General features: G+C 40.8%; 88 protein-coding genes (1 of these 88 running past the window's edge). 68 read left to right on the plus strand and 20 right to left on the minus strand.

The genetic code is table 11. The features are described from left to right. The 3 genes from Q8S11_RS05460 to Q8S11_RS05470 all read right to left on the minus strand — a co-directional run. On the minus strand, nucleotides 1-1,317 hold a 1,317-nt coding region (locus Q8S11_RS05460; RefSeq protein ID WP_305661066.1), incomplete at its 3' end, for an exopolysaccharide biosynthesis polyprenyl glycosylphosphotransferase. 5 nt (nucleotides 1,318-1,322) lie between these two features. Beyond that, nucleotides 1,323-2,438 carry a DUF1972 domain-containing protein gene (locus Q8S11_RS05465; RefSeq protein WP_305661067.1) on the minus strand — a complete coding sequence of 372 codons (1,116 nt, stop codon included), beginning with the start codon at nucleotides 2,436-2,438 and terminating at the stop codon, nucleotides 1,323-1,325. A gap of 498 nt (nucleotides 2,439-2,936) precedes the next feature. Beyond that, nucleotides 2,937-3,578 (minus strand): DUF998 domain-containing protein, encoded by a 642-nt coding sequence (locus Q8S11_RS05470; RefSeq protein WP_305661068.1) that lies wholly within the window; start codon nucleotides 3,576-3,578, stop codon nucleotides 2,937-2,939. 192 nt (nucleotides 3,579-3,770) lie between these two features. Here Q8S11_RS05470 and Q8S11_RS05475 point away from each other — a divergent pair, with 192 nt between their 5' ends. Then, nucleotides 3,771-4,145 carry a hypothetical protein gene (locus Q8S11_RS05475; RefSeq protein ID WP_305661069.1) on the plus strand — a complete coding sequence of 125 codons (375 nt, stop codon included), beginning with the start codon at nucleotides 3,771-3,773 and terminating at the stop codon, nucleotides 4,143-4,145. Between the two features lie 725 nt (nucleotides 4,146-4,870). Here Q8S11_RS05475 and Q8S11_RS05480 read toward each other — a convergent pair. From Q8S11_RS05480 to Q8S11_RS05515, 8 genes are all read right to left on the minus strand, one after another. Continuing rightward, the gene (locus tag Q8S11_RS05480; RefSeq protein WP_305661070.1) at nucleotides 4,871-5,581 is read right to left on the minus strand and encodes a metallophosphoesterase; all 711 of its coding nucleotides are present in this window, start codon (nucleotides 5,579-5,581) and stop codon (nucleotides 4,871-4,873) included. Continuing rightward, nucleotides 5,578-6,657, minus strand: a complete 1,080-nt coding sequence (arsB, locus tag Q8S11_RS05485; RefSeq protein ID WP_305661071.1) for an ACR3 family arsenite efflux transporter — start codon at nucleotides 6,655-6,657, stop codon at nucleotides 5,578-5,580. Before arsB ends, Q8S11_RS05480 begins: the two co-directional genes overlap by 4 nt. Nucleotides 6,658-6,789: 132 nt before the next feature. Continuing rightward, nucleotides 6,790-7,206: an arsenate reductase ArsC gene (locus Q8S11_RS05490; RefSeq protein ID WP_305661072.1), complete on the minus strand. Its 417-nt coding sequence runs from the start codon at nucleotides 7,204-7,206 to the stop codon at nucleotides 6,790-6,792. A 53-nt stretch (nucleotides 7,207-7,259) separates the two neighbouring features. Further along, nucleotides 7,260-7,592 carry a helix-turn-helix transcriptional regulator gene (locus Q8S11_RS05495; RefSeq protein WP_305661073.1) on the minus strand — a complete coding sequence of 111 codons (333 nt, stop codon included), beginning with the start codon at nucleotides 7,590-7,592 and terminating at the stop codon, nucleotides 7,260-7,262. Between the two features lie 246 nt (nucleotides 7,593-7,838). Further along, entirely contained in the window at nucleotides 7,839-8,045 is a 207-nt protein-coding gene (locus tag Q8S11_RS05500) for a hypothetical protein (protein ID WP_305661074.1), read from the minus strand. A gap of 180 nt (nucleotides 8,046-8,225) precedes the next feature. Next, complete coding sequence (locus Q8S11_RS05505) at nucleotides 8,226-8,705, minus strand: hypothetical protein (protein WP_305661075.1); 480 nt, start codon at nucleotides 8,703-8,705, stop codon at nucleotides 8,226-8,228. Between the two features lie 132 nt (nucleotides 8,706-8,837). After that, nucleotides 8,838-9,746, minus strand: coding sequence for an NAD(P)/FAD-dependent oxidoreductase (locus Q8S11_RS05510; protein ID WP_305661076.1), 909 nt, complete (start codon nucleotides 9,744-9,746; stop codon nucleotides 8,838-8,840). Further along, nucleotides 9,733-9,960, minus strand: a complete 228-nt coding sequence (locus tag Q8S11_RS05515) for a hypothetical protein (protein WP_305661077.1) — start codon at nucleotides 9,958-9,960, stop codon at nucleotides 9,733-9,735. Before Q8S11_RS05515 ends, Q8S11_RS05510 begins: the two co-directional genes overlap by 14 nt. 250 nt (nucleotides 9,961-10,210) lie before the next feature. Here Q8S11_RS05515 and Q8S11_RS05520 point away from each other — a divergent pair, with 250 nt between their 5' ends. The 4 genes from Q8S11_RS05520 (at nucleotide 10,211) to Q8S11_RS05535 (ending at nucleotide 13,194) form a co-directional block, all read left to right on the plus strand. Beyond that, entirely contained in the window at nucleotides 10,211-10,912 is a 702-nt protein-coding gene (locus tag Q8S11_RS05520; RefSeq protein ID WP_305661078.1) for a porin family protein, read from the plus strand. Nucleotides 10,913-10,916: 4 nt separating this feature from the next. Further along, nucleotides 10,917-11,627 carry a DUF4386 domain-containing protein gene (locus Q8S11_RS05525; RefSeq protein ID WP_305661079.1) on the plus strand — a complete coding sequence of 237 codons (711 nt, stop codon included), beginning with the start codon at nucleotides 10,917-10,919 and terminating at the stop codon, nucleotides 11,625-11,627. A 20-nt stretch (nucleotides 11,628-11,647) separates the two neighbouring features. After that, nucleotides 11,648-12,511, plus strand: coding sequence for a helix-turn-helix transcriptional regulator (locus Q8S11_RS05530; protein ID WP_305661080.1), 864 nt, complete (start codon nucleotides 11,648-11,650; stop codon nucleotides 12,509-12,511). An 89-nt stretch (nucleotides 12,512-12,600) separates the two neighbouring features. After that, the gene (locus Q8S11_RS05535) at nucleotides 12,601-13,194 is read left to right on the plus strand and encodes a short chain dehydrogenase (protein ID WP_305661081.1); all 594 of its coding nucleotides are present in this window, start codon (nucleotides 12,601-12,603) and stop codon (nucleotides 13,192-13,194) included. Between the two features lie 172 nt (nucleotides 13,195-13,366). Here Q8S11_RS05535 and Q8S11_RS05540 read toward each other — a convergent pair whose 3' ends face one another. From Q8S11_RS05540 to Q8S11_RS05565, 6 genes are all read right to left on the minus strand, one after another. Continuing rightward, the gene (locus Q8S11_RS05540; RefSeq protein WP_305661082.1) at nucleotides 13,367-14,521 is read right to left on the minus strand and encodes a glycosyltransferase; all 1,155 of its coding nucleotides are present in this window, start codon (nucleotides 14,519-14,521) and stop codon (nucleotides 13,367-13,369) included. After that, entirely contained in the window at nucleotides 14,518-16,428 is a 1,911-nt protein-coding gene (asnB, locus tag Q8S11_RS05545) for an asparagine synthase (glutamine-hydrolyzing) (RefSeq protein ID WP_305661083.1), read from the minus strand. Before asnB ends, Q8S11_RS05540 begins: the two co-directional genes overlap by 4 nt. Before the next feature lie 35 nt (nucleotides 16,429-16,463). After that, the gene (locus Q8S11_RS05550; RefSeq protein ID WP_305661084.1) at nucleotides 16,464-17,159 is read right to left on the minus strand and encodes a DapH/DapD/GlmU-related protein; all 696 of its coding nucleotides are present in this window, start codon (nucleotides 17,157-17,159) and stop codon (nucleotides 16,464-16,466) included. Between the two features lie 557 nt (nucleotides 17,160-17,716). Further along, entirely contained in the window at nucleotides 17,717-18,697 is a 981-nt protein-coding gene (locus tag Q8S11_RS05555; RefSeq protein ID WP_305661085.1) for a GDP-mannose 4,6-dehydratase, read from the minus strand. Between the two features lie 65 nt (nucleotides 18,698-18,762). Continuing rightward, nucleotides 18,763-19,890, minus strand: a complete 1,128-nt coding sequence (locus tag Q8S11_RS05560; RefSeq protein ID WP_305661086.1) for a glycosyltransferase family 1 protein — start codon at nucleotides 19,888-19,890, stop codon at nucleotides 18,763-18,765. A 60-nt stretch (nucleotides 19,891-19,950) separates the two neighbouring features. Then, nucleotides 19,951-21,336: an O-antigen ligase gene (locus Q8S11_RS05565; RefSeq protein ID WP_305661087.1), complete on the minus strand. Its 1,386-nt coding sequence runs from the start codon at nucleotides 21,334-21,336 to the stop codon at nucleotides 19,951-19,953. Between the two features lie 212 nt (nucleotides 21,337-21,548). Here Q8S11_RS05565 and Q8S11_RS05570 point away from each other — a divergent pair, with 212 nt between their 5' ends. Continuing rightward, a complete protein-coding gene (locus Q8S11_RS05570) occupies nucleotides 21,549-22,520 on the plus strand; it encodes a hypothetical protein (RefSeq protein ID WP_305661088.1) in 972 nt (323 codons plus the stop codon). Nucleotides 22,521-22,554: 34 nt separating this feature from the next. Here Q8S11_RS05570 and dxs read toward each other — a convergent pair whose 3' ends face one another. Continuing rightward, nucleotides 22,555-24,483, minus strand: a complete 1,929-nt coding sequence (dxs, locus tag Q8S11_RS05575; RefSeq protein WP_305661089.1) for a 1-deoxy-D-xylulose-5-phosphate synthase — start codon at nucleotides 24,481-24,483, stop codon at nucleotides 22,555-22,557. Nucleotides 24,484-24,588: 105 nt separating this feature from the next. Between dxs and Q8S11_RS05580 the strand changes: the two genes are divergently transcribed. The 3 genes from Q8S11_RS05580 (at nucleotide 24,589) to Q8S11_RS05590 (ending at nucleotide 29,846) form a co-directional block, all read left to right on the plus strand. Then, complete coding sequence (locus Q8S11_RS05580; RefSeq protein ID WP_305661090.1) at nucleotides 24,589-25,350, plus strand: ScpA family protein; 762 nt, start codon at nucleotides 24,589-24,591, stop codon at nucleotides 25,348-25,350. A 62-nt stretch (nucleotides 25,351-25,412) separates the two neighbouring features. After that, complete coding sequence (gene glyA / locus Q8S11_RS05585) at nucleotides 25,413-26,684, plus strand: serine hydroxymethyltransferase (protein ID WP_305661091.1); 1,272 nt, start codon at nucleotides 25,413-25,415, stop codon at nucleotides 26,682-26,684. Between the two features lie 24 nt (nucleotides 26,685-26,708). Next, nucleotides 26,709-29,846 (plus strand): PAS domain S-box protein, encoded by a 3,138-nt coding sequence (locus tag Q8S11_RS05590; RefSeq protein WP_305661092.1) that lies wholly within the window; start codon nucleotides 26,709-26,711, stop codon nucleotides 29,844-29,846. A gap of 330 nt (nucleotides 29,847-30,176) precedes the next feature. On the opposite strand, the gene Q8S11_RS05595 is transcribed toward Q8S11_RS05590, so the two are convergent. Both Q8S11_RS05595 and rlmN read right to left on the minus strand, forming a co-directional pair. Further along, nucleotides 30,177-30,875, minus strand: coding sequence for a ComF family protein (locus tag Q8S11_RS05595; RefSeq protein WP_305661093.1), 699 nt, complete (start codon nucleotides 30,873-30,875; stop codon nucleotides 30,177-30,179). A 485-nt stretch (nucleotides 30,876-31,360) separates the two neighbouring features. After that, a complete protein-coding gene (gene rlmN / locus Q8S11_RS05600; RefSeq protein ID WP_305661094.1) occupies nucleotides 31,361-32,404 on the minus strand; it encodes a 23S rRNA (adenine(2503)-C(2))-methyltransferase RlmN in 1,044 nt (347 codons plus the stop codon). Nucleotides 32,405-32,641: 237 nt separating this feature from the next. On the opposite strand from rlmN, the gene Q8S11_RS05605 reads away from it, so the two are divergent. The 59 genes from Q8S11_RS05605 to Q8S11_RS05895 form a co-directional block, all read left to right on the plus strand. Beyond that, entirely contained in the window at nucleotides 32,642-33,817 is a 1,176-nt protein-coding gene (locus Q8S11_RS05605) for an amidohydrolase family protein (RefSeq protein ID WP_305661095.1), read from the plus strand. 43 nt (nucleotides 33,818-33,860) lie between these two features. Then, nucleotides 33,861-34,802 carry a nitronate monooxygenase family protein gene (locus Q8S11_RS05610; protein ID WP_305661096.1) on the plus strand — a complete coding sequence of 314 codons (942 nt, stop codon included), beginning with the start codon at nucleotides 33,861-33,863 and terminating at the stop codon, nucleotides 34,800-34,802. A gap of 218 nt (nucleotides 34,803-35,020) precedes the next feature. Then, nucleotides 35,021-35,293 (plus strand): acylphosphatase, encoded by a 273-nt coding sequence (locus tag Q8S11_RS05615; protein WP_305661097.1) that lies wholly within the window; start codon nucleotides 35,021-35,023, stop codon nucleotides 35,291-35,293. A gap of 26 nt (nucleotides 35,294-35,319) precedes the next feature. Then, a complete protein-coding gene (locus tag Q8S11_RS05620) occupies nucleotides 35,320-36,822 on the plus strand; it encodes an oligosaccharide flippase family protein (protein WP_305661098.1) in 1,503 nt (500 codons plus the stop codon). Continuing rightward, nucleotides 36,819-37,250 carry a dUTP diphosphatase gene (dut, locus tag Q8S11_RS05625; RefSeq protein WP_305661099.1) on the plus strand — a complete coding sequence of 144 codons (432 nt, stop codon included), beginning with the start codon at nucleotides 36,819-36,821 and terminating at the stop codon, nucleotides 37,248-37,250. The genes Q8S11_RS05620 and dut overlap by 4 nt, the downstream gene beginning before the upstream one ends. Before the next feature lie 4 nt (nucleotides 37,251-37,254). Further along, entirely contained in the window at nucleotides 37,255-38,991 is a 1,737-nt protein-coding gene (locus tag Q8S11_RS05630; RefSeq protein WP_305661100.1) for a tetratricopeptide repeat protein, read from the plus strand. Further along, nucleotides 38,969-39,772 (plus strand): DUF4292 domain-containing protein, encoded by an 804-nt coding sequence (locus tag Q8S11_RS05635; RefSeq protein ID WP_305661101.1) that lies wholly within the window; start codon nucleotides 38,969-38,971, stop codon nucleotides 39,770-39,772. The genes Q8S11_RS05630 and Q8S11_RS05635 overlap by 23 nt, the downstream gene beginning before the upstream one ends. Nucleotides 39,773-39,786: 14 nt before the next feature. Continuing rightward, nucleotides 39,787-41,052, plus strand: coding sequence for a murein hydrolase activator EnvC (locus tag Q8S11_RS05640; protein ID WP_305661102.1), 1,266 nt, complete (start codon nucleotides 39,787-39,789; stop codon nucleotides 41,050-41,052). Nucleotides 41,053-41,128: 76 nt separating this feature from the next. Then, nucleotides 41,129-41,557 carry a twin-arginine translocase TatA/TatE family subunit gene (locus tag Q8S11_RS05645; protein WP_305661103.1) on the plus strand — a complete coding sequence of 143 codons (429 nt, stop codon included), beginning with the start codon at nucleotides 41,129-41,131 and terminating at the stop codon, nucleotides 41,555-41,557. A 10-nt stretch (nucleotides 41,558-41,567) separates the two neighbouring features. Next, the gene (gene tatA / locus Q8S11_RS05650; RefSeq protein ID WP_305661104.1) at nucleotides 41,568-41,771 is read left to right on the plus strand and encodes a twin-arginine translocase TatA/TatE family subunit; all 204 of its coding nucleotides are present in this window, start codon (nucleotides 41,568-41,570) and stop codon (nucleotides 41,769-41,771) included. A 195-nt stretch (nucleotides 41,772-41,966) separates the two neighbouring features. Then, entirely contained in the window at nucleotides 41,967-43,406 is a 1,440-nt protein-coding gene (gene gatA, locus Q8S11_RS05655) for an Asp-tRNA(Asn)/Glu-tRNA(Gln) amidotransferase subunit GatA (protein WP_305661105.1), read from the plus strand. Nucleotides 43,407-43,465: 59 nt separating this feature from the next. Continuing rightward, nucleotides 43,466-44,686: a lytic transglycosylase domain-containing protein gene (locus tag Q8S11_RS05660; RefSeq protein WP_305661106.1), complete on the plus strand. Its 1,221-nt coding sequence runs from the start codon at nucleotides 43,466-43,468 to the stop codon at nucleotides 44,684-44,686. A gap of 91 nt (nucleotides 44,687-44,777) precedes the next feature. Then, nucleotides 44,778-47,108 (plus strand): NADP-dependent malic enzyme, encoded by a 2,331-nt coding sequence (locus Q8S11_RS05665; protein WP_305661107.1) that lies wholly within the window; start codon nucleotides 44,778-44,780, stop codon nucleotides 47,106-47,108. Between the two features lie 45 nt (nucleotides 47,109-47,153). Then, complete coding sequence (gene ruvA / locus Q8S11_RS05670) at nucleotides 47,154-47,738, plus strand: Holliday junction branch migration protein RuvA (protein WP_305661108.1); 585 nt, start codon at nucleotides 47,154-47,156, stop codon at nucleotides 47,736-47,738. Between the two features lie 15 nt (nucleotides 47,739-47,753). Next, nucleotides 47,754-54,812 carry a cell surface protein SprA gene (gene sprA, locus Q8S11_RS05675; protein ID WP_305661109.1) on the plus strand — a complete coding sequence of 2,353 codons (7,059 nt, stop codon included), beginning with the start codon at nucleotides 47,754-47,756 and terminating at the stop codon, nucleotides 54,810-54,812. A 462-nt stretch (nucleotides 54,813-55,274) separates the two neighbouring features. Continuing rightward, on the plus strand, nucleotides 55,275-55,655 hold the full coding sequence (gcvH, locus tag Q8S11_RS05680; protein WP_305661110.1) for a glycine cleavage system protein GcvH: 381 nt from the start codon (nucleotides 55,275-55,277) through the stop codon (nucleotides 55,653-55,655). Further along, a complete protein-coding gene (locus Q8S11_RS05685) occupies nucleotides 55,655-56,056 on the plus strand; it encodes a VanZ family protein (RefSeq protein ID WP_305661111.1) in 402 nt (133 codons plus the stop codon). The genes gcvH and Q8S11_RS05685 overlap by 1 nt, the downstream gene beginning before the upstream one ends. Nucleotides 56,057-56,259: 203 nt before the next feature. Further along, on the plus strand, nucleotides 56,260-56,475 hold the full coding sequence (locus tag Q8S11_RS05690; protein ID WP_305363524.1) for a ferrous iron transport protein A: 216 nt from the start codon (nucleotides 56,260-56,262) through the stop codon (nucleotides 56,473-56,475). Between the two features lie 7 nt (nucleotides 56,476-56,482). Next, nucleotides 56,483-58,597, plus strand: a complete 2,115-nt coding sequence (gene feoB, locus Q8S11_RS05695; RefSeq protein WP_305661112.1) for a ferrous iron transport protein B — start codon at nucleotides 56,483-56,485, stop codon at nucleotides 58,595-58,597. 2 nt (nucleotides 58,598-58,599) lie between these two features. Further along, a complete protein-coding gene (locus Q8S11_RS05700; protein WP_305661113.1) occupies nucleotides 58,600-59,229 on the plus strand; it encodes a SprT-like domain-containing protein in 630 nt (209 codons plus the stop codon). A gap of 164 nt (nucleotides 59,230-59,393) precedes the next feature. Then, nucleotides 59,394-59,849, plus strand: coding sequence for a hypothetical protein (locus Q8S11_RS05705; RefSeq protein WP_305661114.1), 456 nt, complete (start codon nucleotides 59,394-59,396; stop codon nucleotides 59,847-59,849). Nucleotides 59,850-60,098: 249 nt separating this feature from the next. Further along, the gene (locus Q8S11_RS05710; protein ID WP_305661115.1) at nucleotides 60,099-60,560 is read left to right on the plus strand and encodes a mobile mystery protein A; all 462 of its coding nucleotides are present in this window, start codon (nucleotides 60,099-60,101) and stop codon (nucleotides 60,558-60,560) included. Further along, nucleotides 60,551-61,147 (plus strand): mobile mystery protein B, encoded by a 597-nt coding sequence (locus Q8S11_RS05715; RefSeq protein WP_305661116.1) that lies wholly within the window; start codon nucleotides 60,551-60,553, stop codon nucleotides 61,145-61,147. The genes Q8S11_RS05710 and Q8S11_RS05715 overlap by 10 nt, the downstream gene beginning before the upstream one ends. 378 nt (nucleotides 61,148-61,525) lie before the next feature. Further along, nucleotides 61,526-62,098 (plus strand): gluconate 2-dehydrogenase subunit 3 family protein, encoded by a 573-nt coding sequence (locus Q8S11_RS05720; protein WP_305661117.1) that lies wholly within the window; start codon nucleotides 61,526-61,528, stop codon nucleotides 62,096-62,098. 31 nt (nucleotides 62,099-62,129) lie between these two features. Further along, a complete protein-coding gene (locus tag Q8S11_RS05725) occupies nucleotides 62,130-63,833 on the plus strand; it encodes a GMC oxidoreductase (protein WP_305661118.1) in 1,704 nt (567 codons plus the stop codon). Between the two features lie 61 nt (nucleotides 63,834-63,894). After that, nucleotides 63,895-64,308 (plus strand): GxxExxY protein, encoded by a 414-nt coding sequence (locus Q8S11_RS05730; protein WP_305661119.1) that lies wholly within the window; start codon nucleotides 63,895-63,897, stop codon nucleotides 64,306-64,308. 87 nt (nucleotides 64,309-64,395) lie between these two features. Next, the gene (locus Q8S11_RS05735) at nucleotides 64,396-65,481 is read left to right on the plus strand and encodes a Gfo/Idh/MocA family protein (RefSeq protein ID WP_305661120.1); all 1,086 of its coding nucleotides are present in this window, start codon (nucleotides 64,396-64,398) and stop codon (nucleotides 65,479-65,481) included. A 63-nt stretch (nucleotides 65,482-65,544) separates the two neighbouring features. Then, the gene (locus Q8S11_RS05740; RefSeq protein ID WP_305661121.1) at nucleotides 65,545-66,552 is read left to right on the plus strand and encodes a 3-hydroxyacyl-CoA dehydrogenase family protein; all 1,008 of its coding nucleotides are present in this window, start codon (nucleotides 65,545-65,547) and stop codon (nucleotides 66,550-66,552) included. A gap of 21 nt (nucleotides 66,553-66,573) precedes the next feature. Further along, nucleotides 66,574-67,215 carry a carbohydrate-binding family 9-like protein gene (locus Q8S11_RS05745; protein ID WP_305661122.1) on the plus strand — a complete coding sequence of 214 codons (642 nt, stop codon included), beginning with the start codon at nucleotides 66,574-66,576 and terminating at the stop codon, nucleotides 67,213-67,215. 32 nt (nucleotides 67,216-67,247) lie between these two features. Beyond that, nucleotides 67,248-67,646 carry a RidA family protein gene (locus Q8S11_RS05750; RefSeq protein WP_305661123.1) on the plus strand — a complete coding sequence of 133 codons (399 nt, stop codon included), beginning with the start codon at nucleotides 67,248-67,250 and terminating at the stop codon, nucleotides 67,644-67,646. A 247-nt stretch (nucleotides 67,647-67,893) separates the two neighbouring features. Beyond that, a complete protein-coding gene (locus tag Q8S11_RS05755) occupies nucleotides 67,894-68,982 on the plus strand; it encodes a dipeptidase (protein WP_305661124.1) in 1,089 nt (362 codons plus the stop codon). A 15-nt stretch (nucleotides 68,983-68,997) separates the two neighbouring features. Beyond that, a complete protein-coding gene (locus Q8S11_RS05760; protein ID WP_305661125.1) occupies nucleotides 68,998-70,092 on the plus strand; it encodes a D-TA family PLP-dependent enzyme in 1,095 nt (364 codons plus the stop codon). A gap of 27 nt (nucleotides 70,093-70,119) precedes the next feature. After that, nucleotides 70,120-73,116: a hypothetical protein gene (locus Q8S11_RS05765; RefSeq protein ID WP_305661126.1), complete on the plus strand. Its 2,997-nt coding sequence runs from the start codon at nucleotides 70,120-70,122 to the stop codon at nucleotides 73,114-73,116. A gap of 1,283 nt (nucleotides 73,117-74,399) precedes the next feature. Then, a complete protein-coding gene (locus tag Q8S11_RS05770) occupies nucleotides 74,400-76,502 on the plus strand; it encodes a PQQ-binding-like beta-propeller repeat protein (protein WP_305661127.1) in 2,103 nt (700 codons plus the stop codon). 232 nt (nucleotides 76,503-76,734) lie between these two features. Beyond that, on the plus strand, nucleotides 76,735-77,775 hold the full coding sequence (locus Q8S11_RS05775; protein WP_305661128.1) for a ThuA domain-containing protein: 1,041 nt from the start codon (nucleotides 76,735-76,737) through the stop codon (nucleotides 77,773-77,775). Between the two features lie 456 nt (nucleotides 77,776-78,231). Next, complete coding sequence (locus Q8S11_RS05780; protein ID WP_305661129.1) at nucleotides 78,232-81,282, plus strand: SusC/RagA family TonB-linked outer membrane protein; 3,051 nt, start codon at nucleotides 78,232-78,234, stop codon at nucleotides 81,280-81,282. A 23-nt stretch (nucleotides 81,283-81,305) separates the two neighbouring features. Further along, nucleotides 81,306-82,886 carry a SusD/RagB family nutrient-binding outer membrane lipoprotein gene (locus Q8S11_RS05785; RefSeq protein WP_305661130.1) on the plus strand — a complete coding sequence of 527 codons (1,581 nt, stop codon included), beginning with the start codon at nucleotides 81,306-81,308 and terminating at the stop codon, nucleotides 82,884-82,886. A gap of 160 nt (nucleotides 82,887-83,046) precedes the next feature. Beyond that, entirely contained in the window at nucleotides 83,047-84,069 is a 1,023-nt protein-coding gene (locus Q8S11_RS05790; protein ID WP_305661131.1) for a Gfo/Idh/MocA family protein, read from the plus strand. A 73-nt stretch (nucleotides 84,070-84,142) separates the two neighbouring features. After that, nucleotides 84,143-85,165: a Gfo/Idh/MocA family protein gene (locus Q8S11_RS05795; protein ID WP_305661132.1), complete on the plus strand. Its 1,023-nt coding sequence runs from the start codon at nucleotides 84,143-84,145 to the stop codon at nucleotides 85,163-85,165. 19 nt (nucleotides 85,166-85,184) lie between these two features. After that, nucleotides 85,185-85,964: a PIG-L deacetylase family protein gene (locus Q8S11_RS05800; protein WP_305661133.1), complete on the plus strand. Its 780-nt coding sequence runs from the start codon at nucleotides 85,185-85,187 to the stop codon at nucleotides 85,962-85,964. 53 nt (nucleotides 85,965-86,017) lie between these two features. After that, entirely contained in the window at nucleotides 86,018-86,950 is a 933-nt protein-coding gene (locus Q8S11_RS05805; protein ID WP_305661134.1) for a hypothetical protein, read from the plus strand. Between the two features lie 72 nt (nucleotides 86,951-87,022). After that, on the plus strand, nucleotides 87,023-90,118 hold the full coding sequence (locus Q8S11_RS05810) for a PVC-type heme-binding CxxCH protein (RefSeq protein ID WP_305661135.1): 3,096 nt from the start codon (nucleotides 87,023-87,025) through the stop codon (nucleotides 90,116-90,118). 77 nt (nucleotides 90,119-90,195) lie between these two features. Next, nucleotides 90,196-91,215, plus strand: a complete 1,020-nt coding sequence (locus Q8S11_RS05815; RefSeq protein ID WP_305661136.1) for a Gfo/Idh/MocA family protein — start codon at nucleotides 90,196-90,198, stop codon at nucleotides 91,213-91,215. Nucleotides 91,216-91,439: 224 nt separating this feature from the next. Continuing rightward, nucleotides 91,440-92,279, plus strand: a complete 840-nt coding sequence (locus tag Q8S11_RS05820) for a class I fructose-bisphosphate aldolase (RefSeq protein WP_305661137.1) — start codon at nucleotides 91,440-91,442, stop codon at nucleotides 92,277-92,279. Between the two features lie 281 nt (nucleotides 92,280-92,560). Further along, nucleotides 92,561-93,685, plus strand: a complete 1,125-nt coding sequence (locus tag Q8S11_RS05825; protein WP_305661138.1) for a Gfo/Idh/MocA family protein — start codon at nucleotides 92,561-92,563, stop codon at nucleotides 93,683-93,685. Between the two features lie 309 nt (nucleotides 93,686-93,994). Further along, nucleotides 93,995-95,020: a carbohydrate kinase family protein gene (locus tag Q8S11_RS05830; RefSeq protein WP_305661139.1), complete on the plus strand. Its 1,026-nt coding sequence runs from the start codon at nucleotides 93,995-93,997 to the stop codon at nucleotides 95,018-95,020. A gap of 217 nt (nucleotides 95,021-95,237) precedes the next feature. Beyond that, the gene (locus Q8S11_RS05835) at nucleotides 95,238-95,975 is read left to right on the plus strand and encodes a (Fe-S)-binding protein (protein ID WP_305661140.1); all 738 of its coding nucleotides are present in this window, start codon (nucleotides 95,238-95,240) and stop codon (nucleotides 95,973-95,975) included. Further along, on the plus strand, nucleotides 95,972-97,336 hold the full coding sequence (locus Q8S11_RS05840) for a lactate utilization protein B (protein ID WP_305661141.1): 1,365 nt from the start codon (nucleotides 95,972-95,974) through the stop codon (nucleotides 97,334-97,336). Before Q8S11_RS05835 ends, Q8S11_RS05840 begins: the two co-directional genes overlap by 4 nt. Nucleotides 97,337-97,338: 2 nt before the next feature. Further along, nucleotides 97,339-97,914, plus strand: a complete 576-nt coding sequence (locus Q8S11_RS05845) for an LUD domain-containing protein (RefSeq protein WP_305661142.1) — start codon at nucleotides 97,339-97,341, stop codon at nucleotides 97,912-97,914. A 209-nt stretch (nucleotides 97,915-98,123) separates the two neighbouring features. Then, entirely contained in the window at nucleotides 98,124-99,395 is a 1,272-nt protein-coding gene (locus Q8S11_RS05850) for a Gfo/Idh/MocA family protein (protein WP_305661143.1), read from the plus strand. Nucleotides 99,396-99,419: 24 nt separating this feature from the next. Continuing rightward, nucleotides 99,420-100,913, plus strand: coding sequence for a hypothetical protein (locus tag Q8S11_RS05855; RefSeq protein ID WP_305661144.1), 1,494 nt, complete (start codon nucleotides 99,420-99,422; stop codon nucleotides 100,911-100,913). A gap of 396 nt (nucleotides 100,914-101,309) precedes the next feature. Then, on the plus strand, nucleotides 101,310-102,773 hold the full coding sequence (locus Q8S11_RS05860; protein ID WP_305661145.1) for a neutral/alkaline non-lysosomal ceramidase N-terminal domain-containing protein: 1,464 nt from the start codon (nucleotides 101,310-101,312) through the stop codon (nucleotides 102,771-102,773). Nucleotides 102,774-102,853: 80 nt separating this feature from the next. Further along, entirely contained in the window at nucleotides 102,854-104,332 is a 1,479-nt protein-coding gene (locus Q8S11_RS05865) for a neutral/alkaline non-lysosomal ceramidase N-terminal domain-containing protein (protein WP_305661146.1), read from the plus strand. After that, complete coding sequence (locus Q8S11_RS05870; protein ID WP_305661147.1) at nucleotides 104,329-105,855, plus strand: hypothetical protein; 1,527 nt, start codon at nucleotides 104,329-104,331, stop codon at nucleotides 105,853-105,855. The genes Q8S11_RS05865 and Q8S11_RS05870 overlap by 4 nt, the downstream gene beginning before the upstream one ends. A 161-nt stretch (nucleotides 105,856-106,016) precedes the next feature. Then, the gene (locus Q8S11_RS05875) at nucleotides 106,017-107,495 is read left to right on the plus strand and encodes a neutral/alkaline non-lysosomal ceramidase N-terminal domain-containing protein (RefSeq protein WP_305661148.1); all 1,479 of its coding nucleotides are present in this window, start codon (nucleotides 106,017-106,019) and stop codon (nucleotides 107,493-107,495) included. A gap of 146 nt (nucleotides 107,496-107,641) precedes the next feature. Beyond that, on the plus strand, nucleotides 107,642-109,219 hold the full coding sequence (locus Q8S11_RS05880; protein ID WP_305661149.1) for a neutral/alkaline non-lysosomal ceramidase N-terminal domain-containing protein: 1,578 nt from the start codon (nucleotides 107,642-107,644) through the stop codon (nucleotides 109,217-109,219). Nucleotides 109,220-109,524: 305 nt separating this feature from the next. Then, a complete protein-coding gene (locus tag Q8S11_RS05885; RefSeq protein WP_305661150.1) occupies nucleotides 109,525-112,500 on the plus strand; it encodes a PVC-type heme-binding CxxCH protein in 2,976 nt (991 codons plus the stop codon). 609 nt (nucleotides 112,501-113,109) lie between these two features. Then, nucleotides 113,110-114,648, plus strand: coding sequence for a N,N-dimethylformamidase beta subunit family domain-containing protein (locus tag Q8S11_RS05890; RefSeq protein ID WP_305661151.1), 1,539 nt, complete (start codon nucleotides 113,110-113,112; stop codon nucleotides 114,646-114,648). An 80-nt stretch (nucleotides 114,649-114,728) separates the two neighbouring features. Continuing rightward, on the plus strand, nucleotides 114,729-115,343 hold the 5' end (the start) of the coding sequence (locus Q8S11_RS05895) for a N,N-dimethylformamidase beta subunit family domain-containing protein (protein WP_305661152.1). It continues 981 nt past the right edge of the window; 615 of the gene's 1,596 nt are visible here — the first part of the coding sequence; the start codon lies at nucleotides 114,729-114,731; the stop codon falls past the right edge of the window.

Consider the following 115,343-nt stretch of genomic DNA (forward strand, 5'->3'; position numbering starts at 1 on the left):
GTAATAGAGATCATAATTGACTCTTCGCTGCATCGAACCCGGTGCAGAGGTTTCTCCCCTGCAGCCATTCACCTGGGCATAACCTGTAATCCCTGGTTTTACAAGATGCCGTAGCATATAACGATCTACATTTTGGATGGAAGAAATATTAAGAGGGGTAACATGTGGTCTTGGGCCGACTACAGACATATTGCCTTTGAATACATTCCAGAATTGCGGTAATTCATCAATGTTCCACGCCCGTAAAAATTTACCTAAGGGAGTTACACGCTGGTCATTTTTTGTAGCCTGCAGGAAATCACCATTGGAATCAGTTTCAGGACTTCCATTATACATTGTTCTGAATTTATAGCATATTATTTTTTTGTTATTCAAGCCCCATCTTTCCTGCTTAAAGAATACAGGGCCTTTGGACGTCAGTTTTATCAGTAATGCTATGAATGGCATGAACCACCAACCTATCAGGATAAAAAATAAGATAGAGAATAAAAGATCAAAAAATCTTTTCAATAATTTGTTGGGCAGTCTGTCCTGGGGTAAGGATCTGAAATTTATTACGGGTAAAAGACCAATAGTATTGATACTGATATTACTCGCAGCGTATAAATAAAGATCAGGGATCATCCGAACCCGTTTTGCATGAAAGTCACAAGCTTCAATGCAGGTGCTTATGTGCTGGTGCTGGGCATTAGGCAGGGCAATAATTACTTCATCAACAGGATATTCTGCCAGTATTTTGTTAATGTCGCTGATCTTCCCAAGGTATTTACAACCGTTCAGCTTAGTGTTCTCATCATCCAGGAATCCAATACATTTATAACCATAATAGGTGTGCAAATTGATTGTATCGTAGAAATCTTTTGCTGCAGGTGTAGATCCTACCAGAATGATCTGCTCCTGAAGTCTTCCGCTATAAAAAATGCTATGCAGGTATTTTCTGAACAGGTATTTGAAGGATAGGACCAGAGTAAACAGTATCGGAAAGTAAAGGAGCAGGAAATTATTGCTTAACTCAACCCTGTTTCGAAAGAAAAATAAACAAGATGTTAGTGTTATCGCAAAAATTATTAATGTAACCAGTACATAGATGATTTCCTCAGCGAATTTATTGGAGCGTAAATCTCTGGATAATCCGGAAATTTGTGCTGCGCTATACCATGCAATAATTGATAGGAGTAGAAAAATATAAACAAAAGATTCCTGTCCGGACTGGATCTGACCTGCGGTTAAATAATCTGCTACCCAAAAGGACAGGATAAGCAGTGGGGTATCGATTAAATATCTGAATCCGTTATATAAAAAATAAGGTCTCGTCATGAGAATTATTTTTTTGATTTTGAATTGTACAACTCTATCATGGCATTTTGATACGCTGTTGTAACACAATCCCAGTTGTACTTATCTGTTAATCCTGAGCTCACCGTCGATCTTAATTGTTTAATTAAAAATTCATCTTTCTCAAGATTCCTCATGCATTCCTGTATCGATTCGGTACTCTCGTCAAATAATAAGCCAAATTTACCATTTGTCAACATTTCCCGATTAAAACTAGTATTTAAGGCAAGTATAGCACAATTATTGGACATGGCTTTAAGCATAGCGGGGTTTGTGCCACCATATTTATGACCGTGAATATAAGAAAAGCAGTTTTGATACAGGGCCATAAGTTCATCACTATTGCGGACGTAACCTATAAAGTGTACTTTTTCACCAGCCAGTTTTTTCAGATCTTCAACATATTTATCCCGGTAGGGGACATCTCCAACTACTACTAATTTTTTTTCTGACCTGGACTCCAGATATGCTTTGATAATCAGATCTGCATTATTATCGGGAATTAAACGACCAACAATCAGGTAATAATCATCAGGAATTACATTAAAACGCTTCAGTAGGTTTGGATCTGCTTTTTTGAAGGGGGGCGCCCCGTATGCAATAACAATGGACTCTTGTTTAAATTCCTGAAGATATACATCCCGCATTGCATCAGCATCTGTAATGACCTGATCGTAGAGTTTAGTCGCAAGCCTTGCTGCTAAGCGGAAATAAGCCGCACCAAGCCCCTTCCATTTAGGCCTGAGCCATTCCATTCCGTCCACATTGATCATTGTTTTTTTACCAGTGATCTTAGGTATCCAGCCCATTGGGCCAGCAGCCAGATTAACTACCAGAAGGATGTCAGTCCGGCTGAATGTAGCATGGATAATAGACAAAAATGAATGTATGATCTGGTTAAGTGATTTTGTATTTACAGTAGGGATATAGTGAAGATAAATACCATTAACGATTTTCGGCTTTCCCTTAAATAAATTTGCCTGGCAGTAAACATGAACCTCTACATCTTTTTTTACCAGCCTCTCGCCAAGTTCTTTTACAAAGGTTTCGAAACCACCATAAACATAGGGATAACCCCGGGTACCTATAATGGCTATTTTCATTTAATCATATAATCATTTTAAGGCAATCAGGGATATATTTTCTTAAAGATGGCATTCTGATGAATCCCAAAATATTCCTTTTTAAACCTTCGACAAAAGTATTTAATTAATTCTATATAGAGGAATTTAAAGAGAAGCTTCCTGCCCCTAATGGTAATACCCTCTGGTCGGTGTTCTCCTTACCATTAGCTCAATCACATCACATGGTGGGTGAAAATATATAAACCAGGGGTGCAGTTTTGTTGATACAGAGGATTATCACACGCGACACGCTTGCGCCCAATGTCATTATTTAAGTTTGAGTTCAAGCCCCTGCTGATTGCTCTTTCGATTCGAAATTTTCTCCGCCGACCCCCAAATATGGCCGCATATTTATAGATGACCCGTACCGGGACATTGCAATTCAATTAAAAAAGGAGATTACAATTGATATACTTTAGCTCTGTCAAGAAGATTTAAATGTACAATTTCATTGAATTTATTTTTCTGGAGACATTTTTAAATAGGCATTCTGTTTTCATGATTCTTGATAGATATCGCACAACTCACAATCCATAAAACAAAAATACCTTCTATAATGCGCTGGATTAATCCGGCATAATGGATTAAAGGGTTCGCAAATAAAATAAGAACAAAGAAAGCCGAACCGATGCCAAGTAAAATGGAGACCTGCGATAATCGCCCCCGGGTGTTGACATTCTTTAATCCGAAACCAATGAACAGGAGGCAGAGGGGCATTCCAATATAAGTAAAGAGTCCGCTCAGATTATGGATGACCTGGGCGATACCCGGATTGATCATTTCTTTATTGCATCCGGCTTCGCAAGGGAAAATTCCAACAGTAATTGTTGCCAATCCATAAAATAAAGCAATTCCATAAAAACTGAGCCTGATCTGCCTTGATTGAGGCATATTCATGGGTGCCGCTAGTGCAAATATCATTACCAGTATTCCAGATGGAATATATCCGAAATATCGAATTTCCTTTGAGTAAGGCCGGTCTTCGGACATGGACTCACTGATAAGCTGCAGGACAGAGTTATAATTTTCTGCAATAAAGCCTGCTACAATGGAAGCTATTACAAAAAATGCAGCTCCAAGTACACCACAGAGGAATATTGTTCTTTCGTTTAATCTCATGGTTGGGGAAAGGGGAAAAGAAAATAGGGAATGGAGAACAGGGAATGGCGAATAGGAAATACGGTTAACATCAGGTTCTCAAATTATAAATTCAATAAATCTGTACAATTATTTTTTTTAGCTGGTGCAGGCCTATGCTCATTTATTTCTCTAATTTATTTAGTATCTTGCTGATAAACAGACTAATCCATCATGAAAAATCTTTCAGGTAAACCAGTGATAATAATTTTTACTGTATTAATCATTGCTTTGCTGTACCTGGCGTTCCGTCCGATCCCGGTCAGCAGAGACAATTCAATTGTTATCAATACGACAATAGATAAAGTTAGTGAAGGTTCTGAGGATAACATAATCTTAAAGCTCAATAATGCCAGTGGAATTTTCTACATCAATCATGGCCTGCAGAAGGGATTAAACCTGGACACACTGCAAAAGGAATTGCTGAGCCGTGAAGTAACGGTACTTTATTTAAAATCCGGTTTTTTTAGCGGTTTCAGTCCGGTTAAGAGCACCAGATATATAACCGAACTTAAATTGGGTGATAAGGTAATTTATTCGGAATTATAGCGGAGGTCGTGGCTTTCGCCACGATGATAAATTGATTTTAAAATAGAAGTGTTGCATTCGAGGTATTAACACTCGGTATTTTACAAATGAGGTCGTGGCTTTCGCCACGATGACAAGTCATAAGTTAAGAAAATAGGAGATTCCGGCTCGGAGGCCGGAATCGGATGTAATAATATCTACCAGAAATTAAAATTTTTCCTTTTAATAATTATACACTACCGTTCACCTTAATTAGCACAAAGATCAAATGCAGGTATTTTTGGTATATGAACGAATATTTTGTTTATATGCATGCAAATAAATATAACAACATGCTGTATACCAGGGTGTCCAATAACATTAGAAAACGAGTTTATGAGCATAAAACGAAGGTGTTAAGCTCGTTTGGTATGAGCAATTTGAGGACATCAATTTGGCCATTTCCAGAGAGAAGCAATTGAAAAATTGAAAAAGAGCCTGGAAAAATGCACTTAACCCGAATTGGAATGATTTAGCAGAAAAGTGGTTTCTTAAATCATTTCCGGCAGGGTAGTCAGATTCCGGCCTTCGAGCCGGAATCTCCTTTTTACCCACCAACCAACTGTCATGGGGCTCGACCCGCCACCTTGCTGCCGGCGCTCGCCTGTGCCATCCTATTCAAACTGTCCTTGGGCAGAACTGTTCTTTCCTATTCATTACAATTATTGGTCCCTGTAATGCAGCTCGATGGCCTTCGCACAAGTGCCTCAAACCCCCTCCCTCAACCTCTCTCCAAATTCATCAGGCAGCGGACTCTCCTCAATTCCTTTCGCTGCTTTATCAACATCATAGTCAAAACGAATGAATTCTACTTTAATAGGATTAATATCATCCAGTGTTAGCATCACATAACCTCCCTGCGGATTTCCATCCTTAGGCTTTCCAACCGAGCCTGTATTGACCACCTGTTTATCCTGATCGATAATCCGGTGATAGGGTTTATGAGAATGCCCTACGCATAACATATTGGCACCCGCCTCATTCATCAGTTCTGTGACATAAGCTGCTTCAGTATTTTCAAGAACGTACTCATCCACGCTCCTGGGACTTCCATGAACCATCAATACATTGAACTCCTTATCTTGTATCTTAAACTCCAGTTTAATATGCGAAGGGAGTGTCAAAAGATAGACCCTGTTATCCGGTTCAATGATATGATAGGCATAATCTTTTCCGGTTTCCGCCAATGCTTCCCGACTGATTTGAGGCAATGCTTTAACTTTCAGATCATGATTGCCCACCAGCGTTGCTATACCCCGCTTCCGGATCTCATTTATAATCTCATTTGGCCATACATTATAGCCAACCAGATCACCGAGGCAGTAGAATGCATCTGCTTGTTTACTGTCCAGGTCTTTTAAAAATGCCTCAAATGCCGGCAAATTGGCATGGATATCCGAAAATAAGGCAATCTTCATTCAATACTTGCTACAGGTTTGTAATATTTATTCCGAAGCCAGTATGCAACATTAACCAATGCAATTAATGCCGGCACTTCTACCAGCGGACCTATTACTCCGGCAAATGCCTGTCCGGAGTTAATTCCAAATACCCCAATCGCAACTGCAATGGCCAGCTCAAAATTATTTCCGGCTGCTGTAAAGGCGATGGATGCATTTTGAGAATAATCAGCTCCCAATGCCTTTCCAAAAAAGAAACTCACAAGGAACATGATGGCAAAGTAAATGACCAGAGGAATAGCAATTCTAACGACATCAAAAGGGATTTGTACTATTAATTCACCCTTTAAACTAAACATAACCAGAATAGTAAAAAGTAAAGCGATGAGGGTGATTGGTGAGATAAAGGGGATGAACTTCTTTTCATACCAGTCTTCACCTTTAATTCGAATCAGACCATAGCGACTAATCACACCTGCAGCGAAAGGCAAACCAAGATAGATTCCAACTGATTTGGCAATTTCTCCGATGGTTATATTCACTTCCGAACCTTCAAAACCAAAGACCGGCAGCAGGAGCGTAATGAATACATAAGCATAAACACTGTATAAAAACACCTGAAAAATACTGTTTAAGGCAACTAAACCGGCAGCATATTCCCTGCTACCATCTGCAAGTTCATTCCAAACGATTACCATCGCAATGCAGCGGGCAAGTCCGATCAGGATTAAACCAACCATGTATTCAGGCTTATCCGCCAGAAAAGTTATCGCCAGAAAAAACATAAGCACCGGTCCGATGATCCAGTTCAGGATCAGGGAGGCACTCAGTACCTTTGTATTGCGGAACACTTCACCAAGGTTTTCATATTTTACTTTCGCCAGTGGAGGATACATCATCAATATTAATCCGATAGCTAAGGGAATGTTTGTTGTCCCACTCGAATAGGAATTAATAAATCCCGCACCCGAAGGGATAAAATAGCCTATTGCTACACCAATAGCCATAGCAAGGAATATCCATAGGGTCAGGTAGCGATCGAGGAATCCTAGTTTTTTTCGTTGATGCGCAGGAGCGCAGTTTGTTGCTGACATGGTGGCTATGATTATGATACATTTACTAATTTGCTAATTAGCTAATTAGCAAATTTTCTCTCCCGATAGTTTTCCGGATGTTAATTCCAATATATGTTTCCTTAGAATTTGCTAATTAGCAAATTTTCTCAATTACGCTATCTTCTTCTGTACAAACTCAGCCGAATACACCTTAATCATCTCCCTCACCCTCCTGAACTCCTCCATTATCTCCTCCTCCGTTCCTTTGGCTTTCGCCGGATCGGGGAAATTAAAATGAAAGCGTTCCACATTTCCGGGGAAGTATGGACAGGCCTCATTCGCATTGTCGCAAACAGTAATCACATAATCGAATGGAATGTCGAGATATTCATTTACATTGTTGGAAGTATGTTTTGAGATATCGATATGATCTTCGGCCATCACTTTAATGGCTCTCGGGTTTACTCCATGAGTCTCAATTCCGGCGCTGTAAACTTTAGCCTTATCACCTGCATAATGTCTCAGATAACCTTCAGCTATCTGACTTCTGCAACTATTGCCAGTGCAGAGTACGAGTATGTTTTTCATCTATTTAAATTTATATCAATTTTTATTTTTGCCGCTTTCTCCAGCTATTGGTTCTACTGGCAACAGACAGTTTCACCTTTATAATTTGCCAGAAAATCTTGGATGATTGATTCCAATACCTTCCATGTATCCGGGTCAATGCAATAGCATACACTTGTTCCCTCGATCGAACCTTTGATCAATCCAGCACTTTTTAATTCTAAAAGATGCTGTGATATTGTTGCCTGCGCCAGACCTAATTCACCAACCAAATCCCCGCAAATACAGGTATTTGAGATCATGATCCTTTGCAGAATAGCAATCCGTGCCGGATGAGCCAATGCCTTTAGCAGCATAGCCAATCTGTTCTGTTCTTTGCTGAAGATATCTGCTTTGGTTAATCCCATAATTATATATTGCAATATTACGATTGATTATTGTAAACTGCAATATTATTTTGAAGGGTTTTTGCTTGCTGTACTGCTTTAAAAATCACTATCTGAACTGTGATTTCTATGATTACCCTCTGGTCGGTGTTATCACCGTACCAGTAGCAATCACAGTTCAGATATTCCCTCTGGTCGGTGTTATCACCGTACCAGTAGCAATCACAGTTCAGATATTAGCATAAGACTATGTACAGTCCTGAATTTTCAGGAAGGTATTTTACTCCTGTAATTCAGGTAATAAACTAATGCGAAGGCAAAAAAGGGGGTAGCGAATAGGGCAAGCAAAACGGTACCCTCATACCCTAATGCAGTTCTGCGGCCATAATGCCCTATCCCAATGATCAGGAATAGGTACAAAATGATCAAAATGATTTCCGGGCCAGAGATATTTAGATATGCAAGGGTCATCATTTACAATACTATTACCTAAGATAAGATAATTTTTGGATTGGTTTTAGTTGATGATTGGAAATTGCAGAAAATCTACGGAGAAATAGGAACCTAAATAAATGCATATACATAATGAATAATTGAGAAATAAAAAAAGGCCACCCCGTCCAGGGGCGACCTTCATATTTGACTAATCTTTTTTTAATTATTTTTACGTCCAGCTCCGCCTGGCCTTCCAGCTCCAGCAGGTCGTCCCCCATCTGGTCTGTTTGTGTTTCCAACACCCTGCATCCTTTCACGGCTTTTGCCATTTGAGCGGGCAACATCACTTACCGCTTTGCCCTTTTCGCGTCCTTCATGCATAGTACCTCTGGCAGTACCGCTTACATCACGGCCGTGCATATTTTTATCGTTCGAGCCATTCAGCAAACCATCGTCCCTGCGATCAGCCTTACGATCCGCTCTACGCCCCATTTTATCAGCCTTGCGTGTTTCCCGCTCCTCTGGAGAGAAGATGCCGTCGTTATTGACATCGTACTTATGTTCGGTTCTGCCTTTGTCAGTTTTATCCTTGTCTTTAGCATATTCCCTTTGTTGGCCCTGCTTGGTTTTATCATTAGATTGAGCAAAAGCAGATACTGCAAATAGTGCAATAGCTGCCGACATAATTAATTTTTTCATGATTTCTATTTTTTGTTTCATATAAAAGTAATTGAGGAACATGAAGCGAACATGAAGATTGAAAAAAATGCCGGATTGTATCTGAAATTGAATTATATGATTTTTGGGATTGCTATGATTTCAAGAACTAGTTTAAAATCCTTCTTCTATTAATTCTTTATTTACCATCATTCCTGCAGTGGTTCCCATTGCAACTGCGTTAGCTACAGTCCGCATTCGAGTGCAATTGTCACCGCAAGCAAAAATTCCCCCGATGTTAGTTTTTTGAGCAGGGTCTACCCGGATATATCCCTCATCATTTATTTCACAGCCCAGCATTTCCGGAATGCCGCTGTGCTGAACAAATGCACTCCGGGCATAAAGAGCTTTGACAGGAGTATTGCTTCCATCTTTAAAATGGACGTTTTTTACATATCCGTTTTCATGTTCCAATTGGTCAATTTCTGCCTCTTCTATTTTTATATTATGATTTCTGAGTTTTGCCATTTGCTCAATGCTTAAATCTGATTTTCCGTTTGTGAACAAGGTCAGATCATCAGTCCAGTTGGAGATCAGAACAGAGAATTCGAACCCAAAATCACCGTTCCCCAAAATTCCGGTCTTCAGATTTCTGACCTCATAGCCATGACAATATGGACAGTGAAGAACACTGATGCCCCAGCTTTCTGCATAACCCGGGATTTCAGGAATAATGTCTTTGATACCTGTGGCTAAAATCAATTTCGATGCGTTGAATTTTTTACCCGAATCCGTCCGGATCTCAAAGCCATATTTGGTTTTTTTCCCATCCATTGCCAGTCCGCTGAAAAATTCTACCGTCGGATAGCACATCACCTGTTGTTTTGCAAGTGCAGCAATTTCATCAGGTTTCTTTCCATCTTGAGTAATAAAGTTATGTGAATGCGGTGTTTGCCTATTGCAGGGTTGGCCAATGTCAATGATCAATACCTTTTTCAAAGACCTACCAAGGGCCATACCAGCTGCAAGTCCTGAATAACTGCCCCCAATGATTATTACGTCATATTGATTATTGTTTTTCATAATCCTTTGATGAAAGTTTGCGAACAAGTATTTCAATAATTGGAATTCCTGCAAACACCATCCACGGGACTAATGTAATGGTTAGCAGGAGTGTCCTCTGATACAATGGAATCGCAGATAATTGCTCTCCAAACAAATACAGAAATAGAGTGATTGATGGATAGATAACAAGCCAAATTTTAAGGGATGTGATCAGTTTCATTTTTGTTTTCATTCTTACATTTTATTTAAATCATTTACTGAATACAAATCTCGCCTTCGCATGATCCTATTTGATAGGACAATGGCGGATTTGAATAGTACTAAGTCAAACTCTTGCATTAGTCCTATAGTATGGTCATGCTAAAATTTGTAAAGTATTGAAAATCAGATATAATTTAAGATATGTGCAATTCAATCACGTAATTGTCCTATTCGTGGAAATGGTGCTGGTCTAATTTTGTTTCATCAAAAAACAAAAAATTATGAAACCAACATTAAATGCAGGACTCATACTTGGTATGATTTTCCTGAGCACAAACACATTTGGCCAATCCTTGGATCTGGTTCCTGAGCACACAAAAAAGGACAGAACAACTCAAAGCACCTATCTTGATCCTGTCCTTAAAATGGTTAGTACTTCCATGAATTATGGTAGTTCAAACGCTTCATTAGCAGATTATAAGAAACAAAGCAGGGGAGTTCAAGCGGGTTTAACCTTCCAGGCTGGCCTGACACCTGATTTTTCATTGGCATCTGAGCTGTACCTGATCATGAAGGGGGGCAAATTAAAGGGCAATAATCCAATTACTGGGAAAGAAACTAGTGACAAGTTATATTCCCTTGAACTACCGGTACTTGCCAGACTTCATGTCGGTAAATTCTATACCAATGCCGGACCTTCAGTATCCTTTAACCTTTACGGAAACCGGAAAATGGATGGGCAGAAAAGGGATCTCTCATTTGGAAATGCGGGTCAGGACTTCAAAAGTTTGGAGGCAGGTATTCAAGTTGGAGGAGGCTATACTTTCAAAGCAAAGCAGCGTATGGTTACCCTCGACTTCAGGTATAATCATGGCTTGACCAATATCTCTAATACTAGGGAAATATATAACAGGAATGTAATGATCAGCATGCATGTTTATCAGCCATGGAAATCAAACCTTTTTTCAACAAATAAAAAATAATAAAATGGAAAGAAGTATCACATCTCAAAAGGATGCAATCACAACCGGTGCATTCTTTATAACTGCTACAGTAGCAGCAATCATTGGAATTAGTTTGTATGATCCCATTTTAAATGATTCAAATACTTTGTCGGCAGCCTCCGCAAATTCAAATCAGATTGAACTAGGTGCATTATTTGAATTAATACTGGCCTTTGCCAATATAGGAACAGGAATTATGTTATTTCCTTTTCTTAGAAGATACAGCGAGAGCTGGGGCCTGGCTTATGCCTGTTTCAGACTCCTGGAGGTTGTATTTATTCTAATTGGGATAATAAGTCTGTTGTCAATAGTAAAATTAAGTCAGGAATATTCCGGGACAGAATTGGCTGCACTTCAGTCCGCAGCAAAGACCTTAAAGACGATTCATTCCTGGTCATTTATACTCGGACCTCATTTTATGCTGGGTATCAATACCTTTATTTATAGCTATATCTTCTATCAATCGGGACTGGTGCCAAGGAGACTCTCAATTTTGGGACTTTTTGCTGCGGTTCTGATTTTGATTGCTGCGGTTCAGGAAATATTAGGATTTATGCCTCATTTCTCTGCACAGATTATACCCTATGCCTTCCCAATTGCCATTTATGAAATGATACTGGCAGTCTGGCTGATCCGCAAAGGTTTTAATCTGGAAATGATAAGGCCTGTGCAGTATTTGTCGGAAACTTATTAAATTGATTAACATTTTTACAAATGAAGAGCATTCCTGTCAGACAAATCCGTTCTTCTTTCATGGAAGAAGCTACTCCTGAGCGTTTTAACATACGCAGGCTGGAAGCTGTAGTAGGCAACAAGGACTTATTCCATGACCTGCACAGACATAATTTTTTCTTTATTCTGGCAGTAAAAGATGGGAATGGTACACATGATATTGACTTTAGTTCTTACCCGGTTAAAAGCAACTCTGTTTTTTTCATTAAGCCTGGTCAGGTGCACCAGCTTGAGATGAAAGCCGGTTGCTCCGGGTATTTGCTGGAGTTTAATGCTGAGTTTTATCATCCGGCAAACAAAGCCGCAATTCAACATTTAAAAAAAGCAAGTAACCGGAATTTCTGCCAGTTTGATAAGGAAGGCTTTAAAGAGCTTAATCAGATATTGGAAATTATATTCAGTGAATATTCCGGTAAACAGGAGGCATATCAGGAATGTATCAGGGCAAGTCTCGATATTTTAATGATCGGATTGTTTAGGCAGAGTCGTAATTCAGCCTCATCACCCTCAAGCACCCATCTTTATGCTCAGGAAAGACTGGAGGAGTTTTTCGAATTGCTTGAGACCCATGTCACGGATCATAAGCAAGTTTCATATTATACCGATTTAATGAATCTCTCTGCATTTCAACTCAATGAAATTACAAAATCAACAGTAGGCAAAACCTCATCTGAACTCATAAATGATCACATCCTTCTTGAGGCAAAACGACATTTGCTGGCAACCCCAAATCAGGTTAAGGAGATAGCTGAACAGCTTGGTTACGAAGATGTATCTTATTTTATCCGCTTTTTCAAAAAACATACCGGATACTCTCCCGAAGTATACCGGATTAAGCACAGTTAAATCCTGCTAAACTCCTTTTTTGTCCTATCCTTCAGTTCCTGCCTACTATAATTTTGTTTCAATAAAATTTAATTAAAACGATTACAGAAATGAAAATTATCATTGTTGGTGCTACAGGCACTATGGGCAGGTATTTAGCAAATGCATTCGAAAAAGATCATGAAATTATTAGGGTCGCTTCTTCGGGAGGAGACATTCAGGCCGATATTACCTCAACCGAATCAATAGAAAATATATTTAAGAAAGTTGGCTCGTTCGACGCACTGATTTCAACTGCCGGGCCTACATATGTGGGTCCCTGGAAAACGCTTACCGACAAATTATTCAGGCAAGGTGTAGAGGGTAAGATGATGGGGCAGATCAATCTGGTACTTATCGGTCAACATTACATCAATGCCAAAGGCTCTTTTACTTTAATAACCGGAGAATTAACGCATAATCCTCAACTAAACTTTGCAAATGCATCTGCTGCGAATGGTGCGATTGAGGGTTTTGTTCGCGCGGCTGCAATTGAATTACAAACCGGAATCAGGATTAATGCAGTAAGTCCGACAGTTATTGAAGATTCTCCCCAATATTTTCCATTCTTTCCCGGAGAAATCCCTGTGAGCATGAAACACTTAGAGTATGCCTTTCGCAGAAGTGTGTTTGGTGCCAATACCGGACAAATAATAAAACTATAGGCTATCTAAAGGAAGGTGGTCGCATGTGTCGCTTTGTTACATTCGACCACCGGGTCGGCTAATCTATTACGACATGTGGCCCCTACAGGGCAAATGGGCAAAAAGGCACCTAACAGAAATCTTGAATGCTTAAATATTGACATTGCGCATGCGCCAGCGTAACTTACCATTCCTATTTCAGGATATTCTCATAGAGCCTCAGAATATTTTCCTTATGCAGCTCCAGACTGAAGTGTTTTTCAACCCTCTCCTTTGAACATTCACCAAATAATTTTAAGCTTGAAGGGTCATTCAAAAAAAGTCCAATCTTATCTGCAAGATCTTCTGCATTTTTATTTTCAAACAAATAACCGTTCTGTGCATTTGCAATTTGTTCAGTAGTGCCTCCTGCATTGGATCCAATTACAGGCAGACCTAAACTCATCGCTTCCATAATAACACCGCCAAAAGGTTCGGGCTCGCCCGAAGGCAAAACGAAAACATCAAATAATTTGTAAAAGGGGAGAGGATCGGGTAAATGTCCCAAAAAATGTATCCTGTCTTCCAGGTGATATTTTTTGATCAGCGCTGTTATGGTTTGCTTTTGCCATTCATAGCCCGGAACATAATCTCCGATCAATACTGCCTGAATATTTTTTCCGGTTCTTTGAGTAATTATTCCAATGGCTTCAATCAGGTATTCCTGACCTTTTCTTATTAGTCTGATCCTTGAAGTACAACCCAGCACCAGATCCGCCTGTTTCAGACTTTGCTGGAGTGCCTCAGGGATAGAAATGTTTGCTCTGCTCTGTGGAATTTCAAAACCATTATAAATAGTCATTACATTTTGATGATCCTGAAATTGTGCAGCCATGGTTTTAGATACGCATACCACCCTGTCAGAAAATCGGGTCATGTAGGCAGAATAAATTGGCCAGAACTTTTTAAAATCACCAAACCATTCCCTGATATGCCAGATATGTTTCCTCCCCGAGATTTTTGCAGCAAGTGCTGGAGCAGGAACAACTCCCGAATTGGTGTGAATGATCCTGATATCGTATTTGCGAATAATTTTTCGGATTGTAAGCAGGTTATCGAAAAACCGGACAAGGGTAGATCCAATGAATCTTAATTTAAAAGAATTACGGGTGAAGATGTAAAGACTCTCATACAACAGGATTCTGTCAGCAGGTAGTATCGCACTCAATTCGGCATTCAAACTGCCTGCTTCAGGTAATAAAACATAAACTTTGTACTTTGCATTCAGGATCCGAACCAGTTTAATCAATGAGCGGCTCGCGCCATACATATCGCCACTATGTCCGACTAATAAGATGTTTTCCATCATTTCGTAAATCCAAATTTAGATTCATGTTGCCTGTGCCATTCCAAAAAGCAAAAAATATTCCATATTAATCGGAAATTCGTTCCGGGTTTTTGTTTTTGCACGTCCTGCCACAAATCGTTAACCTTGGCGGCATCCAGATATGGATTATTTTTCAGGTTTTCTTCCGAAAATAAAAAAGTAGATAGTTCAGACAGACTGGAATTGAGCCATTGAAGTTTCGGAGTTTCAAAACCCTGTTTTGGCCGGTTTGATATCAGCTCAGCGACAGAAGGCGGCAATTTCTTTTTTAATAATTTCCTCAGATAGTTTTTTGATTGAAATAAATACTGATTAAAGTGAGAAGATGATTTTAATACCTCTTCAACAAGCTGATGATCCAGAAATGGGGTACGGGCTTCAACACTGCATGCCATCATCATTCGGTCTGTTTTTACAAGCAGGTCGTCGGGTAACCAGGTTAGAAGATCGAGCATGAGACTTGATTCCAGTTTACCTGATTTTTTTTCAAAGTCCTTAAGAAAACTATCAAATTGACTTTCGTAGTTCCCTGAGTTCTGTTTAGCAGTATTCAGGTAGTTGCGGCTTAGTTCCGGACTAAGAATGGATGTCCACCTGGAAACACCCGTATCTTTTTTGAAATTTCCGATACTCTGTAGTTTATTTCTGATACGGTCAAATTTATGGATTCCCAAACCCGAAATTATTTCCATAAAGGCACGGGCACCTTCAAAAGGTAATTTGCCTAATTGGTAATAATATTTCTCATAACGGTAATGATCGTAACCGTGAAAGAGTTCATCGGCACCTTCTCCCGATAAGACTACTTTAACATGCTGACTAATTGATTTTGAGATCAGGTAGGTAGGAATGATCGCTGAATCACCCATGGGCTGATCGGCATGATATATTGAAGAAGAAAAATTTTCAACTGTGATATCATCCAGCCTTAGGGTAATGAGGTCAAGGTCAAGGGAAGTGGCTACTTTTTGTGCATAGAAAGATTCATCAATTGACTTTTCTGCGAAACTAACATTAAAGGCTTTTACTTTTTTTCCGGCCAGTTCATGCATATAACAGGCAAGCAGGGAGGAATCAATTCCACCACTAAGCAGCAGTCCGATATCGACATTGGCAACCAGCCTGTACTTTATACTTTCTGCAAGCAGGCTGTCAATCTCTTCGATCTCAGGTATATCTTTTCGTTCGCCAACAAAGTCAAACATACTCCAATAAGACAAGGTTTCTCCCTGGTCTTTATTGAGTTCATACCTGTATATAGTTGCCGGACTTATTTGTCTTACGTTTTTATAAATGGTAGCGGGACCCGGTATGTATTGCAGCGAGAGAAAATTCAACAGACTCTCCTCATTTATTTCAAGTGGTATGTTTTTGAATGCGTGGAAGAATTTTATTTCTGAAGAAAAGACAATAAGCTCTTCATTTTCAAACAGAAACAGAGGTTTTTTACCCAATCTGTCCCGGGCGAAAACCACCTCCTTTTCCTTACGGTCATAAATGACCATCGCGAACATTCCCCTCAGAACTTTGCAAAAGTCTGCGCCATATTGAATGTATGCAGCTATGATAACTTCTGTATCGCTTTCTGTCCTGAATGTATGGCCGAGTTTTTTCAGATCAGTTCTCAATTCCTGATAATTGTATATCTCACCATTAAAGACAATGATATACCGTTCACAGGTAGATTGAAATGGCTGATTTCCATCGGCTGAAAGATCGATAATGGATAAGCGGCGATGGCCTAAGCAAATATCGTTTTCGGTCCATAATCCCTTATTATCGGGACCACGGTATTCCATCTGATCGAGTGCATGACTGAGGGGATCAAAATAATCTGAGCGGAAGTTTTTTACTTCCTTTTTTGATATTACACCAATGATACCACACATAATCAGATTATTCTTGTTCGGTCAAAATCAGGAAATTATTTACGGCTCTTTATGACTTTTGCCGGAACTCCACCTACAATACTGTAGGGGGGGACATCTTTGGTTACCACACTTCCTGCTGCAATTACTGAACCCCGCCCTATGGTTACGCCTGCCAGAATTACGGTATTTGCTGCAATCCAGCAATCATCTTCTATTTTGACAAATTCCCGTTTTACCCCCTGTTCTTTTATGCTTAGTTCGGGGTGGTCAAATAAATGGTTTTCGGCATAGATACTTACTCTGGGCGACATCATCACATTGTCTCCTATTTCAATAAAGCCAGAGCATCCGATATAAGAATAAGGTCCAATACTGGAGTTATTACCGATTTTGAGCCCTTCGCCAATTGCAGAGCCATAAATATTGGTGGGTCTGATGATTGCGTGCTTTCCGATGGTTACCCGGTCTCCTGCTACTATCCCACGGTAAGTCATGCAGTTTACCTCAGCATAATCCTCAACTATAAAATCCCTTCCAACACTCAGGTGCCGGGCATAACGTATGGAGGCTCCTTTACCAACTAATACCCATCCGCTTGAACGTTTAAAAAACAGACGTTGAATCATCCCGCGGATGTAAAAGAAAGATAAACGGTATAGGGTAGTCAGAATATCATAGCTCTTCCATTCTGGGGGGAATCGGTCAACAATAAACTTGAATCTGCGGAAGAATCCTGTTTCTGAACTCATATGATAAAAGCAAAACTATGATTAAATTTTGAATTGCAGGAAAGCTGCATCTCAAAAGTATGGTATAAAATTTTAAGAATCTAAAATGGTGAAAACGGGAATTAAATTATTGCTGGATTTTTCAGCCTCTGCGCATTTTGCCGGTTCTTTGGAATTTTATACCTAAATGGAAATCTATCAGGTGTTTCAAAAATATTCATTATCAAAAAACAAAAGACCATTTTGGCGCTGAAGCACCAGTATTTGTTCCGTTATGGTCGCTTTGGTTTTGGGCTGAAGCCCTCATGAAATCCTGATCCTGGCCCGGAGCTAAAGCACCGGGCTACTTAGCGACGGCTATCGCAAGGCCTGGAGTTTTTTATGGAATCATGACATTAGTTCGGTCGCTCAATAGACCCCAGCTTTAGCTGGGGTCTATGAGATTGTTTGTTTTAGGGCTTTAGCCCAATATTTAGAGAGATGTGAGGAGCTGTTACATTAGGCTTTAGCCCAATCTGAAAACGGCATTTTCACCGGTATTAAAGCAACGGGTTGGACAGCAATTCGGTAATCCCAGTTTAGTAGGAGCTTGGCGAGTTAAGATTTGAAAAGCTTAATTCGTGTTCAATCATGTTTTCAATGATTGAATTAAGTCCGAGTTTAGCTTTCCAATGTAGCTCTCTGTTGGCTTTGCCGGGATCAGCCCTGCCAATTTGTAAATCGCTAGGCCTCCTTAGCACTTCGTCAATAACGACATGTTCTTCCCAGTTCAAATCCAGGGCTCTGAATGTAAAATCAATAAATTCTTTCAGTGTATGGCTCTTGCCTGTAGCAATGATATAATCTTTTGGTACGTCTTGCTGCATCATTAGCCACATCGCCTCTACATAATCAGGTGCCCATCCCCAATCACGTTCGATATTGATATTCCCCAAACTAAGTTTATGTGATCTGTTCCTGTGAATTTTGCAGGCGGCTGAAATGATTTTTTTGGTTACAAAGTGTTCGGGTCTTAAGGGTGATTCATGATTGAACAAAATGCCTGTACAGGCAAAAAGGTTATATGCTTCCCTGTAATTATCAATTTGCCAGAATGCAGTTGCTTTGGCTATAGCGTATGGGCTTCTTGGATGAAAAATGGTGTTTTCATTTGCAGGTATGCTGCTATCCCCGAAACACTCACTGGAGCCAGCATTATACAATTTGATAGCCAGATTACTGAATTTTATTGCCTCCAGAAGATTCAGGTTTCCAGTACTTATACTTTCGTGGGTTTCATGAGGCTGATCAAAAGATAAACGGACAGAACTCTGTCCAGCAAGATTATAAACTTCGTCGGGTTTTATCTTGTTAATACATTCAAGGGTATTGCCAAAATCAGTAATATTTATTGAAATCAGGTTGAGATCGTCTTTTATCCCAAGTTTTTTCAGATTGATAAATGGGGATGTTTGTGCATCACGGGATGCCCCATATACATAATACCCTTTTTCAAGTAAAAATTTAGCCAGGTATGAACCATCTTGTCCAGAGACCCCACAAATTAAAGCTTTCTTCACGTATTTAGTTTAATAGCCAGTATTCGATTGAATACGCAGTAAATGATAAATAGTTTACGAAAGTGCTAATTTTTATTGAGAGCTGCCTTAAAAGTTTTTATTAATTCTACAGCGTTCTTTTCCCAGGAAAAAAGTTTCAATCGTTCACTTCCTTTTCTGATAAGTTCAAACCGGAGTTCATTATCCTCTATAAGGGCAATCATTTTCTTACTGATGTCTTCAACATTAAAAGGATCAAAGCAGAGTACTGCATCGCCTCCAACCTCGGGCAGGCAGGTATTATCAGATACAATTACAGGCAGGCGGTGATGAAAAGCTTCAAGTACAGGCACTCCAAATCCCTCATTTATTGACGGGAAAGCATATATTTCGGCATATTTATAAAAATATGCCAGATCCTGATCGCTTGCATATCCCGGGGTCAGAACAAATTCACTGAGTTCAAGCCTTTCAATAATTTCACGAATTGCGACACTATCATCCATGTCGCTTTTTGGGCTGGGCTGTCCAACAAGAATCAGTGAATAATCCTGGTGCCCTGAGTGTCTTAATAAATTAAAGGCCTCAATTAATCGTACTAAATTTTTTCTTTTTTCTAGTGTACCTACGTGTAAAATAAATTTAGAGGTAGGAATATTGAATGTTGGAATATAGCCGGCTTCAGGCTCGGCTACAGCCATTTTCTTCGGTGCAAGATGAATTGCCTTGATCTTTTGGCAATCTATACCGGTGAAAAATGCAATTCTGTTTCTGGTATATTCTGATATTGTAATAATGAATGGTGCTTTTTTAGCAGCGCTTACCCCGAAAATTTTGAATAATTTAAGCCATTGAGAATTATAATGGCTGGAATATTCAAAGAAAAAAGCATCATAAAATACAGGGATGGCTTTGAATCCCGGCGTAAAGTACGGGACAAAGTAATCGGTACAAAATAGGATATCGCAATTGTTAAGGTTTGCTTTGATTGGAAGCATGATCTGTTTCCATATTATAAAGCGGATATGTTCAATCAATTTAAGCAGCTTATAACGTCCGGTATAAACCGGAACAGTAGTGTCGAAAAATACGAATTCACAATCGTACTTTCCACTCTTAAATTGATTGTAAATTTCTTCCAGATAAGTTTTTGAACCTGTCTTTGCAATCCTGAGGTCACGAATGTCAAGTCCTACTCTTATTTTATTCGACATGTAAGGGTATAGGTCATAAATGCTGCAAAAATAATTTATTTATCGTTATTTGGTTGCTGTTTAAGATTTTTCCACCGGCAAGGGTTTAATATCAGTTGCATGTCCCGCAATCATATGTACAAACAGGCCGGATAGAAACCAGCTCAAATAAGAAATGTAGACTGATGATTCAAGTTCTGAAGTTAAGAGCGGTATGATAAAACCGATTTTCATTAGTAGCAGACTTAAACAAACCTGTCTTTCTTTACCCTGTAATTTCGGAAACCATTTCCAGCATGTTTTGATGAAGTAAATATGCATCCATAGATAGAGCAGCAAAGTTAAAATTCCTGTTTGTACGCCAATAATAATATATTGGTTTTCTCCGCCAACCGTATCGCTTAAACTTACTGCAACCCTCCCTGATTCACCCAAACCTAATCCTAATGGATTAGCGGCAATAGCTTCTATACCTTCAATCCAGGCAAGTACATGCCCAATACTTGATGGGTTAGTAAATGTGATTGTTTCATAGATAAACTCGTACAGATCAGGGTTCATTACGAGCATAAAGAATATAAAGTAAACTGAAACTGCTATAAAGCCGGCATATATGATATTTAGAATTAGTTTTTTCTTTGTGATCAGTGCATAAATAAAGATCATAATGAAATAGCTCGCGAGGGAAGATCTTGATAATGCGAAAAAAATTGAAAACTGAGTCGCAATAATAGCAATGATACCCAGAGTATCAACTTTGATTCGGTTGTCATCAGTTGTATACAGACCGGCCAGGATTGCCAGGGTTAAAAGCGTAGATGCGGCAAATTCAAGAGGGTTTGCAAAAAAACTGGCAAATCTTCTGAGGCCTGTTGATGTCTCGAAAGTCCATGAAAGATCGTAATTGCCACTTGCTTCCTGATTAAAAAAATAGAAGTTAAAATCGGCATATCCTGTCAGGGTTTGAAAATGCTGGTTGCTGATAATTTCAAAAAACAAAATCCCCGCGGCTGCAATAAAAACCGCGAGTATGTAATGATAATACTTGCTGATATAAATCCGCGCGGGGTCAAAAATACGCCCGGCAAAATAAATGAATGTAAAAAAACTCGAACTTTTGAATGCAATTAGCTTATCGCCTAAACCATATTGGCCAATTGGCAGAATAACATAAAGCAAGGTGTAGAAAAAGTAGGCCAGAATTGCATAATCTATAGATTGGAATCTGATTTGTCTTTTCAATTCCCATATGCCTATCCCCAGGGTCATTAAGATCAGTATTTCCTTAAATGGCTGCATTAAAGGAACAAGGTCTGCAAAACCGGATTGCAGGGCCACCGATAAACTTGTGGTATAGATAGGAAGGCCGAAAATCAGAAATATAAAAATCCCCTGTTTGTTCCTCGAAATCAGATTTTTAAGTGCAATAAAAAAGGCAGAGAAATATATGAGTGCGAATATGAACATTCTTACCTTTAATTATTTAATGATGAAGAGCTCTGGACGAAAATTTTGTAAAAATATAGGAATTATTGATTGTGGACTAAATTTTATTAACAATTGATGTTGTTCATTTTGTCTGAACTGTGAATAAATCACCCGGAATCATAGTTCAGATAAGGGGCTGCAGTTGGAAGCTGACAAAATAAATTAAAATAATCCGCTATTTTTGCCGAAGAATGAATGCAATTTACACAGTATGCACTTATAACCACATCGGAAGGGCTTTGTCATTGGCCGATTCAGTTAGCACTCATTGCCAGGACACCAAATTTATTATATGCCTGATCGATACTGTTGATTCAGGTTTAATTCCTGAAGGGATTGAACTGATTACTGCTCAGGAGATGAATTTATCATTCCTTAATGAAATGTGTTCAAAGTACTCCCCCCTTGAATTGAACAGCGCCCTGAAGCCCTATTTTGGTAATTACATATTCGAAAAATATAAAGAGCTTGATCAGCTTATCTTTTTGGACAGTGATATCTTATTGTTTGACGATTTGCATCCTGTTTATGAGAGTTTAAGTTCCAATAGCATTGTGCTAAGTCCTCATTCCCTTAGCTCGGTACCCGACGGTACGGATTTTGACGACAGAGTGTTTCTCAGATCTGGAATTTACAATGCGGGGTTCTTCGGACTGAAAAGGGATCAGAATTCAAAAGCATTTCTTGACTGGTGGATGGGCAAACTCAGGAATGAGTGCTTTTTTGATTCTAAACGTGGCATGTTTGCCGAGCAACTCTGGCTAAATCTGGTTCCGCTTTATTTTGAAAGTGTAGATATTCTGAAACATGTGGGCTGTAATGTAGCTTACTGGAATCTCCACGATCGCATATTGTCAAAAAATGACGGAGTTTTTTATGTGAATGGTAGTGTTCCTCTTATATTCTTTCATTACAGTGGAGCCTCAATATCCTGTATCGAAGAAAACAGGGTTTCGCAGCATCAGCAACGGTATACATTTACGAATCGCCCCGATCTTTTCGAAGTTTTTAAGCTTTATACCGATTCACTCAATAAGCATTCTTATGAAAAGTTCAATCAGGTTTATACCCTGAACAGCTCATTCAGAACCCGCTCCACCTTAGTGAAAGCAGTTGGTGAGTTTTATAAGAAAGTGATTAAGAAGTTATTTTATATTAAATAAGGAAGATTCCCTCTTAAGATTCCTGTAAAAATAATTAGGACGCTAAAACACTGGTAGTCCGGCTGAGTGCGAATTCTTTAACCTTTTTAATTATCCCTTTCGCATCAAAACCGCACTCCCTCCATAATTCGGGTTGTTCGCCGTGCTCTATAACCTGATCTGGTATTCCTAAACGCAGTATAGTGGAAGCGTAATTATTATCAGCCATAAATTCAAGAATAGCACTACCTACACCACCTTGCAGACATCCATCTTCAATAGTGATGATATATTTAAATTTTTTAAATACCTGATGAAGAAGTTCCTGATCAAGTGGTTTGGCAAAACGAAGGTCATAATGTGCCGGATGAATACCTTCTGCATTAAGCTCATTACAGGCTTTAACAGCTTCGTTCCCGATATGTCCGATACTTAAAATTGCCACATCCTCACCTTCACAGACCGTTCTTCCTTTACCTATGTCGATTGCCTTCATCGGGCGTCTCCATTCAGGCATTACTCCGTTTCCTCTTGGATAACGGATACTGAAAGGCCCCATATTTTCCTGTTGTGCAGTGAACATCAGGTTTCTTAATTCTTCTTCGTTCATCGGTGCCGAAACAATCATATTCGGAATACAGCGCATATAAGCAAGGTCATAGGCGCCATGATGTGTAGGGCCATCTGATCCTGCAAACCCGGCACGGTCGAGGCAGAAAACTACATTCAGATTCTGCAGAGCTACATCATGAATAACCTGATCATAAGCTCTTTGCATGAATGTTGAATAGATATTGCAGAAGGGAACCATTCCTCTGGTTGCAAGTCCGGCCGAGAACGTTACGGCATGCTGTTCAGCGATTCCTACATCAAAAGCACGATCCGGCATTGCCTTCATCATGATATTCAGCGATGAACCCGAAGGCATTGCCGGAGTAATTCCCATTATTTTTGAATTCAACTCGGCCAGTTCAACAAGGGTATGTCCAAATACCTCCTGATATTTTGGGGCTGCCGGTTTCTCGCTCGCAGTCTTTTGTATTTCTCCGGTAATTTTATCGAACAATCCTGGCGAATGCCATTTGGTTTGATCTTTTTCTGCCAGAGAATATCCTTTGCCCTTAACAGTAACACAATGCAATAACTTTGGCCCTGGTATATGTTTAAGGTCATCTAGTATCTTGGCCAGGTGCTTTACATCATGCCCGTCAATTGGTCCAAAGTATCTGAACTTGAGTGCTTCAAAGAAATTACTTTTCTTTAATAATCCACCTTTTATTGTTTTCTCAATCTTTTTGACAATTTCATGGGCATTAGGGCCAAGTTCTGATATTTTTGACAAGACATTCGAAATATCATCTCTGAAACGGTTGTATGATTTTGAAGTGGTAATATCGGTTAGGTATTCCTTTAATGCACCTACATTCGGGTCGATTGACATGCAGTTATCATTCAGGATTACGAGAATATTTGAGTTCTCAATACCCCCATGGTTCAGGGCCTCAAAGGCTAGCCCCCCGGTCATTGCACCATCCCCAATCACAGCGACGTGCTGTCTGTCGGTTTCACCCTTATAATTGGAGGCAACTGCCATTCCTAGTGCGGCAGAAATAGAGGTTGAAGAATGTCCTACACCAAAAGTATCATACTCACTTTCAGATCTTTTCGGAAAACCACTAAGGCCTTTGTATATCCGGTTGGTATGGAAATCCGCTCTTCGTCCGGTTAGGATTTTATGGCCATATGCCTGATGTCCTACATCCCAAACAAGCTGGTCATAGGGCGTATTTAGCACATAATGTAAGGCTACCGTTAATTCAACAACGCCTAAACTGGATCCAAAATGACCGCCATTTACTGAGACGGTATCAACAATAAACTGTCTTAATTCTGAGCAGATACGTTCAAGATCTTCTTCTTTAAATTTTTTTAAATCCGAAGGATAATTAATCTGTTCAAGAAATTCGCCCGCCTTAACTTCCATTTAGGGTTTATAATTATTTCACGCAAAAATAATGTATTTGTTAAACATTTTTATTTTTTTAGAGAGACATAATTATATGTCTCTGCATTACATTTGAAAATAGTTATGAATGTAAGTGACGCTTTTGAGATCAGACTACCCCAATTTGAAGGCCCTTTTGATCTGCTTTTATTCTTTATTGAAAGGGATGAACTGGATATTCAGGATGTTCCTATAGCCAAAATTACGGATGATTTTCTGGACTATCTTCATCATATGAATTCATTGAACATAGAGCTGGCCAGTGAATTTATATATGTAGCTGCAACTCTGATGCGGATAAAGGCAAAAATGCTTTTGCCCCGGCCGGATCTCGATGATGAAGGAAATGAAATTGATTTAAAGCGCGATCTGATTCAGAAACTGATTGAGTATAAGAAGTTCAAACAACTGGCTGAGCAATTCAAATTACTCGAAAATGAGCGTTTTTTGCAAGAAAAGCGCGGCAATATAGCTTCTGATGTTTTGCAAATGGCACTTTCGGCAGATCCGGGAGAAGAATTGGAATCATTCGATCTTTATAAACTGATGATGACTTTTAATAAAGTTCTTCAACGAAGTTTGCAGCGGGATAATAAACAGGAACACATTGTAGAACAATACCCCTATGATATTGAGTCTCAGAAAAAAGTAATTGACAGGCTTCTGTCTATAAATAAGCGGCTGGATTTCAGGGATATTGTTACTAATTCTGACAATAAAGTTCATTTTGTTTACAATTTTTTGGCCTTGCTTGAAATGTTGCAACAGGACCTGATCTCAATTCAGACAGGCATTGGATTTAATAATTTCTGGATTGAAGCTAAAGTCGGTTCAATCAATTCTTAATTTGTATTTTTGCTTTACAATTCTTATAATATAATCATTCAAACAAACACCATATTACATCCATGAAGAGAGATAAACTTATTTTCAGCCTGATTGATGAGGAACAAGAGCGTCAGGAAACCGGTTTAGAATTAATAGCATCAGAAAATTTTGTAAGCAAGCAGGTTATGGAAGCTGCGGGCTCAGTACTTACCAATAAATATGCTGAGGGTTTACCGGGCAAGAGGTATTATGGTGGATGTGAAGTAGTTGATGAAGTTGAAAATATAGCAATTGAACGGGCTAAGGAATTATTTAATGCAAGCTGGGCCAATGTTCAGCCCCATTCTGGTGCACAGGCCAATGCGGCTGTGCTTCTTGGTCTTCTGAACGCAGGGGATAAAATTTTAGGCTTTGATCTTTCACATGGGGGTCACCTGACTCATGGTTCACCGGTCAATTTTTCGGGTAAATTATATAAACCGCATTTTTATGGGGTTGACCGTGAATCTGGTCTTATCGACTATAAGAAGCTGGAACAAGTGGCTTTAAAGGAAAAACCAAAAGTAATTATTTGTGGCGCATCTGCCTATTCCCGCGATTGGGACTATAAGTTCATCAGATCTGTTGCCGATCAGATAGGAGCTTTGGTTATGGCTGATATCTCTCATCCATCCGGGCTTATCGCCCGCGGCTTGTTAAACGATCCGCTTCCGCATTGTCATGTAGTAACAACCACAACTCATAAAACACTGAGAGGCCCGAGAGGTGGTATGATTATGATGGGACAGGATTTTGAAAACCCGATGGGAATTAAAACCCCAAAAGGAGAATTGAGGATGATGTCTTCAGTTTTAGATATGGCTGTATTTCCGGGTACTCAGGGTGGACCACTGGAGCATATCATCGCCGCAAAAGCGATTGCATTTGGTGAGGCTTTGAGTGAGGCATACATGAAATACATCATTCAGGTAAAGAAAAATGCCGAGGCAATGGCGGCAGCCCTGGTGAATCGTGGTTACCAGCTTATTTCAGGCGGTACAGATAATCACATGATGCTGATTGATCTTCGCAATAAAAATATTACCGGACGGGATGCCGAAAACGCACTTGGTGAAGCCGCAATAACTGTTAATAAAAATATGGTTCCTTTTGACGATAAATCTCCATTCGTAACTTCCGGTATTCGGGTTGGTACTGCTGCGGTCAGCACGAGGGGATTAAAGGAAAAGCACATGGAAAAAATTGTTGAACTCATTGACGAGGTGATCTCAAATCCAAATAGCCTAACTAATGCAAAAAAGGTTCGTAAGAAAGTAAATGAGATGATGGGCAAGCATCCTCTGTATAAATAATTTAATCAATTCAAAAGAATTCGTATGTCAGAAAGCGTCGTGGGAAAAGAGAAGGAAGATCTCAGATTAAAGGCACTTTTTGAATACCAGGTGTTGGGTACTTTACCTGAAATTGAATTTGATTCTATCACACGTTTAGCTTCTTATATAAGTAAAAAGCCCATAGCTACAATCAGTTTTCTGGGCAGGGAGTATCAATTCATCAAGTCACAAGTTGGATTTATTGATCAGAAATCTTATGTTGAGGATTCTCTTTGTCAGTTTGCGATCAAAGGATCAGGGATCCTTGAAATCAATGATACTCTGGAGGATGCCAGAACCTCAACTCTCAAATGTGTTAAAGGGGGAGAAAAAATCAGATTTTATGCCGGTGCCCCGATAATAAATCCTGAAGGGTATGCACTGGGGTCATTATGTGTAATGGATGTGGTCCCGGGTACCCTTGACGGACAGCAAAGGGAGGCACTGAATATTCTGGCTAAACAGGTCATGACTCATCTGGAAGTTAAACGTCAAAACAGGACATTAAAAGATCTGATCCGGAAGCATGAGGAAATCAGCATCATGTTCGACAGTTCAGCCGAACTGCATTGTGTATTAGATCGTGAAGGAACTATTGAACTGATGAACGGTATAGCAGAGCGAATGCTCGGCTACACTCCTGATGAAGTTATTGGTAGATCAATCTGGGAATTCTTTTATGAAGATGATATAAAAGCCATGGTTCCTCAACTTGAGAAGGGTTTGGGAAGCGGTCAAAAAAGTTTTGAACTCGAGGGCAGGATCAAATTAAAGGATGGCTCAACCAAATGGATGGGCTGGTCCGTTGCTGTGAGGAATGAAAAATGGTTTGCTAATGGCCGGGATATTAGCGATAAGAAGAAAATGGTCGAAGAACTCGAGCAATTGTCCCTTGTCGCTAATAAAGTGAACAATGGCGTAATCATTAGTGATAAGAATAGTAATGTGATCTGGGCAAATGAAGCTTCAGTCGAAATTACAGGGTATAGCCTTAATGATTTGAAAGGTCGTAAACTTGGCGATGTACTTAAAGGTAAGGATACAGATACCGAAGTAATACTTCATGCCCGTGAGTTAACTAAAAACAAACAACCTTTTTCGGTTGATCTGCTTGCATACCGAAAAGACGGCTCTCCGATTTGGTTGTCAATTTTGAATTCCGTAATTCTGGATAGGGATGGTAATATCGACAAGGAAGTCGAGGTAATCATCGACATTACTGAAAGAAAGAACTCCGAACTGGAACTTGAAATTTTATCAATGGTTGCCAGTAAATCATCAAGCGGTATCGCAATCAGGGATTGGAATGGCAGAGTTACATGGGTTAATGCTGCACTCGAAAACCTACTTGGTTATAAGTTCAGTGATATGGAAGGAAAGCGCTTGGGTGATATTGTAATCGGTAAAGACACATCGCCTCAATCGCTTGAAATTGCGGAAAAGGCTATAAAGGCTAAAAAACCATATAATATTGACCTTCTGATTTATAAAAAAGACCAGTCCCCAATATGGGTCAATGCTGCTACGACTCCCATACTTAATGAAAAAGGTGAAATAGAGCGTCAGGTAGAGATCATCACTGATATCACCGAACGTAAATTTGCAGAAGAACAGCTCACATTGCTTTCACTTGTAGCCAGCAAAACGATTAATGGTGTAGCCATCAGTGGCAGTGATGGTAAGATCAAATGGATAAACCAGTCGCTGCAGGATTTAACAGGCTATACACTTGAGGAATTTCAAAATACCCGTCCGGGTGATTTGTTGGCAGGCGAGGGTACTGACATGGAATTGCTGAATAAGGCAAGAAAGGATGCTGCGGACTGTAAACCTTCAAATATTGAATTGCTTAGCTATAAAAAAGATGGAACCCAGGTTTGGCTATCCATTTCAAATACCCCTACATTTAATAAGGATGGGAGTCTTGATCAGCAGGTTGAGATTATCAATGACATCTCAGAAAGAAAACTGGCTGAACAGGAACTGATCAAAACCCGTGAAGAGGCCCTGCAGCTTAGCAAGGCAAAGGAAACTTTCCTTTCTGTAATGAGTCATGAAATCAGAACCCCTTTGAATGCTGTAATTGGGATGTCCTATATCCTGATGGATGATAATCCGACAGAAGCGCAAATTGAAAATCTTAAGATATTAAACTTTTCTGCCCAGAATCTGTTGAAACTCATCAATGACGTTTTGGATTTTACAAAAATCGAGACCGGAAATATGGTTCTTGAAAAGGCAGATGTCAACCTGAAAGAACTAGTTGCTCAAACCCTGAATTCACTTCAATTCAAGACTGCAGAAAAGCATGTGATTTTAAAATCAGAGATAGACTATCGTATTCCTGCAAATGTTATCGGTGATAATACCCGCTTGTATCAGATCCTGATTAATCTATTGGGTAATGCTGTTAAATTTACAGAACAGGGAGAGGTTAAATTAAAACTCGATCTTGTTGAAGAAAATAAGAAATTTGTTATAGTTCGTTTTGAAGTTTCAGATACCGGTATCGGTATACCTGCCGATAAGATTGATGATATTTTTAATTCCTATACTCAGGCCAGTACTGACACCACAAGAAAATATGGGGGGACTGGTCTTGGTTTAGCAATCACAAAGAGTCTCATAGAACTCCATCATTCAGAAATAAGTGTAAGCAGCGAAATAGGAAAAGGATCGGCATTCAGTTTTATTATTCAGTTTGAACGCTCAACTACATCAGTTGTTAGTGTTGACAACAAAACCCAGTTACAACAATTGTCCGGATTTGTTCTGGTGGTCGATGATAATGAAATTAACCGTTTACTTGCGAGTAAAGTGATCTCAAGATGGGGCCTGAGTGTAGATTTTGCCGAAAATGGAAAGATAGCCTTTGAAAAAGTGCAGGAGAATAAGTATGATTTAATCCTGATGGATCTCCATATGCCTGTGATGGATGGAATGGAGTCTTCCAAAGCAATCAGGAGGCTTGGAGGTTATCATGCAGAGGTACCTATAATTGCTCTTACAGCCTCTTTATTTGCACACGAACTCGAAACTATCGCGGATTGCGGCATGGATGGATTTGTAATCAAGCCTTTTGTACCTAATGATCTGTACAATAAAATCAGACCCTATCTTAGTGTTAAATCTCCACTTTAACCAGAAAAAGCTGATACCTATGGCAATCAGCTTTTTCAATCTAAATTAACGCTCTCGAATTCTTTTACGGAACAGAGTTTTATAAGTTTCAATAATTTTTATTTAACAGATTTCTCCACAGCACAAACTCCAACCTTTAGAAGAAAATACTGCCGCTGTGTTCGAAATGACGGATTCCTATCCCGTCATTTCGAAGGGGGCACGACTGAGAAATCTCGTTCTTACCGGCACTGCCTTAATAAACAGATTACTCCTCGCGCTGATAAGTGGTGTGTTTATTTCAATTCGGTTTGTTCATCGAAATTACGGGCTGGGAGGCCGATAATACCGTCACTCAGCATACGCCAGCGTGCAAATGCTCACCTTAAGACCTTCAATTTTCAATAATTCAATACTACAGGCTTCCATTGTAGCCCCGGTGGTCATTACGTCGTCTACCAGGATAATGTGTTTCTGGACCAGTTCAAATGAATTTTTAATGATGAATGCATCTTTCAGATTTTCATATCTGGCAAATCTCGATTTTTTGGTTTGCGATTCTGTATTTTCTGTCCGAATCAGATTCTGTGTACTTAGAGGTAGTTTTAGTACCGCAGCCATACCTTTGGATATTTGCTCGCTTTGATTATATCCTCTTTTTTTTAATCTCTTTGGATGCAAAGGGATTGGAATGATCAAATCTGCTTTCTTCCAGCCTTCAGAACGCAGTAGTTGCCATGCATAGAGCTCTCCTATTCTGACTCCAACTTCCGGCTTTTTATTGTATTTAAGCTGGTGCATTAAATTCTGTACCCTGTTTCCTTTTTGGAAATAAACAAAGGCTGCTGCCTGTTCGAAGGGAAATCTACCCCATAATTGCCTTGCCATCTTATTTTGAGGATCATTGTGAAAATTAGTCCGGGGAAGATGATAAAGACAATTGGTGCAGATGATCTTTTCGTTTCTAAACAGGTTTTGTCCACATGCTGCACAGAGCTCAGGAAAGAACAGACAAAACAAATCATTGAAATAAGCCAGTAACCTTTTCATGAGATGAAGTTAGGAGGTATCTGTATTGGAAGGGAGGTGCTGTAGGTAATGGTTTAGGAAACGGTAATAACAGGCCAATTAAAATGAATTAATCTTAATGAAATTTACTGCTCATAGTGATGAGATCCTTCGTCGCCTCTCATTATCACTAAATTGAGAAATTCCGTTGGCTCCGCCCCGGGCGGATGACAGGTGGAACAAATGCTCATTCCTACCATCGACAAATTACAAATGGACAAATCGCCCCTGATTTTACTCAAGCGGATGTGACTGAAGGATGTGACTGACGAAATCTACTTTCAGATCGCCTATGTGATTTCGTAAGTCTTTAGCCCATCGACAAATTGACATATCGCCTCATCGACAAATCATTCCTCAGTTGCCCGTGATAGTCTGCGACTGACGAAATCAACTTTCTAACCGCCTAGGTGATTTCGCAAGTCTCATTTGCTCATTTGCTAATTCTCTCATTTGCTAATTGATTCTCAGCTTTTCACCGCTAGTTGCCCGCAGGCCGCGTCAATATCTTTTCCCCGGCTTCTCCTGATATTGGTATTGATCCCACTTTTGCGCAAGTGTGCTGCAAATGCTTCAATCTTATCTTCACCAGCATTTTCAAAATCTGCAAAAGAGATTGGATTGTATTCGATGATATTTACTTTGCATGGTATATGCCTGCAGAATTTTACCAGCTCTTCGGCATCCGAAATATTATCATTGAAATCATTGAAAACAATGTATTCGTATGTAACCGGGTTTTTGGTTTTTGAGAAATAGTACTTAAGCGCTTCTGCCAGGGCTTTAAGTGAATTTTGCTCATTAATTGGCATTATGGTGTTCCGTTTCTCATCATTTGCTGCATGCAGGGAAAGGGCAAGATTAAAGCGTACAGCATCATCACCCAGCTTCTTGATCATTTTTGCAATTCCGGCAGTAGAAACGGTAATCCGCTTGGCTGCCATGTTCAGTCCGTCGGGAGCTGTGATTCGCTCAATGGATTTCATGACATTGGCATAATTCAGCAAGGGCTCACCCATCCCCATGTAAACGATATTTGTCAGCGGTACATTGTAATTCTCCCTGGCTTGTTTATCGATCAGCACTACCTGATCGTAAATTTCATCGGCATTCAGGTTACGTTTTCTATCCATATAACCTGTTGCACAAAATTTGCAGGTCAGGCTGCATCCTACCTGTGAACTCACACATGCAGTCATCCGGTCGGTAGCAGGTATAAGAACCCCCTCAATAATATTGCTATCAAACAACTTAAAAGTGCTTTTTATGGTCTTGTCATTACTGAATTGCGAATGATGAACCTCCACATTATTGATGGTAAAAGTTTCTTTTAATTTCTCTCTCAGAGATTTCGAAAGATTGCTCATTTCATCAAAATCAGTGCATGATTTTTCCCACAACCATTCATAAACCTGTTTAGCACGGAATGCTGGTTCTCCCATTGCAATGAACTCCTGCTTCAGTTGCTCCATGGATTGGCTTCGAATGTCTTTTTTCTCTGATAATGGCATTGTTTTGCAAAAGTACGGAAATAAAGTTTAGTGATTCGTTGGTTGGTAGTTCGTTGGTTAGATCTTTTTGGTTAGAATATTGGTTGCTGATATGAAATTAGTAGATCAGGGCTTGTATGTTTCTCTTACCGGATTATGGTTAAAAGCTCAGTATTTGAAATGAAACCGAATCTATCTCAATACTCAATACTCAATACTCACTACTCATTACTAATTAATAACTCCTATTTTTGCTTCATGCTCAGATACCTCAGCGCAGATTATATCTTCCCGGTTAGTTCTGAACCAGTCAAGGATGGGGTGGTCGTGTTGAATGAATCAGGAGAAATCATGGATGTTCTAAATCCAACCCAGAGTTCTACGATTCCCGGGACCATTGAGCATTTTCAGGGTATCATCACCCCCGGCTTTGTAAATTCACACTGTCATCTTGAGCTTTCGCATTTGCATGGTAAAATTCCGGAAGGTACCGGCCTGGTCTCCTTTGTTAAAAATGTTATATCTCAGAGGACAGCCGGGGAAGAACAGGTATTATCAGCCATGAAGACAAACGATCGGCTGATGTTTGAGAATGGAATAGTGGCTGTTGGTGATATTTCAAATAATCATTTGTCGAAATCAATTAAGCAAAACAGCAGTATATATTACCATACCTTCATAGAGTTACTTGGTTTTGACCCTGAAAAAGCCGAAGCGGTATTTAACAGAGCACTTGAATTGAAATCGGAGTTTGCGCCATTTCCTGCCTCTGTCGTCCCTCATGCACCTTATTCTGTTTCTGAAAAACTTTTTGGTCTGCTTCGTGAGTATTCAGAGAGGCACGAGAATTTATGTAGTATGCACAATCAGGAAAGCCGGGCGGAAAATGATCTTTTCATCAGTAAAAGTGGGGAATTTCCCGATTTTTATAAGTGGATGAAGCAGGATCTGAACTTTTTCAATGCCAGGTATCAAAGCTCCATCCAGTGTATATTACCTTTGCTTTCGGCAAAACAAAAGACATTACTGGTTCATAATACCTTTACAAAGCCTGAGGATATAGCCGCTATGGTTGCTTCCGGAAAGGAAATTAATTGGTGTTTTTGTCCAAATGCCAACCTGTATATCGAAGGGAAACTTCCGGAAATCAATAAGTTTCTTGATCATAGTCATAAGATTACTGTCGGGACTGATAGTCTGGCATCAAATGATAAACTTTGTATATTATCTGAACTCAAGGTTTTAAAGGAGCATTTTCCGGAATTGCCTTTTTCTCAAACGATACGCTGGGCTACTCTCAATGGAGCTGCATTTTTAGGGATTGATAATCGATATGGTTCGATTGAAAAGGGAAAAACTCCGGGCCTAAACCTGGTAAAAAATGTAAATGGGTCTGAATTAGCCCCATATTCAACAATAAAAAAGCTCATATAGGACAATTTTACTGATTTTGCTAAATAGTCTGAATCTCATTGAAATGAACAATATCAACAAACTCTTCAATATTAAATACCCCATTATTCAGGGGGGAATGGTTTGGTGTAGTGGCTGGCGACTGGCTTCGGCGGTATCGAATGCCGGCGGACTGGGTTTAATTGGTGCAGGATCTATGTATCCGGAAGTATTGCGGGAACATATTCAAAAATGCAGGCTTGCCACTTCAATGCCGTTTGGAGTTAATGTTCCATTGTTATATCCTGATATTGAGAAGATTATGGAAATAATCGTGGAAGAGAAGGTTGAGGTTGTTTTCAGCTCTGCCGGAAACCCGGCACTTTGGACTCCATTCCTGAAAAAAAATAATATCAAAGTGGTTCATGTTATCGCGAATAAGAAATTTGCAAAAAAGGCTGAGGATTGCGGTGCTGATGCGATTGTTGCCGAAGGTTTTGAAGCCGGAGGGCACAATGGTCGCGAGGAAACTACAACTTTATGCCTGATCCCTGAAATCTGTGATGCAGTATCCGTTCCGGTTATCGCTGCAGGCGGAATTGGCAGTGGAAGGGCAATGCTTGCTGCATTTGCACTTGGTGCTGAGGGTGTGCAAGTAGGGTCTGTATTTGCAGCATCAGTTGAATCTTCTGCACATCAGAATTTTAAAGAGGCTATTATTCAGGCAGCTGAGGGCGATACTAAACTGAGTATGAAATCATTGATGCCGGTACGACTGCTCAAAAATGATTTCTACAGAGAAGTTGAAAAGGCGGAGGCTGAAGGAGCAAGCCGGACTGAATTGATGGAATTATTAGGCCGGGGCAGGGCAAAAAGGGGAATGTTTGAAGGAGATATGATTGAGGGGGAACTTGAAATCGGACAGGTTTCTTCATACATACATGAAATAAAGCCCGCCGCAAAAATTCTGATTGAGATATGGAAGGAATTTGTAGAAGAAAAGGAACGCATTAGTAAATTAACGTGAGCTCGATATTAAACAATCTAAAGATTAATATTTAACCACATAGATTGAATTTCTAGTGCTTTAAAGGAAACATAGATTGTAAATCATATAGATTGAAGCGAAGCTTCAAGGCTATCTGTGCCTAAAATTTAGGCTAGATGCTATAGAATGCTATGTTTCTATGTGGTTTTAAAGTATTATGTCGAGTTCACGTTAAATTAAGTTTTTAGAACAATTCAATGAAACATCTTGATATCATTATTAGCGGAAAAGTACAGGGTGTATTTTTCAGATCAACGAGTAAAGCTGTGGCCGATCAGCTTGGAATCAAAGGTACAGCCCGCAACCGGCCCGATGGAACTGTATTTATTGAAGCCGAAGGGGATGATTTCTCACTCGAACTCTTTCTTGAATTTTGCAATAAAGGCTCAGACAGGGCAGTAGTTGAAAATGTATCTTACAGCGAAGCTGAATTGAAAAACTATGTTAATTTTGAAGTAGTAAAAAGATAATTAATACGATTTAATCTTATCTCTCATTGTCAGCAATTAAAAAATTTGCCGGTCAGACTGCTATTTACGGGATAAGTACTGTCATAGCCCGTTTTTTAAACTTTTTTCTTACGCCTGTTTATGTGGGGCTTTACTCCCCGAAAGTTTACGGTATTTTTTCTGTAATGTATAGCTGGGCTTCCATGCTTAATGCTTTTCTGGCATTCGGAATGGAAACCACCTATTTCAGGTACCTCAATAAATATGAAAACGACAAGCAAAAAGTATATAACAATACTTTTTTTACGGTCTCATTGATGGCGATGATATTCTTGCTTTTCACTTTTCTTTTTGTGGATGATATTGCTGCATGGATGCAGAAGGGTGATGGGTATGATCCTGATTATGCACGTTATGTTAAATATTTCATATACATCCTGGTGGCTGATGCTCTGGCGGTTATCCCATTTGCAAAAGTGAGGGCTGATGGCCGCCCTATACGCTATAGCATTATCAAGTTTGTCAATATTTTAACATTTATAAGTTTAAACCTGATCTTCATATTTGTATTTCCGCTGATCATAAAGGAAGGCTGGTTTGGTGCTGATTATTTAATTGGCTGGTATAGGGAGGGTTGGGTAGGCTATGTATTCCTTTCCAACCTGATTGCAAGCCTGATTACTCTCTTGCTGCTTATACCAGAGCTTTTGAAATTGACATTTACCTATGATATCACATTGCTGAAGGAAATGTTTGTTTATAGTCTGCCAGTACTGATTGCCAATATTTCCTTCATTGTCAATGAAAATATTGACAAGATATTTCTGGGACAGCTTTTGCCCGCTGATATAGCCGAACAGGAGGTAGGAATCTATGCAGCCTGTTGTAAGATCGCTGTGTTTCTGAGTATTTTCATCAGTGCATTTCGCCTGGGTGCTGAGCCTTTCTTCTTCAGTCATGCTAAAAATAAAAATTCATCCGAAACGTATGCCCGGATTATGAATTTCTTTGTGATTGCCATTTCCCTGATCTTTGTATTGCTTGTAGTGAATATCGAGTTGCTCAAGTACTTTATTAAAGGTAAGGATGCTGCCGAGCAGGCACTTTATTGGTCGGGCTTAAGAATAGTCCCAATTTTATTGTTTGGTTATGTTAGTCTTGGAATTTATATCAATTTATCGATCTGGTATAAATTATCTGATCAAACGCGTTATGGATTATATATTTCGGGGATCGGCGCTATTTTAACGATCATCCTCAATGTAATCTTCATTCCTGAGTACAGTTATATGGCTTCGGCCTGGATCTCTCTGACTGCCTATACTGTGATGATGATCCTTTCGTATTTATGGGGCCAGCGAAATTACCCCATACCATATAAGCTCAAGAAGAACATTATTTACCTTTTAACTTCCATTTGTATTGTTTTTGTAGCATTTGTAGTATTTGAACGTAATCTGATCATAGGAAATGCCTTGTTTCTTATATTTACAGGAATCATCCTATTCTCTGAAAGAAAGGAAATTAGGTTAATCTTAGGCACAAAATGAACATTCGCATTATAAACAGATCATCCCATCAATTGCCGGCTTACGAAACAGCTGCATCAGCAGGGATGGATCTCAGAGCCAATCTTTCGGAAGTCCTGATTTTAAAGCCGATGGAGCGTAAGCTGGTTCCGACTGGTTTGTTTATTGAATTACCTGTAGGTTTTGAGGCGCAGATTAGGCCAAGAAGCGGACTTGCATTGAAGCATGGTATCAGCATTTTGAATTCTCCTGGAACAATTGATGCCGATTACAGGGGAGAAATTAAAATTCTGCTGATCAATTTTTCTGATATTGATTTTGAAATAAATAGTGGTGACCGTATAGCACAAATGATTATTTCAAGACACGAACAGGTAAGCTGGGAGGAAGTTGAAGTATTAAGCGACACAGTTCGTGGATCAGGTGGTTATGGTCATACCGGATTATAAAGTTATGATTAAAAGGATCTTAGCTATATCGTTTTTATTGCTTTGTGCAATTTCTCTATCCGCGCAGCGGAACAGAGTTGAAAAGACTGAGCCTGTAATTGTAATAGGTAAGACCCTAAATCAGAGGGATAGTATCCGGGTAAAGGAATTATTCTTTGATGGACTGCAGGAAAAACTCTCAATGAATTATGCTCAGGCAGAATCAAGTTTTTCAAAAGTACTTGAATTGGATCCTGCTAATGATGCGGCTATGTATGAGTTGGCTAATATCAGTTTAGCCGCTAACAAGCCCGGGGATGCAGAAAGATTGCTGAGAAAAGCCGTCACAGTAAGCCCTGAAAATGAATGGTACTGGGCATTGCTCTCCGATATCTATAAAAGAACAAATAAAATTGATGACCTGGTTTTTGTACTGGAGGAATTATCCAGGATATCACCCAAAAATGAGTCTTATTACTATGACAAGGCAAATGCACTCCTGATACTAAAACGTGTTGAAGATGCTGAAGATGCCTATGACGAAATAGAGAAGAGATTTGGATCTTCAGACAATCTGGTATCAGCCAGACAGCGTGTTCTGATGCAGCAAGGTAAATCGGCTAAACTCAGCGATGAACTCGAAAAGCAAATTCTTTCAAAACCCGAAGACTTAAGAAACTATATTTATCTGAGCGAGGTTTATGTCAAGGCAGGTGAAAGACAAAAGGCCGTTGAGATTTTGAACAGGGCAAAGGAGATATCACCTGCGAATGCAATGGTCCGTCTTGCCCTTGCGGATAATTATAAGGCACTCAGGCAATTTGAAAATACATTTATTGAGCTGAAAGTTGCTTTTGAAGACCCTGATTTAAATATTGACGAGAAGGTGAGGATTGTACTTTCCTTTTTCCCAATGTTTGCTGATATGAAGGCAAGGGCTTATGCGAATGAACTGGCCTCAATCATGGTGAGGGTTCATCCTGATGAGGCGAAAGCCCATGCTGTAAATGGAGATGTTTTGTTTCAGGAGCGAAAATATCCGCAAGCTCAGGAATCCTACAAAAAAGCACTTGCAATTAATGATCAGGTCTATCAGATTTGGGAACAACTCTTGCGAATAGAAGTTAGCCGTGGTGAATTTGAGCTGGCTATCGCTGACGGGGATCAAGCACTAAGTATTTTTCCGAATCAGGCTGCACTATATTTATATACGGGTATTGGTTATGCGCAAACTCAAAAACATGATAAGGCAATCGTTTATTTAAAAAGTGCATTAGATCTTGAAACTGAGGACAAAGAGATACTTGTTCAGATCTATTCTGCCATGGGTGATTCATTTAATTACCTGAAACAATTTAAGGAATCTGATCAGGCCTACACCAAAGCACTTGAGCTGGATCCCAAAAATTCCTATGTTTTGAATAATTATGCTTATTATTTATCGTTAAGAGGGGAGAATCTGGATGAGGCCGAAAGAATGTCAAGGCGTTCAAACGAACTGGATCCTGATAATGCATCATCTGAAGATACCTATGCATGGATTCTTTTTAAATTAAAGAAATATACTGAAGCAAGAACCTGGATTGAGAGAGCATTGCGGCATAATTCGAAAAGTGCAGTACAGGTAGAACATTACGGAGATATTTTATATTTCCTCGGAGAAAAGGAAAAGGCCGTCGAACAATGGCAAAAGGCAAAAGAAATTGGATCGCGCTCAGACACACTGGAAAAAAAAATAAATGAAAAAAAATATATTGATTAAAACGGTTTATGCACTGCTACTTCTGGTGGCCTTAACGAGCTGTAAGGCTAAAAAAGTAGTTTTGGTGCCCCCTGCTGTCCCTGAAACCTCAGCTATTCCATCAGATCCGGATAATTCCAGAGATAATAAATTGAAATCTATAAATGAAAGTGATTTGGTCTTTAGTACCATGGCAGTCAGATCTAAGGCGGTGCTAAGTATCAACGATAAAAGCAATGATGTGAACATGAGTTTCCGTATCAGGAACAATGAAGTGATATGGGTTTCGGTAACAGCACTTGCGGGGCTGGAGGTGGCCAGGGCATTGATCACTCCAGATAGTGTCAAAATACTGAATCGATTAGATAATGTGTACATAAAGAAACCATTCAGCTATATCTATGAGTTTACCAATGAGCAGATCAGCTTCAGAACACTTCAGTCTATCCTGATTGGAAACACTATTTCAGAATTTATTACTGATTCAACTGAGCTAAATATGGAGCGTGATGAAGTTAAGCTGAGAACTATTTTAGGGGCAATGACTTATAATTTACGGGTGAGCCCTCAAAATAAAGTAATCTATTCAAATTTGAATGACGAGCTTGCAAAACAGGAACTTACTGCCAATTACTCTGATTTCATATTGGTAAATCAGCAACAGATTCCACATACAGTTGTGATGAATTCCAAAGTTAAAACTAAGAAGTTTCTGCTTGATCTGAAGTTTCTAAAAGTAGATTTGGATGGTCCTTTGGAACTTCCATTCAGGGTTCCTGAACGGTTTTTGATTAAAAATTAAATACATTTGACAGAATGAAGCGTTTAAAGTGTATCCTTTTTCTTGTATTATTTTGTTCTGTAAGTGCTGTATTTGCTCAGAGTAGCTCAGAGCTTAGGAGGCGAAAGGAGGCATTGACCAGGGAAATAGAATCTTTGAACAAGAGCCTGAATCAGACTGCCAATAACAAGAACCTTTCCCTGAAGGAGATCCGTGCCCTGAATGCCCAGATCCGCCTGCGTGAGAATAAGATTAATATTATCAATTCAGAGGTTAAATTATTAGATAACCAGATTTCAGATAATACGAACACAGTCCGTTCGCTTCAGTCCCAGCTCAGTAAATTAAAAAAGGAATATGCAGCAATGGTACTGTTTGCTTTCCGAAATCAGAGTTCTTACAGTAAACTGATGTTTATTTTTGCAGCAGACAATTTCAATCAGGCTTATAAACGGTTGAAATACCTTCAGCAATTCAGTGAATACAGAAAGAAACAGGCACAGTATATTGAAGGAACCCAAAAAGAACTAAATGTTAAGATCAGTGAACTTGACAGAAACAAGAAGGAGAAAAGTGAAATATTGACAGATCAGCAGAAGGAAAAGCAGACTCTCGGTATACAAAAGAACAGTAAGTCCAAGGTTCTGAACACTTTGACAAGTCAGGAGAAAAAGTTGAAACAGGAGCTTACTCAAAAGCAAAGGGAATCAGCCATTTTAAACAGGGCGATCCAGAATGCGATCAACCGGGAAATTGAAGAGGCAAGGAAAAGGGCTGAGGCTGAAGCCAGGGCCGCCGCCGCAAAGGCCAAAGCAGAGAATAAGGATGCGCCTGATTATAAGCCTGTTGCAAGTGGGTCGAGTATTTTGGCGGCAACACCTGAATCTGCAAAACTATCTTCCGATTTTCTGGGAAGCAGGGGAAGCCTTCCCTGGCCGGTAACGAATGGAATGATCATCGAGGATTTTGGGAATCATACAATCGGGCGAAATGTAACTACCGAAAACAATGGGGTTGATATTAAAACAGCTCCGGGTTCAGCTGTTCGTGCTGTATTTGGCGGCGATGTTGCTGCGGTTCAGAATATTTCAGGTTCCTACGCTGTTTTGATCAGGCACGGTGAATATTTTACCGTATATTCGAATTTAAAGAGTGTAAGTGTATCAAGAGGACAGAAAGTTACGTTAAAACAAAATATAGGTATTGTAATCACTGATCCTATTGACGGGACAACTGAAGTGCACTTTGAAGTACGTAAAGGAGCGACTCCAATGAATCCTGCCGGTTGGCTGGCAAATTAATTATTGAGAAAAAGGCAATTTATTGCCTATATTTGTATATAGTATGATGAGTATGGTTAATTCTGTGTTATTGTTTATGAATATCGGAGGGCCGGAGATGATCCTGATATTCCTTGTTGTTCTCTTATTGTTTGGTGGTAAAAAGCTTCCAGAACTTGCCCGCGGTTTGGGTAAAGGCCTTAGAGAGTTTAAGGATGCATCTGATGGAATTAAAAGGGAGATCCATAACAACATTAATAGTGTTAATGAGGTTGCTGAGCAGGTAAAATCAGAAGTTCAGACTGCTGCAGATTATATAGATACCGAAACCTCTGCCGTAACAGGCTATTCCAATCCTGATGAGGCTGTATTGGAGCATGGATATGCATCCCAAACAGAACTGGAACATGAAAATAGTAATCCTGTAGCCGGATATGAACCTGAAAACACATTTGTTGAACCGGGTTCAGAAATTACAAATAATCCCGAAGATACGGGGCTTGAGCATACAAAAATCGCACATTAAATAAATTATTATGTCAAATTCAATGTTATTATTTGCAGGACTGGGAGCCACTGAAGTTATCTTAATTGTCGTGGTAGTACTGTTAATGTTTGGAGGTAAAAAAATCCCTGAGCTAATGCGCGGGTTGGGTAAAGGAATTAAAGAATTCAAGACTGCTCAGAATGGCGAGGGAGAAACTCCTGCCTCTACTTCAAAAGACCAGGAGACTAAATAATATATTCTATCTGGAATTAATTTCCTCTGGTATAATCATTGCCGGAGGAAATTTCTATTTTAAACTAAATTGCCTTATTTGGAATCTATAGAGACGATAGAAAGCCAATCCTGGCTTATCAATACGTATGATTCTTGTTTGCATCTTGTGGCATAATCATAAATTTTATTTCTATTAAATTACACTATTAGAGGCATGGAAGGTATTTCTTCTCTTTCCAAAATTCAATCTGCCCTGGCAAAGCATGATAAAGAATTTACGTTATCCCTACTTGTAGAACATTACTTAAAACGTATCGACGAAACAACTGAGCTGAATGCTTTTGTAGAGGTCTTTATTGATGAAGTGCGTTCTGAAGCCTTTCGGATTCAGCAAAAGCTGGTTGCTGGTAAGGCGGGAAAGCTTGCCGGAATGGTAATAGCCATTAAAGATAATATCTGCTACAAAAATCATAAAGTTTCTGCCTGTTCCAGGATTCTTGAAAATTATGTTTCACCCTTTTCTTCAACGGTTGTTGAGCGACTTCTTGCCGAAGATGCATTGATTATTGGGAGACTAAATTGCGATGAATTTGCAATGGGGGCATCTAATGAATCCTCTTATTATGGCCCGGTAAAAAATAATGCCGACCAGACCAAAGTTTCGGGAGGTTCCTCCGGGGGCGCAGCCGTTGCTGTTCAGGCCGGATTATGCCTTGCCGCTTTGGGTACTGATACGGGTGGATCAGTTCGTCAGCCCGCAGCATTTTGCGGGGTTGTAGGCTTGAAACCAAGTTATGGTAGGGTTTCGAGGCATGGAATTATTTCTTATGCTTCCTCATTTGACCAGGTTGGGCCGATCACAAATTGTGTGGAAGATGCCGCAATACTACTTGAAGTTATAGCTGGCTCAGATAATTATGATAGTACGGCTTCGCAAAGGATGGTGCCTTCATATACCTCAGAAAACAAAGGAGGCAAAAAGGAAAAGATTGCTTACCTGTCTGAAGCCCTGCATTCTAAAGGGCTGGATCCTGAAGTTAAATGTGCATTTGAAAATAGCATAGATTCATTAAAGGCTGCAGGACATGTTGTAGAGCCTGTGTCTTTTGAATATCTGGAATATGTTGTTCCCACCTACTATATTCTGACAATGGCTGAGGCATCTTCTAATCTGGCGCGGTACGATGGGGTACATTATGGCTATCGCAGCAAACGTGCATATGATCTGGAATCAACATACAAGACTTCCCGTTCTGAAGGTTTCGGGCCTGAAGTGAAGCGAAGGATTGTGCTCGGAACTTTTGTACTCAGTGCCGGGTATTATGATGCTTACTATTCAAAGGCACAAAAAGTACGCCGGCTGATTCGGGATAAAACCAATCATATTTTAGAAGAGTATGATTTTATCATGCTACCTACCGCGCCAACACCAGCCTTTAATATTGGTGAGGAAAGTGATGATCCGGTGGTGAATTATCTTGCAGACATTTTTACTGTACAGGCTTCATTGGCAGGTATTCCTGCAATTTCCTTGCCTGTAGGCAATAATGAAGCCGGTTTGCCGTTAGGAATTCAGTTTTTAGGCAAGCGCTTCGAAGAAGCTGATCTGTTGGCTTTTTCAAAAAAATTCCTGGAGCTACTTAAAACCGTATAAAGTTCCAGGTTTCTATATGTTGTTTAATCTGGTAAATTTGCCTACTCTATTTTCAAAATATGAGAAAAACGATAGCTTCTGTGTTTTTTACCTCCTTATTGCTGATAATTTCTATTCATGCATCAGCCCTGATGAAACAGGATTCGATTCTTAAAAGCTCAGGTAAGAGTATTCATCCAGGAGATACACTTTTTACTCCTAATTCTATTGACGACCCTATCCTGAGCTACCAGAACCTTGTTTATAAAAACAGGCTTGAGTCTATCCAAAAAGATGTTTCATTAAGTTATAATGAACATGTTCAGCGATATATTGACATATATACGGGAAGAAAAGAACAAATTGGGAAGATGCTCGGTCTGTCTGAATATTACTTTCCCATCTTTGAAAGAGCATTGAAAGAGGCTGGTATTCCTGAAGAACTTAAATTTCTTACAGTGGTGGAATCGGCACTAAATCCTCAGGCGGTTTCCCGATCAGGTGCAGTAGGGCCCTGGCAGTTTATGTATGCTACCGCCAAAGGCTATGGTTTGATTATGGATAACTATACCGATGAGCGTAAGGACCCTGTGAAGGCAAGTTATGCAGCAGCAAGATACCTCGTTGATGCGCATGCCAGAATAGGCGACTGGCTGTTGGCCATTGCGGCCTTTAACTGTGGAACAGGTGCTGTTACCAGGGCCATTGCAAAATCTGGTGGAGTAGCTGATTTTTGGAAGGTAAGGCCATTTTTACCGGTCGAAACCCAGAATTATGTTCCTGCGTTTATCGCTACTGTTTATTCGATGAAATATTTTAAGGATCATGAAATTTCTGTTAAACCGGCAGGCTTCAGTACATTGACTGATGTGATCCCTGTAAATAAAAGGATATCTATCAGTAGCATTGCCGCTGCTTCTGGTCTTGATGTGAATGAACTCCTCCTTCTGAATCCCTCTTTTAAAAGGGAAATCATCAATGGATCAGAATCCATGCCAATGCCATTGGTGCTTCCGGAAGTAAAGAATACTACTTATTCTTCTTTATATGATCTTTTTAATGGAACGGCTGAACAGATTAAACCGGCACCACTTCTTACAGCAGTAAAAAAGTCAGTACCCTCGAAATCTGAACAGCCGAAAAAAGCAAGTCCATTTTTATACTACACAGTAAAACCTGGTGATACTCTTTCAGAGATTGCAGAAAAAAACGGTTCAAGTGTAAGTAAAATAAAAGCTCTTAACGGACTTAAAACGTCGTCGATAAATGTTGGAATGCGGCTTAAAATCAATAAAACTTAAATTAATAGTTATACAGGAGTCTTATTGTTGTTAATTACATCTATAACGAAAAGAATTGTAATTTTGCCCACCTGACCAATTCCCAAACTTAATGAGTAAAACTAACCGTAAACAAGACGCATTGGACTACCATTCTCATGGCCGTCCCGGGAAAATACAGGTTGTACCAACCAAACCCACCAATTCTCAGCGTGATTTGTCGCTGGCCTATTCACCCGGTGTAGCAGAACCATGCCTCAGGATTGCAGAAAATAAAGAAGATGTCTATAAATATACCGCCAAGGGAAACCTTGTTGCAGTAATCAGCAATGGCTCAGCGGTTCTTGGTCTGGGTGATATTGGCCCTGAAGCCGGGAAACCGGTAATGGAAGGGAAGGGATTACTCTTTAAAATATTTGCAGATATCGATGTGTTTGACCTCGAGCTGGATACTCAGAACATTGAGGAATTTGTCACCATTGTTAAGGCACTTGAGCCTACTTTCGGTGGTATTAATCTGGAGGATATCAAGGCACCGGAATGCTTTGAAATTGAGCGTCGTCTTAAGGAGGAAATGTCAATTCCGGTTATGCATGATGATCAGCATGGTACAGCAATCATTTCTGCCGCTGCATTAATCAATGCCTGTGAATTGCAGAAGAAGAAGCTGGATAAAGTTAAAATTGTAGTTAATGGTGCAGGTGCGGCAGCAATTTCCTGTACCCGTTTATATGTAAGCCTTGGTGCACGAAAAGAAAATATTGTGATGCTTGACCGTTCGGGGGTTATTCGCAGCGATCGTGCAAATCTTGAGGGTACTAAAGCTGAATTCGCCACTACCCGTAAGATTAATACGCTGGCGGAGGCCGTTAAAGATTCGGATGTATTTATCGGACTTTCTTCTCCTGATGTATTGACTGCCGAGATGCTTAAAACAATGGCAAAAAATCCGATTGTATTTGCAATGGCAAACCCTGATCCTGAAATTGCCTATGAGCTTGCAATCAAAACCCGAAAGGATATTATTATGGCAACCGGCCGATCAGATTATCCGAATCAGGTAAATAATGTACTCGGTTTTCCATATATATTCAGAGGGGCACTCGACGTAAGGGCTACCGGAATAAATGAAGAAATGAAAAAGGCAGCAGTATTTGCAATCGCTGAACTGGCCAAGAAAACGGTTCCTGAATCAGTAAATCTTGCCTATAATGTAAAAAATATAAAATTCGGGAAAGATTATATCATTCCAAAGCCTATTGACCTTCGCTTAATCACTTCAGTATCACCTGCAGTTGCCAAAGCAGCAATGGATTCGGGTGTGGCACGCAAAGTAATAAACGACTGGGAAGCGTATAATGAGGAATTAAAAACCCGCCTTGGCCTTGACGATAAGTTAATGCGTACCATCACAAATAAGGCTAAAAGTGCTCCTAAGCGCGTAGTTTTCGCAGAAGCTGATAATTACAAAATTTTGAAGGCCGCACAGATTGTTCGTGATGAAGGTATTGCGATACCGATTTTACTGGGGAATAAAGGCCTGATCAGTCGCATTATGCAGGAAAACGAACTTGAACTGGATGGAGTAAACATTATCGATCCGCTAGAAGAACTTGAAAAAAGAAACAAGTTTGCTGATTTCCTGTACAAAAAACGTCAGCGCCGGGGAATTACCCTGTTTGAGGCAAAAAAACTGATGAAGGACCGGAATTATTATGGTGCTGCAATGGTTCAGTTTGGGGAAGCAGATGCTTTGATCTCCGGGCTGACCAAAGATTATCCTTCTACCATCAAGCCTGCACTTCAGGTAATTGGGATTGAAGAGGGAATTAACCGTGTTGCCGGGATGTATATGATGCTGACAAAAAAGGGTCCTGTATTTTTTGGTGATACTACAGTTAATGAAAATCCTAGCGTTGATGAGCTGGTTGACATAACTACTTTACTTGATCATTCTGTCAGGAAATTTAATATTCAGCCAAGAGTTGCAATGCTATCCTATTCAAATTTTGGATCGAATGATGGGGCAGTTCCTGACAAGGTTCGTCAGGCAGTCAAGATTCTCCATGAAAAGCATAAGGAAATCACTGTTGACGGCGATATGCAGGCAAATTTTGCGATGAATCCTGATTTGCTCAAAGATAATTATCCTTTCAGTACTTTAGTAGGCGCACCTGCAAATGTGTTGGTATTCCCAAATCTTGAGTCCGGAAATATTGCCTATAAATTACTGCAGGAAATAGGTGGTGCTGAGGCTGTAGGTCCAATCTTGCTGGGACTGAATAAACCGGTGCACATCTTGCAATTAGGAAGTTCTGTACGGGAGATTGTGAATATGGTTACCATAGCTGTTGTGGATGTTCAGACCAAGGAGGAAGAAAGTTCAGCACTGCTTAGTCCAAAACCAAAAGGCATATTTAAAAGGCCTTTAAAAAAAGAATGAATAATAACAGACCGAATTATTGTGAATTAATATTAATCGAAAAAGATGTACGCATATATAAGTGGTAAACTGGTATTCAAGTCTCCAAACTATGTGGTTTTAGACGCTAATGGAATAGGTTATCACATTAATATTTCGCTGAATACTTATGCGGCACTTGAGGAGAAGGAACATTGCAAGCTTTATACCTGGCTTCATGTAAAAGAGGATGCTCACACCCTGTATGGTTTTTATGAGGAGGGTGAGCGTCGTTTGTTTCTGCACCTGATTTCTGTTTCAGGAATAGGGCCCAATACCGGCAGAATGATTCTGTCGTCAATTACACCGTCTGAGATCCAGGCGGCAATCGTTAAAGGCGATGTGCCCCTGATTCAAAGGATTAAAGGTATCGGCCCTAAATCTGCACAAAGGATGATACTTGAACTGCAGGACAAACTAAAAAAGGAAGGCCCTGACTCACTCATCTCCATGCCTGTTCATAATACGGCAAAAGATGAAGCGTTATCAGCTTTGGTTATGTTAGGTTTTAACAAAAATATTGCTGAAAAGTCGCTTGAAAGCGCAATCAAAGCTTCAACAGAAAATTTATCTGTTGAAGCTTTGATAAAAATTGCCCTTAAAAGCTTATAATTATAACAATATCCTTTGAAATTGAGAAGTGCCGCTACTTTTTGCCTGAAGAGCTTTTTGTGTGTCTTCCTTCTTCTGTCTGCAGGACGGGTATTTGCCCAAAATACCCCTGTTGCCAAGGATACTGTTAAACTCGTTTATCCTTTTCAGGATTCCAAAACACTGCAGTTCAAACCGCAAACAGGAATTATACTTCCAAACCCATCGAATATTCAGAGAAGCGTTGAATTTGATCCGGTTTCAAAGCGTTATATCATTCGGGAAAAAATTGGGGAAAGACTCTACCGGGCTCCTCAATATCTAAGTATTGAGGAGTATCAGAGATATGAAAATGAACTGATAAAAAGGAATTACTGGCGTGAATTGGCAGATTTGCCGCTTTCCGAGGCCCGTGAACCCGGGTTCATCCCCCCTGTAATGGTAAACAGTAAATCTTTTGAAAAATTATTTGGCGGAAATACGATAGAAATCAGGCCACAGGGATCCGCTGACCTTACTTTTTCTGGACGATTAAGCCGAAATGAGAACCCCTTGTTCAATGAACGGCAACGCAGGCAGGGTAATTTTGATTTCGATCAGCGGATACAAATGAATGTCGTTGGGCAAATCGGTGAAAAGATGCGGATCAGCACCAATTATAATACGGAAGCCCAGTTCGATTTCGAGAACCAGGTCAAGCTCGATTATACAGGTAAGGATGATGAAATCATCAGAAAGATAGAAGCAGGTAACGTGAGTCTGCCATTGAGCTCTTCCCTGATTAGCGGCAGTCAGGCTCTGTTTGGATTAAAGACCCAGCTGCAATTTGGAAAATTGAATGTAACCAGCATTTTTTCTCAGCAAAAATCACAGCAAAAGGAGATTACAATTACCAATGGTTCCCAACAAAATGAATTCAGTATCTCGGCGGATAATTATGAAACCAATAAGCATTATTTCCTGGCTCAGTATTTCAGGGATACTTATAATAAAGCTTTGGAAAATATACCGCTCAATAGCTCTAATATTAATATTACAAAAATTGAAGTTTGGATAACCAATCGTGCAAACAGCACCGTAAATTCAAGAGATGTTCTGGGCTTACTCGATCTGGGTGAAAATAAGGTTTACAATACCTTTCAGGTTCAGGGTGGGCAGGGATTTTCTGTTCTTCCATCTGGCTTCGCCGGTCCGGGATTTGGTCAACAGTCAAATAATTTGCTGCAGATTCTTCCACCAGGGGTAAGACAGACCAATTCCAATGATGCAATTTCCTTTTTTCAGGCTGCAGGAGGCGGTACCGACAATTTTGCAAAACTGACATTTGCCAGAAATCTTACTGATAAGGAATTTATATTAAACCCCAGGCTCGGGTATATATCCCTAAACACTGCCTTGAATGCAGATGAGGTTCTGGCTGTCGCTTTTCGCTATACAATCAATGGAGTTGAATATCAGGTTGGGGAATTCTCCACTGATAATCCAGTGAATAATTCCACGCCGGAAGTATTATATGTTAAATTATTAAAGAATGAAACCCTGAAAACAAGTCTGCCAACCTGGGATTTGATGATGAAGAATATTTATACCCTTGGGGCGTATCAGGTTAGCCGAAACGATTTTAAACTAAATATTTTCAGGCTTGATGAGGATACGGGTATAGAAAAACCGCAGATGACTGAAGGGCAGAACACCAACAATAAATTATGGATACAGTTAACCAATCTGGATAATCTGAATCAGCAGAACGACCGTAAGCCAGATGGTTATTTCGATTTTCTGGAAGGCATCACCATCGATCCACAGAATGGAAGGATTACTTTCCCACTAGTAGAACCTTTTGGTTCTGACCTGGCTAAGCGTTTTAATCCGGTATCTGAGCGTAATCTGATCGATAAATATGTTTATCAGCCTCTGTATGACTCTACAAAGGTGATCGCTCAGCAATTGTTTGCAAGATTGAACAGATATCTGATCCGGGGTACCTATCAGTCGCAGGGAGGTTCAGAATTTCAGCTGAATGCTATTAATGTCCCCCCGGGTTCGGTACAAGTAGTTGCAGGATCAATGCCATTGCAGGAGGGGGTCGATTTTACAGTCGATTATAATATTGGTGTGGTCAGAATCTTAAATTCTGCCCTGCTTAGTTCAGGGCAGCAAATTAGAATCAAACTTGAAAACAATGAACTTTTTGGATTACAGCAGCGTTCGCTCACCGGCTCACGTTTTGATTATCGCGTAAACGATAAGCTGAATCTGGGAGGTACATTCATGAACCTGACGGAAAAGCCCCTTACCCAGAAAGTGAATATTGGAGAAGAAGCAATTTCGAATACGATATGGGGTATAGATGCAAGCTATAATTCCCCTTCCAGATGGCTGACACGAATGGTAGATAAGATTCCATTCATCAATACTAAGGAACCTTCTAGTATTACCTTCAATGGGGAGTATGCCAGTCTTGTTCCCGGCCATCCCAGAGCACTGAATTTTGCAGGAAGCAGAAACGGAGCAAGTTATCTCGATGATTTTGAAGCAAGCCGGTCCATGATCGATATTAAAAGTGCCATATCTTGGCATATTTCAGGCACCCCTCAGCACTTTCCGGAATCAAGGCTTAACAATGACCTGGCTTATGGTTATAACCGGGCGAGACTTGCTTTTTATAATATCGATCCAATATTTTTCCTGAATGGAAATTCACTTACGCCCGAAAATATCAGAAGGGATAAGAATGAATTGTCAAATCATTATGTCCGTCAGGTTTTTGAGCGGGAGGTTTTTCCTTTCAAGGATTCCAACACGGGGCAGGCAATTATTCTCCCAACCTTCGATCTTGCTTTTTATCCAACCATCAGGGGTCCATATAATTTCACTACTTCTGGCCTGACTTCTCAAGGTACCTTAACTAATCCACGAAGCAGGTGGGGTGGGATTTTCAGGAAACTTGAAACAAACGATTTTGAGGCATTGAATATTGAGTTTATCGAAATGTGGATGCTCGACCCATTCATATATAATACTACTAGCCCGGGTGGTGATCTCTACTTCAATCTGGGTAATATTTCTGAAGATATTCTGAAAGATGGAAGGAAAAGTATGGAGAATGGTTTACCGATAGATGGAAATATTACCAAAACGGAAAATACTATATGGGGTAGAGTCCCAAAACTTCAGCCGGTCATACAGGCATTTGATAATAACCCCACGGCCAGAGAATTTCAGGATATAGGTATCGACGGTTTGAGTAGTGAAGATGAGAGACAGCAGTTCAGTTCCTTTTTGAATCAGGTAAAGGCAAGTATTAATCCTCAGGCTGCAATTGAGCTTGAAAGTGATCCTGCATCAGATGATTATCAATACTACAGGGGATCAAATCTGGATCAGGCAAATGCCGGTATTCTAAAGAGGTATGAGAAATATAATAATACTGAAGGAAATTCAAAAACCGCTCAGCAATCTTTAGCACTGACGGGAATTGAGAATACCGCAGCAACATCATTTCCGGATGGAGAGGATATCAACCGGGATAACAATTCAACACAGGCCGATGAGTATTTTCAGTACAAGGTTTCTATTCGGCCTCAGGATCTGCTTTCGGTAGGAACTAATTATGTTTCAGACATTGTTCCTGCAACGGTCAGACTGGCTAATGGAACACAGGAAACAGTCAGGTGGATTCAATTTAAAATCCCAATTGCAGAATATTTGCAGAAAGTTGGGAATATTGAGGATTTTAAATCGATTCGCTTTATCAGGATGTTTATGACTGATTTTGCAGATACTACTGTGATGCGTCTGGCAAGACTGCAATTGGTTAGAGGTGAATGGAGAAGGTACAATTCCGAGAATAATCCATCCAAGGTCATCGCTGATCCATCTTTAATTAATCCTGGTCTCGACAATTCTGTAATTGATGTCAGTGCAGTCAATATTGAGGAGAATGGAAAACGCACCCCGATTCCATATGTTCTTCCACCGGGTATTACCAGGGAAATCGATTTTACAAATTTCAGGGGGGAATCCCGTCAGAATGAACAATCATTGGCTTTAAGTGTCCGGAATCTTCGGGATGGCTACGGGCGTGCAGCCTTCAGAACTACTATGCATGATTTTCGTTCCTATAAGCGTCTCGAAATGTTCATTCATGCTGAAGGTGATCAGTTGCGGGATAACGACCTCAGGGCTTTCCTTAGGGTGGGTACCGATAATCAGGATAATTATTATGATTATGAGATTCCATTAAAAGTCACCAGTCCGGGAACCAGTGCCCCCAGCCTGATCTGGCCCGATCAGAATAAGGTGGATGTAGAATTAAGGTTGTTTTTAGAAGCCAAAGCTGCCCGCAACAGGGCCGTTTTTAATGGGCAACCATGGCCGATTAATCGACCCTATATTTATCAGGATGGGCAAAATATAATCACCGTAAAAGGGCAGCCCGATCTGAGCAAGGTCAGGGTTTATATGCTTGGCGTTCGTAATCCATTGCGAAGTTTAGCAAATCCGGGTCTTGATGATGGACTCGATAAATCAGCTCAAATCTGGTTTAATGAGATGCGGCTCACCGATTTTGATGAGCGGGGAGGATGGGCTGCAACTGCCCGTATGAATGCCAGACTTGCAGATTTTGCAGATGTTACCATCTCGGGTAGCAAGAGTACCATTGGCTTCGGTTCAATAGACCGCAGAGTGAGTGAGCGAAACCGGGATGATGATATGCTTTTTGACCTTTCAGGCAATGTAGAGCTTGGCAAATTCTTCCCTGAACGTACAGGATTGAAAGTGCCCATGTATGTGAACTTCTCAAAGCAGATAGCATCACCACAATATGATCCGCGAATTCAGGATACTGAATTTAAAACCACGCTCGAAAATTCTACAAAGGAAGTACGGGATTCACTGAAATTCATCACCGAGGATTATACTGCCAGGAAGAGTATTAATTTTACCGATGTCCGCAAGATCAAAACCAATCCTGAAAGTAAAATCCACCTTTGGGATATTGAAAATCTGAGTGCAAGCTATGCATTCAATGAGTTTAATCACCGCGATTTCATTAATGAAAACACCTTACAGAAGACCTACCGGGCCGGATTGCAGTATAATTATTCGAAACAGGCCAAAAGCATTACTCCATTCGAGAAACTAATCAAATCTAAAAGTCTTTCATTGATCAGGGACTTTAATTTCAGTCTTTTACCATCAATTCTAAATTTCCGGATAGATGTTGACCGATTATATTCAGAGAATACCCTGCGCGATAATGACCCCAATAATTTTCTTCCGATTAATACCAATTTTAATAAGAATTTCCAGATGTCGCGTCTCTACGGCATCAGCTGGAACCTGACCCGTTCCATGCAAATAGACTTCAATGCAACCAACTATTCTATTATTGATGAACCCGAGGGTCGAATAAACGGACTAAAACGGGACACACTCTGGCAAAACCTGATGAAGCTGGGTCGGACAACTGATTACGGTCATACGATGAACCTGACCTATAATTTACCTATCAATAAAATTCCCGGTATGGACTGGATTACAGTTGCAGCCCGTTATGGTTCGGGTTTTAACTGGCAGACAGAACCCTTGTTGACAATGAATGATCCCAGAATTAATGTGGGGAACACGATTCAGAACTCACGTACAGTCCAGCTCAACCCTACCTTAAATATGGTTGCATTGTATAATAAATTCGGTTTTGTCAGAAGCATGAACCAGGCTGATAAAAGTAATGCAGCCGGCTTCCTGATTAATCTGATTACCAGTCTGAAAAATGTCAGCGGGGCATACACCAAAACAGAGGGTACTTTTCTTCCCGGTTATCTTCCTAAAACAGGTTTCATTGGGCAGGATCTCAGTTTTAATGCTCCTGGGTATGATTTTATATTTGGCGGGCAAAGGGATATCAGAAGCCGTTCGCTGGAAAATGGCTGGATCACGCGGGACTCATTGCTGAATCAGTTATACATTAATACCATTAAAGAAGATATGAGTTTCAGGGGTTTAATTGAGCCAATCCGTGACCTTCGTATTGAATTGACTGCTATCAAAAGTCAGAGTTTTAATTATTCATCAAATTTCAAATTCCTTCCTTCAAGCGATAGCTTCGAAAATTTGAGTCCGGTTACCACCGGGGATTTCAGTATCTCCTTTTTCTCAATGAAAACAGCGTTCAGTAAGGAGAATAAATTAAACAATTCTTCGCGTCTGTTTACACAGTTTCAGGAGAACAGAGCCATAATCTCCCGGAGGCTGGGCGCTCAAAATCCAAATTCTACAGGATCTTCGGGCGGATTTGCGGATGGTTATAACAGGAGTTCCCAGGATGTATTGATTGCCTCATTCATGGCAGCCTATACTGGTAAGGATGCCAATAATATTTCACTTAACCGCTTTCCTAAAATTCCGATTCCTAACTGGAGGCTTAGCTATAACGGACTGACAAAGTATTCTTTCTTCAATGAAATTTTTACCTCGGTTGATATCAATCATGCCTATCGATCGACCTACAGTGTGAATGGATTTAATTCACTGATACGTTATCAGGAATCAAATGGTGCAGTCAATGTGAAAGATGCAAGCGGGAACTTCCTTCCTTTTTATCAGTTTTCGCAAATTACTTTATTTGAGCAGTTTCTGCCCTTATTTGGTGTTGATGTCAGACTGAAAAATAATATGACCCTGAACCTGGAGTACCGTAAATCAAGGGCTCTTGGTTTTAGTTTAGCAAACAGTCAGCTGGCTCAACAAAAAGAAGACGGTGCAGTATTTGGTATGGGTTACCGTACCACTACATTTCGTTTCCCATTCGGTTTGTTTAAGTCATTGAAACTGGATAATGACATGAATTTTAAAATGGATTTTGCCTTAACCGACCGTAAACTGGTGATCTACCGTGCAGATGTTGATGATGCAGAAGTTTCATCAGGAGCAAAGAATATTACCGTCAGACCCTCAGTTGATTATGTGCTGAACCAGCGGTTCACAATGAGGTTATTCTATGATGGTAATATCACCAAACCTTATACCTCCCAGACCTTTAATACTTCATTCAGCAATTTTGGGGTTAATTTAAGGTTTAACCTGTAATAAGCTTTCTATCTTTTGGAAAGATGCTTCTGTGCTCTTTTTAATTGAAGTTCCCGCTTTTCGCTCATACCCCACAGGCCTTAATCACAGGCCGGTATCCGCTTCAATCGCGTTTAAGCATATCAGACAGTGCGATTAAAACCTGATCTATCCCCAATTATAAATAACTTAAGTGAACTCAACATGATATTTAAAAACCACATAGCAACATAGCATTTTATAGCTTCCAACCTATAATTAGACACAGATAGCCTTGAAGCTTTGCTTCAATCTATATGATTTACAATCTATGTTTCCTTTAAAGCATAATAAATTCAATCTATGTGGTTAAATATTAATCTTTAGATAGTTTAATATAGTACTTAGGTTAATTAAGCTTATTATAACCCAAATAACCCTCAATTAAGAATTGCAAGTCTGCTATTCTTAGAGTATTTTTGCAAAAACTAAAACCAAATCACAATGAATTTTCCTGCAGAATTAAAATACACCAAAGATCACGAATGGGTGCGCGTTGAAGGTAATCATGCCTATGTGGGTATTACTGAATTTGCACAGCATGAACTGGGCGATATCGTATACGTCGATATTAATACCTTAGGTAAAGAAGTAGCTCGTGAAGATGTATTTGGAACAGTTGAGGCTGTAAAAACAGTTTCAGATCTGTTCATGCCATTAACAGGTAGGATTCTTGAAATCAATAAAAAACTGGATGCAAAGCCTGAACTGGTTAATAGTGATCCTTATGGCGATGGCTGGATGGTTAAGATAGAGCTTACTGACACCGCTCAGGTCGAAGAATTATTATCAGCCGGAGATTATAAAACACAGATTGGGGTTTAATGTTCAAATCCTTACGATATCAGTATCTTTCAATACTTTGGGCCATCTTTGTAGTTATACTCTGCGAGATGCCCCCGATTGGTACTGACAAGGTGGGCTTTACCTTCTTTGAAGGGTTTGATAAATTAGCCCATACCGGCTTTTTCTTCGTGTTAACGGTGTTTTTATTTTATGGGAAAATCAGACAACAGGCGAGTTATTCCTATCGCCCACTGACAATCCTAAAAATCCTGGGCATCACGCTGTTTTTGGGTGCCGGTATTGAGTTGCTGCAGCTCAAGGTTTTTACCTATCGTTCTGCCGAGTGGTGGGATCTTTTCGCGGATATGACAGGTGTTGGAATGGGAATCTTCAGCTATATTTTTTTACATAGAGTTCGCTTCAATGAAAAACTGCTTTAAAATTGCGATTCTATTGCTTGTTCTGAGCCTGAGTTCCTGCAGTGTTTTTAAAAAAGGCTGCAAATGCCCAAAATTCATCCGTACTCATACTCCTTCAGGATTAACGATTCAGCCCTGATTTCTAATTATTGTGTAAAATCAATGTTCTTATTTGGAATTAATTCAAATAAGCATTATTTTTGATTCATCATTAAAACAGGGATATGAAGCTTTCACAATTAATACCGGGGCAAACAGGGATCATCAAAGAATTTACTGATCTTGAAATGTCTGTTAAGTTGATGGAAATGGGTTGTTTGCCGGGTGAATCTATCGTTGTTGAGCGCTTAGCCCCACTGGGTGATCCGATGGCTATCAGGGTTTCAGGTTATCAGTTAACCTTGAGAAAGAAGGAAGCTTCAACCATTATCATGCAATAATCTCCAGGTGAGCGGCGATTTAAAAATTGCATTAGTTGGTAACCCCAACTCCGGAAAATCTACTCTATTTAATGTTCTAACTGGATTAAATCAAAAAATCGGCAATTTTCCGGGAGTCACTGTCGAGAAAAAGACAGGATATTGTAAACTCCCCGACCAGCGTACTGCACAAATCACAGATCTCCCGGGTACCTACAGTTTTTATCCAAAAAGCAGGGATGAACGTATTGTACTGGATGCACTTAGCGATAAAACAGGATCCAACTATCCTGATCTCATTATTTTTGTTGCAGATGCATCTAATTTAAAAAGAAATTTACTGCTTTTTTCTCAGATTGCAGATCTCAAGATTCCAGTCATTATTGCTCTGAATATGATGGATCTGGCGGCTCGCTCAGGGATTGAAATTTCTGTTGATGAGCTGGCCCTAAAACTGGGGGTTCAGGTCATTCCAATTTCTGCCCGGAAGCAGGAGGGAATTGATCGTCTCAAGCAGGCTATACTGAACAATAGTTCTATTCCTCTTCAGTTGCCTTCTATCGAGGTTGAAAGCATAGCACCGGAGCTGATCAGGAGAATTCAGGACGAGTTGATGATTGAAAAGCCATATACGGCATTACAGATTGCTCATCAGTATGAACACCTGGCATTTCTGTCTCAAAAGGATAAGCAGTGGGTCGCCACGCTCAATAAGGAATTCAATTTTCATTCACAAAAAGCACAAGCCACCGAGACCATTGCCCGGTATAACTTTATCAATGATGTGCTTTTCGATGCAGTTAAGGTTCATTCTGATCCCAAACAGGAAACAATGAGTAACCGAATCGATAAAGTACTTACTCATCAGATATTTGGTTTCGTCATTTTTTTCGCGATACTTTTCATGATATTTCAGGCCATATTTTCATGGTCTGAATATCCGATGTCCTTAATTGAGGATTTGTTCCTTTGGTTATCAGAATTGAGCCTCCGGATTCTGCCCTCCGGAGTATTTACTGACCTATTGGTAAATGGAGTTCTTGCGGGATTAAGCGGAGTTATAATTTTCATTCCGCAGATCGCCATTTTATTTGCATGTATCTCTGTACTGGAGGATACCGGATATATGTCGAGGGTTACTTTCATGATGGATAAAATCATGCGCAAAGTGGGTCTGAGTGGTAAATCTATTGTTCCATTGATCGGTGGATTTGCCTGTGCCGTTCCTTCAATTATGAGTGCCCGGAATATTGAGAGCTGGAAAGACAGGATGATTACTATTATGGTCACTCCACTGATTGCCTGCTCAGCACGGCTTCCGGTATATACCTTATTGATTTCACTGGTGGTACCTAATGAGAAGGTTTGGGGCTTTATTAATATGCAAGGATTGGCATTGATGTCTTTGTATCTTCTGAGTATAATAAGCGCAATACTGGTGGCCTGGGTAATGAAATATATGATCCGTGCACGCGAACGCGGATATTTTATCATGGAGCTTCCGGTTTATCGAATGCCGCGTTGGAATAATGTGATTTTAACCATGTACCGCAGTGTAAAGACCTTCGTAATTGAAGCAGGAAAGGTCATTATTGCAGTGTCCATTATTTTGTGGGTTCTTTCATCTTACGGACCTGTAGATCGTTTTGATAAAATTGAGGTTAAATACAACGAAGTATCAATAAGAAAGCAACTTGAAGCTTCAGAAATTGATCGTCTGATTGCCTCCGAAAAACTGGAGAACTCCTATGCCGGAATTTTAGGTAAATCAATTGAACCTGTAATCAGACCTCTGGGTTTTGACTGGAAGATCGGCATCGCATTGATTACTTCTTTTGCCGCCCGTGAAGTATTTGTAGGGACTATGGCCACCATTTATAGTGTGGAAGGCGACGATTCCCACCTGGAATCTGTACGTGAGAAAATGGCTTCTGCCCGAAATTCCGAAACCGGATTGCCTGTATTTACGACTGCGGTTGCCTTTTCACTGATGATGTTCTACGCTTTCTCCATGCAATGTATCAGTACTATCGCAGTAGTCTATCGCGAAACCAAAGGCTGGAGATGGCCTTTAATTCAAATTGTATACATGACCGCTTTGGCTTATCTTGCGAGCCTGTTAGTATACCAGCTTCTGAAATAAAATTGGATAAGATTGCAGTCCTGAATAATTACCTGCCACCCGGCGCAGCGCCTGTTATTGCGCGCTGGATAGATTATTTTGAATGTGAATTTAAAGTCTCCAGAAACCGGAGTACCAAGCACGGAGATTATCGCCACCCTTTTAAAAACGCCGGACACCGGATTTCGGTTAATTATAACCTCAATCCCTACGCCTTTCTGATTACTACCGTTCATGAGTTCGCCCATTTATTGACATGGAATGAACATAAGCGAAAAGCTAAGCCCCATGGGCAAGAATGGAAAAACAATTTTAAGCGAATGATGAAGCCTTTTTTTGAGCAATCTATCTTTCCGCCGGATATTAATCATGCCATTCAAAATTACCTTGATAACCCAGCTGCTTCAAGCTGTGTGGATCTCAATCTTTATCGCATCCTGAAGCAATACGACAGTAAACCTGAACACATTATTTGTGTAGAAAAACTTCCGGTGAAAACTATGTTCTCATTGCCTGACGGACGTGTGTTCAGAAAAGAAACCCTGGTCAGAAAACGTTACCGCTGCGTCGAAATTAAAACCGGTAATGTGTATTTATTCAATGCTCTTTCTGAGGTGACGGTTGTTGAGCCGCAGGGAATGCTGAAAGGGTAAAGCTGAAAGCTAAAAGCAGAAAGATATGCTGGATTACCAAATTACCTTCATCACCGAAGATTGTGATAATTCCTGGACAGAATTTAGATACAGATCTGACAATAGTTTCTGGCAGTTTTATTGCTCTGGAATCTTGTTTAAAATATTTATCAAATTTTATACTCATGAAAACATATAATATTCTACTTCTCGCAGTTCTTCTGGCCTCATGCAATAATCAGATCAAGGAGACAGAATCAAGCAGTTCGACAATCATAAATAAGGATAAACCTTCATCTGTAAATTGTTATTTGTACGCCAGTGCAACTGATACAGTAAGTTTAAACCTAATTCATTTAGGAGACTCAATTACCGGCACTTTGGTTTATAATTATAAAGAAAAGGATAAAAATACCGGTACCATAAATGGAAGGATGAATGGAAATATTTTAATCGCAGAGTATACATTTCTTTCTGAAGGGATTCAATCCTGCAGGCAGGTAGCATTTAAGTTAGAAGGCGACAATTTTGTAGAAGGGTATGGAGAAAGTTATAGCCAAAATGATAGATTCTTTTTCAAATATCCCGACTCTCTGAACTTTGAAAGTTCATTTAAATTAAGAGAAACAGACTGTCAATAATCATTATCCTTAAAACGTTTTCGCCAGAGAGCCAATAGAGGGGGGAGTTTCAAAGCAAAAGTGCGTTTCATGCTGCAATTAAATCATTAATCAATTTAATCTGAGTTATATTTTAGCTATATAAACATGTTTATTTTTTTTAAATCGTAAACTATATTGTTTACTTTTATATTAAAATATAAATAAAAATATTTACAAAATATTAACAATGTAAATTAATATGTTTATTTTTAAGATATTTTTGTAGTTATGAGAACAAAAAGGAAGTTATTGGTTGAGCAACTGGATAGAAAGCTTAAACCATTTTCGGGTACTGCCAATATAATCATACCTGAAAGGGGCTGGATTAACACCATCAGGGTAACGCTAAATATGACCTTAGAGCAATTAGGGGTTAAACTTAAAATGACCAGACAAGGAGCAAAAAAAGTAGAAGAAAGTGAATCCTCCGGCTCAATATCTATAAAGTCATTAAAGGAAATTGGAGAAGTTCTGGAAATGAAATTTGTTTATGGCTTTGTTCCAAAGCACGGATCAGTGCAAAACCTGATTAGTTACAAAGCAGGGGCTCTTGCTGAAAAAATAGTTCTAAGAACGAGTCAAAATATGAAGCTGGAGAATCAGGGAAATAATGATGAGGAGATTAAGCGGGCTATCATTGATTTGACAGATGAATTGAAAAGAGAGATGAGTAAAGCTTTATGGGATTAGAAATTGCTTTAGAAGATGGCCAAACACCCCTCAGTGAAGAGGAGAAGGAAGGTTTGTTACTGAGAACGATTACCACACATGCTGAATTGGATGAACATGAGCAATTAAACATTGAAAAGGCTGTTGAGTGGACAATTAAAACAAAATTTCGAAAAGAGCAGATACTGACAGAAAAATTTATAAAAATACTCCATAAAAAAATGCTTGGTGAAGTTTGGTCATGGGCAGGGGAGTTCAGGAGATCAGAAAGGAATTTGGGTGTAAAATGGATACTTATTAGTGTAGAACTTAAATCCTTACTGGATGATACAAGGTTTTGGATTGATAATAACACTTATCCAACTAAAGAAATAGCCATCCGGTTTAAACATCGTCTGGTTAATATCCATTGTTTTCCAAACGGAAATGGGAGACATTCCAGAATGATGGCAGATATCATAATGGAAAACATATTTTCTGAAAATATTTTTTCCTGGAGTCAATCCAAAATGAACAGGCCAGACCAGACCAGAAAAAATTATATCAATGCGTTAAAAGAAGCCGACAGGGGAAATATCCGGGATTTGCTGGATTTTGCAAGAAACTAATAATAAGTGTTTCTGTTTATTTGATAGCGTGTCAATCCTTAATATCCAAAAGAATTAGGATGGCAAAATGGATTGCTTTTACGAATAAAAGTATCATGCACTAAACAGATTATGTGCTATTTTTAGTTGGGATTGGGTAGACAGATTCCTGAACACTGAAGGCTTATTTCAGTCCTCACAATATTGGAAAAATAATAAAACATCCCTCTCCGTTTAAAGAAAATTACTTATTATAGTCAAATATTAGAGATTCATGTGTTTCCTGCCAGATTGAAGCCTGGTAAGCCAGAATTATCTAAGGTTTAGATCATTTGTAAAGATATACAACCACGGCAATTGCCTGGATTAAAACGAATAATAATTATTTAAAACAGATAGATGAATAGAAGAGAAGCAGTCAGGAGGGCTACCTTTTTATTGGGGGGAGCAATTACTTTTTCAGGCTTTGCAGCCTGTGCCGAGGTGCTCAGCCCACTTGCAGTTAAGGGTATTGAATCAAAACCGATAGCATCCCAGGAATCATTGATCGCTGAAATTGCCGATACCATTATTCCGGATACGAAAGGGGTTCCCGGTGCCAAGGCTGCGGGTCTGGGACCATTTATAGTGATGATGATGCAGGATTGTTATACCGCAGATGTTCAAAAGCATTTCGCGGATGGTTTAATGAAAGTGGATGAAGTCTCTCAAAGCCAGTACAAGAAATTATTTGTATCATTAACTCTTAAAGAGCGTGAGGAGATCTTTAAATTCTTTAAAGCTGAAGCTCAGGCACAGATCAAAGCCGGTACCAGCCCTTCGAACTTTTTCCTGCTTTTCTACGAACTCACCTGTCTGGGTTATTATACCTCTGAGATCGGAGCAACCCAGGCTTTACGGTATGTCCATATTCCCGGCAAATATGAGTCCTGTATTCCTTTGCAGCCCGGACAAAAGGCATGGGCTACCTAATTATTGATTAACAGAATATTGAATTAGACAGATGAATATTAATATAAAAGCAGAGAAGCAAAATACCTACGATGCAATTGTAGTTGGTTCGGGTATTAGTGGTGGTTGGGCAGCTAAGGAATTGACTGAAAAGGGACTAAAAGTATTGATGCTGGAGCGTGGCCGTAATGTGGAGCATGTTAAGGATTATGATACCGCTTTAATGAAGCCCTGGGAATTCAAACACCGTGGCAGGATTACTCCTGAAGAACGCAGCAGGCATTTGGTTCAAACCCGTGCTGGACAGTACAGCGAGTTTAATGCTAAGTTTTGGGTAGACGATGTCGATTGTCCTTATACTGAAGTAAAACGCTTCGACTGGTATCGCGGGTATCACGTAGGTGGAAGATCCCTTACCTGGGGGCGTGGTTGTCTCCGTTTAAGTGAGATGGATTTTTCAGCTAATGCCAAGGATGGCTATGGTGTTGACTGGCCTGTTCGTTACAAGGATATCTCGCCATGGTATGATTATGTTGAGCGCTTTGCCGGTATCAGTGGACAAAACGAGGGACTTGCTCAATTGCCTGATGGCATATTTCTTCCGCCTTTTGAGATGAACTGTGTCGAAAAAGCAGTAAAAGAAAGGATTGAAAAGCATTATAACAAAGAACGGATGATGACCGTTTACCGGATGGCTAATCTGACTGTCCCTCATAATGGCAGAGGTACCTGTCAAAATAGAAACCTTTGTAGCAGAGGATGTCCTTTTGGGGCTTATTTCAGTACACAATCGGCGACCCTTCCCGCTGCAATGGCCACTGGTAACCTGACCCTTCGTCCTTATTCAATTGTGAGTGAGGTTCTTTATGACAAAGAAACAAGGAAGGCCAAAGGAGTTATGGTGATTGATTCGGAGACCAATGAGCATATCGAATATTCTGCCAAGGTGATCTTCATGAACGCCTCAACTCTGGGAACTACTCAAATCCTGCTGAATTCAACTTCTGATACCTTCCCTGATGGATTGGGTAATAGCAGTGGGCATCTGGGTCATAACCTGATGGATCATCACTTTCATGTTGGAGCATCAGGACGGGCAGAGGGCTTTGATGATAAATATTACTATGGTCGTCGCCCAATAGGTGTCTATATTCCGCGTTACCGCAACCTCGGTGATAAGCCTGAGCGGGATTATTTACGTGGTTTCCACTACGGAGGAGGTGCAAGCCGTACAGGTTGGCAACGCGCTATTCCTGAAATGGGCTTTGGTCAGGATTTTAAAGAGGAAATGACAGAACCGGGGCCATGGACCATGGGGCTGGGATCATTCGGTGAACATTTACCGGAATTTAAGAACCGTGCTTTTCTGGATAGCACAAAGAAGGATAAATGGGGACTTCCTCTACTGGCTGTGGATTGCGAGTTTGGAGAGAACGAGCGAAAGATGCGTATCGATATGAGAAACGATGCTGCTGAGATCCTGGAAGCAGCTGGAATGAAAGATGTTCAATCATTCGACCGACCAGCAATACCTGGAATGGCGATCCATGAGATGGGTACTGCACGCATGGGACATGATCCCAAAACCTCAGTATTGAACAAATGGAATCAAATGCATGATGTGAAGAATGTATTCGTCACCGATGGTGCATTCATGACTTCGAACGCCTGTCAGAATCCATCATTGACTTATATGGCCTTCACAGCAAGGGCTTGTGATCATGCGGTGAGCGAACTAAAGAAAGGTAACTTATAATAGAACGCTGACAGGGTTTTTAACCACATAGATACATAGATTTGTATTAGTGAATCAACAGATGATAACGCAAAGATATTTGGACGAATTGACTTATGTTGTTGTGGGTGCGGCCATTGAAGTTCATAAAATAATGGGAAGAGGTTTGCTTGAAAGCGTTTATCATCAATGTTTAAAAGAAGAATTAATACATAGAAGAATAAATTTTTTGACAGAGATGAAAGTTCCTGTACTTTATAAAAGTATAGAACTGGAAATTGATTTTAGGTGTGATTTATTTGTTGAAAAATGTCTGGTGGTTGAATTGAAAGCCGTTCAGGAAATGACTAGTGTGTTTGAAGCGCAGCTTCTAACCTATATGAAACTACTAAAATCTCCAAAAGGTATTTTAATAAACTTCAATTGTAGTAATATCTTTAAAGAAGGACAAAAAACCTATGTAAACGAGTATTTTAATTTATTACCCAAAAACTAATGTCTATGTCTCTATGTGGTTAAAAAATAACCGGGCAGAAATTATAAAACCTATACCTTAAAACCTATAAATTGAACAATATCTAATATGCAAAATCAAGAAAAACCAATTCGTGTCCTTGTCTTAGGCTGTGGAAACATGGGTGCTTCGCATGCAATGGCATATCATACAAATCCTGGGTTTGAGATTGTCGGACTTATATCCCGAGGTAAATCCAAGGAATTATTGAATGCTAAAATGGGAAATAAATATCCATTATTTGATGATATGGATGAGGCAATGAAGGCTACAAAACCGGATGCGGTTTGTATCTCTACCTATCCTGATACTCATGAGAAATATGCCGTTCAGGCTTTCGAAGCGGGCTGTCATGTCTTTATCGAAAAACCGGTTGCCGATTCTGTGGAAGGTGCAGAACGTGTAGTAGCTGCGGGTAAAAAGGCGAATAAGAAATTAGTTGTGGGTTATATCCTGCGTCATCATCCATCATGGGAAAAATTTATTGAACTGAGCGGGGAATTGGGTAAACCACTTGTTATGAGGATGAATTTAAACCAGCAGAGTGATGGTGCAATGTGGACTCTTCATCGCAATCTGATGAATTCCCTGAGTCCGATCGTGGATTGCGGGGTTCATTATATAGATGTAATGTGTCAGATGACCCGTTCAAAACCGGTACAGGTTTATGCCATCGGAGCAAGATTAACTGAGGAAATACCTGCCGGAAATTACAATTACGGTCAGTTACAAATCCGTTTTGAGGATGGTTCCGTAGGATGGTATGAAGCAGGCTGGGGACCAATGATGAGTGAGACTGCATTTTTTGTAAAGGATGTGGTCGGACCAAAAGGATCAGTATCCATCGTAGCTAAAGAAGCCGGTGCTTCTGGAAAATCTTCTTCTATTGAAGCCCATACAAAAACTGAATCAATACGTTTTCACCATGCCGATCTGAACAAGGATGAGCTCTTCGCAAGAGAAGATACCTGGATCAATCTGGAAGACGAGCCTGATCATCAGGAACTCTGTAACCGGGAACAGGCGTATTTTTTAAAGGCTATCCTTGAGGATCTTGATTTGACCGCACATGGGGAAGACGCAGTAAACAGCCTGCGAATTGCCTTTGCCTGCGATGAATCTGTCAGGACTGGTAAAGTGGTTACATTTCCTTGATAATCAAATCTTTGTCTGAGAAAACTCTTTAGCTCTTAATGGTATTAATATATTTAACTAGATATGTCAATTAAAACAAATGAAATTCCGGTAGGAGTTATCGGTCTGGGCCTGATGGGCTGCAGCATTACCACATGCCTGCTGATGGCCGGACATCCTGTAGTGGCAATTGCTCCGATCAGTATCGATATGACCACCGCCGAATCGCGTATCCGCAAACATTTTGTCAAGGCAAAAGAGGAGGGATTAGTTAATGAAGATCCGGAATTCTATTTTAAAAATCTGATTATTACGGAAGATTACGGAGCGCTTAAGCCCTGCAAACTGGCTATCGAATGTACCCTTGAGAGCGAAGAAATTAAAAAGGTAGTTTATGGTAAGATTGAAGCCGTTATTGCTGAAGATGCACTGATGACCAGTAATACTTCCGCCATTCCAATCAGCATCCTGCAGAAGATGACCAAACACCCTGATCGTTTCTTCGGATTGCACTGGGCTGAGCCTTCGCATACCACCCGGTTTTTAGAGGTGATCTGCGGCGATCAAAGCGATATTGAAAAAGGCGAATACCTTTACGAGCTTTCTAATTACTGGAACAAGGAAGCGACTTTGGTTAGAAAGGACATCCGCGGGTTTATCGGCAATCGTTTAATGTATGCCATGTACCGGGAGGCTTTTTATCTGGTTGAAAACGGGTACGCAACTGTTGAAGACGTTGACAGGGCATGCCGCAATAATACCGGTTACTGGATGACTCTTGTAGGTGTATTCGGATGGATGGACCTGACGGGTGTGCCTGCTTATCATAATGTAATGAAGGATCTTAATCCTACCCTTTGCAATGATACCCATGTACCAAAACTGATAGATGATATCGTCAAGGCAGGTGGAAAGGGAGTTGCCAATGGTCATGGTTTTTATAAGTATACACCTGAGGAATCAAAATTGTGGGAAGAGACCTTTGCTGATTTCAATTATGAAATCAGGAATCTGGCAATGAAATATCCTTTTGATATCGTCAAAAGAAAGCTTGCGAAGCTGAAGGAAGAAAAAGAAGGTAAAGACACTTAGTATGAAACTAAAATTAGACTGATGAAAACACTTTCTATGCCTTATATCCATGTTGAGGATATCAATGCGGTAGACGAAATTTCAGCAAAGCTGGATCATGTTCATCAGGAACTGATCAATATCACGCCATGGGCAGCATACCCCTATAAACCTGAGCTTGCTTTTGCAATGGCTTATGGGGACCAGGGTGTATTTCTGAAGTTTTACGTAGAAGAGAAGCATATCCGGGCAATTTATTCAGAACCGAATGATCCGGTATATAAGGACAGTTGTGTGGAGTTTTTCGTCTCTTTCGGTGACGAAAAGGAATACTATAATTTCGAGTTCAATTGCGCAGGAACCTGTTTGCTCAGTTTTGGCGAAGGCAGGGCTAATCGTATCATGTTGGGTTATGAGCTGATCAAATCAATCGCGTTCAGGAGCTCAATAAAACCTGCAAGCAATAAGGATTCAAATATCGGTTGGGACTTGACCCTGTCAATTCCATTCAGCGCTTTTCAATTCCATCAGATCAAGTCCCTGAAAGGCCAAAAATGCCGTGCTAACTTTTATAAATGCGGCGATGATCTTCCTGAACCCCATTTTGTGGTCTGGAATAACATTGAAACTGCGGAACCAGATTATCACCGACCGGAATTTTTCGGTTCAATACAATTTAATTAACAATTTTATCAATAATATTAACTAAAAAGAAAATGGAAAAAATAGAAATACAACATCCGGATAAGGCAGATAAAAGTTTTACAACAGGAGCATATTCAGCAGGGGTTTTGGCAGCAGGCGACTGGTTGTTTGTAAGCGGACAGGCTGCGGTAGATTTTACAACAAGTACTTTCGTGTTGGGTACTATTGAGGAAGAAACACATCTGACTATTCACAATGTTAAGCGCATTTGTGAAGCAGCAGGATTTACCCTTGACGATATTGTGAAATGTACGGTTCATTTGAGTGATATTAAAGATTTTGATCGCTACAATGCGGTTTATGCAACATATTTTACAAAGGTTAAGCCTGCACGTACAACTGTACAATCAGGTTTAGGCCATGGCATTAAAGTGGAGATCGATGCGATCGCATTTCGCCAGGGACGGTAATATTAGTATTAACCTCAATTCGATTGTTAATATAGGTTAACCACATAGACACATAGTCTTTTTGTTTAAATATGAGTGAAATATAGACCGCTAAAGGAATTTCACATAGTTAGAAGCCCGGCTTCCGGGCTTTATGTACTATGCCCTAACATATAACACACTAAAAATATGTATCTATGTGGTTTTTAATTGCGACGTAAAGAAAATTTAGCTTTTAAATGTTTCTCTTACTTTTCAGAATAAAGAAATGACTGAAGAACCACTATTTATTTTTGATTGCCATCTCGATCTGTCAATGAATGCGATTGAATGGAACCGGGATCTTAAAAAATCTGTTTATGAGATCCGGGACAGCGAGATGGGAATGACAGATAAACTTGATCGGGGTCTTGGAACAGTAGCATTGCCTGAGTTGCGCAAGGGTAAGATTGGCCTGGTGGTAGCCACGCAGATCGCCCGTTACGTGGAAAAGGGCAGCCTTATTCCGGGCTGGAATTCTCCAGAAATTGCCTGGGGAATTTCCCAGGCTCAGTTAGCCTGGTATCGTGCGATGGAAGATCAGGGTGAAATGGTACAGATTACAAACCTGACCCAGATGGAAGCCCATCTGGCACTTTGGTTTGATAAAACCATTCCAGATCAGGGGAAACCGGTGGGCTATATTCTCAGTCTTGAAGGCGCTGATTCATTCGTCAATATTTCATATCTTGAAAAGGCATATGCCTATGGCCTGAGGGCTTGTGGTCCGGCACATTATGGCCCCGGCAGGTATGCCGCAGGTACCGGCAGGACCGAAGGGCTTACAGCCGCAGGGAAGGAGCTGGTTGCAGAAATGGATAATTTGAATATGATCCTGGATGTTACTCACTTAACAGATAAGGGCTTTGATGAGGCAACATCTATGTACAAGGGGCACGTATGGGCAAGTCATCATAATTGCCGGAAACTGGTAGATAACCAGAGGCAGTTAACAGATGATCAGATAAAAGTTCTGATAGAAAGAAATGCTGTGATTGGCGGAGTTTTCGATACCTGGATGCTGACCGATAACTGGGTCCGAGGCAAAGATGATCCAAAAGAAAGAAATGTGCACCTCGAACTGATCGTTGATCATTATGATCATATTTGCCAGCTCGCAGGAAATAGCCTGAACGTTGCCATTGGAAGTGATCTTGATGGTGCATATGGTAAGGAACAATCGCCATATGATCTTGAAGATATTTCCGATTTGCAGAAGCTGAATGGGATGTTAAAGCGGAGAGGATATTCGGCAGAAGATATTGAGAATATATTTTATAAAAACTGGTTGCGCTTCCTGAGAAAAGCCTGGGCCTGATTTAAAGATCTTCCGATGAACTGGTACACAATAAAAGATGTAGAAAATATTGATTCTCCGGCACTGGTGGTTTATAAGGATCGGGTTGAGCATAATATCCGGAAGGTTTTGTCTATGGTCAAAGATCCGGCACAGCTCAGACCCCATGTTAAGACCAATAAAATGCTTGAGGTCTGCAAAATGATGCGGGATTCAGGGATCAGGAAGTTTAAGGCTGCAAGCATAGCTGAAGCAGAAATGCTGGGAATGGCAGGTGCTGAAGATGTGATACTTGCCTATCAGCCTGTAAAGCCAAAATTTCTCCGTCTTTTGAAGCTTATTGATGCATATCCTGCCACAAAATATTCCTGTTTAGTGGATAATATCGATTCTGCCCGTATGTTCTCCGGAATTGTTTCAGACTCCATTCAGGTCTTTATCGACCTTAATGTCGGGATGAATCGCACAGGAATCAAACCTGCAATCGCATATAAATTATTTAAAGAATTAGAAAACCTCCCTGGCATTGAATTCAAAGGCTTTCATGCCTATGATGGCCATATCCGGGATTATGATCTTGCCGAAAGAATTGATCATTGTAACCGGGACTTCAAGGAGGCTGAAGAACTTCGCAATAAAATTCAGTCCGAAGGATATAGTTTACCACTGCTTGTCGCGGGTGGAACCCCAACATTTGCCATTCATTCATCAAAGCATAATACAGAATGCTGCCCGGGAACATTTATTTTCTGGGATAAGGGATATCATGATGCACTGCCTGAGCAGGACTTTCAGTATGCAGCGCTTATGCTAACACGGGTTATTTCACTCCCGGCTGAAGACAAAATCTGCATCGATCTTGGGCATAAGTCGGTTGCTTCAGAAAACGATCTGCAAAAGAGGGTTTACTTTATGGACCATCCTGAGTTAAAGCCAATGGGTCAGAGTGAAGAACATCTGGTTATTGAGGTAAATAAGGGTCATAGTTTTAAGATTGGAGATGTTCTATATGCACTCCCGATACATATTTGCCCTACAGTAGCACTTTACGATCGTGCGGTAATTATAAAAGATGGGGTAGTTTGCGATCATTGGAAAGTAATTGCCAGAGACAGACAGATTAATTATTGACAATTATCAGGTCTTAAAATAATTATTATGGTTGCAGAAATCTTGCTGAATACAAGGTTTAGGATTTTGTATTCCTTTCTCCCGACTGTACATTCAGTGCGTATCCATACGCTGAACACTTTTTTCAGAACATTTCTGGTCACCTTCTTGGGGTTTATAGTTGAATCTGCAAATCCTTTATTTGCTTCCGATATCATTATTCAGAATGATAAAATCGAATATGCCATTGATGAACGGGGTAAGAACCTGCGTTTTATCGATAAGGCAAGCAAAATTGATTATCTCGATAAAAAATCAGCTTCTTATTTTGCCTCAATCAAAAAAGATGGCAGGGAATTTCCCCTTAGTACTGTTTCGCTCAAAGGCAATCTTTTAAAACTGGAATTTAAAACTGCCGGCCTGACCGCTGAACTGCATGTGGACATTGAAAAAGATCGTGTCAAATTGGAAGTGCTTGAGGTAAGCGGGGCAGCAGAATCCCTGACCTTCATTAATATTCCGCTTAAGCTGGAAGGAATGCCTTATGAACCTTTTGCTGCTTGTGTTTTATCCCTGAACTTACAGACTCATGTTTTTGCGCTTCCGGCATTGCAATCTCATTTGAAAGCTACAGCTTATGAGCGTTTTGGGATGAAAGGGGCAAAAGTGACGGTTTTGGGCGTTCCTCAAAAAGAGATGCTTCCACTGATAAGGGATGTAATGATTAATGCACCTGATATTCCACATTCGAATGCCGGTGGAGCCTGGGCACAACAGTCGAAAGAAGGTTTTGGCTCTTATCTGATGAATTTTGGTACACTCACTGAAGATACCGTAGATGATTGGATTAAAATGTGTGAAAGCCTGGGTTTTACACAGATTGATAATCATGGAGGAGGTAAATTTTTTCGCTTTGGGGATTTCGAACTCGATCCTGAAAAATGGCCGGATGGATGGAATACTTTCAAGCGGATCAATAAGCGCCTTCATGATGCGGGTATATCTTCCATTTTTCATACTTATGCCTTTTTCATTGATAAGAATTCAAAATATGTAACGCCAGTCCCGCGAGAGGATTTAGGCTATTTCAACTCTTTTACCATTACAAAATCAATCGGTGCAGAGGATACTGAAGTTGAGGTTAAGGAGTCGACTGCGGACATTTCATTAATCACGGGATTTTTTGTCAGGAATAGTCGCACCATCCGTGTAGGGACTGAGCTGATTGAATTTGATGGGATAACGAAAAATGCCCCGTATAAATTCACCGGACTTAAGCGTGGTGCAAACGGGACGAAAGTATCCGCACATAATGCGAATGAAAAAGTATATCACCTCAGGGAAATGTTCGGAAGGTTTGCACCTGGAATAGAAACACCCTTATTCAGTGAGATCGCTAAAAGAACCGCTGAAATTGTGGATCAGGCAAATTTCGACGGGATTTATTTCGACGCGATTGATGGGAGCGATATCCTTGACGGGCCCGAAAATTTCTGGTATTATGGTGGTAAATTCGTATTTGAAGTTGCTAAGAATTTAAAACGACCCGTTGGCATGGAGATGAGTTCCATGATACATCATTGGTGGCACTATCGTTCCAGGTGGCAGGCCTGGGACCGTCCGACACGCGGTTATAAACGATTCATCGATATACATTCCTCTTCCATTAAGTCGGATGAGTATGAGCATGGTTTATGGCGGGGAAATGTGGCTCAGATTAATAAAATTGCACCTGCAGAAAACGGTGGACTTTTACTTCCTCTACAGTTGGGCTGGTGGGCACATCAGACCTGGAATCCACCCCAGGTGGAACCAACATTCTCAGATGATATCGAATATCTCGGCTGCAAAATGATTGGTAATAATGCCGGACTGGCTATGCTGGGCGGTTTTGATGAGAAAGCCCTGAATGAAAGTCCGGTTTTCAGGAGACTGAATGCAATCATAAAGCAGTACGAAGAATTGCGCCACAAGAATTATTTCAGTGAGAACATTAAGCAACAACTGAGAGTCCCGGGGAAGGATTTCTCCCTGTTTCAGTCGGCCGATGGGACCTGGAAGTTCAAACCAATGAGTTATCAGAAGCATAAGGTTTCAGGTCTTGACCATCCTTCTGTAAGCTGGAAGGTTAAAAATGAATTTGCAGCGCAGCCATTGCAGTTGAGGATCGAACCATTAATGTCTGTCAAATCGTATGATGATCCGGAAAATATAGTATTGTCCGATTTCTCAGGCATTGCAGAATTTAAACAGGATTCTACAGCAAAGGGAATCAGCGGGGGATTAAAGCCTGCTTTTGAGAAGACAGGTACAGGTGAGCAGACTATTTCTTTTACTGCTCAAAGCACGGGTATATCAGCGAGGGATGCATCCTGGATTAATATGCAGAAGAAATTCGAGCCGATTCTGGATCTGAGAAACAATAAGGCTTTGGGTGTTTGGATAAAAGGGGATGGCAATGGGCAGCTATTAAATTTGAGGCTCGAAAGTCCGCATCATATTTCACATGGTGCCCGTGGGGATCACTATATTAAAATCGATTTTACAGGTTGGAAGTACTTTGAGCTGGTGGAAATTGAGTCTTCTGAGTTCAGTAATTATAGTTGGCCCGCGCCCTATTCTAGTGCCAGCTTTTATGTTTATGATTCCTATCGCCATGAAGTGGCATTCGATAAAGTAGATAAACTGCAAATATGGTATAATAATCTTCCCGCGGGTAAGCAGGTTGAAACGCTGATCGGTCCGGTGAAAGCTTTACCTATCGTTTCAACTACGATTGTCAATCCTTCAATAATGATTGGTACTGAAAAAATTGTGTTCCCGGTCAGCATGGAATCGGGTATGTATCTGGAATTTAAGTCGGCAACTGATTGTAAGCTTTACGGACCTAAAGGCGAATTCATCAAAGATGTTCAGATACAGGGTAAGGTCCCGATGCTTAGAACCGGTGAAAATCAGATATCCTTTGGTGCAGAACCCAATAGTGGAGTTAAACCACGGGTACAGGTTACCATAATTACTGAGGGTAAGCCGCTGCTGAATTAAAAGTCCTTTGAGTAAATATGAGTGAATTACTCATGCGATTTTTTTCCTTACTCATACTTTATGAGTGAATATGAGTATTTCTTGTTTTAAGTTTTGACATTTATACAGCAATTGTAATTGATGTCAGATCTTGAACATATTGCGCGGACCCTGGGTACCATCGGGAAGAATCAGATAGAGACAATTGAACACCATCTTCGTACCAAGTAGTGTCCAAGTTCGTACCTTGTTCGTATAAGAGTGCCCTGGCGGTGGTCTGGAGGGGGTGTTGTACGAACAACGTACGAAGAAGGTACGAACAAAACCTAATGTTGGTACCCACCCGGACCGGATTAATGACCGCTCAACCAGTCAATTTCGGTCAATTTCGGTCAATTTTTATGCTGTTCCTGACTTCTACTCATTTTGTGCGGTACCGGTACACAGCAATTTAATTTTTTACAATTCAATTTAACAATTATGGGAATCGATTTAAGTAATGTGAGTTCGGTATAAGGAAGGGTGAAAAATACGGTTATTATTGATCTGATAAGGCTCTGCAGCCGAAATAATTGGTTTTGGAAAGCAGAACCTCTGTGTTATAGCTTAGTTCAGCCCTTTCCTGCGGAGTATTTCCGGCAAGAAATCGCGTTCCATTTCAAATTACGAATAGCCGGAAGATACCACCTTCGGCAAGGTTTATTTTACACGGAGCTATTTTTCATCGGGACGGCCAGCCCGGCAGAAGGACCATTTGCCTTTTGAAATAAACCCGGGTGGCAGCTGTAGCGTTTTGCCAGGTAGATTTTCATACTTCAGAGGAACTTCCAGGCAAAAACTACAGCAGAACACGGGACTGTCAGTACCGAAGAGAAATAGACCCTGCTTTATAAAACAATAGAAAATCATCAATCTAAATTTTCCCTCAGAATGATTTTCTATCGAACTCTCGTTAAATAGTGACATTTCGGGTAAGCTAGTAGCGATATCCTCAGCCACAATTATGAAAATAATCTCCTATAAGTTCATTCTTCATCCAATTCTGTTTCTGTAAAATAGTATTACTAATGTAAAAGGAAGTATCAGCTTGTCCTCTTGCTCCAGCTTATTTTTGAATTAATTCCTTTCTTTTAAGTCAGAAAGAAGATTAAAACAGTGTTTTTTTGATTTACAAGCTTCAGACATTTGCAGATGATCTGTACAGGTAAAACGGCATGGGATTAAATCTTCCCTCTCATATCTCCCTGTCTGGTATATTCTACATATAATAGAAGTATCATCTCTAATAAAATTTAAATATTGGTATGAAAAAATTGCTTCAACTTCTCTGTATTTCATTATTCTTTGTATTTGGGATATTTGCATTTACTAACCAGAATGATAATAGTGAAGACTGGCCTGCATATCTTGGAGGTCCAGAAATGAATCACTATTCTTCACTTGATCAGATCAATAGATCGAATGTTAGCAGGCTTGAAGTGGCCTGGCAATATAATACGCTGGATTCAGGAGTTTTTCAGTGTAATCCGATAATTATTAAGGGCGTTTTATATGGGATCTCCGCGGCTGGCAATGTATTTGCGCTGAACGGGGCCACCGGTGAAGAGAAATGGCGGTTTAATCCGGATACTATTAAAAGGTTTCTCGTTAACCGTGGGGTAACTTACTGGGAGGATGGTGAAGACAAGCGCATTTTATGCAGTTATGATCAGTGGTTATATGCCCTCGACGCAAAAACAGGTAAGCCTGTAAAAGAATTTGGAAACAATGGCCGGGTAAGCTTGAAATCTGGCCTGGGGAAACCCGAGGCTCTCGAAAAGAAGTATTTAATGTCGAGAACACCGGGCACTATTTACAAGGATCTGCTCATTATGCCAACGGTGATGATGGAAAGTGCCGGAGCAGCCCCCGGTTTTATCCAGGCATTCAATGTCAGGACGGGGAAGATAGCCTGGGTTTTTCATACCATACCCTTACCGGGGGAGTTTGGCTATGATACCTGGCCTGCTGATGTTCATGAGAAGGGAATTGTTGGTGGAGCGAACAATTGGACAGGAATGGCAATTGATAATAAACGGGGCATAGTGTATGCTCCGACGGGAGCGGCGGCTCCCGATTTTTTTGGAGGAAGCAGAAAGGGGGCGAACTTATTTTCCAGTACGCTTCTTGCTTTAGATGTTAATACAGGCAAGAGGATATGGCATTACCAGTTCGTTAGACATGATATATGGGACAGGGATATTCCTTCCCCACCGAATTTGATGACCATCAAAAGAAATGGTAAAAGCATTGATGTAGTTGCCCAATTCACAAAATCCGGTCATGTTTTTGTGTTTGACCGGGCAACAGGGGAACCTGTTTTCCCTATCAGGGAAGTGGCTGTCCCAAAATCACCGGTTGCAGAAGAGGAGGCATGGCCTACGCAACCGCTTCCAGTCATGCCTGCTCCAGTCTCCAGGAATTTAATAACTGAGTCTGATCTGAATACAGCTTCCCCCGATTATGATTCTTTACTTCAGGTATTCCGCGGAACCGTGAAAGGCATATTTCAGCCTTTGAGTGATAAACCTACGCTGGTTGTCCCGGGATTGAATGGTGGTGCAGAATGGGGAGGTGCAGCTGCAGATAAGGATGGTATTTTATATGTCAATTCTAATGAAGTCCCCTGGATTGTAACCATAAAGTCGAACACAGGCTTGGGGGAAATGAGTCGCGGGCAGGCAATGTACGTTCAAAATTGCAGCCCCTGCCATGGTGTGGATAAATTCGGAAATCCGGCAAGTGGATTTCCGGCTCTTAGCACTATCAAAAACAAGCTGAAGAAATCTGAAGTTCATGAGATTATTGGCAGTGGTCAGGGGAAGATGCCCGGCTTCCCTCAAATTTCGGAGGAGGACAGGAAAGCAATCTCAAACTATCTGTTTGATGAAGAGAGTGAAAAAGATAAGCTTGCTTCGGCAAAGAATGTATTCGGTGCCGTTGAGCCCTGGGATCTAAAGGGTTACAGCAAATTTCTGGATAGCAATGGGGATCCCGGAATAAAACCACCATGGGGGATACTGACTGCAGTCGACCTGAATACCGGCTTGCATAAATGGCAGGTACCACTGGGTGATGTTAAAAAATATAAGGATCAGGGGATTAAGACCGGGACTGAGAATTATGGCGGTCCGATAGTTACGGCGAGTGGTTTATTATTCATTGCTGCAAGCAAAGATGCCAAATTCAGGGTGTTTGATAAGCAAAACGGAAAGCTGTTATGGGAGGCAGATCTTCCAACGGCTGGATACGCAACACCAAGTACCTATATGGTAAATGGTGTTCAATATGTTGTTGTAGCATGTGGTGGAACAAGATTAGGGGCTGATAAGGGAGATTATGTGGTTGCGTTTAAACTCCGGAAATAGATTAATGAGCTTAATAAAATAGAACAAGAATCAAGAACCAAGAGCCAGGAATCAAGACTAAATCCATGTTAACTATGCATTTAGCATTATTGAACAAGGATCAAGGTACAAAGGATAAATAACAAGGAACAATGAACGAGGAACAAAAAACAAAGACATTGATATTCATTGGACAATTAGTTTCTCATATCTCATATCTCACATCTCATATCTCACATCTCACATCTCAACAATGAATACACAATCAAACTCTACTAGAATTTCAATCCTGATTAAGTATACTTTAATAGGCATACTACTTCTTTCCATACATTCAGCCTTTGCTCAAAAAGAAGGTCCCTGGCTGCATTTTTCACCCCCTGAAGGGCAATCTAATGGAAAATATATTGTTCTTGTTGGCGGGGATGAGGCCTACCGTTCAGAAGAGTCCTTACCAATGCTGGCCAAAATTTTAGCCGAACATCATGGATTCCGGACTACTGTACTATTCGCCATTAATCCTGAAACCGGGTTTATTGATCCGAATTTTCATCAGAATATTCCGGGTCTTCAATTTTTATCAACAGCCGATCTGATGATCATTGCAACCCGGTTCAGAGAGCTGCCGGATGATCAGATGCAGCACATCCACAATTATTTTGTAGCAGGGAAGCCGGTAATTGGCTTGCGGACTGCCACACATGCATTTCATTATAGCCGGAATCCGAATAATAAGTATGCGAAGTATGGATTTAAAAGTGTACAGAAGGGCTGGGAAGGCGGATTTGGGAAGCGTATACTGGGAGAAAACTGGGTGAATCATCACGGAGCCAGTGGAAAGGAGGGCACCCGGGGATTAATAAACGGACTGGAAGCTGCAGATGGCAATCCGATACTGAAGGGAATCAATGACATCTGGACAACAACTGAGGTATACGGGATTAAAAGTCTCCCATCAAATTCTAAGGTTTTGCTTTGGGGACAGGGAACAGAGGGAGTGTTTCCTGCTGGATCGGGTATCTGGACAAGGTCCATCATGCCGGTTGCCTGGACCAGAACTTATTTAAGTGAGTCAGGTAAAAACGGCAGAGTGTTTACAACTACCATGGGCGCTGCAATTGATTTTATCAATGAGGATTTGAGGCGCCTGGTTGTGAATGCGTCCTACTGGACTGTGGGTCTGGAGAAAAATATACCCGAGAAGAGCAATGTAGATTTTGTAGGTAAATATGAACCTACAATGTTCGGAATGAATGGGTTTCAGAAGGCTAAAAAGCCGCTGGATTATAAATAAAAGAATGCACGATAAGTTCGTCTTCGCTTTCGAAAGAGCGAGGACTTACGAACTTACTTAGGCGACATGCAAGATAAGTTCGTCAGTCGCCTCCCAGATATGTGACTAACGAAATCTACTTTCCACTCGTTTAGGTGATTTCGCGAGTCTGAGAGTAAAAACTCTGCTGTTCGGGATGTTAGCTGCGCATCCCGCACTCCAGATAAAAGCGGGTTTTAAACCCGCATCATCTGAAATTCGACATGCCTTGCAGAACATGTCGAACAGCGGTGTCCCGAAATATATTTTAAGGTGTAAAACAGAGCAATAATGGATTTAAAGCCATAATTGTAATAAATCAGCTATTTATCTGATAAATAGCATTCTTGTAATATAGTATTATTAATATAAATAGAAGTACTGGACTGAGGCTCATATGAAGGTTAAATTTGATTTCACCTTAAACAATAATTAATTATGAGAAGTATTTTACTACTATTTTTCGTGTTGTTTAGTACGTCGTACTATGCAAATGCCCAAAATCGCAACATAAGTGGTGTGGTTTCTGACACGAAGGGAGAGACTCTTCCCGGAGTGAGTGTTAAAGTAAAAGGATCAGCAATAGGAACATCCACAGATTTGGATGGAAAGTATTCCTTAAGCGTACCCCCCAATTCAACATTGGTTATTACTTACATTGGCTATGTAACCAAAGAGGTTGCTGTAAATGATCAATCACAGATCAACATTACTTTAGAGTCATCTTCAACATCTTTGAGTGAAGTTGTTGTTACAGCTCTGGGTATAGAGCGGGAATCGAAAACCCTGACCTATACTGTACAAACTGTAAACCCAGAGGCACTGTCAAAGGCCCGTGAATTTAACGTGGCAAATTCCTTAGCAGGTAAAGTTGCAGGATTGAACTTTCAAACATCTACTCAAGGTGTTGGCGGTGCTTCCAGATTAATATTAAGAGGTAACCGTTCCATCAGCGGAACCAGTGAGCCTCTTTATATTGTGGATGGGGTTCCCGGAAATTTCACAAACATCAATCCTGATGATGTAGAAAGTATTACAGTTCTTAAAGGACCTAATGCTGCTGCATTGTATGGTTCATCTGCAAGTAATGGTGCTGTTGTAATCAATACAAAAAAAGGAGCTGACGGTTTTAAGGTTAGCTTTAATCAGTCTTACACTGCTGACCTGCCTAATATCCTGATTGATTATCAGAATGAGTATGGTCAGGGAACAAATGGTATATATGCAAAGCAATCTGCCCGTAACTGGGGCCCAAGAATGGATGGCAGAATGGTGGAGCACTGGTCAAATGATCCAAATTGGACAGGACCTAAAGAATATGCATTCCTTCCACAGCCGGATAACATCCGGGACTTTTTCCAGACTGGTAAATTATCTGCATCTAACTTAGCGATATCAACAGGTAACGAAAAGCACCAGACCTATTTTTCTTATACTTTTACTGAAGGAAATGGTGTAGTGCGTAATAATGATATTAGCCAGCATAACGCCAACTTGAGATTAAACAACAAACTTGGAGACAAGTTGACTCTTGATTCAAAACTTTCATATATAAAGAAGAATATTCTAAATCCAATTCCCGCATTTATTAACTATGAGAATCAAATGTGGAATGGATATCAGATCCTGCGTAACTTACGTACTGAGGATATCAGAAAATATGAATTCACAGACCCTGCTACAGGTTATCCGGTCCGTCACTATTGGAACGTAGCCGATTTGGATCCCGGAAATGCATATGGTATTGTAGAAAAAATCAGAAATAATACTTTTGAAGATCAGGTAACTGCCTTTTCAACATTGAAATATGATTTCAGCAAAAATTTATCTGCTTTTGTCAGATCTTCATTGATTCGCTCGTTTGGCAGTTCAGAAAAGACCCTTCAGGGAGGCCTTGTAAATTTATTGCCTGTTACGGGTTCATACTCAGTGGGTGCCAGCGATGCTACCCGTTGGGATAATGACGTTTTAGTTTCTTATAAGGGCACATTTAAGAGTGACTTTGAATACAATGCAAATATAGGTGCAAGTACTCGTTTAAACCGGAATTCTTCAACCAGTTCAAGTACCGGTGTTGGTTTAACTGTTCCGAACTTTTATGCTTTATCAAATACCCAGCAGGTTGTTTCTTCTTATAATGTAGGAAGTCCAAGGGATATGAGTTCAGTATATGGTTTTGGTCAGATTGGTTATAAGGGCGTTGTATATCTTGATGTAACCGGACGTAATGACTGGAGTTCAACACTTCCACGTGATAACTGGTCATACTTTTACCCTTCTGTTGGTTTAACAACCATCGTATCAGATATGATTGATATGCCTTCTTTTGTAAGCTTCGCTAAATTGAAAGCTTCTTATGCAGAAGTAGGTAGTGATACTTCACCATTCCAGTTGGATCGTACAGCAAGTATTGCTGCAGGTGGTTATAATGGATTCCTTACTTTAAGTGGAACATTACCTAATGCTCAGCTTAAACCAGAACGTACTAAAGGATTGGAATTGGGAGCAGATGTTCGCTTATTTAATGGCAGATTCGGAGTGGATTTCACATATTATAAAACAAACACTTTCAATCAATTGTTCTCAATTTCATTACCTCCGGCTTCAGGAGCTTCCAGCTTCTTTACCAATGGTGGTGATGTACAAAATAAGGGTATAGAATTAATGTTGAGTGGCAGTCCGGTTTCTTCTCCAAATGGATTGAACTGGGATATCGCCGTTAATTTCTCACGTAACGTAGGTGTGGTTCAGAAAATTCATGATACCCGATCTGCAATTATCCTTCAGGCAGGTGACCTTCGTGAAATCAGGGTTGAGGCTGGAAAGCGTTGGGGTGAAATGTATGTCAGAGGATTTGCAAGAGATCCACAGGGACGTATCATCGTTGAAAATAGCGGACAGCCAAGATACACTGCAGGAAAAACTGTTTATGCAGGTAATTCTGAGCCTGACTGGTTAGGTGGTATTCAAAACTCACTTTCTTTCAAGAGATTTAATTTTAGTTTCCTGATTGACGTTCGTCAGGGTGGTGAAATAGTTTCTTATACTAACTCCCAATTAGCAGCAGCAGGACTTACTAAGGAGACTGCAGTGGGTAGAGAAGGAAATTTAGTATTTGGAAAGGACTTTTTCACAACTGCGGGTGCCGTTAGAGTTGATGGTACTCCGAATACATTACCGATCAATGTTCAGGGATTCTGGGAATCAACCGGTGGGAGATCTGCAGGTTTGGTTGGAGAAATTCACACATCTTCAGCATCAAATGCACGACTTAGAGAGGTAGTTTTTGGATATTCTTTACCTAAGAAAACTCTTGGTGTTCCGATGAATATTGCTTTAACAGGCAGGAATGTATTCTTCCTGTATAATAAAGCACAATACATTGACCCGGATATGGTAGTTGGCACCAGTGCTGCTAATCAGGGTGATAGTAGTTTCGGCCCGCCTACTACAAGATCATTAGGAATTAATGTAAGTGTGGACTTTTAATTAATAATTAAAATATAAGTATTATGAAATCATTTAGATTAACATCGGTTATCTACATATTAACCTTCATCTTAACAGCTGTTTCGCTGAACAGTTGTACTAAGAATTACGAGGAATTAAATACTCGGCCGGATGCAATTATTGCTGATAAACTGGGCTCAGCTCAGATCGGGCAGGTATTTGCAAGAGCTCAGTTTACAACAATGACTTCCAGTTTCGAAGTTACACAAAACCTGTTTGCTGATATGTTCTCCCAATATTATGCACTGACCAGGCAGAGTTTCAACTCTGACAGATATGTGAATGTTGCCAGTTGGGCAAATGGCGCATTTAATGCCTTTTATAGTGGTGTAGGCAAGGATTTAGCATTTATTGAAGAATTGTCTGCTAAGAATCAACTGGCACTCCCTAATGCGGTAATCAAAGTCTGGAAAGTAAATTCATATCACAGAATTACTGACTATTGGGGCCCGGTTCCGTACAGTGAAGTAGGATCAGGTAAAGTCTCAATAAAATATGATACACAGGAGTCTATTTACACCGACTTTTTCAAACTTTTGGATGAGGCTGTGGTTGTTTTGAAAGCAAATACAGGAAAAACGGTATTTGCAGCTGATGATTTGATTTACAAAGGTGATGTGAACAAATGGCTGGCTTTGGCAAATTCCCTGAGACTACGTTTGGCATTACGCGTTAAATATGTCAATCCGGCTTTGGCTAAAACTCAAGCAGAAAAGGCAGTTGCTGATGGTGTAATCTTAGCCAACAGTGGGAATGCATTTGTCTATACTTCTATCAATAACCTGAATCCGCTTGGAAATATCTCCAATTTTGATAACTGGAGAATGAGTACCTCCATGGAGAGTATTCTGGTTGGTTATAATGATCCAAGACTTCCTCATTATTGGGAGCCTGTAGTTAGAGATCTTCGTAACGATGGTCGTCAGTATCATGGTCTTAGAAATGGTCAAAAAGTAGAGGATATGAGTGGAGGCCCACAAAATGAGTCACATTCAAAAATTGATATCAAGTGGTGGCGTCCTGATAGAGGTGGTTCCAATCCTCCGTTATTAGTAATGAATGCAGCTGAAGTTTATTTCTTAAGAGCAGAGGGAGCACTTGCAGGCTGGAATATGGGTGGTACTGCCAAGGCTTTGTATGAAAAAGGTATTGAAACTTCTTTACAGGAGGTAGCATCTGCCTCAGCTGCAGTAATTGCAAGCTATTTAAGTAGCACTAATATACCTGTTGCAATTAACGATGTTCATAAAACCCCTGCAGTTAGTAATATCCCTGTAGCGTATGAATCAGCAGGGTCTTTAGAAAGACAATTGGAACAAATTATCACACAAAAGTGGATTGCAATGTTTCCGAATGGATGGGAAGCATGGACAGAAATGAGAAGAACGGGCTATCCTAAATATTTACCAAGATTAAATTCTGATAATCCCGATGTTCCGAAAGATGTGATGATTAGAAGAATTATGTATGCTGAAGGAGAAGTTACCAGTAATCCTGATGGTCTGAAAGCTGCGCAAGCACTGCCGGAACTTGCTGGTGGGGATAAAAACAGCACTAAACTATGGTGGGATAAAAAGCCATAATTCTGATTAAAATAGTAATGGAATTCCGGTACAGCCTTCCTGAAAGATGGAAAGCTGTACCAGATTTTCATTAAATATTATAAATTCATGAATTGAACCGGAAATGATTCTTTTAATCCTGAAATACTCCTTCAGACAAAAATAAATGATAAATAAACCGATGAAAAATAGAATTCAACGTCGTGATTTCCTTAGAACCGCAGCGGTAGCAGGTATTGGTATTGGAATGACCAGTATGTCTCAAATGTTATTTGCAAATGATACTTCTCAAAGAAAGATCAGAATTGGTATTATCGGTCTATCAGTACATACTGAGGCTTTTTCAGAAATGCTTAATGCGGAAGTGGTTGATGCGGATATCAGTGGATTTCGGGTTGTTGCAATCTATCACCCAAAAGGTAATCCTGATGTCGAATTCAAAGCTGAGATGCTGGCCGACTGGGCCGTAAAGGCTAAAGGACGGGGAATTGAGCTTGTTGATTCTGTAGATGAGATGCTTGCTATGTCGGATGTTGTGATGCTTGAAACCAATGACGGAAGGCCGCATATGGAGCAATTATTGCCTGTTTTCAAAGCCGGAAAACCAGTGTTTATAGATAAGCCAATAGCAGCGAATTTAAAAGATGTGGTCGAAATATTGAACGCAGCAAAAAAATACAATGTGCCTATTTTCTCTTCCTCGTCGTTGCGCTATGTTAGCGGGGCCCAGGAAGTGCGAAATGGCAAGGTGGGTAAAGTCCTCGGTGCAGAGGCCTATAGCCCTGCCTCATTACAGGCATCCCACACAGATATGTTTTGGTATGGGATTCATGGTGTGGAGTCACTATATACGATAATGGGAGGCGCTGGTTGCCAGCAGGTAACCCGTACTCACACTCAGGATGCAGATGTTATTGTTGGCACCTGGGAGGGTGGCCGGATTGGGGTATTCAGAGGTTTGCGGGCCGGTACCAGAGGATATGGGGGGACTGCATTTGGTGAAAAAGGGATAGCTACAATTGGGACATTTGAAGGTTACAGGCGATTACTTGTTCCGGTAACTGAATTTTTCCGTACCCTGAAATCTCCTGTTGATCTGGCCGAAACACTGGAGATCTATGCATTTATGGAAGCGGCTGATGAAAGTAAACGACTTGGTGGCGTTCCGGTGACTTTGGCAAGTGTGCTGGCAAAAGCGAATTAATCATAGAGTAATCATTCTAAAATTATCAATTAAATAAAACAACAGTTTCAAATTATTAAAACAATAAGCATTTATGAAAAAGTATAATGTAGGTATAATTGGGTATAGTTGGGTTGCTACTGCACACATAACAGCTATCAATAAAAGTCCAAATGCTCAGGTTACGGCTATTTATTCATCACGTCCGCATGATGATGCAGCAGAAAGTGAAAAATGGGGATCTCCGATCAAAACCTATACTGATTTAAACGCAATGTTATCTGATAAGAGTATCGACGCTGTGTCGATCACGAGTTACTCTGATCAGCATGCCGCTCAAGCAGTTGCAGCTGCAAGAGCTGGCAAACACATTATTCTTGAGAAGCCAATGGCGCTTTCATGGGAGGATTGTTTACTTATTGAGTCGGAAGTTAAGAAGGCTGGAGTAAAGGTTTGTATCTGTTTTGAGTGCCGTTATTCCAATCAATTTATGGTTACTAAAGCACTTGTTGATACTGGTTTGATTGGAGATATTCATTATGCTGAGGTTGATTATCTTCACGGACTTGGTCCATGGTATGGTCAGTACCACTGGAACATTAAAAAGGATAAAGGCGGTAGTTCTATTCTTACAGCCGGTTGCCATGCATTGGACGCTATGCTTTTATTCATGGGAACTGAGGTTGAGGAAGTTACCAGCTATGAAACACAATCTAAAAACCCAATTTTCCAGGCTTATGAATATACTACCAGTAGGGTAAGTATTTTCAAATTTAAGGATGGAAGGATTGGTAAATCTTCAGCTATTATTGATTGTATTCAACCATACTATTTCCATACCCATCTTTTTGGTAGCGAAGGAAGTCTGCTGGACGATAAGTTTCACTCTGAGAAACTCGGGACTGACCATCATTTATGGAGTTCATTGGCTATGAAAATGCTGGATACAGGTGATGTTGCAGATCACCCTTATCAGGCACAGTTTGATAAGTTTTTTGAATGCCTGCTTGAAGGAGTAGATATGCCTCTGACAAGCTTAAGCGACGGAATAAAAACTCATGAGATCATTTTTGCTGCCGACAAATCTGCTGCGACTGGAAAACCGGTGAGATTATAATATTATTTGATAGGGGTAAATGAAGAAGACAGCGCTGGCAGTAGCCGCACATCCAGATGACATTGAATTCATGATGGCCGGGACTTTGGTTTTGTTAAAAAATCAGGGCTATGAGATCCATTATATGAATCTTTCAACAGGTAATTGTGGGAGTATAGAATACGATTCTTTAACTACTACCGAAATAAGGTTGAAGGAGGCTCAAAATGCTGCAGATATTTTGGGTGCACAATTCCATGGTCCGATATGTAATGATTTTGAAATTTTCTATGGGCTTGAATTACTCAGAAAATTAACCGGAGTTATCCGTATGGTTAAACCCTCGGTGATCTTAACTCATTCGCCGTCTGATTATATGGAAGACCATATGAATACCAGTCGTTTGGCGGTAACAGCTGCTTTTATTCGCGGTGTTCCTAATTTCGCTGCGGATCATTCTGCTGTAAATAATTATAACTGTGCCGTTTACCATGCCTTGCCTCATTCCCTTTTAGATCCACTTAGAAAGAAGGTAATACCTGAAATCTTTGTTAATACCAGTGCTGTTCACGCCACTAAGCGCAAAGCTCTGGAGGCCCATAAAAGTCAGCAGAATTGGCTGGAAGACAGTCAGAAGATGAATTCCTACATACAGGCGATGGAAAACTTTTCATTATCAGTTGGAACCATGTCCAATCGGTTTGAGCATGCAGAAGGATGGAGAAGGCACCTCCATTTCGGATTTTCGGAAGATGGATTCGATCCTCTGAAAGAGCTTGGGGACTGCTATCTAACTAATAAAGATTACAAGTTTGAATAACGAGGTACTAAACAACAAACAACAAAATACAATAACCATTTTAAAATTATATTATGCGTAAGAAAAGTTCTATTGCTCCGGGTTGGTGGGATTATACCACACTGGATTTAGGTCAGAAAGTAACAGATAAAATTGCAGCCTTGACACCTGAAGAAATGATCGCTATGTCAAGACCGGGTTTCAAAGTTGTCTTTTATGATACAATTGAAGAGTTTTATCTGGCTGAAGCCCTTGAGTTTATAAGCTCATGGAAATCAGCTACTGCAGCTAATCCTGTTGGTATTTGCGGGCCAATCGGCCCGACAGAGCAGTTGCCCCTGGTTGCAATGCTTGTAAATGAATTGGGCCTGTCACTTAAACATGCACACTTCTGGTGTATGGATGAGTGGGTAATCGATGGAAAGGAAGTTCCTGAAAGTCATCCCTTATCGTTTAAAAGGGCATTCAAATCATTATGTCTTAACAGAATACGTAAAGATTTAGTGATGCCAGATGAGAACGTCCATTTCGCAAAAGCAGATACCGCTGAGTACATCAATAGCTGGACAAAAGCAAAATGTGCGATTATGCAGGGTGGACAGGGTGATGTAAAACACTGGGCATTTAATGAACCGCCTATGCGTGAAGGGAAATATATTGATAATCCGCCTACAGTTGAAGAATATAAGCAACTAACAACTCGCGTTCTTGATCTTCACCCGATCACGATTGCGCAAAACTCAAGATTACATTGCGGAGGAAATGCGCCAACAATCCCAACTCAGGCAGTAACTGTTGGTCCTAAGGAAACATGGCAGGCTGATAAAGTTTCAATCTGGCATGCAGGCGCTCATGATAATCCATTTGGTCAAAGATTAACGACTTATATGATTTCTAACAAAATTCCTGATGTATCTGTTCCGATGTCTGTGCTTTCAGATCATCCAAATGTTCAGTTCAACTTTTTAAGGTCAGGATTGGGCACATGTTCAGTAGAAATGCACTAATACTAATAAAGCAGATACCTTGCAAAAAAGCAGGTATCTTGCTTAGTAAAATAACGTTTTAATAAATAAAAGATGAATCAACTCAAAGAACTAAGAAAATTACTGGTGCGACCTATTTTTCTTAATGGCAGTACTATTTTAAAATTGGTTGCGCCTGCACTCTTAATCCCTTTGATTATTTTTTTGGTGAGCTGGACACAAAGCCCAAAGTTTGAACTCAGGGCAGGTGATAAAATTGCAATTATTGGTAATGGACTTGCCGATCGTATGCAGCACGATGGCTGGTTGGAAACCTATATGCAATCTGTTTATCCTAATGGAAAATTAGTTTTCAGGGACCTCGGCTATACCGGTGACCAGGTTCATTATCGCCCAAGGGCCCATGAAGGTTTTGGAGATAGCGATACGCATTTGACGAGTGTTGGTGCTAATGTTATTTTCGCCTTTTTTGGATACAATGAATCTTATGAAGACAAGCCTGCCGAGTTTAAGAAGCAATTAGTTGCTTTTATAGACTATACCCGGAAGCAAAAATACGATACGAAAGCTGCACCTCGCCTGGTTCTGTTTTCACCGATAGCCCATGAAAATCTCAATTCAAAAAATTTCCCGGACGGTAAAGAGAACAATCGCCGCTTAGCAGCATACACACTCGCAATGTCTCAGGTTGCCAAAGAAAAAGGTGTTCCTTTTCTGGATATATTCAATGCTACACAGAAAATGTATGATAGCACGACTGAACCTTTGACAATCAATGGAGTTCACCTGAATAATGAAGGAAACAGAAGATTAGGGCTTTATATTACTGAAACATTGTTTGGTAAAAAAGTAAGCATGGCCAAAGTCGGACTCGATTCATTACGCAGCTCAGTATTAGACAAAAACTGGCATTGGTTTAGCCGTTATCGCGCAACCAGTGGAAATGATGTTTGGGGTACACGTACCATTCAGGATGGCAACTATGTTACCCTACAGAACGAGCTAAGGATGTTAGAAGCGATGACCGCGAACAGGGATAAGCGTATTTGGGCAAGGGCACAAGGGAAAGATATTAAAGTTGATGACAGCAATGTCCCTGAGCCATATCCTGTTGGAACACATATTACCCGGAATGTAGAGTATCTGAGGGCTGAAGATGCGATTAAACGAATGACAGTGCCCCAGGGTATGAAAGTTACCGTTTTTGCTTCAGAGGATAAGTTTCCTGAGATAGCTAATCCCGTAGCAGTTCAGGTTGATACAAAGGGTCAGATTTGGGTTGCTTCATGGGCTACATATCCAAAGTGGGAGCCAATGAAACCAATGAATGACCGCATAGTTACACTTAAGGATGAGGATGGTGATGGTGTTGCTGATAAAGCTACAACTTTTGCCTATGTTTCAAATCCAACAGGTTTTGAATTATGGAATGGTGGTGTGATCGTGGTTTCTGCACCAGATATTTTATTTCTTAAGGATACCGACGGAGATGGAGTAGCCGATGTACGTTACCGTATGTTAGGTGGTTTGGGCTCTGATGATACCCATCATACTGCAAATAATCTGATCTATGGCCCTGATGGTAACATTTACTACCAGAGAGGTATTTTCATTCTTGAAAATATCGAAACTCCATGGCGTAAAAGTGCTGAATCAGGTGAGTCGGGTTTATATCGATTTAACCCACGCACCTACGATTTTTCACTCGTAGTGGATAACAGTCCAAATCCACATGGAATCAGTTTTGATAAATGGGGTAATCAGTTCATTTCTGATGGTACAAGTGGCCGGTCATTTCAGGTTTATTTCAAGCGAACTGTAACTTCTACTACAGATAAGGGTGATTTTGATAAACGCCCTTTATTTAAGCAAACCATCCGGCCATATACTTCAAGCCAGATCCTATCCAGTGGAAATTTCCCTGAAGAATATCAGAATAACTTCCTGGTTTACAATGTAATTGGATTTCAAGGTATTAAGAGATACAAACTTAACTATCTGGATGAAGGCGTAATTGAAGGTGAGGAAGTTGGTAACTTAATTTATACTGGCAGCAATCCTGCATTTGCACCAAGTACTGAAGCAACACCTCGTGTAGTTACGAAAGATTTTACCGGAGATCCTAACTTCCGTCCGAGTGATGGCGTGGTAGGTTTTGATGGGGCATTGTACTTTGCCGACTGGCATCAGGCTATAATTACCCATTCACCTTATAATCTGAGGGATTTAAGCCGTGACCACCAGCATGGACGGATTTATCGTATGGTAGCTGTTGATCGCCCATTGCAAAAACCGGTTTCGATCTATGGTGAGCCAATTGAAAACCTTTTGGAACTTTTCAGACATCCTGTTGATGGAATTCGTCATGCAGTTCGTGTAGAGCTGAGTGCCCGTAATACGGATGAAGTAATTCAGAAAGCACAGGAATGGGTTGCTAAATTAGATCCTAAGAAAAAGGAAGATGCCTTACCAATGCTTGAAATACTTTGGTTACATCAGCAGCATAATGTAATAAACAGACCATTGCTGGTTAAGGTTCTTAGTTCTCCTGAATATCAGGCTAGACTGGCAGCTCAAAAGGTAAATTTCTTCTGGAGTGGAAAGGATACATTCAAACCGGCTAAATCCGAGTCTAGCGTTTCCGGAATGCAATTTCGAACCGGTTATGAGAAATTCTGGAAAGTTCCTGGATCTATGGACCCTACTACAAGCCATCAGGATCATAAATCGGCAGCTCCAAAGCCTTCTGCACCTGCCAGCACACCTGCTGCCAGTACCAAGGGGCCGGAATTGCAGAATGACAGGGTTGCGATCCTGACCATAGAAGCAACTGATGAACTGCGTTTCAAAGTGAAGGGTCAATTATTGTCGGAGTTTACTGTAAAGGTAGCTCAGCCGGTAGAAATTACAGTTGAGAATCTGGGCTTAATGCCTCATAATCTTTTGATAACCAAACCCGGAACTGTTGATATAGTTTCGCAAAAAGCAATTGAACTTGGAGAGAACGGGGCAGCTAAGAATTATGTCCCTGATGGCGATATGGTGCTTTATGCAACTAAGCTATTAATGGGTGCCGGCAAGGAGACAATCAAATTTACGGCTCCCGCTACGGCAGGAGATTATCCTTTCGTATGTACATTTCCTGGTCACTCGTTTACAATGCGTGGGATTATGAAGGTGGTCAGGTAATCAGGTAATAAAGTATCCACCACAAATCAAAAGAACTAAATTTTAGAAATCCGGTACCGATGAACCCGAATATAAATATGAAGAATAATAAGCGGCATCAGGTTCTTAAGAAATCTTTGGGACTGGCAGCTGGAATCGGAGTTCAGGCTTCAGCCTCTGCAGCAACTAATGCTCAAAAGGAGATTAAAGTTGGAGTTATCGGGCTTTCTGTTCATAGTGCTGCCTATACTGAAATTATAAACTCCGGTGCCGCAAGTCCTGAGTTCAGTGGCTGTCGGGTGGTAGCAATTTTTCATCCTAAGGGTAATCCGGATGTGGAGTTCTCTGAAAAATCTTTACAGAGCTTCACTGATACGATTACAGGACAGGGCGTGGAGTTTGTGATGTCTATCAGAAAATTGCTGAAAAAGGTTGATGCTGTGATGTTATTAACCAACGATGGGCGTCCCCATTTGAAGGAGATCATGCCGGTATTGAAAGCAGGCAAACCGGTTTATGTAGATAAACCACTTGCAGCAAGCTTATCGGATGTGTTAGCAATATTCAATGAGGTGAAGAAGTATAATGTACCGATGTTTTCCTGTTCACCGCTTCGCTACGTCAAAGAAGCCCTGGATATCCGCGAGGGTAAAGTAGTTGGGAAGGTTTTGGGGGCAAATACTTATGGCCCGGCTCCTATACAGAAATCACATGCTGATCTCTTCTGGGATGGTATTCATGCGGTTGAATCGCTGTATACCGTGATGGGTGGAACAGGATGTAAATCAGTGAGCCGGACCTCTACAGAGGATGCTGACGTGGTTGTCGGAACCTGGGAAAATGACCGTATCGGAGTTTTCCGTGGTGTACGTAAAGGTCGGAGCGGATTTGGAGGCACAGCTTTTGGAGATAAAGGAATAGCTTCTATTGGAGTATTTAATGGCTACCGCCCATTGGTGGTAGCCATTGTTGAGTTTTTTCGATCAGGCAGACCCCCGGTAAGTGATGAAGAAACAATAGAAATTTATGCTTTCATGGAGGCCGCAGATGAAAGCAAGAGGCTAGGGGGAGTTCCGGTTAGCCTGTCTGATGTTTTGTCAAAGGCGAAAATGAAATAAACGTGTTGGTGTTGTCCTGAAGGATTTCACCTTGGAACTTCGCACGGAGGTTTTTTATACCTCTCTTATTACGGATAGATATAGTTCAAATCAATGGGCCGCAAAGCTGGCAGGCTATTGTATTCGTAATTCGGAAGGTTCATAGTAGATAGTCCTCATTTAATAAATGGACGATATGTTATAAGTTAATTAAATTAATTGTTAAATAAATAAAAATAAGTAAGATGAAAGCGAGTAGATTAAATAGATTGTTCAATGAAAAATCAGGTAAGTGTTTTGATGTGGCTATTGACCATGGGTTTTTTAATGAACTAACATTTTTGGGTGGGATAGAGAATATTGAAAAATCTGTTAAAATTCTGATTGATGCAGACCCTGATGCGATTCAATTGACTGTTGGACAGGCGCATCATTTACAATCTGTGCCGGGAAAGAAAAAACCATCATTGGTTCTTAGAACCGACGTTGCCAATGTATATGGTTTAGAGCTTCAATCTGTATTATATAGCAGAATGATAGAAGAGCCGGTGCTTCAGGCCGTTCGTCTTGATGCTACCTGTGTAGTTGTCAATTTGTTTCGTATTCCCGGTGCCCCTGAGGTAACTGATCAGTGTATTCAGAATATTTTGAAGCTGAAGCCAATGTGCGATTACTACTCAATGCCATTAATGATTGAGCCATTGGTATTCCGTCCGAACAGTGAGGCCGGAGGTTATATGGTTGATGGAAATATTGATATTATCCTACCTCTTGTAAGACAGGCTGTTGAATTGGGAGCTGATATTATTAAGGCAGATCCTTGCGACAAGGTAGAAGATTATCATAAAGTTGTTGAGGTAGCCGGATCTATTCCAATTCTTGTAAGAGGTGGTGGCCGTGCAGATGATGAAGAGTTATTGGACCGTACCTATAAATTGATGCAACAGGGTGTTAAAGGGATCGTGTATGGCAGAAATGTAGTGCAACACGCAAATTCTGGTGGTATGACCAGGGCATTAATGGCAATTGTACATGATGGTGCAAAGCCTGAGGATGTAATTGCCTGGGTTAAGGGAAATAAATAAAACCTGTCTGTTGGCAGTTGTATTGGAGTTCCCACTTTCGCGGGAATGACAAGCATTTGGGAGTATTAGGGAATACAGCTTTCGTTGGAATGACAAAGTGGAGTGGAAGGAACCGGATTGCGATTCCAGCGAAGGCTGGAATCTCCCTCTTCCCCTAAATTTTTGTCAACCGATAATTATCGGTTCCCGCGAAAGCGGGAACCTCCATATAAAAAAAATATATGTGTACAGGGTAGCTACCGGCAAGCCGGTTTATTATCATTTAAAAAATTAAATACAATATGAAAGTTGTAAACGTTGGTATTATTGGTGGCGGTTTAATGGGTAAGGAAGTAGCCGGCGCTTTTGGACGCTGGTTCTCATTAAATGAATATCCCGTTAAAGTAGAGTTAAAGGCTGTATGTGATCTGGATGCAAATACCTTAAAATGGTATGAGCAAATTCCTTCAGTTGAATTATTGACCACAGATTATAAAGAATTATTAGCGTCCTCTAAGGTTGATGTAGTGTATGTTGCTCTTCCGCATTTTCTTCATGAGCAATATTATATCGAAGTAATTGAAGCAGGAAAAGATCTGTTGGCTGAAAAGCCGTTTGGAATGGATCTTGAGGCAGCAAAAAAGATCAATGAAAAAATTGCCAGTTCAAAGAGTTTTGTAAGATGTTGTTCAGAGATGCCCTTTTTTCCGGGTCCTCAGCGGGTGATTAGTGAAGCTCTTTCCGGAAGAATTGGAGAGATCATCGAAATAAATGCAGGTTTTTGTCATTCAAGTGATTTGGATCCTCTTAAACCGATTAACTGGAAGAGACAATCAAAATTCTGTGGTGAAATTGGTGTAATGGGAGATTTGGGTATGCATGTGATGCACATCCCAATCAGAATGGGATGGATACCTGATAAAGTATATGCTCATTTGCAAAAGATCATTACAACAAGACCGGATGGTAAAGGTGGTTGGACTGAAGGCGATACCTGGAACAATGCAACCCTCTCCACTTCTGTGAAAATTGCGGATAATGATATTCCGATGTCCCTTGAAATGAAGCGATTAAAGCCAGGAGAGACTAATTCATGGTATATTGAAATTTTGGGAACGGAAGGCGGAGTACGCTATAATACCAAGGATACCAAGGCATTATGGACCTTTAAGCGAGAAAAGGAGCAGCTATGGCAGCGGGTGGATCTTGGATTCCAGGTTCCTTTCCCGGTAAGCACCGGTGGAATATTTGAACCTGGTTTCTCTGATTGTTTTTTACAAATGCTGGCTGCATATTTTGCTGAGCGTGAAGGATTTTTAAATGGGCGCTTTGGCTGTGTAACCCCTGAAGAAGCACTGATGAGTCATAAATTATTTAATGCTGCATTGAAATCTCATGAGACTAAATCTGTTGTAGATGTGGTATGATTTAATTTATAATCAAAGTGTCCGGTTAAAAGATTTGTGTGTCGACCCCGAAGGTGGTCGTATATTTATAGTTAATCGATATTCGCGACAAATCGACCCCGAAGGTGGTCGTATGTAAGAAATTTAAAATACATACGACCACCTTCGGGGTCGGAAAAAAGGGGTAAAATGAATTTTTCTATAAACATGTGACCACCTTCGGGGTCAAGCCTGTATGTGCTTTTATAGGGGCTTCCTTTTGAAAATCGGCTGAAAATGTTCAATGCAAAACACAAAAGCATGTTTTATTAAGAAGGTAATGTATTCGATATGAAAGAAAATACCGGAATTGGGATTTTGGCAGGAGGAAACTGGATTATTGACAATGTCAAGATCGTAGATGTCTACCCAAAAGAAGAGAAACTGGCGAATATCATCAGAGAGAGCACCAGTAATGGTGGTGCTCCTTACAATGTTTTAAAAGCCATTAGTAAGATGGGATTTCAATTTCCCTTAAAGGGAATCGGGGCCATCGGAAATGATGAAAGAGGGGATTATATTTTAAATGAATGCCGGGAACTTCAGATTGATTCCAGCCAGATAAAAAAGGTTGAAGACAGTAATACTTCGTATACCGACGTGATGACTGTTCATGGAACAGGCAAACGTACATTTTTCCATTCCAGAGGTGCAAATGCCTTCTTAGATGAGTCCTATTTTAACTTTTCTGGCTGTAGAGCAAAGATATTTCATTTAGGGTATCTCCTGCTGCTTGATAGATTAGATACTATTGATGCAGATGGCCTGACAGGGGCAGCAAAAGTATTGCGTGAAGCCAGAAAATGCGGGATGATTACATCTGCAGATCTGGTCAGTGAGCAATCTGAGCGATTTAAAGTTATTATTCCATTAGCATTGCAATTTGTAGATATTCTGTTTGTTAATGAATTTGAAGCCGGTATGTTAACAGATATTGAGATCTGTGATGATGACGGAAAATGCTCACTTTCAAAAGCTTATCAGGCAGCTGAAGCCATATTAAAAACAGGGGTTCAGAAATGGGTAGTTATTCATTTCCCGAAAGGAGCAATTGCATTAAACCCAAGCGGGGAGAAACTATTTCAGCCAAGCGTTAAAATGCCTGCAGAGAAAATCAAAGGGTCAGTTGGAGCCGGAGATGCTTTTGCCGCAGGTGTTTTGGCAGGGATTCACGAAGACTGGACGATGGCAAAAAGCCTTTTATTAGGAGTAAATGCTGCTGCCGCCAGTATGATGGATGCGAGTTCTTCAGAAAGTATTGTTTCATGGCAGGAATGTTTGAAACTAGGGACTGATTTTGATTATAATATGGACTAAATTTTGTTTAAAACGTAGTAATTTATATATATTTCACTGTTTTTTGCCGTAGAAAATTTATACGATCAGACTTTAAATAGAATATTATGTTAATTATTGTTATTGCCTAAAAAAATCATGAATCCGACATGATTAAAATAATTATTAAATAAAAGACAATGATTATTTTAATCATCAAAGGTTCCATCTTACAAATAAAAACAAGAAATAAAAACAGATGAATGTAGGCTTGTTTATTCCCTGTTATATTGATCAGTTTTATCCTGATGTTGCCATAGCCACTTATCAGCTATTAAAAAAGCTTGGCTGTGAGGTAAATTATCCAATGAACCAAACCTGTTGTGGCCAGCCAATGGCCAACAGTGGTTTTTCGGATCTGACAAAAGGTTGCGATGTAAATTTTGTAAAAAACTTTAGAGACTTTGATTATATAGTTGCCCCTTCCGGCAGTTGTGTTCTTCATATTAAGGAACATTTAAAGGAAGGTGGTGACAAGGCTGAACTTGATAAAATCCGGCATAGTGTTTATGAGCTTTCTGAATTCCTTGTTGATATTCTTAAAGTTAACCACCTGGAGGCTTCCTTCCCTCATAAAGTAGGTATGCATATCAGTTGCCATGGACAAAGAGGTTTAAATCTTTCTTCAATGTCTGAACTTGTGGCTCCTGCATTTTCCAAAACTGAGCACTTGCTAAACATGGTCAATGGCCTGGATCTTAAAAAGCCGTTAAGGGCAGACGAATGCTGTGGTTTCGGTGGTACATTTTGTGTATTTGAAGAGGCTGTCAGTGTGAAAATGGGTAAAGACCGGATTAAAGAACACCTTGTAAATGAGGTGGAATTTATTTGCGGAGGAGATACCAGTTGCCTGATGCATCTGGAAGGTATTTTAAAGAGGCAAGGAAGTAGTGTAAAAACTATACATCTGGCTGAGATATTGAATAGCGTGCTATGAGGGCTAAACAACATGCAGAAGCTGCACAGGAATTTATCAGGGACGAAGCACGTACTGACTGGCATGATGAAACGCTTTGGTTTGTCAGGGCTAAAAGGGATAAAGCGGTAAATACGCTTCCTGAATGGGAAAAGCTTCGCGATTGGGCATCCCAAATAAAAAATCATACCCTTTCCAATCTGGATTATTATTTAAAAAGTTTCGAGGAGAAAGCGATTTCGAACGGAATCGTAGTTCACTGGGCCTCCGACGCAGAGGATCATAACCGGATCATTCATAAGATCATTGCTGATAACAAGATTGATAAAATTGTTAAAAGCAAAAGTATGCTCACTGAAGAATGTCATTTGAATGAGTATCTTCAGAATAAAGGCATACAGATTTTGGATACTGATCTTGGTGAGTATATCGTACAGTTAAGGAAAGAGTCGCCAAGTCATATTGTATTACCCGCCATTCACCTCAAACGTCAGGATGTGAGTGAAACTTTTCATGAGCATCTGAACACAGAGAAAGGGAATAATGATCCACAATATCTGGCAGGCTCTGCCCGACATCATTTGAGGGAACGTTTTATAGAGTCAGATCTCGCAATTACCGGTGTGAATTTTGCCATCGCCGAGTCGGGAAGCTTTGTGGTTTGTACAAATGAAGGTAATGCGGATATGGGAGTACATTCTGCGGGTATTCATATTGCCTGTATGGGTATTGAGAAACTGATTCCGAAAACCGAACATCTTGGGGTATTTCTACGACTATTAGCCAGAAGCGCAACCGGACAGCCTATCACAACTTATTCCAGTCATTTCAACAAACCCCGTCCCGGACAGCAAATGCATGTGGTAATTGTTGATAATGGCAGGAGCAGGCAACTGGGAAGAGCTGATTTCAGGAATTCCCTCAAATGCATCCGCTGTGCGGCATGTTTTAATACCTGTCCGGTGTACCGAAGAAGCGGAGGGCACAGTTACCATTCAACAGTTGCCGGGCCGATTGGCTCGATATTAAACCCGAATTTAGACATGGAGGCTAATTCAGATCTGCCATTTGCCTCAACGCTCTGCGGATCATGCAGCAATGTCTGTCCGGTGAAAATTGATATCCACGAGCAACTCTGGAAGTGGCGTCAGGTAATCGTCGCCAATGGATATGTTGATAAGGGTAAGAAAGCAGGGATGCAGGGTATGGCCTGGGTGCTTTCAAATCCAAAGGTCTACCGCATGGCCGGAAAAATTGGCCGCTGGATCATGCGAATCTTTCCTTTTATACTGAATAATAGCCTGAATGTTTGGTACAAACAGCGGGAGATGCCGCGAGCACCTGAAAAAAGTTTTAGAGACTGGTTTAAAGAAAATAAATAATCATGGGTGCTAGAGAAACTATTTTAAATGCTGTGGCGATGAATAAACCGGATCTTACTGAGCTGCCGGATATTGATCTTTCCCTAACCATTCAATACACTGATCTAATACAGAAATTTATTGAAATGGTAGAAGCTGCAGGAGGGAAAGCATATTATGAGAACAGCAGGCAGCAATTACTGAATGATTTAGCTGAGGTAAAAGCAGAAGGAAAATTTATGATTAATCTTCTGGATAACCGTGATACTGAAGGCTGGAAAAACCTGAATGCAGGCGAACTGGAGTCACTGGATACCTGCTATCTTCGGGCTGGATTAGGTGTAGCAGAGAATGGTGCGATGTGGATTTCTGAAAGGCAAATGTCCAACCGGCTGCTTCCCTTCATTTGCCAGCATCTGGTGATCGTACTAAATCAGGCTGACATTGTTAATAATATGCACCAGGCTTACCAACAGATTGATGCAGCAGAAGAAGGCTTCGGAGTATTTATCGCAGGCCCCTCAAAGACAGCAGATATTGAACAAAACCTGGTAATCGGAGCACATGGAGCAAGAAGTTTGAGGGTTTACGTGATTTGATTGAGATTTGATTGAGATGTGAGATATGAGATATGAGATGTGAGATGTGAAAAATGAGATGCTGGATACATTCTCCATTTCCTATTTCCTCGTCTTTATTCCTGGTTCTTGGCTCCTGGTTCTAAATTCTTGTTTCCTCTCTCCAGATACCTAAGGCCATTTGATTGTTAACATAACTCTCAGTATATTAAAGCAATAGATCAATAAATATGGAAAGAAGGAATTTCATAAAAAGTGCGGCTTCATTATCAGCGGTAACAATTTTAAGTCCGGATGCAGTTTTTGCCTCTGGTGCAAAACCGCCCATTCGCTTAGGTTTTATTGGTTGCGGTGGCAGAGGAACCGCCGATATAAGCTCCATGTCAAGAAATGCCAATGTACACATTGTTGCTATTGCCGATCTCTTTCAGGATCAACTCCAGGCTGCCAAACCAAAGCTCGACCAGTTGAATGCGGCAAAGGGATTTCCTGCTATTTCCAAATCGAATATATATCAGGGTTCGGATGCCTACCTTAAGTTATTGAATAATAAAGAAGTAGATGCGGTACTGATTTCTTCACCCTGTTATACCCATCCCCAATTTTTAGAGGCTGCAGTTGCGGCTGGTAAACATATATACTGTGAAAAGCCTGTCGCTATAGATGTGGAAGGTTGCAGGCGAATGGAGCAATTAGCTGAGCGGATTAATGGGAAAGTTAGCGTAGCCATAGGGTTTCAAGTCCCACATGCCACTCCTTATGCAGAAATGATTAAACGGATTCACAGGGGGGATATTGGAAAGATCGTGAATGCCCAGATTTATTATCTGGCATCAGAAATACCATTGAAACCATACAAGGACTTATCTTATGATGAAGCGAGAATCAGGAATCAGTTCCATTTCCGGGAACTGTCGGGAGGAACATTGGTGGACCAGGGGATACATATGATTGATATCTGTAACAGGGCTTTGCAATCACACCCTTTAAGTGCTTCGGGTTATGGCGGACTAAATTCGGGAGTGGAATTTGGAAATGCCTGGAATCACTATCAGGTGATCTTTAAGTATCCGAATGATGTCAATGTATCCTACCATTCTATTCAGATTGGAAAGCAGTTCGGTGATGTATGTGCGAGATTTATCGGGACAAAGGGTATTGCTGAAGCCCATTATAGCGGCGGGGTTTTCATAAGCGGTGAAAATGAATGGGACTCGGGTGTAGTGAGGAATCCCGCTCAGGTTTCGGCCGAACAAAGGGCAGCCGGTGTTTTTCTTTCATCATTGTACGATGCCGATGCCAATAAACATAAAAATTTTATTAATAGTATTGAGACCGGAAATTATCTAAACGAAATAAAGCAGGCTGCCGAATCAACACTGACAGCTATTTTGGGACGAAACGCAGCGGAAGCTCAGGAAGAACTAAGTTGGGCCAAAATGCATTTTTCAAATGAACGGATTGATCCGGGATTAAACTTATCTCAATTTAATAAAGCTTAGTACAGAACCGGAAAAACATAACTAATGAAAAGAACAATGGACTTTCTAAATATCCGGAATTGTTTTATCCCATTGAGATTACTCAGTAGTATTCTCATCCTGCTTTTCCAATTCCCAGCTTATGCTCAGAATGGTGTTTTTCGTGCCGGAGCTTCAACCGCCAATATCAGCCCTTCACTTGGGGAGGGAATAGCTGGAGGATGGATGCCTTTGCCCTTAGCTACCCATATTCATGATGAATTACATGCCCGTTCTCTTGTTTTGGACGACGGAAAAGTTCGCCTGGCTATTATGGTTGTGGATAATGTAGAGCTTCCCCGTGAAGTTTTTGATGCGGCGAAACTACTTATCTCCCAGGAAACATCGATACCTGCAGAGCGAATAATGATGTCCTCAACACATACTCACTCTTCTACCTGGGCAGGTCATGAAATAAATCCACCAGAACCTTCCCTGAGTATCCGTGCTAATTCAGTAGTAAAATATCCTAGACCTCTCGATGATTATCAGCGCTTTGTAGTACGGCGTATGGCTGACGGAGTGCGGATTGCCTTAAATAATCTGGAACCTGCCCGTATAGGCTGGGGTGCAGGGACTGTACCTCAGCATGTTTTCAATCGTCGCTGGAAATTGAAAACGCCCGTGACCAATCCTTTTGGTGTAAGGGAATCGGTTCAAATGAATCCGGGTATTGGCAATCCCAACATTGAGGAACCTGCCGGCCCTACTGATCCTCAGGTTTCATTTTTATCGGTTCAATCTATGAAAGGGCAGCCTATTGCAGTCCTGGCTAATTATTCCCTGCACTATGTTGGTGGGGTTCCTCAGGGTCATATTTCGGCAGATTATTTTGCGGTTTTTGCCGACCGCCTCCAGGAACTATTAAAAGCCGACCGTCAGGATATTCCCTTTGTAGGCATCATGTCGAATGGTACAGAAGGAGATATAAATAATATTGATTTTCGGGGGCCGACTGCCCAATATCAGCCTTATACGAAAATGAAGCTTGTGGCAAACGATGTCGCAGAGGAGGTGTTCAGGGTTTATCAGACCATAGAGTACAAAAACTGGGTGCCTTTGGGAGCAACCCAAATGGAGCTTACCCTGGATGTAAGAAAGCCGGATCAGCAAACGCTTGGCTGGGCAGAATCAGCAATGCTGAAAGCAAAGCCTGACCATCCAACAGAAAAGGTCTTTGCCGAGCGAACCATCCAAATGAAAGAATGGCCTGAAAAAATAGATGTGATACTTCAAACCTTCAGGGTGGGGGATCTGGGAATAGCCGGAATCCCATTTGAGGTATTTGCCGAAACGGGTTTAGAGATCAAAGCCAAAAGCCCTTTTCAAAAATCGTTTACGATTGGACTGGCCAATGGTGGTTATGGATATCTCCCAACTCCCGAACAGCATCAAATGGGGGGCTATGAAACCTGGATGAGTGTCAATAAGGTAGAAAAAGAAGCCTCCCGAAAAATTGTGACTGAAATTCTTAAACTTTTTAATCAGGTAAAGCAATAGAATGATTTGGTAATGCTTAGTTCCTTTTTCTAGCTGGGCATAGATTATGGATTTATATTCACTTTTCAGTAATCGTTAAGAAAAATTACAGAAATTAAGTTTCTAAACAACATCGAATTTGAACAGGGTTTCCTGGCATAATATAGTATTGGTATTGTCGAAAGAAGTATTGGTTTGGGTCTTATTTGAAGATTAGATTTGGTTGAAACAAAGCATTTATATTAAGCTGATCAAAAAAGAGAATACCCAAATCTGAATAGGATTGGTGATTAATTAGTTCTTCTTATCCTATATCTGAAGACTTTCTTTTGTTTAGTACTAAAGGAACCGTAAATCACAATTGATTTTATGTTATTCCTGAATATCGATTAGTATAGGTATGATAAAGAAATAGTTATGTTTCAAAATAAGTTCATGACTGCCAACACACTAACATTTATTGTTAGTGTTATACTTATGTTCTGTTTTTCTTACCGGAGTATTGCCCAGGGAGCCGTTTTTCTTGCTGGTGCTTCAGCCGTTAATATAACTCCCCCTTTGGCCTACCCGCATTATCGTGGTGAAAGTACCGGGGCTCATGATTCATTGTATGCAAAAGCTCTTGTACTTAAGCAAGGCGATGTTACCATTGCCCTTGTCGTATGTGATTTATTGTGGGTTGAGAGGAGTCTCTCTTCCTCCGTCAGATTACAGATCTCTGAAAAAACGGGTATTCCTTATTCCAACATTATAATTGCAGGCACTCATACACATACCGGTCCTGCCTATCACCCTAATATACGTGAACTTACCGGGACACTCCGCCCGCCATTTGATGAAGATACACCTTCAGCAGTAAAGGATCCTTATTTGGAAAGTTTGGCAGATCAGATAGCAAAGTCAGTTATAATTGCCCAAAAATCACTGGAAAATGTTCAGCTTGAAAGCGGTACAGGCCTGGCTAATGGGGTTTCATTCAACCGTCGTTTTATAATGGATGATGGCAAAGTTGTATTTAACCCGGGTGTTGGTAATATAAACGCCATTCTTCCTGCCGGCCCGGTTGATCCTCAGGTAGGCATTTTAATGCTTCGAAAGGTTTCTGATAATTCTCCAATGGCCGTTCTGTCGAATTTCGGAGTTCATGCCGACACTTTTGGGGGTTCCAGGTTCAGTGCAGACTATCCGGGCTTTCTTGCTCAGGCACTCAGTTCTGCAATAGGTAGAGGGGGCATCTCTATTTTTGCAACCGGCCCCTGCGGTGATTTAAATCACGTGGATGTGCAGGGTAAAGATAAAAAGCGCTTGTCAACAAAGGATATTGGAGACCGTTTATCGGATGCAATCGTAAAAGAGATTCCTTCTTTAAAGAAGGTAGGGAATTCCTTTCTTTCGATGCGCTCCCAATTTGTATATGCACCACTTCAGGAGTATACTCAGGCCGAATTAACCTGGGCTAATGATGAAAGTGCTAAACCCCTTCACAAGGAGTCCGCATTTCTGGAACGCAGAAGGCGTTTAAAAATTCGTTCCCTTGAAAGGCTTCGACGTACCGAGGCCATTGCACCAACGGTTGAACGCGAAGGGTGGAAACTTCCTTTGGAAGTGCAGGTTATAGGAATTGGGAAGGACCTTGCCATAGTAGGTTTACCGGGGGAAGTTTTTGTGGACTTAGGTCTGGCTATAAAGAAGTCCTCTCCGTTTAAGACAACCCTGGTTATTGAACTGACCAATAGCCATATCGCATATGTACCCACCCGTAAAGCCTTTAGTCAGGGGAGTTACGAGACTATAAATTCACGTGTGGCCCCAGGTGGAGGCGAAATGATGGTAGAAGCTGCGATAAACTTACTTAATGAGATTAAGGGGGAGAATCAATAGATAGAATAATAATACTTTGTCAATAACATAATTTTCAATCTGCTTGTTTTAAATTTAAACAGGCTAAAGCAAATATTAATATGGAAAGAACAATTAAATTTCAACAGGGTGGCCGCACCTCTAAATTTCTGATATTGATTTTCAGTTTTATACTGATACTCTATTTTGATTCGCGCCTATATGCTCAGAATGCTACTTTCCGCGCAGGTGCATCGACTGCAAACATTACTCCACCTTTGGGTTCTGGCTTAGTTGGAAATTTTGGGGTGCCTCCTCCGGCAAATTATGTACATGACGAATTGCATGCACGCAGTCTGGTATTGGATGACGGTACCACAAAACTGGTTTTTGTTGTAGTGGATAATGTAGGTATTATTCGTGAAGTATTCGATGAGGCAAAACGATTGATCTTTGAGGAAACAAAGATTCCCACAGCCCAGATACTGATGTCTGCAGACCATACACATTCTGCCAGCAGTGCCGGCGGACTTGGAAACCTGAGAGGAGGATGGAGTGCCGGAAGACCTTTCGATGATTACCAGCGTTTTCTTATCCGACGTATAGCAGATGGTGTGCGCATAGCTTTGAATAATCTCGAACCCGCTCGTATTGGCTGGGGGGCCGGAAATGTACCCCAGCATCTCTTTAACCGCCGCTGGAAAATGAAAAATCCGGTAGTCAATCCTTTCGGAGGGAAAGATCAGGTACAGATGAATCCGGGGATCGCAAATCCGGATTTAGTGGAACCGGCAGGTCCTACAGATCCTCAAGTCTCCTTCATTTCGGTACAATCCCTTAAAGGCCGCCCGATTGGTTTACTTGCCAATTATTCCCTTCACTATGTAGGCGGGGTACCCCGAGATCATATTTCAGCTGATTATTTTGCTGTTTTTGCTGACCGTATTCAGGAATTGCTAAAGGCAGATCGTCAGGATCCTCCATTTGTTGGTATTATGTCTAATGGAACATCGGGAGATGTAAATAACATCAATTTTCGCGGACCGGCAGAAAAACACGAGCCCTATGCCAAAATGCGTATTGTTGCCAATGATGTAGCTAATGAAGTTCTACGGGTATACCAGACCATACAATACAAAGACTGGGTACCCTTGCGTGCTGCACAGTCAGAACTGAATTTGCAAGTTCGCCGGCCTACACCTGAAATGCTTGCTTATGCCCAAAAGGTTCTTGCAAAACCTGAAACAGAAACTCCGGTTCACCGTCTGGAGAAAACCTATGCAGAAAGAACCATTCAGATGAATGGATATCCGGAGAATATTGATGTAATTATGCAAACCTTTCGTATCGGAGACCTTGGCGTAGCAGCAATTCCTTTTGAGGTTTTTACCGAAATTGGCCTGGAAATCAAAGCAAAAAGCCCTTTTAAATCTTCCTTTACTATAGAACTGGCCAATGGCAGTTATGGCTACCTTCCTACTCCCGAACAGCATCAATTGGGAGGATATGAAACCTGGCTGGGTACCAATAGGGTGGAAATTGGAGCTTCCCGAAAAATTGTAACTGAAATTCTTAAACTATTTAACCAGGTAAAACCATGAAATATATTTTAATAATCTTCACATTATGCCTCTTTACCTTTTCGGGCAACGCAGCAGACGGGCCTAAACCGGTATCTATTTTTAAATCCGGATTTGCTGAAAGGGACATTACCCCGGATATCGGTATGGAATCTCCTGGAAATTATGGCAAGGCTCACCATAAGTCCTTCCATGATCCCTGTAAAGTTCGTGCTGTTGTATTTGATGATGGGAAAAAGCGTGTGGCCCTTGTTGGAATCGATTTGCTTTTTGTTACCAGGCATCTGGTTCTGGAAGTACGTGAGGAGATCCGGAAGCGCTGCGGTATCCTGCCGGCAGATATAATGATTGGGGCATCTCATTCACATTCCTCCGGCCCTATCGGTATGGGTGAACCCGGAGATTTTGACAAAGCCTCTCCTTTAGTGAAAGATCTGGTTAATAATCATTCGATAGTTTCTGATCCCGGATACACTCAAGTCCTTAAGAAACAGATCGTTGATGCCGTTGTGCTAGCCAATGAGAATCGTGTGGATGCAAAACTCGCCGTTGGGAACGGGCATGAAGATAAGGTTTCGTTCAATCGTCGTCTGCGGATGAAGAACGGAATGAGCTACTCGCACCCGGGTGCCGGCAATCCTGACATTGTTGATTATGCAGGGCCGATTGATCCTCAGGTCGGTACCGTTGGAGTATGGGACTTAAAAGGTAATTTGCTGGGAACTGTGGTAAATTTTGCATGTCATGCCACTACCAGTCCGGGAGGTATTTCAGCAAGCTGGATTGGATCAATGGAAAGAACGATTCGTGGTGCGACCGGAAATGCAGCCTTGCCTGTTGTTTTCATGCAGGGTGCTTGTGGTGATATCACACAGGTTGATAACCTGACCAAATTTCAAAATCCCGGGGCAGAAGAATGGTGGGATATCGTTGGTGGCCGCGTGGGTGCCGAGGCTTATAAGACCCTGCTTCTCATTCGCCGTGGTGCAGGAAGTGAAATTCCGCTTGATAGCAGGCAAAGGGTGTGGACAGTTAAGCGTCGCATCCCAACACCCGAGAAAGTTCAGAAATCATTGGAACTTGTAAAGGCGGGCCCTGAAAAGTCAGGGACCACTGAGTGGACTTTTGCAAAAGAGATTCTCGTATTGGATGCAATCATAAAAGCAAGGCCATTAGTGGAAGTTGAAGTTCAAGCCATCCAGGTTGGCCCGATGGTGTTTGTATCAAACCCTGCAGAATATTTTGTTCAGTACCAATTGGACATCAAGGCGGGTAGTAAATTTCCTTTCACTTTTGTGGTAGAGCTGGCTAACGGTATAACCGGATATGTACCTACTGAAGAAGCTATGGGTCCGAATGGTGGGGGCTATGAAACCCGCCTGACTTCCTACAGTAATCTGGAGGTTTCTGCAGGAAGACAATTTGCCAATACGGGTATCGAATTGGCAAATCAAATGGTACCCGGTAAGGTTCCTTTACCTCCTCCACCGCCACCTTTCAAAGCACCATGGGCATATGGTAACCTGCCACCGGAGTTGAAATAATAGGGTAATCTGTATCGCTCCTCTGGTCGGTGTTATCACCGACCAGACGTGTGGAGAATGCTTATTGTCGGAGATAACAATGGTCGGTGATAACACCGACCACAGGGAAATAAATAATTGATCAAAACTATCGGATGTAAAGGCATTTTAAACCGGTTTAAATGACAAAAAAATATCTTCTTTCATCTACTTTCTTTTTGCTTGTGGTGATGAAATCAGTACTGTTATCTGCAAGTTCATCATTTCAGACCGAGGAATTTAAACTTGGTGCATCTAAAAGCAGGATGACACCTCCTGTGGGGAGTATAATTGGTGATTCTTATGGTATCAGGGTTTCTGAAGGGGTGCATGATGATCTTTTTATCAAAACCCTGGTTTTTGAACATGGAAGTGAAAGGGCTGCATTTATCACTTTGGATGCCATCAGTCTGCCACATTCGCTGGTTATAAAGAGCAGGGAATTAGTTCATCAGCAAACAGGCATAGCAATAAACAATATTATTCTGAATGCCACTCATGCACATGCCGGCCCACAGATGAACCCTCTGTTTTGGGATGTTGTGGGAGGAACAGCAAAATTAAAGAGTCAGGAGTATACCCATAAACTGCCTGAATTAATTGCAGCAAGTGTAAAATTGGCTGTTTCTAAAATTCAGCCCGTTCGTGTTTCAGTTGGAAGTGTTCAGGAGCAAACAATAAGTTTCAACCGGCGCTATCTGATGAAAGATGGTACATTCAGAACCAATCCCGGAAAGTTGAACCCGGATGTTGTGAGGCCGGCCGGACCAATTGATCCGGAATTGTCTATTGTCTATTTCGAATCTCTGGATAAGAAGCCAGTAGCTATTTTGGTGAACTTTGCTTTGCATGTGGCTATTGTTGGCGGTAAGCAGTTCTCATCCGATTTCCCGGGGGTAATGTCTGAATTGATTGGGAAGGTAAAAGGGGAAGATGTTGTAACCGTTTTTACGAATGGAACTTCAGGAAATATCAATCATGTTGATGTTTCAAATCCTGATCAGTTGAGTGGATTTGATGAATCCCGACGCATTGGGACTGTTCTGGCAGGCCGGGTGCTTTCTGCCCTGCCCTCCTTGCATCAAATCCCAATAAAGTCCTTGAAGGCTAAAATTCAAACGGTGCGTTTACCGGTTTTTCGAACCATAGAACGAAGCGAAGCAGATTGGGCAAAGGGGATTATTTCAAAATTTGGGAAGCCGGATGGCCCCGGGTTTGCCGATGTGGTAAGTGCCTGGAGAATTCTTGACCTTGTAAAGTACCAGGGCGGACTGGAGTCAAGACATAAATCGACCACAACTGTTCCGCTTACAGAGGATGGTACAGCACTGGAGACTGAGGTTTCTGTTATAGCATTCGGCGATCAAATGGCACTCGTTGGCTTTCCCGGAGATGCTTTTGTGGAGCTGGGCCTAGGAATAAAACTAAACTCACCTTTTCGGTTTACATTAGTGAATGAACAATCCGGAAATGGAACGATAAGCTATATGCCAAATAAAAAGGCATTCCCTGAAGGCCAATACGAGGTTAATAGTGTGAGATATAGCTCAGGTGGCGGGGAAGCTTTGGTTGATGCTGCAATAGAGACTTTGATTTCAATATTTTACCATAAAAAACTGTAAGGCTTTGTGTCTTTGCGAGAGATAAATTTCGCGACTTAAGACGGTGTTATCATCGACCAGAGAATGTGAGAGTCAGATGGTACGGGGAGAACACCGACCAGAGGGAATCAGTAGATTGGATACTATAATTATATATAAAGAGAATAATGAAGAATACAAGAGAGAGTTTGAAAACTCAAAAACCTAATTTCAAAAAGCCACAAGGGTCTGAAAATTGCCCATCAGTGCAGGGCAGAATTCTAAGCACTTTTTGTTCAAAAACCCTGAACCCCAGCTTTTCTCTGCTGTGCATCCCAATATTATTATTAAGTAGCTTCCTGACTACTACCCAAACTGGATTTGCACAGCCTGTCAAAATCTTCAGGGCTGGTGCAGCAACCAGTAATATCACTCCTAAAATTGGTACATCCATAAACGGGAATATGAAGGATGGTACAATCAAACAAATACATGATGAAACGCATGCCCGTTCGATAGTATTGGATGATGGTCAAACCCGGCTGGCTTTTGTAACAGTAGATCTTTGTATGATATATAGGGAAGAGCTGGATGCAGCCAAACAAAGAGCCCATGAAATAACCGGGATACCTGTTCAGAATATGATGATGTCGGCAACCCATACTCATTCGGGAGGTACAGCATGCTCCGTATTTCAAAGTGATCCCGACAAGGATTATCTTAAATTTCTCAGGGAAAGAATCGCTGATGCGGTGGTAAGGGCGAACAATAATCTTGTACCCGCCCGTATCGGCTGGGCTGTGGGCAATGAACCAAGCCAGGTATTTAATCGCCGCTGGAAAATGAAACCAGGCAAGCCATTAATGAATCCTTTTGGTACAGAAGATCAGGTAAAGATGAATCCCGGTGTGGGTAATCCCGATCGGCTGGAGCCTTCGGGTCCAACAGATCCCGAACTTCCCATTATTTCAATACAAACTCCGGAAGGCAGACAGATAGCCTTGCTTGCAAATTACTCGCTACATTATGTCGGAGGAACAGGCCCGGGTGAAATATCAGCCGATTACTTTGGAATGTTCGCACAACAGATGAAAAGATTACTGGAGTCGGATAATGAGGGATTCCCTCCGTTTGTAGCGATGCTGTCAAATGGAACAAGTGGTAATATTAATAATATCAATTGGTTTGCAAATGAAGCTCCCCCAAGTATGCCTCCTTATGCCAAAATGCGACAGGTTGCTAATGTCATAGCTGCCGAAGCTTATAAAACTTATCAAACTATCCGTTATCAGGATTGGATTTCATTAAGTTCTGCACAAACTGAGATCAATTTAGGTGTACGCTTGCCTAAAAAAGAAGAAATTGAACGGGCGAAAGGGATAATTGCTAAAGCCAATGGGCCGATTATGAATACGATGGAAGAAATTTATGCCCGCGAAACCATGCTTATCAAGGATTTTCCAAAACAAGTACCTTTAATTATTCAGGCTTTCCGCGTGGGAGATTTGGCAATCGCAGCGATGCCCTGTGAAATATTTGTTGAAATCGGATTGGATATCAAGGCAAAAAGCCCATTTAAGACAACTTTTACAACTTCTCTGGCCAATGGTTATAATGGCTATTTGCCCACACCTGAGCACCATAAACTGGGCGGATATGAAACCTGGAGAGCCCGTTCAAGCTATCTGGAAGTAGATGCGTCTACAAAAATTAGTAGTGTGATTTTTGAGCTGCTGGAAAAACTTAAAAATGAGCAAGCTAAATAATGAATCAAGAACCAGGAGCCAGGAATCAAGACGGGGAAACATGAATAAGGAGCAAAGAACAAGGAATAAAGACATTTTATGAGCATGAGCAAGGAACCAGGAATCGAGTCGAGGAAATAGGAAATGGAGAATAAGGAGTAGAGTATGTAAATCATATTTTACATCTCACATCTCATATCTCACATCTCATATCTCCTTTCTCATAAAATAGTATATTACATCTCAAGAAAAGTACCATAATTCCATTGCACAAGAAATTATATTTGATCAGCACATTTATCTTCCAGAATTTTATATAAAATACAATGAATAGATTTCCCTACAAACGATACCGGATTATTGGATTGTTACTGATAGTTCTAACTATTACCATAGCTGCCTTACAACCTGATCCGCGTGCTGATCGCCTGAAAAAGGCATTGGATAGTTTTCAGATTGAGCCAGGAATGCGTATCGACCTGATTGCCGCTGAACCGCTGGTTATCGATCCGGTGGCACTTGCATTTGATGAAAATCGCCAGATGTATGTTGTTGAAGACCGGGGATATCCTGATCCTGTGGAAGGGGGTTCTACGACCACGCTCGGTCGGGTAGCCCTGTTAAAAGACACCAATGGGGATGGCATTTATGACAAACGAACTGAATTTGCTACCGGTTTAACCTATCCAAATGGTCTGATGCCATGGAAAGGAGGTGTTTTTGTAACCTGTTCACCAGATATTTACTATTTAAAAGATACTGATAACGACGGGATTGCCGATATTAAGAAGGTAGTCCTTACCGGTTTTTTTGCAACTCAAACCGCACAGATCAGAATGAGTCACCCAACAATGGGTTTAGATGGCTGGATCTATGTCACAGCCGGACTGAATGGAGGGGAGGTGACCTCTCCTGACCACCCTAACCGTCCTGCGGTATCATTTAAGCAGACTGATGGCCGCTTTAATCCCGAAACTTTTGAGTTTCAGGTTACAGGTGGAAAAAGCCAGTTTGGATTGACCTTTGATGCTTATGGACGTCGATTCGGTTGCTCAAACAGGCACCCGATTATGCATTCTGTCATGGAACCCTGGTTTCTCCGCAGGAATGCTAATCTTCTCTTCAATGAAACTGTGCAAAATGTTTCAAAGGTGGAGGCTGAAGCAACTGTTTATCCGATAAGCAGGTCGGTTACCAGTGCTGATTTTATCCCAAAACTGATCGGCCGTTCGCATGCAGGAACTTTTACTGCTGCCAGTGGATTGATGGTTTTTAATGGAACCGGCCTTACAACTGCACATCAGGGCAATATTTTTATCTGTGAATCAGCACAGAATCTGATCCAAAGACAGATTGTTTCACCGGAAGGAGTCTCTTTCAAATCCAAAACACCATATGAAGGCAGGGAATTCCTCTCCTCATCAGATGAATGGTTCCGTCCGGTTTCTCTTCAGCATGGCCCGGAGGGGGCACTTTACCTTGCAGATATGCATCGTAAGGTTATTGACCATCCATCCTATGTACCGGAAGAAGCCAGGCCGGGTTTGGATTGGGAAAGCGGAAAGACAGATGGAAGAGTTTACAGGATTGTACGGAAAGATTTTGTTCAAAAGAAATATGATAACCGAACAGGATTAAGTTCAAATTCAAAAACAGCAGATTTGGTTAAGTTTTTGGCCTCAGTAGAGGAGTGGGAACGATATACTGCCCACCGGCTGTTGCTGGAGCGCAAGGATAAAAAAGCGGTTCCTTTGTTAAAGAAAATTGCTGTTGAATCTGTTTTGCCGGAAAGTCGTGCCCGTGCGGTTTGGTTACTCAGCTCACTGGAATCCCTGGATTTGCTTACGTTAAAAAAGGTATTGGCAGATAGGGAAGCCGGAGTCCGTGAGCAGGCTGTTTTATTGGCAGGTGATATGTTTCAAAAACACCCTGATCTGATACAATCGATCGTATCTTCTTCAAATGACGAGGCTATTCGCGTTCGTTATAACAGTGCCCTGGTTTTAGGTTCAATGGAAGGACCGCAGGTTGTTCAGGCATTGGCTAAGGTAGCCGCAAGGGATGGAGCCGATAAGTGGTTCCGTGCTGCCGTACTAAGTGGTATCGAAAAGCGTATGCCTGAATTTTTAGCAGCTTTCAGGGATCAGAAAAATGCAGAACCGGTGGCATTTGCTTCGGTAATGAAGGAGTTGGGACGATTGTTCGGAAACGGTGGTACTGCTGAAGACGGCCGCGTACTTATAAAGGAGGTTCTGGCAACCAATGGTGATACGGAATGGAGAATCGCTACAATCCTTGGCCTAGCCGAAGGTGTTAGTGGAAGGGCAAAGGATTTTGGAGCATCCCCGAAAGGCTTATTATATGCCATTCTGGGAAATAATGCTTCGGGTTCTGATATTTCGGCTCTTGATAATTTTGTAAACAAAGCACTTGCTATAGCCGGAAATCAGTCTGAAAATACCAGACTAAGGACATCAGCAACCGCTTTATTGGGCTATACAGATTTTGGACGAAGTCATTCTGCACTTCAGAAATTGATGGTTCCCAGTACTGCGCCCGAATTATTACTGGAAGCTATATCCTCTTTCACACGCCTGGATGATGCACGGGGGGCAGCGGTTTTATTGGAGAAAAAGACATGGTCTGCATACACGCCCAGGATAAAATCTGCAGTAGTGGCTGCAGTAGTTTCAAAGCCCGCTTTCATCAATGAATTGTTCCTGGCAATTGAAAAAGGTACAATTAGCGGAGCCGAATTATCTTCTGCCGATAGGATGCGTCTGATATCAGACAAAAATGCCGATATCAGCAACCGTGCGAAGTTATTGTTCAAAGAGCTGGAGGGGGGCAACAGGATGGCGGTTTACCAGGAATATCGTCAGGCACTTACAGCACAGGTTGATGCAAAATTGGGAAAGGCAGTTTATCAGAAAGCTTGTTCTGCCTGTCATACCTATCAGAACGAAGGAGGCAAAGTAGGTCCGGATCTGACTGGTGTAAAAAACCAGCCTGCTGATGCCTTGTTACTTCACATACTGGTTCCAAATTATGAAGTATTACCAGCTTACCAGTCGATATCGATCAGTACGAACGATGGCCGTTCCTTTTCAGGCTGGCTTGTTTCTGAAAATGAGAATAGTTTAACCCTTCGTACAACATTTGGTACGGATGAATCAATCCTGAGAAGAAATATTTCATCACTTAGTAATTCAGGACTTTCACTGATGCCTGACGGACTAGAACAAGGAATTAGCAAAGATGAAATGGCAAAATTAATTGCTTACCTGAAGGGAGGGGTATAGGGCCTGAAATTTAGCTTTTTTTCTAAATTTTTCGATATGGGATTAAATAGTGTCCGGTAATTAGATTTTTTCTGATGTGTAGTATTATTAAATTCAGTTGGTTATTACGACCCAAAATGGGTCGCATGTTTATAGAATATAGTCTTTGAGTTGATTTCGGGTAATGTCATTATTTAAGGGGCAGGAGGTTCTGGCCTTCACCAGAATGACAATATTTTATTTTAATAGTGGAGGAGATCCTGAATTCGTCAGGATCGTAATACCCAACTTAATGTCATTGCAACTTCGGGGTCGGTAGAATAGGGGTAAAATCCGTCCTATAAACATTTGGCCACCTATCGGGGTCATTTAATCCTGGCTTAAATGGGGGTTTGCTGTTAGAAATATTTGTACAAACTTGATCAAGGGAAAGAAAAGAAAATTTTAACTGGATTTAGATTTTAGCCAGATATTAATTATTTAGGATTAATAAAATTAGCATAATTTAACCTTTAAATAAATCTGCCTCCCCTGATGATAGCGATAAACTGCTCATCAGGGGAAAGGTAGAATGTTTGGATGTAAAATTTTATATAGGATGATTTACACGGTGGCCCAATAATTAACAGAATGAAGAAACATACTAATCATATATCGCGACGGAAATTGCTCATTGATGCTGCCCGAACAGGATTAGCAGCAGCGCTTATACCTTTGTCAGGCTTTTCTGATACAAGTCAGGAAAGAAGAGGTCTGATTGAGGCTGAGAACAAAAAGCCCGGTTCAACAGATTGGCAGCTTACCCGTGTTCGTCCTGACAAGGATGGTCAGCGTTGCCCTTCCATTGAAGGATATTGTTCAAAGCAAAGCCTTAAAGCAGGAGAATCCATTGATATTATGGTTTCAACAGATCAGAATATAAAATTTGAGATCGAGATCTTCCGGACCGGTTATTATGGTGGTTGCGGGGCCCGCTTAATGAAGAAAATGGGCCCTTTTGAGGGGTATTCACAGCCTGTGCCTAAACCCGGACTAAAAAGTCTGCATGAATGTAAATGGAAGCCCTGTACTTCCATTACTATTCCGGATGATTGGTTGAGCGGAGTTTATCTGGGTCGCTTAACAACTTTGCCGGGGGATGAGAATGTTCCTTACTGGCAGAGTTATATTATTTTTATTGTTCGTGATGACCGTCCTGCCGATGTCCTTTTTCAATGTTCTGATAATACATGGCAGGCTTATAACCGATGGCCAAATAATTATTCAGTTTACACCCATCCAAAAGGTGTTGAAGGCCCATGGGCTGATGTCAGCTTTGATCGGCCCTATGGACGACAATCCCAGTATACCGGTGTGGTAAATGACCCTCTTTCCTTTGGTTCCGGTGAATTTCTTTCACTTGAGCAACCATTAACCTATTTTCTTGAACAGCATGGATATGATGTAAGTTATTGTTCTAACAGCGATATGCTTTCCCCTGAGCGGGGGCTAAAGTGTAAATCTTTTATAAGCGTTGGTCATGATGAGTATTGGGATATCCGCCAGTATAACAGCGTAGTAAAGATGCGTGATGAGGGGGTTAATCTTTTATTTTTATCCGGAAATTCAGTCTGTTGGGTATCCCCGTTCCGGGCAAATAGCAATGGTCAGGAAAACCGGATAATTTTCAGGGGAGGCCCTTACGGAGCACAAAACAAATATGCTGTTGATCGCGAGAATTTAAACGGACCATTTCCTGAGCGTGGTCCTGATGAAGGCTTCTTAATGGGTGTTCGCAATATTGATCCTATTACAGGTGGTGGCGACTGGATCATCACCAAACCGGAACACTGGATGTTTAAGGATACAGGTATCAAAAAGGGCGATCGAATTCCCGGGCTTATTGGCTGGGAATATATGGGAGAACCGGCTCCAATTCCGGGACTTGAGATCGTTGCAGAAGGCACTGCATGGAGTGGTGGGGTCAAACCCCAAAGGTGGAATTCGACAATTTATACCGCCCCAAAAGGGAATATTGTATTCAGTGCCTCAACTATTTTCTGGGCACAGGCTTTAAGCATGCCGCCGGGGCATACCCTGCCATGGTCGCACTGGAGCCGTCCGCATGGCCCTGACAAACGGGTTCAGCAAATTATGCATAATTTATTGCGTAAATCAGGAGCTTCATAATTGGTTTAAACACTGATTAAATTATTTGAAAATGAGTACCAATAAGTGTTTATCAATTATGATCTTGCATTGCAAATACAATGAAGAAATCAAAGAATAAAATAAGTCGCCGGGATGTTCTTAAAGGGGCTGCACATGCAGGATTGGCGGCTGCATTCCTGCCCTTGTCCGGTTTCTCTAATATTAGTCAGCAAAGAAGCAACCTGATAGTAGCCGAGAATAAAAAGCCGGGCACGACAGACTGGCAACTTACTTTTGTTAAATCAGAGCAATTACGCTCGAAACTAATTGAGGGCTACTGCTCAAAAACAAGTGTTCGCTCAGGTGAGACTCTCGATATATTCCTAAATGCAGCTTCTCAAACAGATATTAGTATTGATATCTACAGGATGGGCTATTATGGCGGTAAAGGTGGTCGGTTTGTGAAAAAAATGGGGCCATTTCCAGTAAGCCCACAGTCTGTACCTCCAATTGCTGAAAATCGATTACGTCAATGTGAATGGGAGAGTACCACATCCTTACAAATACCCCGGGATTGGCTCAGTGGTGTTTATCTTGGAAAACTATCCTGCTCTACTCATCGCTATGAAAGCTATATTATTTTCATAGTACGTGACGACCGGAAGGCAGATATCATGTTTCAAACAAGTGATAATACCTGGCAGGCTTACAATAAATGGCCAGATACCTTCTCT

The organism is Daejeonella sp., assembly GCF_030695525.1.
Lineage (GTDB): Bacteria > Bacteroidota > Bacteroidia > Sphingobacteriales > Sphingobacteriaceae > Daejeonella.

What these genes read in the sequence shown, in the direction of transcription:
- Q8S11_RS05715 (WP_305661116.1), top strand. Translation starts at nt 60,551, where the DNA reads ATGGGATTAGAAATTGCTTTAGAAGATGGCCAAACACCCCTCAGTGAA.
- Q8S11_RS05635 (WP_305661101.1), top strand. Translation starts at nt 38,969, where the DNA reads ATGAAAAAAAATATATTGATTAAAACGGTTTATGCACTGCTACTTCTG.
- ruvA (WP_305661108.1), top strand. Translation starts at nt 47,154, where the DNA reads ATGTACGCATATATAAGTGGTAAACTGGTATTCAAGTCTCCAAACTAT.
- Q8S11_RS05880 (WP_305661149.1), top strand. Translation starts at nt 107,642, where the DNA reads ATGAAGAATACAAGAGAGAGTTTGAAAACTCAAAAACCTAATTTCAAA.
- Q8S11_RS05865 (WP_305661146.1), top strand. Translation starts at nt 102,854, where the DNA reads ATGGAAAGAACAATTAAATTTCAACAGGGTGGCCGCACCTCTAAATTT.
- Q8S11_RS05770 (WP_305661127.1), top strand. Translation starts at nt 74,400, where the DNA reads ATGAAAAAATTGCTTCAACTTCTCTGTATTTCATTATTCTTTGTATTT.
- Q8S11_RS05470 (WP_305661068.1), bottom strand. Translation starts at nt 3,578, where the DNA reads ATGAGATTAAACGAAAGAACAATATTCCTCTGTGGTGTACTTGGAGCT.
- Q8S11_RS05685 (WP_305661111.1), top strand. Translation starts at nt 55,655, where the DNA reads ATGTTCAAATCCTTACGATATCAGTATCTTTCAATACTTTGGGCCATC.
- Q8S11_RS05640 (WP_305661102.1), top strand. Translation starts at nt 39,787, where the DNA reads ATGAAGCGTTTAAAGTGTATCCTTTTTCTTGTATTATTTTGTTCTGTA.
- Q8S11_RS05570 (WP_305661088.1), top strand. Translation starts at nt 21,549, where the DNA reads ATGAATGCAATTTACACAGTATGCACTTATAACCACATCGGAAGGGCT.
- Q8S11_RS05760 (WP_305661125.1), top strand. Translation starts at nt 68,998, where the DNA reads ATGAACTGGTACACAATAAAAGATGTAGAAAATATTGATTCTCCGGCA.
- Q8S11_RS05735 (WP_305661120.1), top strand. Translation starts at nt 64,396, where the DNA reads ATGCAAAATCAAGAAAAACCAATTCGTGTCCTTGTCTTAGGCTGTGGA.
- Q8S11_RS05800 (WP_305661133.1), top strand. Translation starts at nt 85,185, where the DNA reads ATGAAGAAGACAGCGCTGGCAGTAGCCGCACATCCAGATGACATTGAA.
- Q8S11_RS05820 (WP_305661137.1), top strand. Translation starts at nt 91,440, where the DNA reads ATGAAAGCGAGTAGATTAAATAGATTGTTCAATGAAAAATCAGGTAAG.
- Q8S11_RS05885 (WP_305661150.1), top strand. Translation starts at nt 109,525, where the DNA reads ATGAATAGATTTCCCTACAAACGATACCGGATTATTGGATTGTTACTG.
- Q8S11_RS05740 (WP_305661121.1), top strand. Translation starts at nt 65,545, where the DNA reads ATGTCAATTAAAACAAATGAAATTCCGGTAGGAGTTATCGGTCTGGGC.
- Q8S11_RS05565 (WP_305661087.1), bottom strand. Translation starts at nt 21,336, where the DNA reads ATGTTCATATTCGCACTCATATATTTCTCTGCCTTTTTTATTGCACTT.
- Q8S11_RS05720 (WP_305661117.1), top strand. Translation starts at nt 61,526, where the DNA reads ATGAATAGAAGAGAAGCAGTCAGGAGGGCTACCTTTTTATTGGGGGGA.
- Q8S11_RS05785 (WP_305661130.1), top strand. Translation starts at nt 81,306, where the DNA reads ATGAAATCATTTAGATTAACATCGGTTATCTACATATTAACCTTCATC.
- Q8S11_RS05870 (WP_305661147.1), top strand. Translation starts at nt 104,329, where the DNA reads ATGAAATATATTTTAATAATCTTCACATTATGCCTCTTTACCTTTTCG.
- Q8S11_RS05665 (WP_305661107.1), top strand. Translation starts at nt 44,778, where the DNA reads ATGAGTAAAACTAACCGTAAACAAGACGCATTGGACTACCATTCTCAT.
- Q8S11_RS05705 (WP_305661114.1), top strand. Translation starts at nt 59,394, where the DNA reads ATGAAAACATATAATATTCTACTTCTCGCAGTTCTTCTGGCCTCATGC.
- Q8S11_RS05755 (WP_305661124.1), top strand. Translation starts at nt 67,894, where the DNA reads ATGACTGAAGAACCACTATTTATTTTTGATTGCCATCTCGATCTGTCA.
- Q8S11_RS05835 (WP_305661140.1), top strand. Translation starts at nt 95,238, where the DNA reads ATGAATGTAGGCTTGTTTATTCCCTGTTATATTGATCAGTTTTATCCT.
- Q8S11_RS05710 (WP_305661115.1), top strand. Translation starts at nt 60,099, where the DNA reads ATGAGAACAAAAAGGAAGTTATTGGTTGAGCAACTGGATAGAAAGCTT.
- Q8S11_RS05840 (WP_305661141.1), top strand. Translation starts at nt 95,972, where the DNA reads ATGAGGGCTAAACAACATGCAGAAGCTGCACAGGAATTTATCAGGGAC.
- Q8S11_RS05815 (WP_305661136.1), top strand. Translation starts at nt 90,196, where the DNA reads ATGAAGAATAATAAGCGGCATCAGGTTCTTAAGAAATCTTTGGGACTG.
- Q8S11_RS05630 (WP_305661100.1), top strand. Translation starts at nt 37,255, where the DNA reads ATGATTAAAAGGATCTTAGCTATATCGTTTTTATTGCTTTGTGCAATT.
- Q8S11_RS05805 (WP_305661134.1), top strand. Translation starts at nt 86,018, where the DNA reads ATGCGTAAGAAAAGTTCTATTGCTCCGGGTTGGTGGGATTATACCACA.
- Q8S11_RS05810 (WP_305661135.1), top strand. Translation starts at nt 87,023, where the DNA reads ATGAATCAACTCAAAGAACTAAGAAAATTACTGGTGCGACCTATTTTT.
- Q8S11_RS05750 (WP_305661123.1), top strand. Translation starts at nt 67,248, where the DNA reads ATGGAAAAAATAGAAATACAACATCCGGATAAGGCAGATAAAAGTTTT.
- Q8S11_RS05830 (WP_305661139.1), top strand. Translation starts at nt 93,995, where the DNA reads ATGAAAGAAAATACCGGAATTGGGATTTTGGCAGGAGGAAACTGGATT.
- Q8S11_RS05540 (WP_305661082.1), bottom strand. Translation starts at nt 14,521, where the DNA reads ATGATGGAAAACATCTTATTAGTCGGACATAGTGGCGATATGTATGGC.
- Q8S11_RS05775 (WP_305661128.1), top strand. Translation starts at nt 76,735, where the DNA reads ATGAATACACAATCAAACTCTACTAGAATTTCAATCCTGATTAAGTAT.
- Q8S11_RS05490 (WP_305661072.1), bottom strand. Translation starts at nt 7,206, where the DNA reads ATGAAAAACATACTCGTACTCTGCACTGGCAATAGTTGCAGAAGTCAG.
- Q8S11_RS05845 (WP_305661142.1), top strand. Translation starts at nt 97,339, where the DNA reads ATGGGTGCTAGAGAAACTATTTTAAATGCTGTGGCGATGAATAAACCG.
- Q8S11_RS05725 (WP_305661118.1), top strand. Translation starts at nt 62,130, where the DNA reads ATGAATATTAATATAAAAGCAGAGAAGCAAAATACCTACGATGCAATT.
- tatA (WP_305661104.1), top strand. Translation starts at nt 41,568, where the DNA reads ATGTCAAATTCAATGTTATTATTTGCAGGACTGGGAGCCACTGAAGTT.
- dut (WP_305661099.1), top strand. Translation starts at nt 36,819, where the DNA reads ATGAACATTCGCATTATAAACAGATCATCCCATCAATTGCCGGCTTAC.
- Q8S11_RS05465 (WP_305661067.1), bottom strand. Translation starts at nt 2,438, where the DNA reads ATGAAAATAGCCATTATAGGTACCCGGGGTTATCCCTATGTTTATGGT.
- Q8S11_RS05520 (WP_305661078.1), top strand. Translation starts at nt 10,211, where the DNA reads ATGAAACCAACATTAAATGCAGGACTCATACTTGGTATGATTTTCCTG.
- Q8S11_RS05875 (WP_305661148.1), top strand. Translation starts at nt 106,017, where the DNA reads ATGACAAAAAAATATCTTCTTTCATCTACTTTCTTTTTGCTTGTGGTG.
- Q8S11_RS05560 (WP_305661086.1), bottom strand. Translation starts at nt 19,890, where the DNA reads ATGTCGAATAAAATAAGAGTAGGACTTGACATTCGTGACCTCAGGATT.
- Q8S11_RS05475 (WP_305661069.1), top strand. Translation starts at nt 3,771, where the DNA reads ATGAAAAATCTTTCAGGTAAACCAGTGATAATAATTTTTACTGTATTA.
- Q8S11_RS05535 (WP_305661081.1), top strand. Translation starts at nt 12,601, where the DNA reads ATGAAAATTATCATTGTTGGTGCTACAGGCACTATGGGCAGGTATTTA.
- asnB (WP_305661083.1), bottom strand. Translation starts at nt 16,428, where the DNA reads ATGTGTGGTATCATTGGTGTAATATCAAAAAAGGAAGTAAAAAACTTC.
- Q8S11_RS05580 (WP_305661090.1), top strand. Translation starts at nt 24,589, where the DNA reads ATGAATGTAAGTGACGCTTTTGAGATCAGACTACCCCAATTTGAAGGC.
- Q8S11_RS05495 (WP_305661073.1), bottom strand. Translation starts at nt 7,592, where the DNA reads ATGGGATTAACCAAAGCAGATATCTTCAGCAAAGAACAGAACAGATTG.
- gatA (WP_305661105.1), top strand. Translation starts at nt 41,967, where the DNA reads ATGGAAGGTATTTCTTCTCTTTCCAAAATTCAATCTGCCCTGGCAAAG.
- Q8S11_RS05730 (WP_305661119.1), top strand. Translation starts at nt 63,895, where the DNA reads ATGATAACGCAAAGATATTTGGACGAATTGACTTATGTTGTTGTGGGT.
- Q8S11_RS05530 (WP_305661080.1), top strand. Translation starts at nt 11,648, where the DNA reads ATGAAGAGCATTCCTGTCAGACAAATCCGTTCTTCTTTCATGGAAGAA.
- Q8S11_RS05590 (WP_305661092.1), top strand. Translation starts at nt 26,709, where the DNA reads ATGTCAGAAAGCGTCGTGGGAAAAGAGAAGGAAGATCTCAGATTAAAG.
- Q8S11_RS05595 (WP_305661093.1), bottom strand. Translation starts at nt 30,875, where the DNA reads ATGAAAAGGTTACTGGCTTATTTCAATGATTTGTTTTGTCTGTTCTTT.
- Q8S11_RS05855 (WP_305661144.1), top strand. Translation starts at nt 99,420, where the DNA reads ATGAAAAGAACAATGGACTTTCTAAATATCCGGAATTGTTTTATCCCA.
- Q8S11_RS05690 (WP_305363524.1), top strand. Translation starts at nt 56,260, where the DNA reads ATGAAGCTTTCACAATTAATACCGGGGCAAACAGGGATCATCAAAGAA.
- Q8S11_RS05780 (WP_305661129.1), top strand. Translation starts at nt 78,232, where the DNA reads ATGAGAAGTATTTTACTACTATTTTTCGTGTTGTTTAGTACGTCGTAC.
- Q8S11_RS05500 (WP_305661074.1), bottom strand. Translation starts at nt 8,045, where the DNA reads ATGATGACCCTTGCATATCTAAATATCTCTGGCCCGGAAATCATTTTG.
- Q8S11_RS05515 (WP_305661077.1), bottom strand. Translation starts at nt 9,960, where the DNA reads ATGAAAACAAAAATGAAACTGATCACATCCCTTAAAATTTGGCTTGTT.
- gcvH (WP_305661110.1), top strand. Translation starts at nt 55,275, where the DNA reads ATGAATTTTCCTGCAGAATTAAAATACACCAAAGATCACGAATGGGTG.
- Q8S11_RS05795 (WP_305661132.1), top strand. Translation starts at nt 84,143, where the DNA reads ATGAAAAAGTATAATGTAGGTATAATTGGGTATAGTTGGGTTGCTACT.
- Q8S11_RS05745 (WP_305661122.1), top strand. Translation starts at nt 66,574, where the DNA reads ATGAAAACACTTTCTATGCCTTATATCCATGTTGAGGATATCAATGCG.
- Q8S11_RS05790 (WP_305661131.1), top strand. Translation starts at nt 83,047, where the DNA reads ATGAAAAATAGAATTCAACGTCGTGATTTCCTTAGAACCGCAGCGGTA.
- rlmN (WP_305661094.1), bottom strand. Translation starts at nt 32,404, where the DNA reads ATGCCATTATCAGAGAAAAAAGACATTCGAAGCCAATCCATGGAGCAA.
- Q8S11_RS05765 (WP_305661126.1), top strand. Translation starts at nt 70,120, where the DNA reads ATGGTTGCAGAAATCTTGCTGAATACAAGGTTTAGGATTTTGTATTCC.
- Q8S11_RS05525 (WP_305661079.1), top strand. Translation starts at nt 10,917, where the DNA reads ATGGAAAGAAGTATCACATCTCAAAAGGATGCAATCACAACCGGTGCA.
- Q8S11_RS05550 (WP_305661084.1), bottom strand. Translation starts at nt 17,159, where the DNA reads ATGAGTTCAGAAACAGGATTCTTCCGCAGATTCAAGTTTATTGTTGAC.
- Q8S11_RS05645 (WP_305661103.1), top strand. Translation starts at nt 41,129, where the DNA reads ATGAATATCGGAGGGCCGGAGATGATCCTGATATTCCTTGTTGTTCTC.
- Q8S11_RS05510 (WP_305661076.1), bottom strand. Translation starts at nt 9,746, where the DNA reads ATGAAAAACAATAATCAATATGACGTAATAATCATTGGGGGCAGTTAT.
- dxs (WP_305661089.1), bottom strand. Translation starts at nt 24,483, where the DNA reads ATGGAAGTTAAGGCGGGCGAATTTCTTGAACAGATTAATTATCCTTCG.
- Q8S11_RS05825 (WP_305661138.1), top strand. Translation starts at nt 92,561, where the DNA reads ATGAAAGTTGTAAACGTTGGTATTATTGGTGGCGGTTTAATGGGTAAG.
- Q8S11_RS05610 (WP_305661096.1), top strand. Translation starts at nt 33,861, where the DNA reads ATGAACAATATCAACAAACTCTTCAATATTAAATACCCCATTATTCAG.
- Q8S11_RS05615 (WP_305661097.1), top strand. Translation starts at nt 35,021, where the DNA reads ATGAAACATCTTGATATCATTATTAGCGGAAAAGTACAGGGTGTATTT.
- Q8S11_RS05605 (WP_305661095.1), top strand. Translation starts at nt 32,642, where the DNA reads ATGCTCAGATACCTCAGCGCAGATTATATCTTCCCGGTTAGTTCTGAA.
- Q8S11_RS05890 (WP_305661151.1), top strand. Translation starts at nt 113,110, where the DNA reads ATGAAGAAACATACTAATCATATATCGCGACGGAAATTGCTCATTGAT.
- glyA (WP_305661091.1), top strand. Translation starts at nt 25,413, where the DNA reads ATGAAGAGAGATAAACTTATTTTCAGCCTGATTGATGAGGAACAAGAG.
- Q8S11_RS05860 (WP_305661145.1), top strand. Translation starts at nt 101,310, where the DNA reads ATGTTTCAAAATAAGTTCATGACTGCCAACACACTAACATTTATTGTT.
- arsB (WP_305661071.1), bottom strand. Translation starts at nt 6,657, where the DNA reads ATGTCAGCAACAAACTGCGCTCCTGCGCATCAACGAAAAAAACTAGGA.
- Q8S11_RS05850 (WP_305661143.1), top strand. Translation starts at nt 98,124, where the DNA reads ATGGAAAGAAGGAATTTCATAAAAAGTGCGGCTTCATTATCAGCGGTA.
- Q8S11_RS05480 (WP_305661070.1), bottom strand. Translation starts at nt 5,581, where the DNA reads ATGAAGATTGCCTTATTTTCGGATATCCATGCCAATTTGCCGGCATTT.
- Q8S11_RS05660 (WP_305661106.1), top strand. Translation starts at nt 43,466, where the DNA reads ATGAGAAAAACGATAGCTTCTGTGTTTTTTACCTCCTTATTGCTGATA.
- Q8S11_RS05505 (WP_305661075.1), bottom strand. Translation starts at nt 8,705, where the DNA reads ATGAAAAAATTAATTATGTCGGCAGCTATTGCACTATTTGCAGTATCT.